At 70.3% G+C, this 115,343-nt stretch carries 102 protein-coding genes and 1 pseudogene (1 of these 103 running past the window's edge); 71 read left to right on the forward strand and 32 right to left on the reverse strand.

What is annotated here, in order from left to right:
* Positions 1-156 precede the first annotated feature (156 nt).
* From J5V96_RS08280 to J5V96_RS08295, 4 genes are read left to right on the forward strand one after another with little or no spacing between them, the layout of a single operon-like run.
* On the forward strand, positions 157-609 hold the full coding sequence (locus J5V96_RS08280) for an S-ribosylhomocysteine lyase (protein ID WP_208503393.1): 453 nt from the start codon (positions 157-159) through the stop codon (positions 607-609).
* The gene (mtnN, locus tag J5V96_RS08285; RefSeq protein WP_307793565.1) at positions 606-1,289 is read left to right on the forward strand and encodes a 5'-methylthioadenosine/S-adenosylhomocysteine nucleosidase; all 684 of its coding nucleotides are present in this window, start codon (positions 606-608) and stop codon (positions 1,287-1,289) included. The genes J5V96_RS08280 and mtnN overlap by 4 nt, the downstream gene beginning before the upstream one ends.
* The gene (gene truA, locus J5V96_RS08290) at positions 1,289-2,140 is read left to right on the forward strand and encodes a tRNA pseudouridine(38-40) synthase TruA (RefSeq protein ID WP_208502680.1); all 852 of its coding nucleotides are present in this window, start codon (positions 1,289-1,291) and stop codon (positions 2,138-2,140) included. Before mtnN ends, truA begins: the two co-directional genes overlap by 1 nt.
* A 59-nt stretch (positions 2,141-2,199) precedes the next feature.
* Positions 2,200-2,940: an endonuclease/exonuclease/phosphatase family protein gene (locus tag J5V96_RS08295; RefSeq protein WP_208502683.1), complete on the forward strand. Its 741-nt coding sequence runs from the start codon at positions 2,200-2,202 to the stop codon at positions 2,938-2,940.
* 73 nt (positions 2,941-3,013) lie between these two features.
* Here the strand turns inward: J5V96_RS08295 and J5V96_RS08300 are convergent, their stop codons facing one another.
* The 6 genes from J5V96_RS08300 to J5V96_RS08325 form a co-directional block, all read right to left on the reverse strand.
* On the reverse strand, positions 3,014-4,234 hold the full coding sequence (locus tag J5V96_RS08300; protein WP_208502685.1) for a hypothetical protein: 1,221 nt from the start codon (positions 4,232-4,234) through the stop codon (positions 3,014-3,016).
* Between the two features lie 94 nt (positions 4,235-4,328).
* A complete protein-coding gene (locus J5V96_RS08305) occupies positions 4,329-5,762 on the reverse strand; it encodes a sugar nucleotide-binding protein (protein WP_208502687.1) in 1,434 nt (477 codons plus the stop codon).
* Complete coding sequence (gene rfbB, locus J5V96_RS08310; RefSeq protein ID WP_208502689.1) at positions 5,762-6,760, reverse strand: dTDP-glucose 4,6-dehydratase; 999 nt, start codon at positions 6,758-6,760, stop codon at positions 5,762-5,764. Before rfbB ends, J5V96_RS08305 begins: the two co-directional genes overlap by 1 nt.
* Entirely contained in the window at positions 6,757-7,626 is an 870-nt protein-coding gene (rfbA, locus tag J5V96_RS08315; RefSeq protein WP_208502691.1) for a glucose-1-phosphate thymidylyltransferase RfbA, read from the reverse strand. Before rfbA ends, rfbB begins: the two co-directional genes overlap by 4 nt.
* A 35-nt stretch (positions 7,627-7,661) precedes the next feature.
* Positions 7,662-9,143 carry a hypothetical protein gene (locus tag J5V96_RS08320; RefSeq protein ID WP_208502693.1) on the reverse strand — a complete coding sequence of 494 codons (1,482 nt, stop codon included), beginning with the start codon at positions 9,141-9,143 and terminating at the stop codon, positions 7,662-7,664.
* Positions 9,140-9,934 carry a glycosyltransferase family 2 protein gene (locus J5V96_RS08325; protein ID WP_208502695.1) on the reverse strand — a complete coding sequence of 265 codons (795 nt, stop codon included), beginning with the start codon at positions 9,932-9,934 and terminating at the stop codon, positions 9,140-9,142. The genes J5V96_RS08320 and J5V96_RS08325 overlap by 4 nt, the downstream gene beginning before the upstream one ends.
* Before the next feature lie 72 nt (positions 9,935-10,006).
* Here J5V96_RS08325 and J5V96_RS08330 point away from each other — a divergent pair, with 72 nt between their 5' ends.
* Positions 10,007-10,456, forward strand: coding sequence for a GtrA family protein (locus J5V96_RS08330; RefSeq protein WP_208502697.1), 450 nt, complete (start codon positions 10,007-10,009; stop codon positions 10,454-10,456).
* Between the two features lie 173 nt (positions 10,457-10,629).
* On the opposite strand, the gene J5V96_RS08335 is transcribed toward J5V96_RS08330, so the two are convergent.
* The 3 genes from J5V96_RS08335 to J5V96_RS17400 are packed head-to-tail and all read right to left on the reverse strand — an operon-like array spanning position 10,630 to position 13,616.
* Positions 10,630-11,550, reverse strand: coding sequence for a hypothetical protein (locus J5V96_RS08335; protein ID WP_208502699.1), 921 nt, complete (start codon positions 11,548-11,550; stop codon positions 10,630-10,632).
* A gap of 32 nt (positions 11,551-11,582) precedes the next feature.
* Complete coding sequence (locus tag J5V96_RS08340; protein WP_208502701.1) at positions 11,583-12,179, reverse strand: arsenate reductase/protein-tyrosine-phosphatase family protein; 597 nt, start codon at positions 12,177-12,179, stop codon at positions 11,583-11,585.
* Positions 12,180-12,182: 3 nt separating this feature from the next.
* Positions 12,183-13,616: a tyrosine-protein kinase domain-containing protein gene (locus tag J5V96_RS17400; protein WP_208502703.1), complete on the reverse strand. Its 1,434-nt coding sequence runs from the start codon at positions 13,614-13,616 to the stop codon at positions 12,183-12,185.
* 196 nt (positions 13,617-13,812) lie between these two features.
* Here J5V96_RS17400 and J5V96_RS08350 point away from each other — a divergent pair, with 196 nt between their 5' ends.
* On the forward strand, positions 13,813-15,702 hold the full coding sequence (locus J5V96_RS08350; protein WP_208502705.1) for a polysaccharide biosynthesis protein: 1,890 nt from the start codon (positions 13,813-13,815) through the stop codon (positions 15,700-15,702).
* Positions 15,703-15,757: 55 nt separating this feature from the next.
* On the opposite strand, the gene J5V96_RS08355 is transcribed toward J5V96_RS08350, so the two are convergent.
* The 3 genes from J5V96_RS08355 to J5V96_RS08365 are packed head-to-tail and all read right to left on the reverse strand — an operon-like array spanning position 15,758 to position 19,442.
* Complete coding sequence (locus J5V96_RS08355) at positions 15,758-16,363, reverse strand: sugar transferase (RefSeq protein ID WP_236014672.1); 606 nt, start codon at positions 16,361-16,363, stop codon at positions 15,758-15,760.
* Entirely contained in the window at positions 16,360-18,255 is a 1,896-nt protein-coding gene (locus J5V96_RS08360; RefSeq protein ID WP_208502707.1) for a GNAT family N-acetyltransferase, read from the reverse strand. Before J5V96_RS08360 ends, J5V96_RS08355 begins: the two co-directional genes overlap by 4 nt.
* Before the next feature lie 11 nt (positions 18,256-18,266).
* Positions 18,267-19,442: a DegT/DnrJ/EryC1/StrS family aminotransferase gene (locus J5V96_RS08365; RefSeq protein ID WP_208502709.1), complete on the reverse strand. Its 1,176-nt coding sequence runs from the start codon at positions 19,440-19,442 to the stop codon at positions 18,267-18,269.
* Positions 19,443-19,671: 229 nt separating this feature from the next.
* On the opposite strand from J5V96_RS08365, the gene J5V96_RS08370 reads away from it, so the two are divergent.
* The 6 genes from J5V96_RS08370 (at position 19,672) to J5V96_RS08395 (ending at position 26,539) form a co-directional block, all read left to right on the forward strand.
* Positions 19,672-20,691 (forward strand): polysaccharide biosynthesis protein, encoded by a 1,020-nt coding sequence (locus J5V96_RS08370; RefSeq protein WP_307793566.1) that lies wholly within the window; start codon positions 19,672-19,674, stop codon positions 20,689-20,691.
* Positions 20,688-21,782, forward strand: coding sequence for a polysaccharide biosynthesis C-terminal domain-containing protein (locus J5V96_RS08375; protein WP_208502713.1), 1,095 nt, complete (start codon positions 20,688-20,690; stop codon positions 21,780-21,782). Before J5V96_RS08370 ends, J5V96_RS08375 begins: the two co-directional genes overlap by 4 nt.
* Positions 21,783-21,784: 2 nt before the next feature.
* Complete coding sequence (wecB, locus tag J5V96_RS08380; protein ID WP_208502715.1) at positions 21,785-22,924, forward strand: non-hydrolyzing UDP-N-acetylglucosamine 2-epimerase; 1,140 nt, start codon at positions 21,785-21,787, stop codon at positions 22,922-22,924.
* Between the two features lie 12 nt (positions 22,925-22,936).
* Positions 22,937-24,136 (forward strand): O-antigen ligase family protein, encoded by a 1,200-nt coding sequence (locus J5V96_RS08385; protein WP_208502717.1) that lies wholly within the window; start codon positions 22,937-22,939, stop codon positions 24,134-24,136.
* Entirely contained in the window at positions 24,133-25,266 is a 1,134-nt protein-coding gene (locus J5V96_RS08390) for an acyltransferase family protein (protein ID WP_208502719.1), read from the forward strand. The genes J5V96_RS08385 and J5V96_RS08390 overlap by 4 nt, the downstream gene beginning before the upstream one ends.
* Before the next feature lie 73 nt (positions 25,267-25,339).
* Complete coding sequence (locus J5V96_RS08395; RefSeq protein ID WP_208502722.1) at positions 25,340-26,539, forward strand: polysaccharide biosynthesis protein; 1,200 nt, start codon at positions 25,340-25,342, stop codon at positions 26,537-26,539.
* Positions 26,540-26,543: 4 nt separating this feature from the next.
* Here J5V96_RS08395 and J5V96_RS08400 read toward each other — a convergent pair whose 3' ends face one another.
* The 3 genes from J5V96_RS08400 to J5V96_RS08410 all read right to left on the reverse strand — a co-directional run bounded on the left by J5V96_RS08400 (position 26,544) and on the right by J5V96_RS08410 (position 30,172).
* Entirely contained in the window at positions 26,544-27,467 is a 924-nt protein-coding gene (locus J5V96_RS08400) for a glycosyltransferase family protein (protein WP_208502724.1), read from the reverse strand.
* A gap of 394 nt (positions 27,468-27,861) precedes the next feature.
* Positions 27,862-29,649 (reverse strand): DUF4012 domain-containing protein, encoded by a 1,788-nt coding sequence (locus tag J5V96_RS17025; protein ID WP_208502726.1) that lies wholly within the window; start codon positions 29,647-29,649, stop codon positions 27,862-27,864.
* A gap of 97 nt (positions 29,650-29,746) precedes the next feature.
* On the reverse strand, positions 29,747-30,172 hold the full coding sequence (locus J5V96_RS08410; RefSeq protein ID WP_208502728.1) for a VanZ family protein: 426 nt from the start codon (positions 30,170-30,172) through the stop codon (positions 29,747-29,749).
* 78 nt (positions 30,173-30,250) lie between these two features.
* Between J5V96_RS08410 and J5V96_RS08415 the strand changes: the two genes are divergently transcribed.
* The 16 genes and pseudogenes from J5V96_RS08415 to J5V96_RS08490 all read left to right on the forward strand — a co-directional run bounded on the left by J5V96_RS08415 (position 30,251) and on the right by J5V96_RS08490 (position 45,047).
* Positions 30,251-31,546, forward strand: a complete 1,296-nt coding sequence (locus J5V96_RS08415; protein WP_208502730.1) for a nucleotide sugar dehydrogenase — start codon at positions 30,251-30,253, stop codon at positions 31,544-31,546.
* A 45-nt stretch (positions 31,547-31,591) separates the two neighbouring features.
* Positions 31,592-32,689 carry a DegT/DnrJ/EryC1/StrS family aminotransferase gene (locus J5V96_RS08420; protein ID WP_208502732.1) on the forward strand — a complete coding sequence of 366 codons (1,098 nt, stop codon included), beginning with the start codon at positions 31,592-31,594 and terminating at the stop codon, positions 32,687-32,689.
* Entirely contained in the window at positions 32,686-33,678 is a 993-nt protein-coding gene (locus J5V96_RS08425; RefSeq protein ID WP_208503399.1) for a Gfo/Idh/MocA family protein, read from the forward strand. The genes J5V96_RS08420 and J5V96_RS08425 overlap by 4 nt, the downstream gene beginning before the upstream one ends.
* Positions 33,679-33,922: 244 nt before the next feature.
* Positions 33,923-34,369, forward strand: a complete 447-nt coding sequence (gene rplM, locus J5V96_RS08430) for a 50S ribosomal protein L13 (RefSeq protein WP_208502734.1) — start codon at positions 33,923-33,925, stop codon at positions 34,367-34,369.
* A 23-nt stretch (positions 34,370-34,392) separates the two neighbouring features.
* Positions 34,393-34,860, forward strand: coding sequence for a 30S ribosomal protein S9 (rpsI, locus tag J5V96_RS08435; RefSeq protein ID WP_208502737.1), 468 nt, complete (start codon positions 34,393-34,395; stop codon positions 34,858-34,860).
* 23 nt (positions 34,861-34,883) lie between these two features.
* A complete protein-coding gene (gene glmM, locus J5V96_RS08440; protein WP_208502739.1) occupies positions 34,884-36,239 on the forward strand; it encodes a phosphoglucosamine mutase in 1,356 nt (451 codons plus the stop codon).
* An 83-nt stretch (positions 36,240-36,322) separates the two neighbouring features.
* A complete protein-coding gene (locus tag J5V96_RS08445) occupies positions 36,323-37,255 on the forward strand; it encodes a Ppx/GppA phosphatase family protein (RefSeq protein ID WP_208502741.1) in 933 nt (310 codons plus the stop codon).
* Between the two features lie 81 nt (positions 37,256-37,336).
* Positions 37,337-38,278, forward strand: a complete 942-nt coding sequence (gene coaA / locus J5V96_RS08450; protein WP_208502743.1) for a type I pantothenate kinase — start codon at positions 37,337-37,339, stop codon at positions 38,276-38,278.
* A 123-nt stretch (positions 38,279-38,401) separates the two neighbouring features.
* On the forward strand, positions 38,402-40,255 hold the full coding sequence (gene glmS, locus J5V96_RS08455; RefSeq protein ID WP_208502745.1) for a glutamine--fructose-6-phosphate transaminase (isomerizing): 1,854 nt from the start codon (positions 38,402-38,404) through the stop codon (positions 40,253-40,255).
* A gap of 15 nt (positions 40,256-40,270) precedes the next feature.
* Positions 40,271-40,624: pseudogene (locus J5V96_RS08460) on the forward strand (holo-ACP synthase); the annotation flags it as partial.
* Positions 40,625-40,743: 119 nt separating this feature from the next.
* On the forward strand, positions 40,744-41,844 hold the full coding sequence (alr, locus tag J5V96_RS08465; RefSeq protein WP_208502750.1) for an alanine racemase: 1,101 nt from the start codon (positions 40,744-40,746) through the stop codon (positions 41,842-41,844).
* Positions 41,844-42,320 carry a tRNA (adenosine(37)-N6)-threonylcarbamoyltransferase complex ATPase subunit type 1 TsaE gene (gene tsaE, locus J5V96_RS08470; RefSeq protein ID WP_372439938.1) on the forward strand — a complete coding sequence of 159 codons (477 nt, stop codon included), beginning with the start codon at positions 41,844-41,846 and terminating at the stop codon, positions 42,318-42,320. The genes alr and tsaE overlap by 1 nt, the downstream gene beginning before the upstream one ends.
* Before the next feature lie 92 nt (positions 42,321-42,412).
* The gene (tsaB, locus tag J5V96_RS08475) at positions 42,413-43,051 is read left to right on the forward strand and encodes a tRNA (adenosine(37)-N6)-threonylcarbamoyltransferase complex dimerization subunit type 1 TsaB (protein ID WP_208502752.1); all 639 of its coding nucleotides are present in this window, start codon (positions 42,413-42,415) and stop codon (positions 43,049-43,051) included.
* Entirely contained in the window at positions 43,048-43,545 is a 498-nt protein-coding gene (gene rimI / locus J5V96_RS08480) for a ribosomal protein S18-alanine N-acetyltransferase (protein WP_208502754.1), read from the forward strand. The genes tsaB and rimI overlap by 4 nt, the downstream gene beginning before the upstream one ends.
* 36 nt (positions 43,546-43,581) lie before the next feature.
* Positions 43,582-44,694 carry a tRNA (adenosine(37)-N6)-threonylcarbamoyltransferase complex transferase subunit TsaD gene (gene tsaD / locus J5V96_RS08485; protein ID WP_208502756.1) on the forward strand — a complete coding sequence of 371 codons (1,113 nt, stop codon included), beginning with the start codon at positions 43,582-43,584 and terminating at the stop codon, positions 44,692-44,694.
* Positions 44,691-45,047: a hypothetical protein gene (locus tag J5V96_RS08490; RefSeq protein WP_208502758.1), complete on the forward strand. Its 357-nt coding sequence runs from the start codon at positions 44,691-44,693 to the stop codon at positions 45,045-45,047. Before tsaD ends, J5V96_RS08490 begins: the two co-directional genes overlap by 4 nt.
* 232 nt (positions 45,048-45,279) lie before the next feature.
* Here the strand turns inward: J5V96_RS08490 and J5V96_RS08495 are convergent, their stop codons facing one another.
* From J5V96_RS08495 to J5V96_RS08505, 3 genes are all read right to left on the reverse strand, one after another.
* Positions 45,280-48,012 carry a glycerophosphodiester phosphodiesterase family protein gene (locus tag J5V96_RS08495; RefSeq protein ID WP_208502760.1) on the reverse strand — a complete coding sequence of 911 codons (2,733 nt, stop codon included), beginning with the start codon at positions 48,010-48,012 and terminating at the stop codon, positions 45,280-45,282.
* A gap of 152 nt (positions 48,013-48,164) precedes the next feature.
* Positions 48,165-48,908 carry a GntR family transcriptional regulator gene (locus tag J5V96_RS08500; protein WP_208502762.1) on the reverse strand — a complete coding sequence of 248 codons (744 nt, stop codon included), beginning with the start codon at positions 48,906-48,908 and terminating at the stop codon, positions 48,165-48,167.
* 411 nt (positions 48,909-49,319) lie between these two features.
* Positions 49,320-50,519, reverse strand: coding sequence for a THUMP-like domain-containing protein (locus J5V96_RS08505; protein ID WP_208502764.1), 1,200 nt, complete (start codon positions 50,517-50,519; stop codon positions 49,320-49,322).
* 153 nt (positions 50,520-50,672) lie between these two features.
* Between J5V96_RS08505 and groES the strand changes: the two genes are divergently transcribed.
* The 3 genes from groES to J5V96_RS08520 all read left to right on the forward strand — a co-directional run bounded on the left by groES (position 50,673) and on the right by J5V96_RS08520 (position 53,657).
* Positions 50,673-50,969 (forward strand): co-chaperone GroES, encoded by a 297-nt coding sequence (groES, locus tag J5V96_RS08510; RefSeq protein WP_208502766.1) that lies wholly within the window; start codon positions 50,673-50,675, stop codon positions 50,967-50,969.
* Between the two features lie 195 nt (positions 50,970-51,164).
* Positions 51,165-52,094, forward strand: a complete 930-nt coding sequence (gene rarD, locus J5V96_RS08515) for an EamA family transporter RarD (protein ID WP_208502767.1) — start codon at positions 51,165-51,167, stop codon at positions 52,092-52,094.
* Between the two features lie 285 nt (positions 52,095-52,379).
* Positions 52,380-53,657, forward strand: a complete 1,278-nt coding sequence (locus tag J5V96_RS08520; RefSeq protein ID WP_208502768.1) for an ABC transporter substrate-binding protein — start codon at positions 52,380-52,382, stop codon at positions 53,655-53,657.
* A gap of 569 nt (positions 53,658-54,226) precedes the next feature.
* Here the strand turns inward: J5V96_RS08520 and J5V96_RS08525 are convergent.
* From J5V96_RS08525 to J5V96_RS08545, 5 genes are all read right to left on the reverse strand, one after another.
* Positions 54,227-55,066, reverse strand: coding sequence for an endonuclease domain-containing protein (locus tag J5V96_RS08525; protein WP_208502769.1), 840 nt, complete (start codon positions 55,064-55,066; stop codon positions 54,227-54,229).
* 866 nt (positions 55,067-55,932) lie between these two features.
* Positions 55,933-56,676, reverse strand: a complete 744-nt coding sequence (locus J5V96_RS08530; RefSeq protein WP_208502773.1) for an ABC transporter ATP-binding protein — start codon at positions 56,674-56,676, stop codon at positions 55,933-55,935.
* The gene (locus J5V96_RS08535; RefSeq protein WP_208502774.1) at positions 56,673-57,728 is read right to left on the reverse strand and encodes an ABC transporter ATP-binding protein; all 1,056 of its coding nucleotides are present in this window, start codon (positions 57,726-57,728) and stop codon (positions 56,673-56,675) included. Before J5V96_RS08535 ends, J5V96_RS08530 begins: the two co-directional genes overlap by 4 nt.
* Positions 57,718-58,695 carry a branched-chain amino acid ABC transporter permease gene (locus J5V96_RS08540; protein ID WP_208502775.1) on the reverse strand — a complete coding sequence of 326 codons (978 nt, stop codon included), beginning with the start codon at positions 58,693-58,695 and terminating at the stop codon, positions 57,718-57,720. The genes J5V96_RS08535 and J5V96_RS08540 overlap by 11 nt, the downstream gene beginning before the upstream one ends.
* Positions 58,696-58,703: 8 nt before the next feature.
* Positions 58,704-60,029 (reverse strand): branched-chain amino acid ABC transporter permease, encoded by a 1,326-nt coding sequence (locus J5V96_RS08545; protein WP_208502777.1) that lies wholly within the window; start codon positions 60,027-60,029, stop codon positions 58,704-58,706.
* 281 nt (positions 60,030-60,310) lie between these two features.
* Between J5V96_RS08545 and guaB the strand changes: the two genes are divergently transcribed.
* From guaB to J5V96_RS08595, 10 genes are all read left to right on the forward strand, one after another.
* Entirely contained in the window at positions 60,311-61,813 is a 1,503-nt protein-coding gene (gene guaB / locus J5V96_RS08550; protein WP_208502779.1) for an IMP dehydrogenase, read from the forward strand.
* Positions 61,814-63,224: 1,411 nt separating this feature from the next.
* Positions 63,225-63,494 carry a DUF2277 domain-containing protein gene (locus tag J5V96_RS08555; protein WP_208502781.1) on the forward strand — a complete coding sequence of 90 codons (270 nt, stop codon included), beginning with the start codon at positions 63,225-63,227 and terminating at the stop codon, positions 63,492-63,494.
* A 63-nt stretch (positions 63,495-63,557) separates the two neighbouring features.
* Positions 63,558-64,679, forward strand: coding sequence for a GuaB3 family IMP dehydrogenase-related protein (locus tag J5V96_RS08560; protein WP_208502783.1), 1,122 nt, complete (start codon positions 63,558-63,560; stop codon positions 64,677-64,679).
* A complete protein-coding gene (locus J5V96_RS08565) occupies positions 64,669-65,520 on the forward strand; it encodes an SURF1 family protein (protein WP_236014674.1) in 852 nt (283 codons plus the stop codon). The genes J5V96_RS08560 and J5V96_RS08565 overlap by 11 nt, the downstream gene beginning before the upstream one ends.
* A gap of 62 nt (positions 65,521-65,582) precedes the next feature.
* The gene (locus J5V96_RS08570; RefSeq protein ID WP_208502785.1) at positions 65,583-66,077 is read left to right on the forward strand and encodes a DUF3817 domain-containing protein; all 495 of its coding nucleotides are present in this window, start codon (positions 65,583-65,585) and stop codon (positions 66,075-66,077) included.
* Entirely contained in the window at positions 66,074-67,663 is a 1,590-nt protein-coding gene (gene guaA, locus J5V96_RS08575; protein ID WP_208502787.1) for a glutamine-hydrolyzing GMP synthase, read from the forward strand. Before J5V96_RS08570 ends, guaA begins: the two co-directional genes overlap by 4 nt.
* A gap of 185 nt (positions 67,664-67,848) precedes the next feature.
* Complete coding sequence (locus J5V96_RS08580; protein WP_208502789.1) at positions 67,849-69,120, forward strand: sensor histidine kinase; 1,272 nt, start codon at positions 67,849-67,851, stop codon at positions 69,118-69,120.
* Positions 69,108-69,788 (forward strand): LuxR C-terminal-related transcriptional regulator, encoded by a 681-nt coding sequence (locus J5V96_RS08585; RefSeq protein ID WP_208502791.1) that lies wholly within the window; start codon positions 69,108-69,110, stop codon positions 69,786-69,788. The genes J5V96_RS08580 and J5V96_RS08585 overlap by 13 nt, the downstream gene beginning before the upstream one ends.
* Positions 69,785-70,675, forward strand: coding sequence for a DUF4097 family beta strand repeat-containing protein (locus J5V96_RS08590; protein WP_208502792.1), 891 nt, complete (start codon positions 69,785-69,787; stop codon positions 70,673-70,675). The genes J5V96_RS08585 and J5V96_RS08590 overlap by 4 nt, the downstream gene beginning before the upstream one ends.
* Before the next feature lie 82 nt (positions 70,676-70,757).
* Positions 70,758-71,549, forward strand: coding sequence for a siderophore-interacting protein (locus J5V96_RS08595; protein ID WP_208502794.1), 792 nt, complete (start codon positions 70,758-70,760; stop codon positions 71,547-71,549).
* Positions 71,550-71,759: 210 nt separating this feature from the next.
* Here the strand turns inward: J5V96_RS08595 and J5V96_RS08600 are convergent, their stop codons facing one another.
* On the reverse strand, positions 71,760-72,503 hold the full coding sequence (locus J5V96_RS08600; protein ID WP_208502796.1) for a transglutaminase-like domain-containing protein: 744 nt from the start codon (positions 72,501-72,503) through the stop codon (positions 71,760-71,762).
* Positions 72,504-72,697: 194 nt separating this feature from the next.
* Between J5V96_RS08600 and J5V96_RS08605 the strand changes: the two genes are divergently transcribed.
* The 11 genes from J5V96_RS08605 (at position 72,698) to J5V96_RS08655 (ending at position 84,722) form a co-directional block, all read left to right on the forward strand.
* Complete coding sequence (locus tag J5V96_RS08605) at positions 72,698-74,398, forward strand: ABC transporter substrate-binding protein (RefSeq protein WP_208502798.1); 1,701 nt, start codon at positions 72,698-72,700, stop codon at positions 74,396-74,398.
* Positions 74,395-75,399, forward strand: a complete 1,005-nt coding sequence (locus J5V96_RS08610) for an ABC transporter permease (RefSeq protein WP_208502800.1) — start codon at positions 74,395-74,397, stop codon at positions 75,397-75,399. The genes J5V96_RS08605 and J5V96_RS08610 overlap by 4 nt, the downstream gene beginning before the upstream one ends.
* On the forward strand, positions 75,396-76,277 hold the full coding sequence (locus J5V96_RS08615; RefSeq protein ID WP_208502802.1) for an ABC transporter permease: 882 nt from the start codon (positions 75,396-75,398) through the stop codon (positions 76,275-76,277). The genes J5V96_RS08610 and J5V96_RS08615 overlap by 4 nt, the downstream gene beginning before the upstream one ends.
* A complete protein-coding gene (locus J5V96_RS08620; RefSeq protein ID WP_208502804.1) occupies positions 76,274-77,923 on the forward strand; it encodes an ATP-binding cassette domain-containing protein in 1,650 nt (549 codons plus the stop codon). Before J5V96_RS08615 ends, J5V96_RS08620 begins: the two co-directional genes overlap by 4 nt.
* A complete protein-coding gene (locus tag J5V96_RS08625) occupies positions 77,920-79,143 on the forward strand; it encodes an acyl-CoA dehydrogenase family protein (RefSeq protein ID WP_307793567.1) in 1,224 nt (407 codons plus the stop codon). The genes J5V96_RS08620 and J5V96_RS08625 overlap by 4 nt, the downstream gene beginning before the upstream one ends.
* A gap of 140 nt (positions 79,144-79,283) precedes the next feature.
* Positions 79,284-80,666, forward strand: a complete 1,383-nt coding sequence (locus J5V96_RS08630; RefSeq protein ID WP_208502806.1) for an LLM class flavin-dependent oxidoreductase — start codon at positions 79,284-79,286, stop codon at positions 80,664-80,666.
* A 124-nt stretch (positions 80,667-80,790) separates the two neighbouring features.
* A complete protein-coding gene (locus J5V96_RS08635; RefSeq protein ID WP_208502808.1) occupies positions 80,791-81,678 on the forward strand; it encodes a formate/nitrite transporter family protein in 888 nt (295 codons plus the stop codon).
* Positions 81,679-81,782: 104 nt separating this feature from the next.
* Positions 81,783-82,121, forward strand: coding sequence for a helix-turn-helix domain-containing protein (locus J5V96_RS08640; protein WP_208502810.1), 339 nt, complete (start codon positions 81,783-81,785; stop codon positions 82,119-82,121).
* Positions 82,122-82,196: 75 nt separating this feature from the next.
* Positions 82,197-82,817, forward strand: coding sequence for a ClpP family protease (locus tag J5V96_RS08645; protein ID WP_208502812.1), 621 nt, complete (start codon positions 82,197-82,199; stop codon positions 82,815-82,817).
* Entirely contained in the window at positions 82,814-83,407 is a 594-nt protein-coding gene (locus tag J5V96_RS08650) for a ClpP family protease (protein ID WP_208502815.1), read from the forward strand. The genes J5V96_RS08645 and J5V96_RS08650 overlap by 4 nt, the downstream gene beginning before the upstream one ends.
* A gap of 31 nt (positions 83,408-83,438) precedes the next feature.
* The gene (locus tag J5V96_RS08655) at positions 83,439-84,722 is read left to right on the forward strand and encodes an alpha/beta fold hydrolase (RefSeq protein WP_208502817.1); all 1,284 of its coding nucleotides are present in this window, start codon (positions 83,439-83,441) and stop codon (positions 84,720-84,722) included.
* Positions 84,723-85,557: 835 nt separating this feature from the next.
* Here J5V96_RS08655 and J5V96_RS08660 read toward each other — a convergent pair.
* Positions 85,558-86,466 (reverse strand): Bax inhibitor-1/YccA family protein, encoded by a 909-nt coding sequence (locus J5V96_RS08660; RefSeq protein WP_208502819.1) that lies wholly within the window; start codon positions 86,464-86,466, stop codon positions 85,558-85,560.
* Positions 86,467-86,624: 158 nt separating this feature from the next.
* Here J5V96_RS08660 and J5V96_RS08665 point away from each other — a divergent pair, with 158 nt between their 5' ends.
* Positions 86,625-87,656 (forward strand): glycerophosphodiester phosphodiesterase family protein, encoded by a 1,032-nt coding sequence (locus tag J5V96_RS08665; RefSeq protein WP_208502821.1) that lies wholly within the window; start codon positions 86,625-86,627, stop codon positions 87,654-87,656.
* A 66-nt stretch (positions 87,657-87,722) separates the two neighbouring features.
* Complete coding sequence (locus J5V96_RS08670) at positions 87,723-90,158, forward strand: ATP-dependent helicase (protein WP_208502823.1); 2,436 nt, start codon at positions 87,723-87,725, stop codon at positions 90,156-90,158.
* A gap of 24 nt (positions 90,159-90,182) precedes the next feature.
* Here J5V96_RS08670 and J5V96_RS08675 read toward each other — a convergent pair whose 3' ends face one another.
* Positions 90,183-90,830 carry an IMPACT family protein gene (locus J5V96_RS08675; protein WP_208502825.1) on the reverse strand — a complete coding sequence of 216 codons (648 nt, stop codon included), beginning with the start codon at positions 90,828-90,830 and terminating at the stop codon, positions 90,183-90,185.
* 587 nt (positions 90,831-91,417) lie between these two features.
* On the opposite strand from J5V96_RS08675, the gene J5V96_RS08680 reads away from it, so the two are divergent.
* Both J5V96_RS08680 and ligD read left to right on the forward strand, forming a co-directional pair.
* Positions 91,418-92,674, forward strand: coding sequence for an SseB family protein (locus J5V96_RS08680; RefSeq protein ID WP_208502828.1), 1,257 nt, complete (start codon positions 91,418-91,420; stop codon positions 92,672-92,674).
* 62 nt (positions 92,675-92,736) lie between these two features.
* Positions 92,737-93,786, forward strand: a complete 1,050-nt coding sequence (gene ligD / locus J5V96_RS08685) for a non-homologous end-joining DNA ligase (protein ID WP_208502831.1) — start codon at positions 92,737-92,739, stop codon at positions 93,784-93,786.
* Between the two features lie 33 nt (positions 93,787-93,819).
* On the opposite strand, the gene J5V96_RS08690 is transcribed toward ligD, so the two are convergent.
* Complete coding sequence (locus tag J5V96_RS08690; RefSeq protein ID WP_208502833.1) at positions 93,820-94,443, reverse strand: LysE family translocator; 624 nt, start codon at positions 94,441-94,443, stop codon at positions 93,820-93,822.
* Between the two features lie 97 nt (positions 94,444-94,540).
* Between J5V96_RS08690 and J5V96_RS08695 the strand changes: the two genes are divergently transcribed.
* Complete coding sequence (locus J5V96_RS08695) at positions 94,541-94,996, forward strand: Lrp/AsnC family transcriptional regulator (protein ID WP_208502835.1); 456 nt, start codon at positions 94,541-94,543, stop codon at positions 94,994-94,996.
* 46 nt (positions 94,997-95,042) lie between these two features.
* On the opposite strand, the gene J5V96_RS08700 is transcribed toward J5V96_RS08695, so the two are convergent.
* Positions 95,043-95,585, reverse strand: coding sequence for an ATP-dependent zinc protease family protein (locus J5V96_RS08700; protein ID WP_307793568.1), 543 nt, complete (start codon positions 95,583-95,585; stop codon positions 95,043-95,045).
* A gap of 34 nt (positions 95,586-95,619) precedes the next feature.
* On the opposite strand from J5V96_RS08700, the gene rimK reads away from it, so the two are divergent.
* Positions 95,620-96,825: a 30S ribosomal protein S6--L-glutamate ligase gene (rimK, locus tag J5V96_RS08705; protein WP_208502837.1), complete on the forward strand. Its 1,206-nt coding sequence runs from the start codon at positions 95,620-95,622 to the stop codon at positions 96,823-96,825.
* Positions 96,826-96,872: 47 nt separating this feature from the next.
* Here the strand turns inward: rimK and J5V96_RS08710 are convergent, their stop codons facing one another.
* The 3 genes from J5V96_RS08710 to J5V96_RS08720 form a co-directional block, all read right to left on the reverse strand.
* A complete protein-coding gene (locus tag J5V96_RS08710) occupies positions 96,873-97,931 on the reverse strand; it encodes an ATP-dependent DNA ligase (RefSeq protein WP_208502839.1) in 1,059 nt (352 codons plus the stop codon).
* Positions 97,932-97,982: 51 nt separating this feature from the next.
* On the reverse strand, positions 97,983-99,446 hold the full coding sequence (locus tag J5V96_RS08715) for a phytoene desaturase family protein (protein WP_208502841.1): 1,464 nt from the start codon (positions 99,444-99,446) through the stop codon (positions 97,983-97,985).
* Positions 99,447-99,525: 79 nt separating this feature from the next.
* Positions 99,526-100,755 (reverse strand): acyl-CoA dehydrogenase family protein, encoded by a 1,230-nt coding sequence (locus J5V96_RS08720; RefSeq protein WP_208502843.1) that lies wholly within the window; start codon positions 100,753-100,755, stop codon positions 99,526-99,528.
* Between the two features lie 107 nt (positions 100,756-100,862).
* Here J5V96_RS08720 and J5V96_RS08725 point away from each other — a divergent pair, with 107 nt between their 5' ends.
* From J5V96_RS08725 to J5V96_RS08740, 4 genes are all read left to right on the forward strand, one after another.
* The gene (locus tag J5V96_RS08725; protein WP_208502846.1) at positions 100,863-101,027 is read left to right on the forward strand and encodes a hypothetical protein; all 165 of its coding nucleotides are present in this window, start codon (positions 100,863-100,865) and stop codon (positions 101,025-101,027) included.
* A 162-nt stretch (positions 101,028-101,189) separates the two neighbouring features.
* A complete protein-coding gene (sucC, locus tag J5V96_RS08730) occupies positions 101,190-102,356 on the forward strand; it encodes an ADP-forming succinate--CoA ligase subunit beta (protein ID WP_208502848.1) in 1,167 nt (388 codons plus the stop codon).
* Between the two features lie 27 nt (positions 102,357-102,383).
* Positions 102,384-103,286: a succinate--CoA ligase subunit alpha gene (gene sucD, locus J5V96_RS08735; protein ID WP_208502850.1), complete on the forward strand. Its 903-nt coding sequence runs from the start codon at positions 102,384-102,386 to the stop codon at positions 103,284-103,286.
* A 67-nt stretch (positions 103,287-103,353) separates the two neighbouring features.
* A complete protein-coding gene (locus tag J5V96_RS08740) occupies positions 103,354-104,814 on the forward strand; it encodes an NCS2 family permease (RefSeq protein ID WP_372439939.1) in 1,461 nt (486 codons plus the stop codon).
* Between the two features lie 6 nt (positions 104,815-104,820).
* On the opposite strand, the gene J5V96_RS08745 is transcribed toward J5V96_RS08740, so the two are convergent.
* Positions 104,821-105,261, reverse strand: a complete 441-nt coding sequence (locus J5V96_RS08745) for a nitroreductase/quinone reductase family protein (protein ID WP_208502855.1) — start codon at positions 105,259-105,261, stop codon at positions 104,821-104,823.
* 98 nt (positions 105,262-105,359) lie between these two features.
* Here J5V96_RS08745 and J5V96_RS08750 point away from each other — a divergent pair, with 98 nt between their 5' ends.
* The 9 genes from J5V96_RS08750 to J5V96_RS08790 all read left to right on the forward strand — a co-directional run.
* Positions 105,360-105,797, forward strand: a complete 438-nt coding sequence (locus tag J5V96_RS08750) for a nitroreductase family deazaflavin-dependent oxidoreductase (RefSeq protein ID WP_208502856.1) — start codon at positions 105,360-105,362, stop codon at positions 105,795-105,797.
* Positions 105,798-105,918: 121 nt separating this feature from the next.
* Positions 105,919-107,268, forward strand: a complete 1,350-nt coding sequence (locus tag J5V96_RS08755) for a cell division protein PerM (RefSeq protein ID WP_208502859.1) — start codon at positions 105,919-105,921, stop codon at positions 107,266-107,268.
* Positions 107,269-107,272: 4 nt separating this feature from the next.
* Positions 107,273-107,851, forward strand: a complete 579-nt coding sequence (purN, locus tag J5V96_RS08760; RefSeq protein WP_208502861.1) for a phosphoribosylglycinamide formyltransferase — start codon at positions 107,273-107,275, stop codon at positions 107,849-107,851.
* 78 nt (positions 107,852-107,929) lie between these two features.
* On the forward strand, positions 107,930-109,540 hold the full coding sequence (gene purH / locus J5V96_RS08765; protein WP_208502863.1) for a bifunctional phosphoribosylaminoimidazolecarboxamide formyltransferase/IMP cyclohydrolase: 1,611 nt from the start codon (positions 107,930-107,932) through the stop codon (positions 109,538-109,540).
* 941 nt (positions 109,541-110,481) lie between these two features.
* Positions 110,482-111,516 (forward strand): LacI family DNA-binding transcriptional regulator, encoded by a 1,035-nt coding sequence (locus J5V96_RS08770; RefSeq protein ID WP_208502866.1) that lies wholly within the window; start codon positions 110,482-110,484, stop codon positions 111,514-111,516.
* Between the two features lie 26 nt (positions 111,517-111,542).
* The gene (locus tag J5V96_RS08775) at positions 111,543-112,841 is read left to right on the forward strand and encodes an extracellular solute-binding protein (protein WP_208502868.1); all 1,299 of its coding nucleotides are present in this window, start codon (positions 111,543-111,545) and stop codon (positions 112,839-112,841) included.
* Positions 112,842-112,844: 3 nt separating this feature from the next.
* Positions 112,845-113,735: a carbohydrate ABC transporter permease gene (locus J5V96_RS08780; protein WP_208502871.1), complete on the forward strand. Its 891-nt coding sequence runs from the start codon at positions 112,845-112,847 to the stop codon at positions 113,733-113,735.
* Entirely contained in the window at positions 113,732-114,571 is an 840-nt protein-coding gene (locus tag J5V96_RS08785) for a carbohydrate ABC transporter permease (RefSeq protein WP_208502873.1), read from the forward strand. Before J5V96_RS08780 ends, J5V96_RS08785 begins: the two co-directional genes overlap by 4 nt.
* Before the next feature lie 2 nt (positions 114,572-114,573).
* Positions 114,574-115,343, forward strand: the 5' portion of a protein-coding gene (locus J5V96_RS08790) for a glycoside hydrolase family 130 protein (RefSeq protein WP_208502875.1). The gene runs 283 nt beyond the window's last position; only the first 770 of its 1,053 coding nucleotides appear in the window; its start codon is at positions 114,574-114,576; the stop codon falls past the right edge of the window.

Genomic DNA, 115,343 nt, shown 5'->3' on the forward strand with positions numbered 1-115,343 from the left:
CCCAACCACCCCCCAATCCCGCCCCCGGTTGCGCCTGGGGCCCTGGGGGGGGGGGGGGGGGGCCCCCCCCCCCCCCCCCCGCCCGCCCGGCCCGCGCCCGCGAGCAGGAGCACAGGCGCCCCCCGTACGCTGGAGGATGTGACTGAACAGCCCCGCATGAACGTCGAGTCGTTCAACCTCGACCACCGCGCCGTCGCCGCTCCGTACCTGCGCATCGCCGACCGCAAGGTGCTGCCCGCGGGCGACGTGATCGTCAAGTACGACGTGCGCTTCGCGCAGCCCAACGTCGCGCACCTCGAGATGCCGACGATCCACTCGCTCGAGCACCTCTTCGCGGAGAAGAGCCGCAACCACTCCGACCGCGTGATCGACTTCTCGCCGATGGGCTGCCAGACGGGCTTCTACCTGATCCTGCAGGGCGACCACTCCTACGAGGAGGTCGAGGCGCTCGTCGCGGCGTCGCTGGGCGACGTGCTCGAGGCGACCGAGGTGCCCGCCGCGAACGAGGTGCAGTGCGGCTGGGGTGCGAACCACACGCTCGAGGGCGCGCAGCAGGCCGCGCGCGACTTCCTCGCCCGGCGCGACGAGTGGGGTCAGGTCTTCGCGTGAGCCGCGTCACCGGGACCGCCGTGATCCTCGTCGCCATGGACGAGGAGGCCGCGCCCTTCCTCGCCGCCGCCTCCGAGGTGTCCGAGCCCGTCGTCATCGGCCGGGCGTCGCACCAGGGCGTTGTGATCGGCGGGGCGATGCACGTTCTCGTGCGCACCGGCATCGGCATGGTCAACGCCGCCGCGGCGGCCGAGGCGGCCGTCGGGCGCTACGGCCCCGATGTGGTGCTGATCTCCGCCGGATCGGCCGGGGGCCTGGCGCCGGATGTCGCGGTGGGCGATGTCATCGTCTCCTCGGCCCTCGTCAACGTCGCCGCGGATGCGCGGGCGTTCGGCTACGAACTCGGCCAGACCCCCGGCATGCCGGCGTCGTACGCGGGCGATACCGAGCTGGTGTCGGCCGCCGAGGCCGCCGGCGCGCGCCCGGGAGCGGTCGGCTCGGGGGAGCGGTTCGTGATCGCGGATGTCGCGGTGCAGATGCGCGGCGACTTCCCGTCGCTGCTGGCGGTCGACATGGAGTCGGCGGCGATCGCGCAGGTCGCCCACAATCACGGCGTGCCCTTCGTCTCGGTGCGCGGGGTCTCCGACCTCTGCGCCCCCGACGGCACGGAGTTCCTGACTCACGTCGACGACGCCGCCGAGCGTTCGGCGCGCGTGGTGCTCGCCGCGCTGGCTCGCTGATGCGTCGCATCCGTCTCGACATCGCCTACGACGGCACGAACTTCCGCGGCTGGGCCCGGCAGCCCACGCTGCGCACGGTGCAGGGCACGATCGAGGCCGCGCTGGAGCGCGTGATCGGATCGCACGTGCACCTCACGGTCGCCGGCCGCACCGACGCGGGCGTGCACGCGACCGGTCAGGTGGCCCACGCCGATCTGACCGACGCGCAGTGGGCCCGGGCGACGCAGGTGCGCCGCGACGGGATCGTCCCGGGCGATCCGGTGGATCCGCTGGCCCGCCGCCTGACCGGCGTCTTCGGGCAGTACGCCGATGTCGCGGTGTCGCGCACGTCGACGGCGCCGGAGGGCTTCGATGCGCGCTTCTCGGCGACCTGGCGCCGCTACGAGTACCGGATCGCCGACCTCGTGACCGGCTACGACCCGCTCGAGCGGCTGCATGCGACCACCGTGAAGGCGGCGCTCGACGTCGACGCGATGAACGACGCCGCGAGCCGGCTGATCGGCCTTCACGACTTCGCGGCGTACTGCAAGCCGCGGCCCGAGGCCACCACGATCCGCACGCTCCTGGACTTCGCGTGGCGACGCGACGAGCGGCGGATGGTCGTGGCGAACGTGCGGGCCGACGCCTTCTGCCATTCGATGGTGCGCGCGCTCGTGGGCGCGTGCACGGCCGTCGGAGAGGGGCGTCTGGCTCCGGAGGACGTCGTCACCCTGCGCGATGCGGGAGAGCGCACCAGCGAGTTCAAGGTGCTCGCCGCGCGGGGCCTGACGCTCACCGAGGTGGGGTATCCGGCCGATGAGCTGCTCGCGGCGCGAGCGGAGCAGACGCGCAACCGCCGTGACGCAGAGTAGTCGGCGGCGGCGAATCAAGCCCCCGGTGTCTCTGAGGGCACGAGCGTAGGTTTGTGGACATGAGAGTGATCTCGTACAACCTGCGAAAGCACGCTGCCGCCCACGAGCTGGAGACGATCGTGTCTCGCTGGGAGGCGAACGTCCTGTGCCTGCAGGAGGCACGCGCCGACGAGATGCCGGATCGGATCTCCGGGCTGACGCTCGCGCACGCCACCTCGCAGAATCGGCTGGGGCTCGCCCTCTACTACCGCGAGAACATGTTCCAGCTGCGGGGCGTGAAGACGCTCGAACTGAAGAAGTCGCTGCACGACGTCATCGCGAAGCCGGCGCACGAGCGGGTGCTGGCGGCGAAGCTTTTCGACATCGACGCGGGCCGGGAGCTTATCGTGGCGTCGTTCCACGCCTCGCCGCTCACGGCGCTGAACTCGCTGCGGCGGCACCAGATCCGCACCGCGCTGGCCGCGCTGCAGAAGATGGGGGAGGGCGTGCCGATCCTTATGGTCGGCGACTACAACTATCCGGTCTTCAAGGAGCGCCTGCACGAGCGGGTGAAGGGCGAGGGCTACGACCTCACCTTCAGCGACCGCCGCACCTACTCGCGCTACCGCTACCTCAAGGGGCACTACGACTTCGCGACGTCGCTCGGTCTCGACATCGACAAGGTCACCACGCTGCCCCAGGGCGCGTCGGATCACCTGCCCATCCTCATCACCGCGATGTACAAGCCGGGTCACCGGGAGTTCCGCGTGGCGGGTGACCCCTCCCAGGACGAGGAGATCACCGAGGCGCCCGGCGCCTGATCCACGCGCGCGGGGACGCCCGGCAGCCGACACACAAAGGGCCCCGCCGAAGCGGGGCCCTTTGTGTGTCGGGTCAGTCTGCGAGCCACCAGGGGGTCTCGGGCTCGCCGCCCGTGCCCTGGTCGTCGGGGTTCGCCGGGGGCACCGGCGAGGTCGTGGCGGGCGGTGTGGTCGGCTCGGTGGTCGGCTCTGTGGTCGTGCCGCCGTCGGTGGTGCCGGTGTCGGTGGTGCCGCCACCGGTGTTGTACGAGTTGTTCGCGGCGCGACGCTCGGCGTCGCGGCGGGCGGCCTCCTCGGCCGCGGCGATGCCGGCGAGGCGGCCCTGCTCGTCGAGCAGCGCGGTCAGCGCCGCGGGAACAGCGAGCAGCTCGGCGATGCCGTCGCCGCCGCCGGCGCGCGCAGCGGCAGGAGCGCCCACGGCCGCGTCGAGGGCGTCGTGGAACGACTGCTCGGGCATCGGGTTGTTCTCGTGCGCGGAGGTCGCGACGGCGCCCAGCGTGCCATACACCGCGTCGAGTGAGGCCAGCAGGGCGCCCTGCGCGGTCGTGAGGCGCGTCTGCGCCTCGCTCACGGCGGTGGCGGCCTCCTCGACGAGCGCCGTGTGCTCCTGCACGAGCACGAGGGCCTCGTCGGCGGCGGCGACGTCGCCCTCATCGACCGCGGGCGGCGTCCATGCTTCGGGCAGCGTGACGACCGACGCGGTGCCGACCTCGGTCGTGAGCGCGTCGGCGGCGGCGCGCACGGCATCGGCCAGGGCGGGCTGGATGAGCTCGGGCAGCTGGTCCATCGCGGCGCTCGCCCGGTTCGCGAGGTCGACGGCGGCGAGGCCGCTCTCGCCCAGCGCCGCGTGATCGGCGGCCAGCGTCGACGTCGCGGAGTCGTAAGCGGTCGTCGCCTGGGTCAGCGCGTCTTCGCGCCGATCGAACGACGCCGTCTCGGCTGCCTCGGCCGCTGCGGCCTGCGACTGCATGACCTGGAACAGCACGACTCCTCCGATGACCAGCGCGAGCGCGCCGACGGAGATCGCCGAGATGCGCAGGATGCGCCGGCGGCGCACCGCGGGAAGCAGCGTGGGGTGCACCTCGGCCTTCGCGCGCGAGCCGCCCGCCCGGGGCGCGGTCGGCTGCGGCAGAGCGACGGTGGCGGCCGCATCGATGGTGGGCTCGCCGAGGAACAGCACCTCGAGAGGCATGGTCGGAGGCGAGGCGGGTGTGTCGGCCTCAGGAACCCGCTCCGTGCGTTCGGGGCCGAAGAGCGCGTCCCAGTCGCGGGCGGGGGCGGTGCGGTCAGTCATGATGCTCTAAAAATAGCGCTGACCGGGCCGATGATGCGATCTGAGCACGTTTCGGCTGCGACTGCCCGGGTCGTTCGATCCGGCAGCGGCCCGGTCAGCGGGCGGAACCGGCAGCGGCCGAGACCTCCCGCAGCCCCTGCAGGTAGGCAGCGAGCGCCTCGTCGCCGTCCGCCGGCGTGAACCCCGTGGCCTCGATTCTCGCCAGATCCAGCACGCTGTTCCGCGGGCGCGCCCCGACCGGTCCCTGCGCCGCGGCGAAGTACTCCTCGGTGCTCACCCCCACCACTTGGTCCGGATCCACCCCGCACTGCGCGAACACCTGCCGCGCGAGCTGCGCCCACGTGCGCGGTGCGCCCGATCCGGTCACGTTGTAGGTGCCAGAGGGGGCGGCGACCGACAGCAGGTGCCGGATCGCCCTGGCGAGGTCGGTGGCGAATGTCAGGCGACCGAGCTGGTCGTCCACGACCCGCGGGCTCACTCCCTGCCGGGCGAGCGATGCCATCGTGCGCACGAAGTTGCGTCCGTCACCCACCACCCACGAGGTGCGCAGGATGTAGTGCCGCGGCGCCGTGGCCGCGGCCACGTCGCCCGCGGCCTTGCTCTGGCCGTACGCGCTGACCGGGCAGAGCGGATCCGTCTCCCGATACGGGCGGGGGAGGGATCCGTCGAACACGTAGTCGCTCGAGACGTGCACCAGCGTGATGCCGTTCTCGGCGGCGACGCGCGCCAGCGCCGCGACACCGCCCGCGTTGACCGCCCAGGCGCGGCGGCGGCCCTCGGGGCTCTCAGCCGCATCGACGGCGGTGAACGCTGCGGCGTTGATGATCGTGCCGTAGTCGCGCCAGCGGCGCGCTCCGGCGAGATCCGACGCCAGATCGAGCTCATCGCGCGTCGCGAACTCCACGTGCCGCAGTCCCGCGAACTCCGCGCGCAGCGCCGTGCCGAGCTGGCCGCCGGCGCCCAGCACCAGCACGCGTCGCGGCGGCACGGGCTCGACGTCGGAGAGCCGCGGATGTGCGCGGTCCTTCGCAGAGAGCTCCGCACGGTCGAGAGGCAGGGGCCACGGGATGGCCGAGGTCTCGTCGGCGACGTTCAGGAAGGCGTACGCCGCATCCGGCGACCAGTGGTCGTTCACCAGGTACGTGTAGGCCGTGCCCGGCTCGAGCGTCTGGAATCCGTTCGCCACTCCTCGGGGGACGAACACGGCGCGGCCCGGATCGATCTCCGCCGTGAAGACGCTGCCGAACCCCGTGCCCGAGCGCAGATCGACCCATGCTCCGAACACGCGGCCCGTGGCGACCGAGACCCACTTGTCCCACGGCTCGGCGTGCAGGCCGCGCGTGGTGCCGACGGCGTCGTTGAACGACACGTTCTGCTGCACGGGCCCGAAGTCGGGCAGGCCGAGCGGCTCCATCGATGAGCGGTGCCAGTTCTCCTTGAACCATCCGCGCGCGTCGCCGTGCACCGGCAGGTCGAACAGCAGCAGACCCTCGATCGGCGTCCGCGTGGCGTGCAGAGCGGAGGCCATCACTGCCCCCTCGACGCGTAGAACGCCTCCGTCGCGTCCTTGGCCGGACCCCACCAGTCCTCGTGGGCGCGGTACCAGCCGATGGTCGCGTCGAGGCCGTCGCGGAAGTCACGGTACCGCGGCTCCCATCCGAGCTCCCGGCGCAGCTTCGTCGCGTCGATCGCATACCTGCGGTCGTGACCGGCGCGATCCGTCACGAGGTCGTACGCATCGGGATCCTGCCCCATCAGCTCCAGGATCAGTCGCACGACGGCGACATTGCTGCGCTCGCCGTCGGCGCCGATCAGGTACGTCTCGCCCAGGGCGCCGCGCTCGAGGATCGCGAGCACGGCGGACGAATGGTCGTCGGCGTGGATCCAGTCGCGCACGTTCTCTCCCGTGCCGTACAGGCGCGGGCGGACGCCCCGCAGCACGTTCGTGATCTGGCGGGGGATGAACTTCTCGACGTGCTGTCGCGGGCCGTAGTTGTTCGAGCAGTTCGACAGGGTCGCGCGCAGGCCGAAGGAGCGCACCCAGGCACGCACGAGAAGATCGGATCCGGCCTTGGTCGCCGAGTAGGGGGACGACGGGTTGTAGGGCGTCGCCTCCGTGAAGCGGTCCGGATCATCCAGAGCCAGGTCGCCGTAGACCTCGTCGGTCGAGATGTGGTGGAAGCGCACGTCGTGGCGGCGGGCGGCCTCGAGCAGCGTGTACGTGCCGATGAGGTTCGTCTCCAGAAACGGACGAGGGTCATCGAGCGAGTTGTCGTTGTGCGACTCGGCGGCGAAGTGCACGACCGCGTCCGCGCGCGACATCAGCGCATCCACCACCGGGTGATCCGCGATGTCGCCCTGGACGAACTCGACGCGGCTCTCGGGCAGGCCCGCCAGCGAGGCGCGATTGCCGGCGTAGGTGAGCTTGTCGAGCACCGTGACGTGGTGATCCGAGTGCTCGATCACGTGGTGGACGAAGTTCGATCCGATGAAGCCGGCGCCGCCGGTGACGAGGATGCGCATCACCGGCTCTGCTCCAGCAGGCCGAGCAGGTAGGTGCCGTAGCCCGACTTCACGAGGCGCTCGCCGCGTTCGCGCAGTTCGTCGTCGCTGAGGAATCCCGCTCGCCAGGCGACCTCCTCCGGTGCGCCGATCTTGAGGCCCGTGCGGCGTTCGATAGTGCGCACGTAGTCGGAGGCATCCGTCATCTGGTCGAAGGTGCCCGTGTCCAGCCAGGCGGTGCCGCGCGGCAGCACCTCCACCTGCAGACGGCCGCGGCGCAGGTACTCGGCGTTGACGTCGGTGATCTCGTACTCGCCCCGAGCCGAGCGCGACAGGCCCTGGGCGATGGCGACCACATCGTTGTCGTAGAAGTACAGACCCGGCACGGCGTAGCTCGATTTCGGCTTCGCAGGCTTCTCCTCGAGCGAGATCGCCTGGCCGGATCCGTCGAACTCCACCACGCCGTAGGCGCACGGATCGGCGACCCAGTACGCGAACACCGCTCCGCCGTCGACATCGGCGTAGCGCTCGAGCTGCGTGCCGAGGCCGGGGCCGTAGAGCAGGTTGTCGCCGAGCACGAGGGCGACCTTGTCGTCGCCGATGAAGTCGGCGCCGATCGTGAAGGCCTGCGCGAGCCCGTCAGGGGAGGGCTGCTGCGCGAACGTCAACGAGATGCCGAACTGCGAGCCGTCGCCCAGCAGCCGCTCGAAGGCGGCCGCGTCGTGTGGGGTGGTGATGATCAGGATGTCCCGGATCCCCGCAAGCATGAGCGTCGAGAGGGGATAGTAGATCATCGGCTTGTCGTACACCGGCACGAGCTGCTTGGAGACGCCGACGGTGATCGGATGGAGCCGCGTGCCGGACCCGCCGGCGAGGATGATGCCCTTCACGTCTCCAGGGAGCACAGAAGGATGCACCTGATACGTCAGGGCAGGCAGAGGCGCACGGGCGGGTCGACGTGCGGGGAGTTCTCGCACTCGAAGTAGGACAGCTGAGGCGCGCCGGCCATCGCGGGCGCATCGAACAGACCCACGTGCGCGCCGGTGAGGAACACCAGCGAGACGCCGGATCCCCACGGGTTCGACGCGAGGTACCCGCCCGGCAGCTCGACGTCGTTCTCGGCGATCGCCTCGACGAACCCTTCCGCGACCGCTCGCTGGGCCGCCAGAGCGCCGGAGGGCGGTGCCGCGAAGCCCGTGTGCAGGGCGGGAGGGACGACGACCACAACGGCGAGGGCCGCGGCGGCCGCCAGCCCCAGCCCGCGCCACGGCTTCCCGTTGCGGGCGATCAGGATGCGGGCGCCGACGACGGCACCCGCGACCAGCAGCGGCGCGAACGCGAACAGTCCGGGCGTGGGGTGCCTGATCCACAGCGGCAGGTGCGCGGCGGTCGCCCACCACCCGACATACGCCACCACACCGGTCGCCGCGGCGGCGACATATGCGAGGGTCGCGCCGTTTCCGTCTCGTTCGTCGAGCGAGCGAGGCGCGTCGAGACGCCCCGACCTCACGCACGCCAGCACCGCCAACGCCACCACGAGCACGGCGGCCGCCACCGCGACCCCGCCCGGCACCCACCAGGCTCCGAGCAGCGTCGAGAGCTTCTCCCCGACCGTGGTGTGCACACCCTGCGGGCCGCCGCGCGTCAGGAAGTCGCGGAACTCCCTCGCGAAGTCGAGGAAACCACCGAATCCGAGGTCGACGAGCACGACGAGGTAATACAGCGCCGAGGGGGCGACCACGCCGATCAGGGCGGGCCACGCGCGACGCCAGGCGGCGGAGAAACGTGCCCCGAAGGATCCGGTCTCCCGCAGGAGCAGCCAGACCGCGAACGCGGGCAGTGCGAGTGCGGCGATGAGCTTCGTGAGCACGGCCAGACCGACGAGCAGCCCCGCGAGCCACGGGCGGCGGCGCAGCACAACGAAGCCCCAGACGATGAGGGCCGCGGCCGGGATCTCGCCGAGGATGTCGGTCGGACCCTGGATCGGCGACGGCGTGTGCACCGTGTCGATCGCCAGCGCGGTGGCGACGGCGGCGAGACCGGCCCAGCGTCCGCCGATCCGGTTGCCCAGGAGGAAGAGCCCGGCGAGCAGCGCGATCCAGAACAGCAGCACGATCGAGCGACCGCCGATGACCGGATCCGCCCCGAGCGCCATGACCGCCGCGACCGGCAGCAGCACGGTCGGGCCGGTCGAGATGCGCACATCCCACGGCTCGAGCACCGATCCCGACAGCGTGCCGTCGGAGGTGTAGCCGAGGCCCGCGAGCAGGTTGCGGGGCACGGTGAGGTTGAACGCCTCGTCCTCCCACAGGCGGTTCTGCGTGAGGCTGTTCCACGCCACGATCACGTGCGCCACCGCGAGCAGGGCCGCGGCGGCCCAGAAGAGGGCGGCGTGGAGGCGGGTCACCGGTCGGCCTCCACGCGGGCAGGACGTGTGAGCGACCGCAGGGGGGCGCCGGGCCGCAGCGACAGCCGCCACAGCTCGATGAGCGCGTCGCCCATCAGGGCGCGCAGGCGCTTCGGAGGCAGCAGACGCGTGGCCTTGCCCCACATCGTGCCGGTGTCGGATGCCCCGCGGCGCGGGATCGAGGCGACCTTGGCGTAGCGCACGTCGAAGCCGCCGCGGGCCTCGGCGAACGAGAAGTGCACGTGGGGCACCTGCACGTCGCCGGGCAGGGCCGACACGAGCGCGCTCGCCGCCATCGGGCGGTAGGCGCGCAGGGGGGTGTTGACGTCGGGGATGGCCTTGCCGGCCGCGGCGGCCACCAGCAGGCGCACGCAGAAGGTCAGCACGCGTCGGTACCAGGCGTCGGTGCGGCCGGTGCGCACGCCGTGCACGACATCCGCGCCCGTGCTGTCGAGCGCCTGAACGACGCGGGCGATGTCGGCGCCGTAGAACTGGCCGTCCCCGTCGACGTGCACCAGCACGTCGGGATCCGCCGCGAGACCGAGGCGGTAGGCGGCGAGGGCTGCGGGGCCGTGGCCGCGGTTGTGCGCCTGCGTCTCGACCACAACGCCCGGCATCGCGGCCAGCACCGCGGCGGTGTCGTCGGTCGAGCGGTCGTCGGCCACGAAGACGCGCACGTCCTCGGCGAGGGGCGCGAGCGCAGCGGTCACCTCCTCGATGAAGCCGGGGATGCCCTCCGACTCGTTGTACGCCGGCATCACAACGACGATGCGGGGGTGGGTCTGCGTCACGACGATCCTTCGGGGTCGGGGTGGCGGGCTCACAGGGAGTTCGCGCGGCCTCCCCGGTAGCCTAGTCGCGCTATGCCCGACCTCTCCCGTGCACGTCTCCGCCGCGCCGCCGCTCTCGGCACGCGTTTCCTTCTCATCGGCGGTCTCAGCACGGCGATCGAGGTCGGGGTCTTCAACCTGCTGGTGTTCGTCTTCGGCTGGGACGTCATCGTCTCGAAGGTCGTCGCCTCACTCGTGGCGCTCATCAACGCCTACTTCGGCAACCGGCAGGTCACCTTCAAGGATCGCGACCGCCGGGGCCGCCGCCAGGAGATCCTGCTGTTCGTCATCGCGAACGCCGTGTGCACCGTGCTCGGCGCAGTGCTGGTGTGGGCCGGTGGCGCGCTGGTCGAGGTCGTCACGGGCTCGCAGCCCGGCCCGATCCTGCTGAACGCGATCAACCTCTTCTCGATCGCCGTCGTCGTGGTGGCCCGCTTCGGGTTCTATCACCTCGTGGTCTTCCGGGTGCCCCAGGCCAAATAGCCGCCACCCCCGCCACCCCCGCGGCCTGCTCGTCGAGCGAGCGAGGAACGAGCGAGTCGAGACGCCCCGCGCCCGGCGCAGGCGCTCACCCGCCGCCACCCCGCCGCCACGGCCCCGGAAGGCAGAACCCGCGCCCTCCCGAAGGAGAGCGCGGGTCCGAGATCGCGAGGGCGTCAGCCCCAGTTCGCGCCGCCGTCCTGCGAGCGGGCGTAGGTGCCACCGGCCCACACCGTGACGAGGCCGTCGCCGTCGCCGCTCATCGCCACCTCGCCGGGGGCGTACTGGGCCTCCAGGCAGGCGCCGGGCGCGCCCAGCGCGCCATCTGCGAGCGGTGCGACCTGCACGCCGGCGCAGCCGTCGATGCCTGTCATGAGGGTCTTGAAGCCGTCGGGCGAGGCGGTCACCGTGAGCGCTCCCGCGGCCGCGACAGGCGTCGACCACGAACCGGCGCCGTCGGTCGTCGTGACGACGGTGCCGTTGTTGCAGAGCGCGATCGCGGTGGTGTCCCAGAACGAGACGGTCAGCGCGGCGCAGGGCAGCGTGGCCTCCGTGCCCGCGGAGGTGAAGATGCGGTCCGCCTGGGCGGGGTCGAAGCGCCACGAGCCGCCGACGAAGTCAGCCGTCTCGGCCCAGTCGGCGCCCTCGCTGAACGACCACATGCCCGTGGGCGCGCACTCGCCGTTCAGGATGATCGCCTGGCCGACCTCGCCGGGAATCAGACGCAGGATCGCGGCGGGCGACGCCTCCGAGAGAGCGGAGGTCTGCCAGGTGGCACCGCCGTCGGTCGAGAACTCGGGCACCGGGGCGGCACCGCCGCAGGCGCCCATGGAGGTGCGCAGCAGGGTGCCGGTCGTCAACGCGGCGACGATGCGCGTCGGAGCCACCGCAGCGGGCGGCGCCGGCGCCTCGGTCGGCTCAGGGGTGGGGGTGGGCGTCGGCTCCGCCGCGGTGGCCGTGGGCTCCGGCGTCGAGGCGGCGGGCGGCTCGGTGGCGGGAGGCGTCGTCGCGCGGTTCTGGCTCAAGGCGAGCCACGACAGCACGGCCACGATCACGGCGAGAAGCGCGACCGCGGTGATCTTCCCGATCCGGACCATGCGGCTGTCTCTCGAGCGCTGCCACCGGATCATCAGAGCCCTCCGGCTGCCTTGCGGAGCAGAGACACCGCCTGCTGCACCGCGGGGGTGAGCTGGGCGGTCGACTGAGCGTAGACGTCGTCCGACTGGCGGTAAGGATCGACGATGTTGTCGTCTTCGAGAGAGGCGGGCGGCGGCACCTCGCCGCGCGAGAAGCCGATCTCCTCGACCGCGAGGCGCATCCGGTCGGCCGGCGTCGCGCCGTCCTGCACGGCCTGTGCGAGAGCGTCGTCGGTGATGTGCGACGCGATGCGACCGAACTCGCGCATCGTGAACGTCTTCGCCGAGGCGCGCGGCACCAGCTCGACGATCGCGGCGCGGTGCTCGCGGGCCATCGGCAGGATCAGGTCGGCCTCGCGCACCATGTCGGCGGTGATCTGGCGCGCGCGGTGGGCTTCGGCGTCGACGATGCCGAGCGAGCGCGCGATCGCGAGCGACTGATCCGGCATGCCCCTGTCCACGAGCGCCCCGACGCCCGCGCTGTGCACCGTCACGCCGAGGTCGGCCAGACCGTCGCGCAGCAGCAGGTGAGCGAGCGGCGACCGGCAGATGTTGCCGGTGCACACCGTCAGGATCGTGAAGTCAGCCATGTGTCACTTCCGGAACGACTTGCGCCGGGCCTGGTTCTCACCTTCGCGGCGGCTCTCGAGGTCGGCCTGATCGAGGCCCACGGTGCCGTAGCCGGTGTCGCCGTAGCCGTAGCTGTCCGGTCCCTTCGTGGGCAGCTTCGTCACGATCACACCGAGCAGGGTGGCGCCGGCGGTCTCGAGCGTGCGCACAGCCGCGCTGAGCGCCTGCTTCTTCGTCTGCGCGGCGGCGGCCGCCAGCAGCACGCCCTTGGTCTTCTTGCTCACGAGGGCGGCGTCGGTGACCAGCAGCAGCGGCGGCGCGTCGATGAGCACGTAGTCGAAGTGCTCGCTGAGCATGTCGAGCAGGTTGTCCATCGCGTCCGAGCCGAGAAGCTCAGAGGGGTTCGGCGGCACTTTGCCCGCGGGCAGCACGTACAGCTTGCTGCGGCCCCAGCGCTGCAGGGCGTCGACCAACTCGACCTTGCCGATGAGCACATCGGTGAGGCCCACGGCGCCCTCGATGCCCATGTACTGGTCGACCTTCGGCAGGCGCAGGTCGCCGTCGAGCAGGGCCACGCGGGCGCCGGTCTCGGCGAGCGAGATGGCGAGGTTCGCGGTGGTGGTCGACTTGCCCTCGGACGGACCGGCCGACGAGACGACGAAAGCCTTCGAGCCCTCACCGACCTGCAGGAACTGCAGGTTGGTGCGCAGGGTGCGGAACGACTCGGCGCGCGGGTTTCGCGGATCGGCGTGGACGATCAGCGGGCGGGACGCGGCTTCGGGGTCGTACGCGATGGCACCGAGCAGCGGCTTCTCGGTGATCTGCTCGATGTCGTGCATCGAGTGGATGCGCGTGTCGAGGATGCTGCGCAGGATGGCGATACCGAGGCCGATCGCCAGGCCCAGGATGGCGCCGAGGGCCAGGTTCATAGGAACGCGAGGCGCGATTGGCGCGGTGGGGGTCGCCGCGGGCTGGACGATCGTCAGCGTGACGGGGCTCGAGCCTTCTGCTGCCGACGAGTTGAGCGCGGTCTGGGCGACCTCGCTCACGCTGCGGCCGACGGCGTTGGCGATGTCCGCGGCGGTCTGGGGATCGCGATCCGTCACATTGATGTCGAGCATCACAGTGTTGAGAGGAGAAGACGCGGTGATGTGGCTGGCGAGCGCCCCGGCCGTGGTGTCGAGGCCCAGTTCTTCGATCACGGGGTCCAGCACGATCGCGGTCGGGACGATGCTCACGTAGCTCGTCACGATCTGCCGGGCGAAAGTCGACCCCTGGGTCAGATCTGCGGCACCGCCCGTCTCTGAACGAACGGAGACGAACAGCTGAGTGGAGGCCTGGTAGGTCGGAGCCGTCGCTAGAGAGGCAGCGGCGCCACCGCCGACACCGAGCAGCAGAGCCACGACGATGAGGATCCAGTTCTTGTGCAGAATCCGGATGTAGTCCTGTAGGTCCACGCACTCTCCTTGCTCGGTTGAACCTCGCTATCTTTTCACAGCCCACCAGCCACATCTGGCGCGCGGCTATGTGCCCGTCTCATAGAACGGCCTGGGCAGGTATGCCCGGGTTTGTAGGGCTCAGTGACCTGGAAGCCGCGTTTTGGTGTGGAAGACTAAGGAAATCCAAGACCCACGAGCTGTTGGGGGCGACAGCATGGCGCGTGTAGACGTGTATACAGGCAAAGGCGCAGAGGCGTCGACGCCCGAGTCGATCCTGTTCTCCGGGTCTGCGCAGGCAGCGCAGCAGCGCCGTCGCGTAGTTGCCGCGATCGTTGATGCCCTGGCCTGGGTGATCGGTGTGGTTCTCGCGGTTGCCTTGCGATTCGAGTTCCAGATGGACGCTCGCGGCTGGGCCGCGACGCTCGGTCTCGGCGCTCTGGCCGGCGCGGCGCAGATCATCATCGGCTTCCTGACCGCTCTCTATCAGGGACGACACACCTACGGGTCGTTCGAAGAAGTGCGTGCGCTGAGCGCGATCGTGGTCGCTCAGACGGTTGTCCTCACTCTGCTCACAGTGCTCTTCGGAACGGCACTGGGCCTGCCGCGTGGCACTCCTCTTCTCGCAGCACCCATGGTTCTGCTGGCGATGTTCGGTGTCCGGTACAGCGCGCGCCTCTACCTGGAGAATCGTCGCCGCCCGGACGAGACCGCTGAGCCGACCCTCGTGGTGGGCGCGGGGTTCGTCGCGGACAAGCTCCTCAGCATGATCACGACGGATCCGCTTTCACCGATCCGCCCCGTCGGCATCCTCGATGACGACCCGGCGAAGAAGAAGCTCCATCTGCGAGGCGTGCCCGTGGTCGGTCGCACCAGCGACATCGCCGATGCCGCCGCGCAGACGGGCGCCACCACGCTCGCGATCGCGATCGGCAAGGCCGACAGCACCCTTCTGCGTGAGCTGAACGACCGGGGCCGAAAGGCCGGCCTCCGAGTGGTGGTCACTCCTCCGCTGAACCAGATGATGACGGGCGAGCAGTCGGCCTCCGACATCCGCGACATCTCGATCGAAGACCTCATCGGCCGCCATCCTGTCGACACCAACGTCGAGCTCGTCGCCGGCTACATCACGGGCAAGCGCGTACTGGTCACGGGCGCGGGCGGATCGATCGGATCCGAGCTGTGCCGTCAGCTGGCCAAGTACGGTCCGAGCGAGCTCATGATGCTCGACCGCGACGAGACCGGTCTGCAGCTCGCCCAGCTCGGCACCGCCGGGCACGGCCTGCTCGACACGAAGGACGTCATCCTCGCCGACATCCGCGATGTCGATGTGCTGACCGGCATCTTCGAAGACCGTCGGCCCGAGGTGGTGTTCCACGCCGCGGCGCTGAAGCACCTTCCGATGCTCGAGCAGTATCCGGATGAGGCGTGGAAGACGAACGTGCTCGGCACGCTGAACGTCATCAACGCTGCCCGTGCCGCGGGGGTCACGACCTTCGTGAACGTCTCGACCGACAAGGCCGCGAACCCCACGAGTGTGCTCGGGCACTCCAAGCGCGTCGCCGAGAAGCTCACCGCGTGGGCGGGCGAGGAGACCGGCATGCGCTACCTCTCGGTGCGCTTCGGCAACGTCATCGGCAGCCGAGGCTCGATGCTGCCGACGTTCCAGAAGCTCATCAGCGAGGGCAAGGCGCTCACGGTGACGCACCCCGAGGCCACGCGCTACTTCATGACCATCCCCGAGGCCTGCCAGCTCGTCATCCAGGCGGGTGGCATCGGCCGCGCCGGCGAGGTGCTCATCCTCGACATGGGCGAGCCCGTCTCGATCCTCGAGGTCGCCGAGCGCATGATCGCCATGTCGGGTAAGAACATCGAGATCGTCTTCACGGGCCTGCGCAACGGCGAGAAGCTGCACGAAGAGCTGGTCGGCGCGCGCGAGAACCTCGAGCGCCCCTTCCACCCCAAGGTGTCGCACACTCGCGCGGATGTCATCACGCCCGAGCGCCTCGATTACCAGGGCTGGATGGACCGGATGTTCGCCGCACCCCGCGACAACGACACGTCGGTGTTCGTCTCGATCCCGACCGGGAAATCGCTCACCGCCTGAACGCGCCAGAAGAGAGGACGCGGCTCGTAGAGTGGCGCCCCTTCGCAGCGATCCGTCAGGGGCGAACGATCTTCTTGAGCGTCTGCAGCACGATCTTCACGTCGCCGAACATCGACCGGCTGCGTACGTACTCGGCGTACTTGGCCGTCTTCAGCGGCAGCAGTTCCTCGATATACAGCCGTTCGGGGTCCTCTGCGGCACCCAGGAGTTCCGACTCGCTGCGCAGGATGACGGTGGCAGGGTCGGTGATGCCCGGGCGAACGGACAGGATCTCACGCCGCAGGTCTGCTGGCCATCTGTCAACGTAGTGCGGGACCTCAGGGCGAGGTCCGACGATGCTCATCTCGCCCCGCACGACATCCCACAGCTGCGGCAACTCGTCGATCTTGCTCGCACGAAGGAATCGACCGACGCGGGTGACCCGGGGATCACCGGAGGAGGTGATCGCGAGACCGACTCCGTCCGTCCGCATGGAGCGGAACTTATGAATCTCGAACGTGCGGCCGCGCAGGCCTACGCGTTGCTGGCGGAACAGAGCGGGCCCCGGCGAATCGAGTTTCACGGCGACCGCGATGGCTCCCAGAACGGGACTCAGAACGACGAGCGCGCTACCGGCGATGAGGACGTCGCGCACGCGGAAGGGCAGCTCACGAAGGGTCATCGCGCGGCATCCTTCGGCGTCTCATCGAGCTGTCGGGCGTAGCGGTTGAGCACACGCCCCTCAGGGGTCGTCACCGTGTCGCGCAACACCCAGCCGTTGCGCACATAGAAGCTGTTCACCGCTTCGTTCTCGTGTGCATCGGTGAGAAGGTACGCCGACGTGGCACCCAGTTCACGTGCGCGGGCCGCCCACGCCGACAGCAAGCGGCTTCCGACGCCGCCGGCGCGGGCCTCCGGGTCGACACAGATCGAACTGAGCAGCGCCCCATCTGACCCGCTCGGGGTGTCGCCACGGTAACGGATGGCACGAAGAAGCCGTGGGATCGCCGCGGGTCGGCGGAGAGCTGCACCTGCGGCCGCGAGCCCGAAGCCGAGCAGCCGCCGCCGCAGCAAGCGGCCGAAGAAACCCTCGGGTTCTGTGGATCCGACGACCACACCGATCGGCTCGCCACGGTGGTCACGCTCGACAGCGACGACTGCGGTCGGGTCGTTGACGTAGCCCCGATAGAACTGCACGAGGAATGACTCGCCGAGCTGCGAGAGGAAGAAGTCAGGGAACGCGCGGCGGTGCAGGCGTGCGAGCGCGCGAGCGTCAGAGTGCTTGATGCTCTCGCCGAGGCGGGATGCCTCCGAGGTGGGTCGTAGACGACGGTTCCACGGGCGCTTCGCGCCAGCAATGCGGGAAAGAAGCGCCTCGGCGGTGTCCGTCGTGCGCGCGACCGAGAATCGCTCGTCGTACGCCTGGCGGGATCTCTGACCGAGCTCTGCGAGTACCGGCCGTCCGGAGGACACTGCGCGTCGGATCGCATCAGCGATGCTCTCCACGTCTCCCGGAGCGGCGGTGAAGCCGCTCGCGGCGGTGATGACGTCAGCCACGTCTCCCTCGGCGGCCACAAGGGCCGCAGTTCCGCTCGCGAGGATGGCCTGCGTCTTGCTTGGCATCGTCGCGTTGCTGAGGGGATGCGAAGCGAGACTGATGTACGCGAGGTCGGCGGTGGCGTAGAGGTCCGTCATCTCGGTGTGCGAAAGGCGGCCGAGGAAACGGACGTTGGTGACGCCGAGCTCGGACGCTCGAGCGCGCAGCGCTTCCTCATGCGTGCCCGAGCCGGCGAGGAGCACGAGGAAGTCCTCATCGGCCACGCGCGCGGCCGCGTCGATGAGCGTGTCGAGGCCCTGCGCTTCGCCCAATGCGCCGGCATAGACGAGAACCGTCGTCGAGTCCGAAATGCCGTAGCTCCCGCGGCGCGAGACGCCGCCTGAATGGAAGATCTGCTCATCCGCCGGCTTGGGGATGAAGTGGAGACGCCGTGAATCGACTCCACGATCGGCCAGGATGGCGCCGACACTCGGCGAGATGTAGGTGACGGCGTCGGCTGACCGGTACATCGCATTGCACCAGGCATTCAGAACACGTCCGCCCAGGCGCACCAGTGCACCGGCTCCGCTCAACCCGGAGACGAGCACGGTGTCAGGCCACAGGTCGGCCACCTCGCATACGGTGGGCGTTCCCCGCCCCAGCTGCTGCGCCCACATGGGGAAAGCGAGAGTGATGGGCGAGTAGTTCACCCACACCACGTCGAGCTTCGGGAGGCGCGGAACGCCGATTGCGGCGGAGCTGACTCCGAACGACAGATAGTTCAGGATGCGCCGGATCGAAGACCGATCGTGGTTCATATAGAGAGGAACCCGGGTGACGTGCACTCCGTCGATGACCTCACGCATGAGCACGCGCTGCTTATACGGCGGCTGGATCCGGCCCGAGGGGTAATTGGGGAACCCCGTCAGTACGTGGACTTCGTGCCCACGGGCCGCCAACTCGCGTGCGAGCACTCCCATAAGTCGCGCAGGGCCGGGTTCGGGGTCGTACCACTGCGTGAAGATGCCGATGCGCATAGTGAGCCGATTCAGTCTGCGTCTGCGCCGAGAAGCTCGCGCAGGGCTCCGATGACCTGGGAGACCTGGGCATCCGTCATCGAGGAGAAGAACGGAAGGCTGAATGCACGCGCGAACGCATCGGTCGCGACCGGGAAGTCTCCGGGCGCCAGATCATACGTGTCCCGCCAGTACGGGTGAAGGTGCAAGGGGATGAAGTGCACGCTGGTGGACACACCCCGAGCCGCGAGCTGCTCGATGATCTCGTCTCGGCCGAGCGGGGACGCATCAGTGGTTCGAACGACGAACAGGTGATGAGCGTGACCCGTCGGGTCGTCGACCCGCACGGGCAGGGAAAGTGGCAGGTCCGCGAGTTCGGCGTGGTAGCGCTCGGCGATCGCCCGACGGTTCGAGCGCATCTCTTCGGCGCGGCTCAGCTGCACACGGCCCATCGCCGCTGCCATGTCGGTCATGTTGTATTTGAAACCGGGCGCGACGACTTCGTACTGCCATGCCGGTTGGCGCGAGGCGTACCGATTGAAGACGTCGCGACTGATTCCGTGCAGGCGCATGGTTCGCGCGCGGCGGGCCAGGTCGGCGTCACGGGTGACGAGCATGCCGCCCTCGCCGGTGGCGATGGTCTTGGTCGCGTAGAAGGAGAACACGATCGCGCGGCTGGCGCTGTCACCGACGAACCTGCCCGCATCCTGCACGGGAAACGCGTGAGCGGCGTCCTCGATGACATCGATTCTCTGGGCCGACGCGAACTCGGCGAGAGCAGCGGTCCCGATCGGTACCCCGGCGAAATGCACGGGGATGATGGCCTTCGTGCGGGGTGTGACGAGAGCGGCGGCCGCATCCAGATCGATGTTGAGGGTGTCCGGGAGCACATCGACGAACACCGGGGTCGCGCCGACATAGCGCACGACCTCCGCGGTCGCGGTGAACGTCCATGTCGGGACGAGCACCTCATCGCCAGGGCCGAGACCGAGCGCCTCGACGGCGAGGTGAAGTCCCGCCGTCGCCGAGTTGACGGCCACGGCGTGAAGGTCCTCGGCGCCGAGGTACTCCGTGAACTCGCGTTCGAACGCGGCTGCGTTCGGACCTGTCGTGAGCCAGCCTGACCGGACCGTCTCAGCCACGGCTTGCACTTCGGCTTCGGTGATGTCTGGGATCGCGAAGGGGATGAAGTCGTGTCCTGCAGACATGGTGCAACCGTCCCTGGGTTGAGTCGCTGGTCACATGCGGCTGAGCGCGCATGGAGGCTCTGGGTGGATACGCCCTACCCGGCCTCTGGCCACCGCGTTCGGGGGCGTGGCCAGGCTATCATCGCAGTCGTGCCCTTCCCGGGGCAGCGACCCACGCGCGTTACCGCACTCACGTACGGCATTCGAAGGTGACATCTTGACTCAGGCATACGCTGGCAAACGAATTCTGGTGACCGGCGGAACGGGATCCTTCGGACACACAGTCGCGAAGAAGCTCCTGGAGCGCGACGTGGCGGAGATCCGCATCTTCAGTCGCGACGAGGCCAAGCAGGATCTCATGCGGCACGAGATCAAGGACTCGCGTCTGCGGTTCTACGTCGGTGACGTGCGCGACTACGACAGCGTCGATCGCGCCACTCGCGATGTCGACTTCATCTTCCACGCGGCAGCCCTCAAGCAGGTGCCCTCGTGCGAGTTCTTCCCGATGGAAGCCGTGCGCACGAACGTCAACGGCAGCGAGAACGTGGTGCGCGCCGCTGACCGTCACGGCGTGCGCTCGGTTGTGGCGCTCAGCACGGATAAGGCCGTCTACCCGGTCAACGCCATGGGCATGTCGAAGGCGCTGATGGAGAAGGTCGCGCAGTCGTACGGCCTCAACAACCCGAACACCGACACCACCGTGTCGTGTGTGCGCTACGGCAACGTGATGTACTCGCGCGGCTCGGTGATCCCGCTGTTCGTTCGTCAGATCAAGGCGGGCAACAACATCACGGTGACGAACCCCGACATGACCCGCTTCATGATGTCGCTTGCGCACTCGGTCGATCTGGTCGAGTTCGCCTTCCAGAACGCGAACCAGGGCGATCTCTTCGTTCGCAAGGCGAAGTCGACCACCATCGGCAACCTGGCCCAGGCCGTCCTGAACCTCTTCCGCTCCGACGCGAAGGTGGAGGTGATCGGCACTCGCCACGCCGAGAAGCTCTCGGAGGCGCTCGCCACCCGCGAGGAGCTGTCGCGCGCTCGTGACATGGGCGAGTACTTCCGTGTCCAGGCCGACAACCGCGACCTCAACTACAGCGTGTACTTCGAGGAGGGCGACACTGCCCAGAACCGCTTCGAGGACTACGACTCGCACACCGTGGAGCAGATGACCGTGCCCGAGGTGGAGGAGCTGCTGCTCACGCTCCCCGAGGTGCGCGAGGAGCTGCGCCTGGCCGGGCTGCCCGCGACCGCCTCGTCGGCGTCGTGACCCGCTACGCCGTCACCGGGGCTCGTGGCTTCCTCGGGTGGCACCTGCGCGCGGCGCTGCAGGAGCAGGGCCTCGCGGCGGAGGCCGTGCCGGTTGGCGATGCGTTCGATCTCGCGCAGGCGACGGCGGCCGTCGACGGCAGCGCCCGCGCCATCCACATCGCAGGGGTCAACCGCGCAAGCGACCACGAGGTCGAGGCCGGCAACATCGGCTTCGCCGAGCAGTTCGCCGCGGCTCTTCGCGGCGCGAAGACGCCGCCGCCGGTCGTCGTCTACGCGAACTCGACCCAGTCGACCAATGGATCCGTCTACGGCGACGCGAAGGCCAAGGCGGCCGAGATCATCGCCTCCGCCGCAACCGAGATCGGCGCGGAGTTCGTCGATGTGCTGCTTCCGAACCTGTTCGGCGAGCATGGCCGGCCGTTCTACAACGCGGTAACCGCGACCTTCAGCCACCTGATCGCGAGCGGCGAGAGCCCCACGGTGGAGAACGACAAGGAACTCACCCTTCTGCACGCGCAGAACGCGGCCGATCTGCTGTCGGGCGTGGCACCGCTCGCGTCGATTGCCGACCTTCAGCGTCAGGAGACGGTGACCGGGCTGCTCGCTCGCCTCACCGCATACAACGAGGTCTACCGCAGCGGTGAGATCCCGGATGTGAGCGACGTCTTCGACCGCGATCTGTTCAACACCTTCCGGTCGTACACGTTCCCGGCTCAGTCGCCGATCAGCCTCACGCGTCACGCCGATGCCCGCGGATCGTTCTTCGAGATCATCCGATCGCACGGCGGCCCCGGTCAGTCATCGTTCTCGACGACCGTCCCGGGTGTGACGCGCGGTGAGCACTATCACCGTCGCAAGATCGAGCGCTTCACCGTGCTGCAGGGGCGGGCGAGGATCTCGCTGCGCCGTCTGTACTCTGATGAGGTCGTCTCGTTCGAGGTCTCGGGAGACGCTCCCGGCGCCATCGATATGCCGACGATGTGGTCGCACAACATCACCAACATCGGTGATGAGCTGCTGTACACCTCGTTCTGGACGAACGACATCTTCAACCCCGAGAACCCCGACACGATTGCCGAGGTCGTCTGACCATGTCCGCCAAGCTCAAGGTGATGACCGTCGTGGGCACCCGCCCCGAGATCATCCGTCTCGCCGCGACGATCAAGATGCTCGACGAGCACACCGAGCAGATCCTGGTTCACACGGGTCAGAACTACGACTACGAGCTGAACGAGGTGTTCTTCGAGGACCTCGGTCTGCGCCGTCCGGATCACTTCCTGAACGCTGACACCTCATCGCTCGGTGCCGCTCTGGGAACGATCCTCGCCAAGACCGAAGAGGTCATCGACAAAGAGAAGCCCGACGCCTTCCTTGTGCTCGGCGACACGAACAGCTGCATCTCGGCGGTCATCGCCAAGCGCAAGAAGGTTCCCGTGTTCCACATGGAGGCCGGCAACCGTTCGTTCGACGAGAACGTTCCGGAGGAGACGAATCGTCGCCTTGTAGACCACGTCGCCGACTACAACCTCGTCTACACCGAGCACGCGCGTCGCAACCTGCTCGCCGAGGGCCTGCACCCGGCGAAGGTCATCATGACCGGGTCTCCCATGCGCGAGGTGCTCAACCAGAACCTCGAGCAGATCGAGGCGAGCGACGCCGTCGAGCGCGCCGGGCTGACCGCGGGGGAGTACTTCCTGGTCAGCCTCCACCGCGAGGAGAACGTCGACAACCCCGAGCGCCTGCAGTCGGCGGTCGACTCGCTCCACGCGCTCAGCACCGAGTACGGCGTGCCCGTGCTCGTCTCGACCCACCCGCGCACGCGCAAGCGCCTCGAGGCCCTGGGGATCGAGGAGAGCGACGCCGTTCGATTCCACCCGCCGTTCGGCTTCCACGACTACATCAAGCTGCAGCAGCAGGCGAAGCTGGTGCTGTCGGACAGCGGAACGATCAGTGAGGAGTCGAGCATCCTCGGATTCCCCGCCGTGACCCTGCGCGACTTCATCGAGCGCCCCGAGGCCCAGGACTCTGGCGCGATCATCACGACGGGCATCTACCCGGACAACGTGCTGCGCGCCGTCGAGGCGCGCCTCGCTGGCCCCGCCACGGCGGGCACGCTTCCCGCGGGCTACGAGATCGAGAACACCGCTTGGCGCGCGACGTCGTTCATCCTGTCGGCGGCGCACTCGCACCGTCAGCGACTTGGGCTGCGTGTGCCGACGCAGAACGGCTGAGGTGCGCGCACATTGACTCCCACGTCGAAGTCGGAGGTGAAGGGCAGAGGAGGGGATAAACTCCTCGCCCTCGCTCTCGCAGTGGCCGCGTTGGGGAACCTCATCCTTCCTGAAACGGCGCAGGAAGTGGCAGGCTTCGACTACCTCTACCTCGCGCTGGGCGTCCTGGGGCTGATGTTCCTTGCGCGTCTGCGGAACGTGTTCCAGGCGCCCAGAGCGTGGATGTGGGCGTTCGCCGTTCTCATCAGCGCTGTTCCCGGTGTGTTCGTTGGTGGAGTGACTTCGTACGGGGTCATGAAACTGACGGCCATAGCCCTCATCGCGGTTTTCGCTCTTGGCGTCTCGAGTTTCGCCAGCGTAGACAGAGGTGCCAGCTATTTCGTCTCGATCGCATTGGCGGTCGGTATCGCTGCGTCGGTTCTGTCGTTGCTCGTGGGCGAGACGACAGTGAACTCCCGCGGCACACTCTTCGCCCTCAACCCGATCGGGGTCTCGCGCGTCACGGGCCTCGCGATCGTGATCACGGCTATCTACGCGATCTATGCGTCGAAGCGCCGCCTCATCATCGTCGGCGCCGGCCTGCTTGCCACCGTCGCGACCGCATTGACGCTCAGTCGGGGCCCGCTGCTGTCCGCCGTTGTCGGTATCGCCTTCGCACTGCTGCTCCTGTTGCGAGCCCGCAAGACGGGCACCCGCTGGATCGTGCTCATCGCGGGTGTGGTGGTCGGTCTTGTCGCTTTCGGCATCACGTCAGGTCTTTTCCCCTTTGGCGGCGACCTCCTGCGAGGAGACTCGGGCCGTGGGAACATCTACGACTATGCGTGGCACATATTCCGCGGCGCACCTCTCGGCGTCGGCTGGGGCAATTTCTACTACGTCGGCGACTTCCTTTACGACGGCGACGACGCACCATACGCGCACAACCTCTATCTCGAGGTAGCCACGGAGGGCGGGCTCATAGCGCTCATCGTGATGGTCGTGGTCACAGCGGCTGTCCTGGTGGCCGGTGTGCGACGCTTCGCCCGAAAGCCGGACAGGATCGCGCTCGTCGTCTTGGCGCTGTACGTCTATGCACTGGTCAACGCCCAGTTCTCCAGTGACATCGCCGGCAATCGCATGCTCTGGGTCACGATGGCCCTGACCGCGGCGCTGGCAGCAGCCCCCGAGTTCAGAGGTGCTAAGCAGGAGTCGATAGCTAGGATGTCTGCGTGACAGCCACCCCCGCCGCTCGAAGGAACAACTTCGACTTCCTGCGACTTCTGGCCGCCACGACGGTGCTGGTGCACCACGCCGTGATCCACCTGGACACGAACTTCCTGTGGCATAACGAGGGCAACAACTGGTGGTTCAACGGCGGCGTCCCGCTGTTCTTCATCCTGTCGGGGATGATGGTCTACCGTTCGGGCGAGAAATGCCGGGAGAACGGGCTGCCCTGGCGCAGCTTCTACGCCAATCGCGCGCTTCGCATCATGCCGGCGATCTACGTGTACATCGTGGTGATCACGATCTTCTTCGTCGCGACCGGCGCCGTGGCCCCTGCTGAGGTGGCAACGCCGACTTACGGAGCGTACGTCGCGAGCAACCTGCTTCTCGCGCCTGTCTATACGCCGCCGGCACTCTCGGACTACGGCGTCGGCGTTATCAACGGCAGCCTGCCGACGATTCCGATGGAAGTCTCCTTCTACGTCATCGTTCCTCTGCTCGTGATGCTCATCGCTCGGCTCCGCTGGACTGTGGCGCTGGCACTCGTCTTCGTGGTGGCGGCTGCCGGGATCGTGCTCTATGCGTCGGTCGGCGGCACCGAAGCCCAGCCGATGGTGTGGAAGGTCTATGGCGTGACGTTCCTGCCCTACCTCTGGTACTTCGCGCTCGGGATGTTCTGGACGCGCGCCTGGCCGAAGGTCATTCAGTCGGGTTGGATCGCGCTGGCTGCGATCGTCCTCTATTTCGTGATCGACAAGATCCCCGTGGGCGCCGACGGGTCGGTGATCACGCGCGCGGTCGCGGCGATCCCCCTTTCCTACGCGGCCATGTGGTTCGGCTATAAGGGACCTCGATTCTTCTCGACGATCACCAGCCGTTTGGGCGACCTGAGCTTCGGCACGTATATCTGGCACATGATCGTGGTCAACGCTCTCGTCTTCTACGGGGCACGGAACTGGCCGATCGATGGCACGCTGCTTGTGCTGGTTGTCTTCGTCATCTCGATCGCGATCGCATTCCTCTCCTGGCGATTCGTCGAGAGGCCGGCCCTCAGCCGAAAGCCGTACTCGAGTCGGTCAAAGCCGGTCGACGGCACCGCGGTCGACGCGCCCTCGACGGCAGCCGAAGCGCGCGCGTGAGCCGCTGAGTCGTCGCCCGTCGAGAGTCACCCGCCGTGCGCGCACGGCCGAGGAAGAAGTCAGGAAGACCGAGATGCGCCCCAGTGCGATGATCGCTATAGGTCTGGTCGTCGGCCAAGGCGCCGTGTATCTCGCCACACCGCTCCTGTCGCGAATCTATAGCCCAGAGCAGATTGGGACCGCGGCCGCCGTTCTGGCCGCGGGCGGGGTCATCGGCGCAGTCGGCACGGCGCGCCTGGAACTCCTGCTCTCCAGCGCTGAGGACGAAGAGGTTCGGTGGCTCACTCGCCGGGCCTCCATGCTGATGATCGTCATGGCGACCGCGCTTTCACCAGTCGCCGGACTCATCCTCGGGTTCTCCATGCTGGACACCGTCTTCACCGCCTTGACAGCGATTGGCATCAGCTCGGTCGGATTGTCCTTGCAGATAGCTTCCCGCCTGCGAGAGCTACGTGGAATCGCGGCGGCGAAGGCCGTTCAGGGTGTCGGCCAGACTGCGGTGCAGATCGCGCTCGGCGTTCCCGCACCGTCGGTCGGTATGCAGACCGGAGCGGCGTTCGGCTTGTTGGCGGCCGGCGGTGTGCAGGCGCTCAGTGCGCGCCGGGGACTGCGCGCGCTCCCCGCTGCGAAGCTCAAACCGGGGCGGGGACGCCAGATCGTCCGAAGCGCGCTGATGCTGACGGCCGCGGCAGCGGGCAACGCGACCGTGGTGGCGGCGCTGCCCATGCTCACGCAGGGCTTCTTCGGAGCCGAGACGACTGGTCAGCTGGCTGTGGCGCAAAGACTCGCTCTGGCCCCCGCGGGGCTCGCCGTCGCCGCCGTGCTTCCTGTTGTGATCGCCCAGTTCGGTGCTGCGGCTCGTGCGGATCTGGGGGCGAGCCGGGCGGTCGTAATCCGTTGGCTGCGGCGTCTCCTGCCGCTGGGGCTGGTCGCAACTGCCGCTCTTCTTGCGGCACCTCTTGTGCCGCTCTCCGCGCTCCTCGGGCCGGAGTGGGACGGCGTCGGCCTCTACGTGGCGGCGATGGCGCCCCAGATCGGTGCTCAGCTCGTTGCGGGACCGCTCTCGCAGTGTCTTGTCATCCAGAGGCGCGAACGGACGCAACTCGTGTGGGACATGGTTCGCCTCGCCGCCGTCTTCGGCGTGGCTGCCCTAGTGGTGCTGGTCGGCGGTGACGCCGTCGCCATGGTGTCGGCGGTGTCGATCGTGCTGGTCCTCGGGTACGCGGTGCACGTCTGGCTCGTGATCGGCACGCCCCGCTCCCACAGCGTCTGACCCCTTACGGCGCAGGACGGAAGCGAAGGTCCGCGTCCAAAGCGGCGTAGAGCGAGGTCAGGCCGGGAGCGCACGTGCCCTCCCATGTGGTCGAGCTGCGCGCTTCGGACGCGTGAACCGCGGTGTCCGATTCGATCGTCTCACTGGCGGCAACCCCGAGCATCGCGTCGAGAGCGGCATCCAGATTCTCGGGATCGAGCTCGATTGTGACGGAGTGATCCCGAGCGAAGCGGAGGCTCGCGCCCGGCGTGGTCACAATGACGAGACCCATCGCGGCGTACTCATACACCTTGCTCGGTACGGCGAGATCGACTTGTGGGTAGGTCGGCAACAGTAGCGACAACCCGAACGCGTAGTCCTGAAGCAGAGGGGCGACATCGTGGGCCGGCACGGGCGCGAGGAGCGTGAGATTCGTCGGGTTCCCGTGCGCGGACAGGACCTCGTCGAACTCGGCGGCGGTGACTTCATCAGGAAACCTGGCCGTACCCGAGAAGCTGAAGTCGAGCCCGCGTTCCTGGGACCGCGCGGCGAGCTTCACGAGCAGCGACGCTCCATACAGATGGGTCAGGGAGCCCGTGTGGATGACCCGGTTCGCACGCTCGCCGAAAGGCTTGATGTCGATGGCGAACTGCGCGCTCGAGGGGTAGTTCGGAGAGACCGTGTAGGGCGCACCATAGCGAGCGTATGCAGGACTCATCTCCGCGGCCACGAGGTTCGCTCCGCCGATCTTCGCGGTCGTCCGGGCCTGATACGAGTCGAGAAGCCGGGCGACTGCCCTGCGGACCGGCCCGGGCAGCGGCAGCTTTCCCGCGTAATACTCGCCGTAGTATTCGTGCACGTCGTAGACGACAGGGCGGTGGCTCTTTCGATTCCACTTCCGCGCCTCGCCGAGCATGTAGAAGTCATGGATGTGCCACTTGTCGGCCATGAAAGATCGACCCGCACGGCCAACCGTGCTGACAGCTTGCAGTCGTTGCCTTGTGTGTGCCGGCGGCGGGAGCAGTCGCTCTTGGATGGCCGGATGCGTGCTGGGGGTGCCGGTGCCGAGCCAGACGAATGCGACGCGGTGACCCGCGTCGAGAGCGACTTGGGCGCACCGAATGATTCGGCGATCCCCGCGAGGATGCACCGTCGGGATACACACGAGCGGCGATTCCGAGGTGACGTGAGCAGGGACGGTGAGAGTCCACGCATCGGTCTTCACGACCTGGCCGGTGGCATCGGCATTCATCTCGCTGGTTCCTGACGTCGTGGGGCGCGGTGCGCAGGCACAGAGGTCTCAGGCTATCAACCCGGGTAAGGCCGACCTGGCGCGGGCGAGCTCAGTCGCACGTCGCCGTCACCGCGGTCGCCCGCGTCATAGGCGTGTGCCACACGTCGGTCTCGCCGAGGGGGTTTGGGCTCCCGCTGAAGGTGAAGGTGAGCGTGTGCGCGCTCTGGAATCGGTTGAGGATCTCGACCTTGAACACGGGCCTTCCCAGATGCTGACCGCTGCTGAGCAATTGTGCAGGAGCGCCGTCGATGAGGACGTCCATCGCCTGTGCGCCCGCCGGGCCGTAGATGGCGACGTAGGAACTGATGGTGCCCGGTTCGAAATACGGCCCGGATACGTACTTCGGAAGGTTCGCCGCGGCCTCGGGGGAGATGTTGGAAGTCAGGGTGACCTGGCCTCGCAGAGCGTTGTCCTGCACGCAGGAATTGATCGCCATGTCGAGGTAGTAGCTCATCTTCGAGCCGGTGTTGTCGTTGACGTACACCCCGAGCACGCTCTTGTCCGCCGAATCGGCAGGAACCACACCCGTCATGGGGGTCTTCGCGACGAGCTCCATCTCGGCCGCATCATCGCTGATGTAAAGAAGGCGGTGCTCCTCGACGGCCTTCGTTACCGCGGCGATCAGGGCGGCGGGGGCGAATTGGCCGCTGGTGATCTTTCCGAACACCGCGTCAGCGGTGGCCGTGAAGAACTTGTCCTGGTCGAGTGGGTTCTTGTACTTGAAGTAGACCTCATTGAGGAGCAGCGAAACCGCATTTTCGGCGCTCAGCACATCGCCTGTCTCAAGGGTGATTGGGCCGGTCGCTGCGAGGATATACGACAGCGCCACCGGGTCGATCGACAGCACGGCGGACGTCGGTGGGAACCCCTCGCGCGCCCACCAGCCGTCGAGGATCCGCACGGCCTCAGGGAAGTTCGGCACCATCGTGAAGTCCGGCGTCCACTTGCCGATCTTCTCGCCGTAGATTGCGACCGCCTCCGGGTCGAGCGGGACGACCGGTTCGAGAGTCGGCTGGCGGAAGTCGAAGCTCGTGATGCTCGCGGTTGTGTTCAGCGCACCATTGTTTGCCTCGAGCACAGTGAATACGGCGGCGTTGCCGCCGAGGCTGCGAGCCTCGGACGTGCCCTGGAACATCAGCAGGTAGTTGCGGGGGCCGTTTGCGCCAAGCGCATTCGGGAGAACCGAGACCACGTCGCGCACCGGGCTGAGCAACGGCTGGATCTCACCGAGTGCGTCGTCGAGCTGCGCGACGCCCGCTGAGACCTCGGGGATGAGCGCCTCTCGGTCGATCGGCTCCAGGGCTGCGATTGATTCGGTCACACCGGCGTCGATGTCGTCGATCAGTGCGAGAAGGTTCTGAATCGCGGCGACGTCGATTCGGCCTTCCTTCGGCTGGAAGGCCGCGAGGCTCAGAGTGCTGGCGGGTGTGACGACATCGGTCGCGAGCTTGTCGGTGGTCTCAGCTACCAGGCGCACCGCAGCGAGGTCGTCCCCGAGATACGGGGCGTTCTCGGCCCACTCCCATAGGCGCCCCTGCGTGCCCGCTTTCGCAGCCGCCGTCTTCTGCGCCAGCCGAGCGGCGGCGGTTTGCGCCTTCGTCGTATCGAGTGCGAGCACCGCGCTCTTCACTTCGCTGACATCGGCCATCGCCGACTGCAGGTGGCCGCGGACATTCATCGCCTGGTCGTAGAGACGCTTGGCCGCGAAGCCGCCAGCCACCACAATGCCGACGAGCACCACGAACACGCCGAGCGAGATCCAGAGCGCGCGCCAGCGGCGTCGACGCTTCTTCTCGATCGCTTCGTCGCGGTTCTCTCGCGCTGCTCGACGGCTCACTGCAGGCCTCGCTCTCTGCCGGGGGGTGCATCGGGTGGGGGCGAGCCCACCGGAGCGAGATTAGTGGGAAGGGCTTGGTGAATGCTGACGCGGCAGCTCAACGACGGGCCCAGGCGTGTGCAATGACCCAGCCGACCACCGATCCGCTCGTATTCGCGATGAGGTCGGACACCGTGGGGAAGCGTGAGGGGATCGCGAACTGCACGCCCTCGATCAGCGCCGAGGTCGTGAGCCCGAGAAGTGCAATGCGCCACCAGCCCAGACCCGGCCACGCGAGCTGCACCAGCAGGCCGAGCGGGACGAAGAGCGCGATGTTCGCCACGAACTCGAGGAGCGGGTAGCCCACCTCAACGGGAACGCCCAGGGGCACCAGCAGTCGAGCACAGTCGGCGAGGATGCCGGTGACTCGGCCGGCGTCCTCGGCCGGTAGCCAGACGATCAACGCGACCGCGACCGAGTACGGAACAAGCAGGATCCTCGCTGCGTGGGCGGCGGTGATCCGGCGGGCGGGGGCGTCGTCCATGCGGGCGAGCGTATCCCGGGCGGACGTGGTCCCTCCGAGCAGCGAGGTCGACCTGACGCCCCGGATAGGCTGAAACCCATGCGTATCGCTGTCGTGGCCCTTGGAAAGATCGGCCTTCCCCTTGCCGTCCAGTTCGCTTCTTCCGGTCACGATGTGATCGGTGTCGACGTCAATCAGAAGGCGGTCGACACGATCAACTCGGGTGTGGAGCCGTTCCCGGGGGAGGCGCATCTGCAGGAGAAGCTGTCGGAGCTGATCCCGGCGGGGAAGCTGAAGGCCACCACCGACTACGCCGAGGCGATCCCGGGTGCGGATGCGGTGGTGCTGGTGGCGCCGGTGTTTGTGAACGACGAGACCTGGGAGCCGGATTTCACGTACATGGACGCGGCGACGAAGTCGCTGGCGGCGCACCTGACCCCGGGCACGCTGGTCTCGTATGAGACGACGCTGCCGGTGGGGACGACCCGGACGCGGTGGAAGCCGATGCTGGAGGAGGGGTCGGGCCTGACTGAGGGCACCGATTTCCATGTGGTGTATTCGCCGGAGCGTGTGCTGACGGGTCGGGTGTTCGAGGATCTGCGCAAGTACCCCAAGCTGATCGGCGGTCTGTCGGAGGAGGGCAACCGTCGGGCGCGGGAGTTCTACGAGGCGGTGCTGCAGTTCGATGAGCGCACCGACCTGCCCCGCGCGAACGGCGTGTGGGATCTCGGGTCGACCGAGGCGTCGGAGATGGCCAAGCTCGCCGAGACCACCTACCGCGATGTGAACATCGGTCTGGCGAACCAGTTCGGTCTGTTCGCTGCCTCGCACGGCATCGATGTGTACAAGGTCATCGAGGCGTGCAACTCGCAGCCCTACAGCCACATCCACCGTCCCGGCATCGCCGTGGGTGGTCACTGCATCCCCGTCTACCCGCGCCTGTATCTGTCGACCGACCCGGATGCGGACATCGTGCGCGTGGCGCGTCAGCTGAACGCGTCGATGCCGGAGCGTCTGGTGGCGCAGGCCGAGGGCATCCTCGGAGACCTGACCGGCCAGAAGGCTGTCGTGCTGGGCGCTGCGTACCGCGGCGGCGTGAAGGAGACCGCCTTCAGTGGCGTGTTCCCGACGGTCGAGGCGTTGAAGACGCGTGGTGCGGAGGTGTTTGTGCACGACACGATCTACTCCGATGAGGAGCTGCGGGGTCTCGGGTTTGCGCCGTACACGCTGGGTGAGCCGGTGGATCTGGCGATCGTGCAGACCGACCACGCCGACTACAAGACCATCACCGCCGCGGACCTGCCCGGCATCAAGCTGCTCGTCGACGGCCGCAACGCCACCGACGCCGCCGTGTGGGCCGGCACCCCCCGCATCGTCGTCGGCACCGCCTCCTGACCAGGCGCCGACCACTGACTTTCGAGATCTGAGCAAGGAGAACGCATGAGCGAGTTCATTCCCCCGGCGAAGCCGATCATCGGTGATGAGGAGCGCGAGGCGGTCGATCGTGTGATGCGTTCGGGCATGGTCGCGCAGGGGCCGGAGGTGGCGGCGTTCGAGGCGGAGTTCTCGGAGCACTTCGTGCAGGGGCGCCCCGCGGTGGCGGTGAACTCCGGTACGGCGGGTCTGCACCTGGGGCTGCTCGCGGCCGGTGTCGGCCCGGGCGATGAGGTCATCGTGCCGTCGTTCACGTTCGCGGCGACGGGCAACTCGGTGGCGTTGACGGGGGCGACGCCGGTGTTCGTGGACATCGAGCCGGAGACGTTCTCGATCGCGCCGGAGGCGGTTGCCGCGGCGATCACGGATAAGACCCGCGGCATCCTGCCGGTGCATCTGTACGGTCACCCGGCGCGTATGCGGGAGCTGGAGGCGATCGCCGCCGAGCGGGGTGTGGCGCTGTATGAGGATGCGGCGCAGGCGCATGGGGCGTCGCTGGATGGGCGTCCGGTGGGCACGTGGGGTGAGTGGGCGATGTTCTCGCTGTATCCGACGAAGAACATGACCTCCGGTGAGGGCGGCATGGTCTCCACGGCGACGGCGGAGGTGGCTCGCCGGGTGAAGCTGCTGCGCAATCAGGGCATGGAGCGTCAGTACGAGAACGAGATCGTCGGGTTCAACGCCCGCATGACCGACATCCACGCCGCCATCGGCCGTGTGCAGCTGACGAAGGTCGACGCGTGGACGAAGACCCGTCAGGACAACGCCGCGTTCCTGGATGCGAACCTGCAGGGCGTCATCGTGCCTCCGGTCGCCGAGGGGGCGGTGCACGTGTATCACCAGTACACGATCCGGGTGGCGGAGGACCGGGACGGGTTCGTGAAGGCGCTGAAGGAGGAGTACGGGGTGGGTGCGGGTGTGTATTACCCGATCCCGAACCACCGTCTGCCGTCGCTGGCGCCGTACGCGCCCGGCCTGGAGCTGCCCGAGACCGAGCGCGCCGCGCGTGAGGTGGTCTCGCTGCCGGTGCATCCGTCGCTGTCGCAGGGCGATCTGGACCGGATCGTCGCGGCCGTCAACGCCGTCGCGAAGGCAGGCGCCTGATGACCCTGCGCGTCGGGCTGCTCGGCGTCGGCATGATGGGACGCCACCACGCCCGCGTGATCCGCGAGGTCGAGGGCATCGATCTCGTCGCGATCGCGGATCCCGGTGGTGACCCGCACGGCGTCGCCGGCGGACTCGAGATCCTGCCCGACGTCGACGCGCTGATCTCGGCCGGCATCGACGCGGCGGTCGTCGCCGTGCCCACGCGCTTCCACGAGGAGGCCGCCCTCAAGCTGGCCGCCGCCGGCGTGCACACCCTCGTGGAGAAGCCGATCGCCCACAGCCTCGAGGCCGGGCAGCGGATGGTGGATGCCTTCCGCGATGCAGGTCTCGTCGGAGCGGTCGGCCACATCGAGCGCTTCAACCCCGCCCTGCAGCAGGCCCGCCGCCGCATCGAGGCCGGCGAGCTGGGTGCCGTGTACCAGGTGGCGACCCGCCGTCAGGGGCCGTTCCCCGGGCGCATCGCCGACGTGGGGGTCGCCAAGGACCTCGCCTCGCACGACATCGACCTCACGGCGTGGGTCGTCCAGAGCGACTATGACGTCGTGTTCGCGCAGACCGCGTTCAAGTCGGGTCGCGAGCACGAGGACATGATCACGATCACGGGCCGCACCGAGTCGGGCGTCATCGTGAACAACATCGTGAACTGGCTCTCGCCGATGAAGGAGCGCCTGACGGTCATCACCGGTGAGAAGGGCGCGTTCGTCGCCGACACCGCCACCGGCGACCTCACGTTCTATGCGAATGGCACCCTCCCGCTCGAGTGGGCGTCGGTCTTCTCCTTCCGCGGCGTCTCCGAGGGCGACGTCACGCGGTACTCGTACGCCAAGCGCGAGCCGCTGCGCGTCGAGCACGAGGCCTTCCGCGACACCATCCTCGGCGAGCAGACCGACCTCGTCACCATGGAGCAGGGGCAGCGCACTCTCCTGGTCGTCGAGCGCGCGCTCGAGTCGGCGAAGACCGGCGTCGCGCTCCGTCCCGCGGGCTGAGCGGATCCGATCCGGGTCTTCGTGGCGGGGTGGTGGCGTCTCGACTCGCTGCGCTCGCTCGACGAACGGGGTGGGGACTGGATTAGGATCCGGGCGTGTCGGCTGGTAATCTGGACCCTTGGTGCCTACTGCAGGCACAGCGAACGTGAGCCCTCCACCGGCTGCTTCGTCCGGCTTCTGCTTGACGAAACGCCCCGGAGTGGGATTCACGAACGACTCCGTTCGATAAGAAAGCAGCACTACTGTGACGCGCACTTACACCCCCAAGGCCGGTGAGGCCCAGCGCGAGTGGCTCGTGATCGACGCCACCGACGTCGTTCTCGGCCGTCTCGCCTCGCACGCCGCCGCGCTCCTGCGTGGCAAGCACAAGCCGACCTTCGCCCCGCACATGGACCAGGGTGACTTCGTCATCATCGTGAACGCCGACAAGGTCGCGCTCACGGGTCAGAAGCTCCTCCAGAAGAAGGCCTACCGTCACTCGGGTTACCCGGGTGGTCTGACGGCCGTCACGTACGCCGAGCTCCTCGAGAAGAACCCGGTGCGTGCCGTGGAGAAGGCCGTCCGCGGCATGCTCCCGAAGAACACGCTGGGCCGCGACCAGCTCGCCAAGCTGAAGGTGTACACGGGTGCCGAGCACCCCCACGCCGCGCAGCAGCCCAAGGTGTACACCCTCGACCAGGTCGCCCAGTAAGCGCCGGATCCTAGGACTCAGACATGACTGACATCGACACCCAGAACTACTCGACGGAGACCCCGGCCGCGGAGGCCGTCGACGCTCCCCGTCCCGTCCTCAACGTCTCCGGCGCTGCCGTGGGTCGCCGCAAGCAGGCCATCGCCCGCGTGCGCGTCGTCCCGGGCTCGGGCACGATCACGGTCAACGGCCGCACGATCGAGGACTACTTCCCGAACAAGCTGCACCAGCAGCTGATCAACGACCCGTTCACGGTGCTCTCGCTCGGTGGCGCGTACGACGTCATCGCCCGCATCTCGGGTGGCGGCCCCTCGGGTCAGGCCGGCGCGCTGCGCCTCGCCATCGCCCGTGCGCTGAACGAGATCGACCGCGAGAACAACCGCCCGACGCTCAAGAAGGCCGGCTTCCTCACGCGCGACGCCCGCGTCATCGAGCGCAAGAAGGCTGGTCTCAAGAAGGCCCGCAAGGCCTCGCAGTTCTCGAAGCGCTAAGCGGAAAGAACCCCAAGAAGCCAATGCCGCTCTTCGGAACGGACGGTGTGCGAGGACTCGCCAATGGCATCCTCACCGCCGACCTGGCTCTGTCCCTGGCCCAGGCGACTGCTGTCGTCCTGGGCCAGGGCCGTTCTGCGGAGGCGCGCAAGGCCCAGGGCCTGCGCACCTCCGTGGTTCTCGGTCGCGACCCGCGCATCTCAGGCGACTTCCTGGGAGCTGCGGTCTCGGCCGGCCTCGCCGCCTCGGGCATCGACGTGTACGACGCGGGAGTGGTGCCGACGCCGGCGCTCGCCTTCCTCGTCGCCGACCGCGACGCCGATTTCGGCGTGATGATCTCGGCCTCGCACAACCCCGCGCCCGACAACGGCATCAAGATCTTCGCGCGCGGTGGCGTCAAGCTCCCCGATGAGGTCGAGCGGCGCATCGAGCAGGCCCTCGAGGGCCCGATGCTGCTGCCCACGGGCGGCGACGTCGGTCGGATCAACCGCTTCTCCGATGCCGAGGACCGTTACGTCCTGCACCTGCTCGGATCGCTGCCCCACCGCCTCGACGGCATCCACGTTGTGCTCGACTGCGCCCACGGTGCGGCGGCCGGCGTCTCGCCCGAGACGTTCCGCGACGCCGGCGCCAAGGTCACCGTCATCGGCGCCGACCCCGATGGCGTCAACATCAACGACGGCGTCGGATCGACTCACCTCGACCTGCTCGCGCAGGCGGTTGTGGCAGCCGGGGCCGACGTGGGCATCGCCCACGACGGCGACGCCGACCGCTGCCTCGCGGTCGATGCGAACGGCGAGATCATCGACGGCGATCAGATCATGGCGATCCTCGCCGCCTCCATGAAGGAGCGCGGCGCGCTGAAGGACGACACGCTCGTCGCCACCGTCATGAGCAACCTGGGTCTGCACGTCGCCATGCGCGAGCGCGGCATCACGGTGCTGCAGGCCGCTGTCGGAGACCGCTACGTGCTCGAGCACATGAACGCGGGCGGCTACTCGCTGGGCGGCGAGCAGTCGGGCCACGTCATCATGAGCGAGTTCGCCACCACCGGCGACGGCATCCTGACCGGCCTGCACCTCGTGGCCGAGATGGCCCGCACCGGCAAGACGATGGCCGAGCTCGCCTCGATCATGCAGAAGTACCCGCAGGTGATGATCAACGTGAAGAACGTGGATCGCACCCGCACCGACGACGAGGTCGTGCAGGCCGCCGTCGCCACCGTCGTCGCCGAGCTCGGCGAGAGCGGACGCGTGCTGCTGCGCGCATCCGGCACCGAGCAGCTCGTGCGCGTGATGGTGGAGGCCGCCTCCGAGGACGACGCCCAGCGCCACGCGCAGCACCTCGCGGGAGTGGTGGCCGAGCGCCTCGCGCTGTAAGCCCCTCGCCTGCTGAACCGCCGGGTGCCTTCGGGCATCCGGCGGTTTCTGCATCCCGCCCCGCTCGGCCCGATACTGAGGGAATGCGTCTCGGAGTCCTCGACATCGGATCCAACACCGTCCACCTGCTGACCGCCGATGCGCATCCGGGCGGCCGCCCGCTCGCCGCCAGCAGCCATCGCACCGTGCTGCGCCTGATGCGTTACCTGACGCCCGACGGCGCGATCTCCGACGAGGGTGTGCGCCTCATCGTCGACGCCGTGCGCGAGGCCGTGGCCCGCGCGAAGGGCGAGAAGGTCGAGGAGTTGCTTCCCACCGCCACCTCCGCCGTGCGCGAGGCGACCAATGGCGCCGAGGTGATCGCGCGCATCGAGGAGGTGCTGGGCCAGCCGCTCCAGGTTCTCGGCGGCGACGCCGAGGCGCGCTTCACCTTCCTCGCCGTGCGGCGCTGGTTCGGATGGTCGGCGGGGCGCATCCTGCTGCTCGACATCGGCGGCGGATCGCTCGAGATCGCCGCGGGCGACGAGGAGCTGCCCGAGTACGCGCAGTCCGTGCCCCTCGGGGCGGGCCGGATGACCGTGGAGCACCTCTCGGAGGATCCGCCCGGCGAGAAGGCCGTCACCCTGCTGCGCCGGCACGCGGTGGGCGTGCTGGCGCCGGTGGCCGCCGACCTCAAGAAGCTCGCGAAGCCGGATCACGTGGTCGGCTCGTCGAAGACGATCCGGTCGCTGGCACGGCTGGCCGGCTACCCGATGCCCGGATGGACGGGCATCGAGCGCATGATCCTCCCGCGCCAGGCGCTCGGGCAGTGGATCCCGCGCCTCGCCCGCATCCCCGCCGAGGTGCGCCACGAGCTGCCGGGCATCACACCCGAGCGCACGTTCCAGATCACCGCGGGCGCCGTGGTCGTGCACGAGGCGATGAAGGCCTTCGGCGTGCAGGAGCTCGAGGTCTGCCCGTGGGCCCTGCGCGAGGGCGTGCTGCTGCGCCACATCGAAGATCTCGGCTGGGGCTGATCCGCCTCGTCGTCTCAGGCGCGGCACCCGCCGCGACCGGCCGCGCACGACCGGATCCGCCGCGAAGATACGATTGGCCGGATGAGCACGAACCCGGCCCCGTCCCTGTCGCTGTACGGGGAGATCGCGCGCGACGACTGGTCGCGTCTCGCATCGGGCATGGACCAGCCGCTCACCGAGGCCGAGGTGGTCCAGCTGCGCGGTCTCGGCGACCGCCTGAGCCTCACCGAGGTCGCCGAGGTCTACCTGCCGCTCAGTCGTCTGCTCAGCATCTTCGCGAAGAAGACGCGCAGCCTCGGCAGCGATGTCAGCGCCTTCCTGCAGGTGCCCGACACGACCACTCCGTTCGTGGTGGGTGTGGCCGGATCCGTCGCGGTGGGCAAGTCGACCATCGCCCGCCTGCTGCGCGAGCTCATGAGCCGCTGGGCCGACACCCCGCGCGTCGAGCTCGTCACCACCGACGGCTTCCTGCTCACCAACGCCGAGCTGGAGCGCCGCGGCATCGCGCACCGCAAGGGCTTTCCCGAGTCGTACGACCGCCGCTCGCTGGTCGACTTCGTCACCAAGGTGAAGTCGGGCGCCGAAGAGGTGCGCGCCCCGTTCTACTCGCACATGAAGTACGACATCATGCCGGATGCGACCGTGGTCGTGCGCCGGCCCGACGTGCTGATCGTCGAGGGCCTGAACGTGCTGCAGCCCCCGCCCGCGCCGAACGACGTCGCCGTCAGCGATCTGTTCGACTTCACGATCTACGTCGACGCCGACACCAGCCACATCGAGCAGTGGTACATCGACCGCTTCCTGAAGCTGCGGGAGGCCGCCTTCGCGAATCCCGCCTCGCACTTCAACGTGTTCGCGCACCTCACCGACGCCGAGGCCACCGAGACGGCCCGCGGGTACTGGAACGACATCAACCTCCCGAACCTCGTCGAGAACGTGCTGCCCACCAAGCACCGCGCCTCGCTGGTGCTGCGCAAGGGTGCCGACCACTCGGTCGACTCGGTGCTGCTCCGCAAGCTCTGACCGGGCGCGGAGGGCCGCTCCAGAGCCCCGGATCGCCGCTCCGATCGCGCTCCAGCCGCGAATCGCCTCGGTGATGCCGGCGGGCGGCGGAAACTGTCAGACGCCACCATTAGGCTCGGGTGCATGTGTGGAATCGTCGGATACGTCGGCCCTCGTGACAGCCAGGACATCCTGATCGCGGGTCTCGCCCGTCTGGAGTACCGCGGCTACGACTCGGCCGGAATCGCCGTCATCGACAGCGAGGGTGCGATGCACTCCGCCAAGAAGGCCGGAAAGCTCGCCAAGCTGCGCGATGAGCTCGTCGCGAACCCGATCGCCTCGGGCACCACGGGCATCGGCCACACGCGCTGGGCGACCCACGGCGGGCCGACCGATGTCAACGCGCACCCGCACCTGGCCGATGAGGGCAAGCTCGCCGTCATCCACAACGGCATCATCGAGAACTTCGCGGCCCTCAAGGCCGAGCTGCTCGCCGAGGGCGCGTCGTTCCTCAGCGAGACCGACACCGAGGTCGCCGCGGCGCTGCTCGGCAGCGAGTACCGCAAGTCGGGCGGCGACCTCGTGGCCGCGTTCCGCGGCGTCGTGAACCGCCTCGACGGCGCCTTCACGCTGCTCGCCATGCACGAGGACCACCCGAACCTGGTCGTCGGCGCGCGCCGCAACTCGCCGCTGGTCATCGGCCTGGGCGAGGGCGAGAACTTCCTCGGCTCGGATGTCGCCGCCTTCGTCGAGCACACGCGCAACGCGCTGGCCATCGGTCAGGACCAGATCGCCGCCATCCGTCCCGAGGGCGTGACGCTCACCGACTTCAGCGGCAACGACGTCGAGCCGGAGCCGTTCGAGGTCAAGTGGGACGCCAAGGCCGCCGAGAAGGGCGGCTGGCCGTCGTTCATGGCCAAGGAGATCTCCGAGGAGCCGGAGGCCGTGGCCAACACGGTGCTCGGCCGCACGCGCGACGGCCAGGTCGTGATCCCCGAGCTCGAGGGTCTCGACGACCTCTTCCGCGGCATCTCGCGCATCGTCATCGTCGGCGCCGGAACGGCCGCCTACTCGGCGTTCGTCGGCAAGTACGCCATCGAGCAGTGGGCCCGTATCCCCGTCGAGGTCGAGCTCGCGCACGAGTTCCGCTACCGCTCGCCGCTGGTCGGCCCCGACGTGCTCGTCGTCTCGATCAGCCAGTCGGGCGAGACCATGGACACGCTCATGGCGGTCAAGGAGGCCACGCGCCTCGGCGCCAAGACCCTCTCCATCTGCAACACCCAGGGCGCCACCATCCCGCGCGAGTCCGACGCGGTCGTCTACCTGCACGCGGGCCCCGAGGTCGCCGTCGCCTCGACGAAGGCGTTCGTCGCGCAGATCACGGGTCTCTACCTGTTCGCGCTCCACCTCGGCCGCGTGCGCGGCACGGTGCCCGCCGAGGTGCAGGCCGAGTCGATCGACGAGCTGAACACCCTGCCCGAGAAGATCCGCTGGATTCTCGAGAACGAGCAGGAGCACATCGAGCAGCTCGCGCACTGGATGGCCGACACCCGCTCGGTGCTGTTCCTCGGGCGTCACGTGGGCTACCCGATCGCGCTCGAGGGCGCGCTCAAGCTCAAGGAGATCTCCTACATCCACGCCGAGGGCTTCGCCGCCGGCGAGCTCAAGCACGGGCCGATCGCTCTCGTCGAGCCGGGCCTGCCCGTGTTCGTCGTGGTGCCGTCGCCGTCGGGCGCCCCCGAGCTGCACTCCAAGGTCGTCTCGAACATCCAGGAGATCCGCGCCCGCGGTGCGCGCGTCATCGCGATCGCCGAGGCCGGCGACGCCGCCGTGCTGCCGTTCGCCGACGAGGTGCTGCGCATCCCGCTCGCGGAGCCGCTCTTCGAGCCGATCCTGGCCGTGGTGCCGCTGCACATCTTCGCCATGGGCCTCGCGAACGCGAAGGGCCTCGACGTGGATCAGCCGCGCAACCTCGCCAAGTCGGTCACGGTCGAGTAAGCGGGGGATGTGCGCATGATCGTCGGCATCGGTGTCGACCTCGTCGACATCCCGCGCTTCGAGCGCACGATCGAGCGCACCCCGAAGCTGCTCGAGCGGCTGTTCACGCCGCACGAGCGCGAGCTTCCGCTGCGTTCGCTCGCGGCGCGGTACGCCGCCAAGGAGGCTCTCATCAAGGCGCTCGGCGGATCCGACGGCGTGCACTGGTCGGAGATCGAGGTCGCGCGGCTGGGCGAGAGCGTGCGGCCGAAGTTCGCGCTGTCGGGATCGACGGCCGAGGTGGTGGCCGCGCGCGGTGTCACGCAGCTGCACCTGTCGCTGTCGCACGACGCGGGTCTGGCCATCGCCTACGTCACGGCGGAGGCATCCGGCCCGGCCGATGTCGCGCCCTCGGTCGACGCGGTCGGCGCCGAGTACGTGCCGATCGATGACACCGACGACGCCCTGCTCGACGTGCCCGAGGCCGAGGATCCGGAGGAGCCGCGGTGATGCGCGAGGCGCGCATCGACCTCGAGGCTGTCGCCCACAACGTCCGCACCCTGCGTGAGCTGCTCGGCACGCGCGAGTTCATCGCGGTCGTCAAGGCCGACGCCTACGGTCACGGGGCGGTGGAGGTGGCGCGCGCGGCGATTGCCGCCGGCGCGACGCGACTCGGCGTGGCCGATCTCGGCGAGGCCCGGCAGCTGCGCGAGGCCGGCATCGACGCGCCGATCGTGGCCTGGCTGCATGCGCCGTCCGAGTCGTTCGAGGTGGCCGTCGCGCATCGCGTGGAGGTGGGCATCTCGAGCCTGGCGCAGCTGCAGGCGCTCGCCGCGGCCGGCCCCGGCGGCATCGCGCACCTGAAGCTCGAGACCGGACTGGGCCGCAACGGCATCGCCCCCGGCGACTGGCAAGCCGTGTTCTCCGAGGCCGCGCGCCTCGAGGCCGAGGGGCTCGTGCGCATCGACGGGCTCTTCAGCCACCTCTCGAACACCTCGAACAGCGACGACCTCACGCAGGTGCGCCGCTTCGAGGTGGGGCTCGCCGCAGCCACCGCCGCCGGACTGACCCCCACCATCCGGCACATCGCGGCGACCGCCGCCGCGATCGAGCTGCCCGAGGCGCGCTTCGACGCCGTGCGCGTGGGCATCGGCCTGTACGGACTGTCGCCGCTGGCCGGGCGCACCTCGGCCGACCTGGGGCTGCGCCCCGTGATGACCCTGCGCGGCGAGATCGCCGCCGTGCGCCGAGTGCCCGCGGGTCAGGGCGTCTCGTACGGCTACACGCATCGCACCTCGCGAGACGCCACCCTCGCCCTGGTGCCCCTCGGCTACGGTGACGGCGTGCCGCGCCAGGCCTCGGGGGCGGGGCCCGTGGCGATCGGCGGCGAGCGCTTCACCGTCGCCGGGCGCATCGCGATGGACCAGTTCGTCGTGGACGTCGGCGACCACCCCGTGAACGTGGGCGACGAGGTGATCCTGTTCGGCGATCCGGCCACCGGAGCGCCCTCGGCCGACGAGTGGGCCGACGCCGCGGGAACCATCAACTACGAGATCGTCACCCGCATCGGCTCCCGCGTGCCCCGCGTCTTTGTCGGAGGCGCCGCGTGATCCCGGACGCCCTGCTCGGTCGCCACGAGATCGCCACCGCCGCCGAGATGGAGGCGCTGGGAGAGCGGATCGGATCGGGTCTCGTCGTCGGCGACCTGATCGTGCTGACCGGCCCGCTCGGCGCGGGGAAGACCACCCTCACCCGGGGCATCGCGCAGGGCCTGGCTGTGCGGGGCCCCGTGCAGAGCCCGACCTTCGTCATCGCCCGCACCCACCCGTCGCTCGTCGGGGGCGCGCCGCTGGTGCACGCCGACGCCTATCGCCTCGACTCGGCGCTCGAGCTCGACGACCTCGACGTCGACGTGGACGGATCCGTGACGATCATCGAGTGGGGGCGCGGCAAGGTCGCGGGGCTGCGCGACCAGTGGTGGGACATCGAGATCGAGCGCCCCACGGGTGTCGACGCCGAGGCGGTCGCGGAGGACCTCGACCTCGACGCCCCGCGGGTCGTGGTGATCTCACGCGTCACCGGCTGAGGTCGGCGGCGACGGCGGCCCCGGGCTGAACGCCCCGCGTTGAACGCCCCGTGCCGATCCTTCCTCTCAGGCGCCGTCGTTACCCTGGAAGGGTGATCCTCGCCATCGACACCTCGATCGGATCGACCGTCGCGGTCGTGGGCCTCGACGGCGCTGTGCACGGGGTCGCGGAGAGCGCCGGCACGCTGGGCCACGCCGAGATCATCGGCACGCTGCTCGAGCAGGCCCTGGCCGAGGCGGGCGCCGCCCCCGCCGACATCACGCACGTCGCCGCGGGCATGGGCCCCGGCGCCTTCACCGGACTGCGGATCGGCATCGCCGCCGCGCGCGCGTTCGCGCTGGGGCGAGGCATCCCCGTGCTGCCGGTGCCGAGCCATCACGCCGCCGCGCTCGAGCACGGCGGCGACACCCGCTTCGCGATCGTCACCGACGCGCGTCGCCGCGAGAACGCCATCACCGTCTTCAAGGGCACCGAGGCCTCCGGCCTGCCCGCGGTCGTGGGCGGTCCCGAGCTGCGCCCCCAGGCAGCCGAGCTGTCGACGGATCCGCTCACCGAGGGATCCGAGATCGTCCACGCCGCGACCATCTCGGCCGCCGCGGTCGGCCGCGTCGCCGCCCTGATGATCGCGGGCGGCTGGCAGCCCACGGGCGAGCTGGCCGAGACGGAGCCGCTCTACCTGCGCTCGCCCGATGTCACCGTCGGGCACACGCCGAAGAAGGTGAGCGCGTGAGGATCCGTCCCGCGACCGTCGCCGACCTCGACGGCATCATGGCGCTCGAACGCGCGTCGTTCCCGAGCGACGCGTGGCCGGAGCCGATGATGCGCGACGAGCTGGCGAGCCCGCACAACCGCTACTTCGTCGACGAGCTGGCGGGTGTCATCGTGGGCTACGCGGGGCTGCGGTCGCTCGCGGGCTCGCGCGACGCCGACGTGCAGACCATCGCCGTCGCATCCGCCTCCCGCGGGCGGGGACGCGGTCGCGCGCTGCTGCGCACCCTGCTGAGCACGGCGCACGAGCGGGGCGCGCGCGAGGTGTTCCTCGAGGTGCGCGCCGACAACCCGGTCGCATCGACGCTCTACGAGTCGGAGGGCTTCTCCGAGCTCGCCCGTCGCCCGCGCTACTACCAGCCCGACGACGTCGACGCGGTCGTGATGCGTCTCGACCTCACCGCCTGGGCGGCGGCCCAGACCGCGCTGCCCGCCGACGCGGGAGCCTGCACATGATGTGGCGCCGATACCCCTGTCGAGCGAAGGAACGACGTGACTGAGCCGAAGTACGTTCTCGGGATCGAGACCAGCTGCGACGAGACCGGCATCGGCATCGTGCGCGTCCGCGAGGGCGGGTCTGCACACGAGGCCGGCGCGCGTCACCAGCTGCTGAGCAACACCATCGCCTCGAGCATGGACGAGCACGCCCGCTATGGCGGCGTGGTGCCGGAGGTCGCGGCACGCGCGCACCTCGAGGCCCTGCAGCCCGCCATCGAGGCGGCCATCGCCGAGTCGGGCATCACCCTGGCCGACATCGACGCCGTCGCCGTGACCAGCGGGCCGGGCCTCGCCGGCGCGCTGATGGTCGGCATCGGCGCCGCGAAGGCGCTGGCCGTGTCGCTCGGCAAGCCGCTCTACGCCGTCAATCACCTCGTCGGTCACATCGCGGCGGACATCCTGGATCCGGATGCGCCCCCGCTCGAGTACCCGACCGTCGCGCTGCTCGTCTCGGGCGGGCACACGTCGCTGCTGCTCGTGCGCGACCTGACGAGCGACGTCGAGTTGCTCGGCGAGACGATGGACGACGCCGCGGGCGAGGCCTTCGACAAGGTCGCGCGCATCCTGGGGCTTCCCTACCCCGGCGGCCCCGAGATCGACCGCGCCGCCGCCTCGGGAGACCCCCGGGCGATCCGCTTCCCGCGCGGGCTGTCGCGCGCCAGCGACCGCGAGAAGCACCGCTACGACTTCTCGTTCTCGGGCCTGAAGACGGCCGTCGCCCGCTGGATCGAGCAGCGCGAGGCCGCGGGCGAGCCGGTGCCGGTCGCCGACGTCGCCGCGTCGTTCCGCGAGGCCGTGGTCGATGTGCTCGTGACGAAGGCGCTCGACGCGTGCGCCGAGCACGGGGTGCCGCGCCTGCTGCTCGGCGGTGGCGTGATCGCCAACAAGAGGCTCCGCGACCTCACCCTCGAGCGCGCGGCACAGGCGGGCGTCACGGTGCGCATCCCTCCGCTGTCGCTGTGCACCGACAACGGCGCGATGATCGCCGCGCTCGCCGCGGAGCTCATCGCCGAGGGACGCGAGCCCTCGACGCTCGAGTTCGGCGCGGACTCGACGCTGCCCGTCACGCAGATCCAGGTGGCCGTGCCGGAGCCCGTCTCGTCATGACCGATCACCTCGCGGAGAGCTCGATGCGCCCGGCGCGCGTCGTGTCCCGCGAGGACGCCCGCGTGGGCGCCGCCGCGATCCCCGCCCCGCGCGTCCGCCGGCCGTCGCGCGGCCGCACGGCGACCTTCGCGCTGATGTTCGCGTTCCTGTCGCTGAGCCTGTCGTGGTTCGGATCCTTCGCCCTCCCGTTCGCGGTGCTCGCGAACCTGCTCGCCGCGGGCACGCTGATCTTCCGCCGGGCCCAGCGCGAGCTCGCGTGGTGGGCGCTCGGCCTCTCGCTCACCGCCGCGGCCTGCAGCGCGTACTGGATCTGGCAGGCCGCGCTCAAGGCCGCGGAGGCCGCCGGGAGCTGAGGCCTGGGCGCGGGTTCGGCGTCGGGGGCTGAGGCCTGGGCGCGGGTTCGGCGTCGGGGTGGGTCGGCCGGGGCGTTGACTAGTCTTCCGCGGGATTACTAGTGCCGCCTGGACTAGTAGTCCCGCGCGGGACGAGTCAAACCCCCCCCCCCCCCCCCCCAGGCGCCGAAGCGCGAAGCGGCCCGGAACCGGATGGCCCCGGGCCGCTTCGGCGAGACTCCTCGCCGCGCGATCAGTCGATGCGGATCGGATCCGAATCGACCACCGTGGTGCGCTCGCCGAGCGTCCCGGTCACGCGCACCGTGATGTCCTCGCCCTTGCGGTTGCCCGTGAGGTGGAAGCCCGGGCCGGTCGCGCCGACGATGGGCTCGCCGTCCGCGAGCCACTGGAACGCGAGCTCGGCGCCCTCGGTCCACGTGCCGGCATCGACCGTCAGCTTGGCGCCCGGCTTCACCGTGCCGACGACGCGGGGCACGTCGGTCGTCAGAGGCGTGGCGGTCCAGACGGCGTAGAGCACGACGTGGGCGCCATCGACGGTCGTGACGTCGGCGGCCGCAGCCGCATCCGCGAACTCGGCCTCGGCCGCATCCGGCGCCGTTGCCCATCCCGCGAACTCGTACCCGGCGCGCACGAACGTGCCCGGGGCGAGCGCGCTCGAGTCGCCGAACGTGTGCGCGGTCGCGGCGATGTCACCGGATCCGCCGTTCGCGTCGTACGCGATCGTCCAGGTGTTGGCCGCGAAGGCCGCCGTCACCCAGGTGGGCTGCGTGGGCATCGTGAAGGTGCCGCTCGCATCGATCGCGAGCTCCGCCGGCGACGCGCCCGCGAGGGACGCGAGGTGATGGCCGGGTGCGGGGGTCGCCGTCACGGTGACCTTCCCGCCCGCCGCCTGTGTCGCGACATCCGGGACCGCGGTGCCCGCACCCTCGACCTCGACCGTCACGTCCCGGCAGGTCTGCAGACCGAGCTCGGCGTTGTACGACGCGTACCAGGAGACCAGGGCGCCGGCATCGTTCGTGATGATGCCGTCGACGCCGAGCGCCGTGAGGCTCGCGAAGTCGGCCGGCCCGCGGGTCCACACGAAGATCTTGCGACCGGCCGCGTGCATGGCCGCCACCTCGGCGGCGGTCGGGGTGCCGCTGGGGTTGATGCCGAGCAGGCTGTGCGCGGCCGAGACGGCGACCGGATCCCCGCCCTGTCCGACCGTGCTGGTCAGCCACATGAGGGGCATCGAGGGGTCGACGGCGTGGACGTTGTCGAGTGTCGCCAGATCGAACGACTGGGTGATCACGTCATCCTGCACGCCGTACTCGACGAGCAGATCGCGCACGATCGTCGCGCCCTCCTGCGTCCAGAAGCCCTTGTACTCGAGCACGTGATTCGAGCGGCTGTCCTTCTGGAACTGCAGCACCTCCTCCAGCGTCGGCAGGCCCGGGAACCGCTCGCGGAACTGGGCGAGCGTGACGGATCCGATGCCGTCGTGGCGCACGACCGGCACGTTGTCGGTGGTCAGGTGGATGTCGCTCTCCCAGTACTCCGCGCCCTTGGCGAAGGTGCGGGCGTATCCGGGGATCAGGTTGTCGGCGATGCCGTCGTTCCCGTCGTTGCCGCGGTGGGCGATGACGAGCCCGGTGTCGCCGGGCAGCGGAACGCGGTCGGCCGGGATGCAGCGCGCCGGCGGGAAGGCGAGCTTGGTGATCCGGATGTCGTCGACGGCGACCGATCCATCCGCCACCGCGATGCCCACAACGCCGGTCGCCGAACGCGCAGACAGCGTCTCGGTGCCCACGGGCACGCCGTCGGCGAAGTACGACACGGTGCGGCCCTGCACGTCCATCCGCACATCCACCGTGCGGCCGGCGGGCAGCGCCGCGGCCGGCAGCGCGCCGCCCGTCCACGCGCCTCCGAGCGCCGCGGCGTCGGCTCCGAGCGAGACGGCGCCGTCGGAGCGCACCTTCGCATCGAGCCGGTAGTTCGCGAGGTGCGCGCCGAAGCGGATCGCCGTGGATCCGTTCGCGGACGAGCCGGTGAGCTCGCCGCCCTCGACGGCCCAGCCGGCATCCTTCGTCCAGCAGTCGAAGCCGGCGGTCTGGGAGAAGTCCTCCGCGAACACCACGTCGCCGATCGCCCCGTCGGCCGCGGCCTGGTCGACGCCGGCCGCGTACGGGCGGCAGGCGCTCGCCGCGGGATTCAGGTCGGTGACCGTGACGTCGTCGAACGACACGGTCGCGCCGTCGAGCAGGAACCCGAGCGAGCCGCCGAACCGCGAGAGCGACTCGGTCTCGGCCAGGCGCACGGGCGCGGTCATCGCGCCGGCCTGGTACCACCACTCGCCGTGCGAGCCCCGCACCACCTGCGTCACGCGGATGTCGGTGCCGACGGCGATGGGCGCGGTGGCGGGCGGGGCGGATCCGAGCACGTCGGAGCCGTCCCATCCGTCGTTGCCCGTGGTGCGCTTGCCCCAGCCCACGGGCTTGCTGTTCGCGCGCAGGAGCGCGTGCTGCCACGGCGCGGCGCCGCTGGCCGAGTGGTCGAGGATGAGGCCGGCCCACCGGCCCGCGTCGGCGACGGTCTCGAAGCGCACGGTCGCGTCGAAGCGGTACTCGGGCACCGAGGTGCCGAACACCAGGCGCGTCGGGTCACCCGAGTAGGCCGCGCCCTGACCGTAGAGGCGGCCGTCGCGCACGGTCCAGGTGCCCGACTTCGGCGTCCAGCCGGCGGGCAGCTCGCCCGCGGAGAAGTCCTCCGCGACGAGCACGGTGCCGCCGGTGGGCAGCTCGGGCTGGACCTGCGGCGTGGTCGCCTGCACGGACGGCGTGGCGGTGGCTGTGGCTGTGGCTGTGGCGGGTGCGGCGGGTGCGGCGGTGGCGGGCGGCGCCGCGAGCGCCACGGCACCCGCCGAGATGACGGCCGACAGCAGCGCCGCTGTCCAGCGCGCACCTCGGATCCGGGAGAGGAGGGGCATGGGGATCCCTTTCAGAGCGCGGATGCGCCGGCCGTCCGGCCGGTCTCGCTCAGTGAATCCAGCCGGTCTCACGGCCCGGCAACGCCCGGCTCCCCATCGGCGGATCCGGGGGTGAAGACTCGGTGACGAGAGGTGACCGTTGCCGCCGACGGTCAGATCACCCGCGTGCCCCTCGCGCTCGGTGCCTCTGCGCGCGTCGAGGTGTTGACGACCGAGAGCGTGATCGCATCGGCGACGTAGCGGTCGTCGCTGTGCTCGAACGCGCGCCCGTCGGCCGCGCGCGCGGTGCGCACCACGCGCAGCAGGGGAGCGGCGCGGGGGATGCGCAGCAGGGCACCATCCTGACTGCTCGCGGGCACCGCGCTGATGTGATGCTCCGCGTGGCCGAGCGCGACGCCGTGCACCCCCTGCACGACCTCCATGATCGAGCGGGCGTCGGGCGGGATCGCCGAGATGATGTCGGCGAGCCACTCGGGGTAGGTCGTGCGCTTGATCATGACCGGGCGCTCCTCGAGCGACATGACCCGGATGATCCGCAGCACCGTCGTGCGCGGCCGCAGCCCGAGCTCATGCGCCTCGAGCCGGGTCGCCCTGCCGCGGGACAGCTCGACGGTGCGCCCCGCCGGATGCATGCCCGTCGACAGGGCCCACTGGCCGAACGAGCGCAGCTCATCGAGGCTCTGCTGGTGGTGGCCGCCGTGGCAGGCGCGCCATCGCGCGCCGTGGTGCATGACCAGTCCGTCCGCCTCGATCTGCTCGAGCGCGCGGCGCACGGTGCCCCGCGCGACGCCGAACTCGGTGGCCAGCCGCGTCTCGCTCGGCAGTGACGTTCCATGCCCGTACTCGCCCGACGCGATCCGCTGCGCGAGCGCCTCGGCGATCGCGGTGAAGCGCATGGCGAGCTCCTCTCGCGATTCCGGGCGGCGCCGACCGCTCGGACATTACCCACCCGCGCCCAGCCGCCGGTGAACGCCGAGCGAACGTTCGGCGTGCGGCGGGCTTGGTGCGCCCGGGGACGCGGGCGGGCTCAGCCCCCGCAGGCGCGGCACCGCCCGAGGCGCCGGGTGGCGAGCAGGGTGCGTCTGCCGGGGTTGGGGGAGCGGCGAGGCTCAGGGCCCGAGTGGGTTGCGGTCAGGGCGTTGACTAGTCTTCCGCGGGATTACTAGTCCAGGCGGGACTAGTAATGCCGCGCGGGACTAGTCAACGCCGCACGCCGAGCCCGCAGGCCCCGAACCGACCCCAGCCCAGCCCCGCAGGCGCGGCACCCCCGCAGGCGCGGCGCCGCCCGAGGGAGCCGGGTGGCGGGCTCAGCCCCGGGCGACGCGGTCGGCGAGCACCGCGATGCGCTTGCCGTTCACGCGGGTGACGAGCAGCGTCGCCGCCTCGGGCCCCTTGAGGCCGAGCTTCTTGCGGAACGTCGCGGGGTCGATGTCGACGCCGCGCTTCTTGATCTCCAGCGTGCCGATCCCCCGCGCCTTCAGCGCCTTCGCGAGAGGCTTCGGATCGGCCGGCAGCACCTCGCGCACGCGGAACGACGACACGAACGGGCTCGTCAGCTCGGCATCGCCGGTCAGGTAGGCGATGCCCGGCGCCACAGGCCCGGCACCGAGCGCACGGGCCACGTCGCCCACGAGGCGCGCGCGGATGACCGCTCCCTCGGGCTCGTGGATGAACGCGCCGAGCTCGCGGGCGGGCTCGTCCTCGCTGTCGGCCGGTGCGGTGAGCTCGTGTGCCGAGTCTCCCCGCAGGATCAGAGCGGATCGTGCGACACCCTCGCGCGCGAGGGATCCGGTCCAGACGACGAGCTCGACGGTCGAGCCGTCGACGCTGATCCACTGCGTCTCCACTCCCGGGCCCGACGGGAGCGCGTCGCGGTCGTGCGCGGGGCCGAGCTTCACTCCGCCGGGAAGGCGCTGCGTGAGCGCGAACACCCAGTCGAGCGGCGGGGAGTAATCGGCGGCGCCCACGCGCGAGGTCTCACCGTGGCCGGCGGTGCGGCGGGCGGGATCGAGCCACACGGCGTCGACGTCGTCGAGCTCCACGTCCTGCGCCAGGGCCGAGCGCACCTCGGCCGCGTCGCCGAACGGCGCGAGGTTGTATGCGGCCAGGGCCGCGGTGACCGGATCGGCGTCGACCGCCCGCACGCGCATGCCCATCGCCGCGAACGCGAGCGCGTCGCCGCCGATGCCGCAGCCGAGATCCGCGACCAGGGTGATCCCCGCCGCCGCGAACCGGCCGGCGTGGTGCGCCGAGACGCTCATGCGGGTGGCCTGCTCGAGGCCTGCGCGGGTGAAGAGCATGCGCTCGGCGAAGGGTCCGAACTTCGCGGCCGCCCGCTCGCGCAGGCGGGCCTGCCCGACGACCGCCGACACCAGCTCGGGCGAGTGCCCCGCGGCACGCAGCTGCGACACGAGCCGCGTCACGTCGCCCGTGGGCTGGGCGGCGACGGCGTCGAGCAGCGCGAGCCCCTCGCGGGTGAGCAGGGCGTCGAGCTCGGATGACTCCATTCATCCAGCGTAGGCGGGCGGCGACGGTGACCCCGGATGACGTCGGCTGGCACTCGCGTTGCGTGAGTGCCAGAAACCCTCCTACACTTGTGGTTAGCACTCGCCAGGGGTGAGTGCGAACGAACTTCCCGCTAAGCAAAGAAGAGGTGAACCGTGTCGGTTTCCATCAAGCCGCTCGAGGACCGCATCGTCATCAAGCAGGTCGAGGCCGAGCAGAAGACGGCCTCCGGTCTCGTCATCCCGGACACCGCGAAGGAGAAGCCCCAGGAGGGCGAGGTCGTCGCGGTCGGCCCGGGTCGCATCGACGACAACGGCAACCGCATCCCGCTCGACGTCGTCGTCGGCGACCGCGTCCTGTACTCGAAGTACGGCGGCACCGAGGTCAAGTTCGGCGGCGAGGAGTTCCTCGTGCTCTCGGCCCGCGACGTGCTCGCGGTCGTCGTTCGCTGACCTTCAGCACTCTTCTCAGAAGGCCCGGATCTGCGGATCCGGGCCTTCTGCTTTCCCGCCCGTCCGCGGACGGGCGGGCGGCCCGGACGGGTCGGGCGAGCCGGGCGAGGCGGCCTCGCGCACATGGCGGTAATCCTGCGGACGATGGCAGGGCTCTCCGACCCCGCCGACGACGGGCGACCGTAGGCTGGATCGGTGAAAAGCAGCACCGAGACCGCCGGAACCCTCTACGCGCTCGGGGCGTACGTGCTCTGGGGCATCCTGCCCCTCTACTTCGTCTTCCTCGACCCGACGGGGCCGTGGGAGGTCGTCGCCTGGCGCGTGCTGCTCTCGCTGGTGTTCTGCGCGATCCTGCTCTGGGTGACCCGCGGCTGGCGTCGATTCTTCGTCGTGCTGAAGAACCCGCGGCTCGCCGCACTCATGGCCCTCGCCGGCGTGCTGATCTACGCCAACTGGCAGATCTTCGTCATCGCCGTGCAGGCCGACCAGGTGCTCGAGGCCAGCCTGGGGTACTTCATCAACCCGATCACCACGGTGCTGCTCGCGGTGCTGGTGCTGCACGAGCGCCTGCGCACGCTGCAGTGGGTCGCCATCGGCATCGCCGCCGTGGCCGTGCTCGTGATCATCTTCGCCGTGGGGCAGGTGCCCTGGTACGCGCTCGGGCTGACCGCCAGCTTCGGCGTCTACGGGCTCGTCAAGAAGCAGGTCGGCGGCGTCGTCGACGCCACCAGCGGCCTCGCGCTGGAGACCCTGTGGCTCGCGCCGATCGCCGTTGTGCAGCTGATCGTCGTCGCCCTCACCACGGGGCTCACGCTCGGCACGGCGGGCGTCGGCCACACGCTTCTGCTGCTGTCGGCGGGCATCGTCACCGCCGTGCCGCTGCTGCTGTTCGCCGCGGGCGCCAGCCGCGTGCCGCTCAGCGTGATCGGCATGCTGCAGTTCGCCGGGCCCATCCTGCAGTTCATCGTCGGCGTCGTCATCCTGCATGAGGAGATGCCGTTCGCCCGCTGGGTCGGCTTCGGCATCGTCTGGATCGCGTGCACTCTGCTCACGATCGACCAGGTGCGGCACGCACGCCGCACCCGCGCCGCGGCCGCCGCTGCCGTGGTGCCCGTCGGAGCCTGATCCGCGGATCGGATCGGATCGGACCGCATCGGGACCGGATCCGCGCGTCGGAACGGATCCGGATCCGCGCGAAAAGTCACGCGATGGTCACGTTGCGTGGCTGATTGTGCAGATCCGTAACGATCTGGTCGCGAAGTGCTGTGCAGTCTGCTCACAACGGCCGAAAGGCACCGCGAACGAAACATTCGCCAGGTAGCTTGTCTTCATCACCCGCGGCACCGTCGACGCTTCCCGAGGTCGGCAACCAGTCCCTGCTCCGCGGGTCCTGACGAAAGGAAGAACCACATGGTTCGCTCCAAGAAGCTGATCGGCGCGGTGGCCCTGGGCGCCGTCGCCGCTCTGGCACTCGCCGGCTGCTCTGCCGGTGGCACCGAGAAGCCCGCCGAGAGCACCGGCAAGCCTGCCGGTGGCGAGGACCTCGCGCTCAAGGTCGGCATGCTGGCGCCGAGCTCCGGCTCGCTCGCCTTCCTCGGCCCGCCGCAGATCCTCGGTGTGCAGTACGCGCAGTCGCTCATCAACGAGTACGCGGAGAAGACCGGTCTCGACGTCGAGCTCGTGCTCGGCGACGAGGGCGACACCAACAACAAGGCCTACGAGACCGAGCTGCCCAAGATCATGGGCGAGGACGTCAGCGCCCTCATCGGTGCGGCCTCGTCGGGTGTCTCGAAGCAGATCATCGACACCGTCACGGGTGCCGGCATCGTGCAGATCTCGACCTCGAACACGGGTGCGTTCTTCACCGACTACGACGACGGCGGAATGTACTTCCGCACCGCTCCGTCCGACGTGCTGCAGGGCGACGTGCTCGGCAACTTCATCGCCGAGGAGGGCGTGAAGACGCTCGGACTCCTCGTCATGAACGACGACTACGGCAACGGTCTCGCCGGCTTCATCAAGGAGTCCTTCGAGGCCGCCGGTGGCGAGGTCGTCGCCGAGTCGTCCTTCAACGTGGGCGACACGTCGTTCGACGCCCAGGTCTCCGAGGTGCTCGCGGCGAACCCCGAGGCGGTTGCGATCGTCTCGTTCGCCGAGGCCGCCACGATCATCCCGGCGCTCAACGAGAAGGGCTTCGACCCGGCCAACCTGTACCTCGTCGACGGCAACGTCGCCGACTACTCGGACGCCGGTGACAACCCGCTGAGCCCGGGCGTCATGACCGGCGCCAAGGGCACCTACCCGGGCCCGACGCCCGAGCAGGTCGCCGCGTTCAACGAGAAGCTCAAGGCGTTCGCGACCGAGCAGGGCGAGGACCTCACGGCCTTCACCTACGGTCCCGAGGCGTTCGACGCCATGACGGTCATCGCGCTCGCGTCGCTGGCCGCCGGCTCGACCGACGGCGAGGCCATCGCCGGCAAGCTGCGTGAGATCTCGGGTGGCGAGGGCGACGGCGAGAAGTGCGACTCGTTCGCCGCGTGCGCCGACCTCCTTCTCGAGGGCAAGACCATCGACTACGACGGCGCCTCCTCGGAGATCAAGTTCGACGAGAACGGCGACCCGGAGGGTGGCTACATCAACATCTACGAGTACGGCGAGGACAACACCTACGCCCCGTTCGAGGGCTGACCTCAGCTCCGCTCCCGCAGCGCCCCGTCTCCTCCCGGAGGCGGGGCGCTGCTGCGTCTCCCGGGGGGCTGGTGCCCGGAACGGGAGGGGATCTCGCGCACGGAGGGTGAGGATCCGGATCCTGGTCCTCCCGTTGCGGGATGTCCTCCGGTTGTGGGTGGGTGCGGAATCCGGGGCGTGCGGGTTGGGAGGAGATCTCGCGGCCGGAGGGTGGGGATCCGGGATCGGGCCCTCCTGGTGCGGGATGTCCTCCCGTTGCGGGGGGCTGCGGAATCCCGCCTGGGCGGCTTGGGAGGGGATCTCGCAGGCGGAGGGCCGGGATCCGGATTTGAGCCCTCCCGTTCGGGGATGCCCTCCGGTTGCGGGTGGCTGCGGGATCCGGGGCGTGCGTCTTGGGAGGGGATCTCGCGGCCGGAGGGTGGGGATCCGGGATCGGGCCCGCCCGTTCGGGGATGCCCTCCGGTTGCGGGTGCGGAATCCGGGGCGTGCGGCTTAGGAGGGGATCTCGCGGCCGGAGGGTGGGGATCCGGGATCGGGCCTCCCGGTGCGGGATGTCCTCCCGTTGCGGGTCAGGATGCGCGGGCGAGGTGACGGCCCTGGGCGACGGCGAGGGTGATGAGCTCCTGCACGTGGGGCCAGTCGTCGAAGAGCTGCCAATATCCGATCCGGATCACGTGATAGCCCGCGAGCATCAGGCGCAGGTCGTGCTCGTTGTCGATGAGGCGCTGCCGGTCGACGTGGGTGGCTCCGTCGATCTGGATCACCAGTCGGTCGCCGATCAGCAGATCGACCGGATGCCCGCAGAGCCACACCTGGCGTCGCATCGAGAGCTTCAGCGCGGCCTGCAGCCATCGCAGCCGCGTGGTGAGCACGGATTCTGTGCCCTGTCCGGCGAAGGGCTTCGCATCGGCGAGGACACGTCTTGCCGCAGGGCCGAGGGGCAGCTCGCGCATCGCGTCACGATCGAAGAGCTGAAGGCGCATCGCCGACTCCCATATCGCGATGGACTCCTCGTACGGCCGGCACTCGGCGACGATCGCCAGTACGTTCTCGATCGGATCCGCCGGCGCGCCGTCGCCGCGGGGCACGAGCGGCTTGCGCCAATGCACACGCGCATCGATCGCGCGGGTATGGCCGCTGTGCGGTGACGCCGCGACGTGCAGTTCGTCGGTCATCGACCACAGCCCGCGACGCTTGGCTTCGGTCACGCATGTCAGATAGACGCCGTTCTTCACCGCCTCGAGCACCTGCGCGTCGGCATCCGGCAGGGCGAGCCACCCATGTCGCGGCCGCGTTGCCTCGCCAGCCTTCACCGCCTTGCGAATCGCATGGTCGCCGACGCCCCACTCGGTCAGCGCCCTGATGCGAGAGACGCCGCCGGCCGCTCGGAGGATCCCCGTGATGTCCATGCCTGCCAGGATGTCGCGTCCGCGACGCCTGGAACCCTCCTGCGCCGATCCGGGGATGGAGCCACGGAATCTCCGGGCCTGTGGACGAGTGGCGGCCGTATCCGGGGCGGCGCCAGTGGGAGGGGATCTCGCGGGTGGAGGGTGGGGATCCGGGGTTGGGTCCTCCCGGTGCGGGATGTCCTCCGGTTGCGTGGTGCGGCGCCGACTCAGCGGCGCCGGTTGCGTGGCTGAGCGTGGGACCCGGGCGTGCGGGATGGGAGGGGATCTCGCGGGCGGAGGGTGGGGATCCGGGGTTGGGTCCTCCCGGTGCGGGATGTCCTCCGGTTGCCTGGTGCGGCGCCGACCCAGCGGCGCCGGTTGCGTGGCTGAGCGTGGGACCCGGGCGTGCGGGAGGGGAGGGGATCTCGCGGGTGGAGGGTGGGGATCCGGATCCTGGTCCTCCCGTCGCGGGACGTCCTCCGGCTGTGGGTGCCGCGCCGCTCAGGCGGCTCCGGTTGCGGGGCTGAGCGCGGGACCCGGGTGTGCCGGACGGGAGGGGATCTCGCGGGTGGAGGGTGGGGATCCGGGGTTGGGTCCTCCCGGTGCGGGATGTCCTCCGGTTGCGGGGTAGCGTGCCGGATCGGGCGTGCGGGGTGGGAGGGGATCTCGCGGGTGGAGGGTGGGGATCCGGATCCTGGTCCTCCCGTCGCGGGATGTCCTCCGGATCCGGGCCCGCCCGCCGCACCCCCGCCGCACCCGGCCCGCCCCCGCGCCCCCCGCCGCGCCCGGCACCCCGCGCCCCCGCGCCCCCGCCGCCCCGCGCCCGCGCCCCCGCGGCGTCAACGCAGAAGGCCCCCGGCAGCAGCCGGGGGCCTTCGGGGCGCGGATCAGGCGCCGAGCGTGCCGAGGTAGAGCTCGGCGACCTTGGGGTCGTTGAGCAGCTCGCGGCCGGTGGCCGTGTGGGCGTCCCGGCCCTGGTCGAGCACGTATCCGCGGTCGCAGATCTGCAGGCAGCGACGCGCGTTCTGCTCGACCATGATGCAGGTGACGCCGGCCTTGTTGATCTCGGAGACGCGCAGGAACGCCTCGTCCTGGCGCACGGGGGAGAGGCCGGCGGAGGGCTCGTCGAGCAGCAGCACCTTCGGATCCATCATGAGCGCGCGGCCCATCGCGACCATCTGGCGCTCGCCGCCGGACAGACCGCCGGCGCGCTTCTTCAGTCCCGCGCCCTTGGCGAGGTCGGGGAAGATGCTCATCACGAAGTCGGCCCGCTCGCGGAACAGCGCCGGCTTCTGGAACGCACCCATCTGGAAGTTCTCCTCGATGGTGAGCGAGGGGAACACGTTGTTGGTCTGCGGGATGAAGCCCACGCCCTTGCCGACGAGCTTCTCGGCCTTCAGCCCGGTGATGTCCTCGCCCTCGAGCATGATGGATCCGCCGCGCACCTGCACCTGGCCGAAGATCGCCTTCAGCAGCGTCGACTTGCCGGCGCCGTTGGGGCCGATGATGCCGATCAGCTCGCCCTGGTAGGCGGTGAGGGTGGCGCCGTTGAGGATGTTCACGCCGGGCAGGTAGCCCGCGTGCACGTCGTCGACGAGGACGACCGGGGTGTCCTTCTGAGGGTCGGTCACTGGTCCGTCTCCTTCTGGTCCGCGGTGCCGGATGAAGCCCCGCCGGATGCCGCCCCGCCGGATGCCGCAGGAGCATCCGTGCCGTCGAGCTCGGCCGACGCCTCGGCCTCGATCACGGCGATGTCCGCCGCGGCGGAGGCCTGGGCGTCGGTGGTGGGGTCGGCGTCCACGATCGCGACGCGGCCGGTGACGACGCCGAGGTCGAGCTCCTGGTGAGCGCCGAGGTAGGCGTCGACCACCGCGGGGTTGCGCATGACCTCGTCGGGCGCGCCCTCGGCGACCACCCGTCCCTCGGCCATCACGATCACCCAGTCGGCGATGTGGCGCACCATGTGCATGTCGTGCTCGACGAAGAGCACGGTCATGCCGTTGTCCTTCAGATCCAGGATGTGGTCGAGCAGCGACTGCGTGAGCGCCGGGTTGACGCCCGCCATGGGCTCGTCGAGCATCACGAGCGTCGGGTCGGTCATCAGCGCGCGCGCCATCTCGAGCAGCTTCTTCTGGCCACCCGACATGCCCGCGGCGAGGTCGTCGCGCTTCTTGTCGAGCTTGAACTTCACCAGCAGCTCGTCCGCGCGCGCCTCGATCTCGCGATCCTGCTTCTTCCACAGGCCCGGGATGAGGCTGTGCCAGAAGCGCTCGCCGGTCTGGCCGGTCTGCCCGAGCTTCATGTTGTCCATGACGCTGAGGCGCCCGAGGGCCTTGGTGAGCTGGAAGGTGCGGATGAGACCCATGCGGGCGACCTTGTGGGCCGGCACGTTCGCGAGATCCGTGCCGTCGAACGACCAGGATCCGGCGTCCGGCTTGTCGAAGCCGGTCAGCAGGTTGAACAGGGTCGTCTTGCCCGCGCCGTTCGGACCGATGAGGGCCGTGATGGCGCCGCGGGGGATCTCGAGGTGCTCGACGTCGACCGCCGTGAGGCCGCCGAACGTGCGCTTGACGCCGTCGGCGACGATGATCGGATCCGTCTTCGCGCAGCCGGCCGCGGCCTCGCCGACATGCAGACCCGTGGACTTGGGACGGGCGACGGGCGCCTCGAACTCACCGGACAAAGGTCAGCTCCTTCTTGTCGCCGAGGAAGCCCTGAGGCATAAAGACCACGAGCAGCATGAGCGCGACGCCGACGAGCACGAAGCGCAGGGTGCCTGCCTGGGTCGACGACATGTCGAGCAGGCCGCTCTCGGTCAGACCCGACAGGAAGTTCGTCAGGAAGGTCTGGATCACCCAGAACACGAGGGATCCGAGCAGGGGACCGAACACGGTGGCGGCGCCGCCGAGGAGGAGCGCCGTCCACACGAAGAACGTCAGCGAGGTGACGTAGACGCCGGGGTTCACCGCGGCGGGCATGGCATAGACGATGCCGCCCGCGGCCATGATGACGCCGCCCAGCACGAGCGACTGCATCTTGTACGAGAAGACGTTCTTGCCGAGCGAGCGGATCGCGTCCTCGTCCTCGCGGATGCCCTTCATCACGCGACCCCAGGGGCTGCGCGTGAGCATAAACACCAGCAGGGTCGCGAATGCGAGGGTGAGCAGGCCCATCACGCGCACCCACAGCTCGTTCTGGTTGTAGGTCCACGGACCGAAGCCGTAGGTGCCCTCCGGGAACGGGTTCGACTCCTGCAGCGAGCGGTTGAAGCCCGAGAGGCCGCCGGCCGATCCGGTCACGTCGGCGAACGTCGTGGTGAGGAACAGCAGACGCGCGACCTCGGCCGCCGCGATGGTCGCGATGGCGAGGTAGTCGCCGCGCAGCCGCAGCGTCGGGATGCCCAGGATGAGCGCGAACACCGCGGCGGCCACCAGGCCCACCAGCGACGCGGCCCACCAGGGAAAGCCGAAGGTCAGCACCGAGATGGCGTATCCGTACGCGCCGATCGCCATGAAGGCGGCGACGCCCATGTTGATCAGGCCGCCGAAGCCGAAGTGGATCGCGAGGCCCAGGGCCGCGAGCGCGTACGCCAGCGTCGAGGGGCTCAGGATCGAGGCGAGCGTGTTGTTGAGAATCTGAGGCCAGTCCATGACGTCTCCTAGCCGATGCGCTCGCGACGGCCCAGGATGCCCTGGGGACGGACGAGGAGGATGAAGATCAGGATCAGCAGCGCGCCCGCGAAACGCAGGTCGGCCGGGATCCAGAGGCTGATCGTCTCGGTCAGGATGCCGATGATCAGCGCGCCCACGAGGGCGCCGTAGGCGGTGCCGAGACCGCCGAGCGTGACCGCCGCGAACAGCAGCAGCAGGAACTGCGTGCCCATGTCCCAGGTGAGGCCGGGGCGGTAGTAGGCGTACAGGATGCCCGACAGGCCCGCCAGCGCGGCCGAGACGACCCAGACGATCCGCACGACGCGGTTGACGTCGATGCCGCTGGTGGCCGCGAGCGCCGGGTTGTCGGAGATCGCGCGGGTCGCCTTGCCGGTGCGGCTGCGGGTGAGCCAGGTGGCGAACGCGAGGATCACGACGATCGAGATCGCCATCGAGACGAGATCGGTCGGCGTCGCGCTCACGTTGCCGAAGAGCACGATCGGGGCGCCCGGGATCAGCGTCGGCAGCTGCTTGACGTCACCGCCGAGGAAGAACTGGAACAGATACCGGATCGCCAGCGACAGTCCGATGGAGAGGATCATCAGCTGCACGACTCCGACGCCGCGCTTGCGCAGCGGCCGCCAGATCGCCGCATCCAGCACAAGACCCAGGATCGCGCTCAGCACGACCGCGAGCGGCAGTCCGAGCCAGACCGGCAGGGCGAGAGATGCGGGCCCGACGAGCATCAGCGCCGCGACCGCCCCGAAGGTCACCATCTCGGCGTGCGCGAAGTTGGAGATGCCGGTCGTGCCGAACACGAGCGACAGGCCGACGGAGGCGAGCGCCAGCATCAGGCCGAAGTTCAGGCCCTGGAAGAGGCGCTGCACCAGCTGGTCGAAGAACGTGACGGTGATCCGCTCGCCCTCGCCCAGGAAGAAGTTGAGGGTGAGGCGTCCGCCCTGACCCATCTCGCGCACGACCTCGTTGGGAGTGTCGTCTTCACCGGTCTCGTCGACCACGACGACGCCATCGGGGAGCGTGCTCTCGTCGAGGGTGATGGTGTACTCGACGCCTCGCTCGGGCACCTGCACGGTCCAGCGGCCGTCGGCGTCGGTCTCGACATCCTGCTCACCGCCCGGGCCGTCGATGGTGAGGGCCACGCCCTCCAGGGGCTCGTCCTCGAAGGTGACGACGCCGCTGATCTTGAAGGGGTCGTCTTCGGCCGCGTGCGCTGCGGTCGGCAGCACCAGCGCGGTGAAGAGGGCGGCGAAGAAAGCCGCGAAAGCGACGATCGCGGCCGGACGGTGGCGCCTCAGCGAGGCGTGGGTGGGCATCATTGATCCTCCGGTCCGCGGGCGGCGGGTGGGGTGGCGCCGCACCGGGGTACGTGAACGGGTCGTTCAAACGTAGAACCCTAATGTGTCGCGGGCGTTTCCGCGGGCTCCGCACGGGATCTGTGTGCATTCTGTGATCGGCCCCCGGGATGGAGAGGGCGATCTGCGTCCGGAATATCTCCAGCCCCCGGACGCTTAGAATTCCTATACGGGGGAGGATGGCACACCCGGCCCCTTCCGCGATACGAGCCTCATCCCTCTCGCTCCCAGTGGAGAACGTCATGACTGACTACGACCCGTTCGGCTTCGTCGGACTCACCTACGACGACGTTCTGCTCCTGCCGGGGCACACGGATGTCATCCCGAGCGAGGCCGACACGTCGTCGCGCCTGACGCGCAACATCCGCGTCGCCGCTCCCCTTCTCTCGAGCGCCATGGACACGGTCACCGAGGCGCGTATGGCCATCGCGATGGCCCGCCAGGGCGGCATCGGCATCCTGCATCGCAACCTCGCGATCGCGGAGCAGGCCTCGGCCGTCGACCGCGTGAAGCGCTCGGAGTCGGGCATGATCACCGACCCGATCACCACCACGCCCGACGCCACGATCGAGGAGGTCGACGGCCTTTGCCGCAAGTACCGGATCTCCGGTCTGCCGGTCGTCGACGGCGAGGGCAAGCTCGTCGGCATCGTCACCAACCGCGACATGCGCTTCGTCTCCGACTTCGAGCGCTCGACCACCCTGGCCAAGGACGTCATGACGTCCGAGGGCCTTGTCACCGGCCGCGTGGGCATCAAGCCGGAAGAGGTCGTCGCCCTCTTCGCCAAGCACCGCGTCGAGAAGCTGCCGCTCGTTGACGAGGACGGCAAGCTCGCCGGTCTCATCACCATCAAGGACTTCGACAAGACCGAGAAGTACCCCCACGCCACCAAGGACTCGCTGGGCCGCCTGCGCGTGGGTGCCGCGATCGGCTTCTTCGGCGACGCGTGGGAGCGCGCCGAGGCGCTGCGCGACAAGGGCGTGGACGTGCTCGTCGTCGACACCGCCAACGGCCAGTCGCAGGGCGTGATCGACATCGTCAAGCGCCTCAAGGCCGACCCGTCGTTCGCGCACATCGACGTCATCGGCGGCAACGTCGCCACCCGCGAGGGCGCCCAGGCGCTCATCGACGCGGGCGTCGACGCCGTCAAGGTCGGCGTGGGTCCGGGCTCGATCTGCACCACGCGCATCGTCGCGGGCGTCGGCGTGCCCCAGGTCACCGCGATCTACGAGGCCTCGCTCGCCGCTCGTCCGGCCGGGGTGCCGGTCATCGCCGACGGCGGTCTGCAGTACTCGGGCGACATCGCCAAGGCCCTCGTGGCCGGCGCCGACACGGTGATGCTCGGCTCGCTGCTCGCCGGCACGGACGAGTCGCCCGGCGACGTCGTCTTCCAGGGCGGCAAGCAGTTCAAGATGTACCGCGGCATGGGCTCGCTCGGCGCGATGCAGACGCGCGGCAAGCAGACCTCGTACTCGAAGGACCGCTACTTCCAGGCCGACGTGCCCAGCGACGACAAGCTGATCCCCGAGGGCATCGAGGGCCAGGTCGCCTACCGCGGTCCGCTCTCGGCGGTCGTCTACCAGCTCGTCGGCGGCCTGCGTCAGTCGATGTTCTACGTCGGCGCGCGCTCGATCGACGAGCTCAAGGCCAAGGGCAAGTTCGTGCGCATCACTTCGGCGGGCCTCAAGGAGTCGCACCCGCACGACGTGCAGATCGTCGTCGAGGCGCCCAACTACAAGCGCTGATCCGGCTCTCTCGAAAGGCCCCGCGGCTGCGCGCCGCGGGGCCTTTCGCGTGTCCGGGGCCGGGGCCGGGTCGGGGCGGGGCCGGTGCCGGGGCCGCCGGGTACGGGAGGAGATCTCGGATCGGGCGGGTGCGGATCCGGATCTCGGTCCTCCGCACGCGGGATCTCCTCCTGTCGCGCGGGCGGGATCGCGGGGCCGCGCATGTCCGAGGCCCGGGGCGGGGTCGGGGCCTGGGGCGGGAGGAGATCTCGGATCGGGAGGGTGCGGATCCGGGTCTCGGTCCTCCGGGCGCGGGATCTCCTCCTGTCGCGCGGGCGGGTTCGCGGGGCCTTTCGCGTGTCCGTGGCCGGGACGGGGCCGGAGCCGGGTACGGGAGGGGATCTCGGATCGGGAGGGTGCGGATCCGGGTCTCGGTCCTCCGCACGCGGGGTCTCCTCCTGTCGCGCGAGTGCCGCGGGGTCGAGCTGGGGAACGGGAGGGGATCTCGGATCGGGAGGGTGCGGATCCGGATCTCGGTCCTCCGCACGCGGGAGCTCCTCCTGTCGCGCGGGCAGGTTCGCGGGGTCGAGGCCGGGACGGGAGGGGATCTCGGATCGGGAGGGTGCGGATCCGGATCTCCGTCCTCCGGACGCGGGATCTCCTCCTGTCGCGCGGGTGCCGCGGGGCCTTTCGCGTGTCCGGGGCCGGGACTGGGAAGGGATCTCGGATCGGGAGGGTGCGGATCCGGATCTCGGTCCTCCGGGCGCGGGATCTCCTCCTGTCGCGCGGGCGGGTTCGCGGGGTCGAGGTCGGGAACGGGAGGGGATCTCGGATCGGGAGGGTGCCGATCCGGATCTCGGTCCTCCGCACGCGGGATCTCCTCCCGTCGCGGGGTGCGCCGCGGGGCCTTTCGCGTGTCCGAGGCCGGGGCTGGGGTCGGGGCCGGGGCGGGAGGAGATCTCGGATCGGGAGGGTGCGGATCCGGATCTCGGTCCTCCGGACGCGGGATCTCCTCCCGTCCCGCGGCTGCGCGCCACGGGCCTTTCGCGTGTCCGGGGCCGGGACGGGAGGGGATCTCTGATCGGGAGGGTGCGTATCCGGATCTCGGTCCTCCGGACGCGGGATCTCCTCCTGTCGCGCGGCCGGGTTCGGGCGGGGGCTTTCGCGGGGTCGAGGCCGGGACGGGAGGGGATCTCGGATCGGGAGGGTGCGGATCCGGATTTCGGTCCTCCGGGCGCGGGATCTCCTCCTGTCGCGGGCGGGACCGGGGCCTTTCGCGCGTCCGGGGCTGGGGCCGGGGGCCCGGGGGGAGGGGATCTCGGATCGGGAGGGTGCGGATCCGGATCTCGGTCCTCCGGACGCGGGATCTCCTCCCGTCGCGGGCGTGCCGCGGGGCCTTTCGCGTGTCCGGGGCCGGGACTACCGTGACGGCATGTGCCGGAACATCCACACCCTTCACAACTTCGAGCCCGCCGCGACGTCGGACGAGGTGCATGCGGCGGCTCTCCAGTACGTGCGCAAGATCGCGGGAACGACCAAGCCCTCGAAGGCGAATCAGCCCGCGTTCGACGAGGCGGTCCACGAGATCGCGCACATCACCCAGCACCTGCTGGACGCGCTCGTCACCAGCGCCCCGCCGAAGAACCGCGAGGTAGAGGCCGAGAAGGCGAAGGCGCGCGCCGCCGGGCGCTACGCGGCCTGATCTGCCACGAGCCGTCCGCGCCGGCGGGAGAGGGCATCTGACGACCGCGGGTAGGCTGGAGCGGTGACGAGCGAGATCGAGCTGGGCCGCGGCAAGCGGGCACGACGGGCGTACGCGTTCGACGACATCGCGGTGGTGCCCTCGCGCCGCACGCGCAATCCGGAGGACGTGACGACCGACTGGTCGATCGACGCGTTCCACTTCGACATCCCGGTGCTCGGCGCCCCGATGGACTCGGTCGTCAGCCCCAAGACCGCCATCATGCTCGGTCAGCTCGGCGGCCTCGGCGTGCTCGATCTCGAGGGCCTCTGGACGCGCTACGAGGATCCGGAGCCGCTGCTCGCCGAGATCGCCTCGCTTCCCGACGAGGTCGCGACGAGCCGCATGCAGCAGCTGTACGCCGAGCCGATCAAGCCCGAGCTCATCACCGCGCGCATCAACGAGATCCGTGCGGCCGGCGTCGCCGTGGCGGGCTCCCTCAGCCCCCAGCGCACGCAGGAGCTCTACAAGACGGTCGTCGCGGCCGGCGTCGACCTCTTCGTGATCCGCGGCACCACGGTGTCGGCCGAGCACGTCTCGAGCGAGGCCGAGCCCCTCAACCTCAAGAAGTTCATCTACGACCTCGACGTGCCGGTCATCGTCGGCGGCGCCTCCACCTACACGGCGGCGCTGCACCTCATGCGCACCGGCGCCGCGGGCGTTCTCGTGGGCTTCGGCGGCGGCGCCGCGTCGACCACGCGCGCCACGCTCGGCATCCACGCGCCGATGGCCTCGGCCCTCGCCGATGTCGCCGGCGCGCGCCGTGACTACCTCGACGAGTCGGGCGGGCGCTACGTGCACGTCATCGCCGACGGCGGCGTGGGCACCTCGGGCGACATCGTGAAGGCCCTCGCCATGGGCGCCGACGCGGTGATGCTCGGCGTCGCGCTGGCCCGCGCCACCGATGCGCCCGGCCGTGGCTTCCACTGGGGGCCGGAGGCCCACCACGCCAAGCTGCCCCGCGGCCGCCGCGTGATGGTGCCCCAGGTCGGCACGCTCGAAGAGGTGCTCTACGGCCCCGCGTCCATGGCGGACGGCACCGCGAACCTCATCGGCGCGCTGCGCAAGTCGATGGCCACCACCGGCTACTCCGACCTCAAGGAGTTCCAGCGGGTCGAGGTCGTCGTCGCACCGTATGACCACTGACACCCCGGCACCCGCCGCCGCGTCTGACGGGCTCCTGTTCCCGCCGACGCTGCGGGAGGTGATGCTGCGTCCGCGCTGGATCGCGATGCTGCTGTTCGCGCTCCTGGTCGCGGGCGTGTTCGCCTGGCTGGGGCAGTGGCAGCTGTCGACGGCGATCGACACCGATCCGGTGCCGGCCGGGGCGACCGAGGAGATCCGCCCGATCGCCGATGTCGTGGCCCCGGGGGAGTACCTCGAGGAGCCGCTGGTCGGTCAGAAGGTCGAGGTCGACGGCGCCTGGGTGCCCGACGACTTCATCGTCGTCTCGTCGCGCTTCAACGACGACGTGCAGGGCTACTGGGTCACCGGCCAGCTGCGCACGGCCGATCCGGAGGCGGCCCTGGCAGTGGCGATCGGATGGACCGCCTCGCGCGCCGATGCCGACGCGGCGGCCCGCACGCTGAACGACGCGGCGACCGGTGAGCGCGTCACCCTGACGGGACGCATCATCTCCGACGAGGGCCCGCGCGTGCCGGACGCCGGTGAGGATCCGCTCGAGCAGTCGCGGATGTCTCCGGCGGCGCTGCTGAGTCGCTGGCACCTTCCCGAGGGGGGCATCGACGTCTTCCGTCCGTACCTGACCTCGACGGATCCGACCGGCGCGCTCGCCGACGCCGGTCTCGAGCCCATCTCGTCGCCCGCGCCCGAGCTGGGCAGCCCGATCAACTGGCTCAACATCTTCTATGCGGTCGAGTGGGCCGTGTTCGCGGGCTTCGCCTTCTACCTCTGGTACCGGCTCGCGCGCGACGCGTGGGAGCGCGAGGTCGAGGAGTTCGAGGGCGTCGATCCCGACGAGGAATGACGCGCGCCGAGGCCGGCCGCACGCGGATCGGACGCACAGCCGCCGCCGATAGACTGGACCCCATGCCTCAGCCCAAGCTCGCCTCGTTCGAGAAGATCCGCGGCGCCGTGAGGTTCTACCAGATCTGCTCGGTGATCACCGGCATCGGCCTCCTGCTGCTGTGCGCGGAGATGGTGCTGAAGTACACGCCCCTCGCCGTCGAGCTGTTCTTCCTCGACTCGCACGGTCTCTTCGCGTTCCGCGAGGTCGTGCAGCAGGGCGACGAGCTGGTCTCGACCGGCGACGGCATCAACCTGTCGCTGGGCATCCTCATCGTGCACGGCTGGTTCTACGTCGTGTACCTCTTCGCCTGCTTCCGCGTGTGGAGCCTGATGCGCTGGCCGTTCTGGCGGTTCATCCTGCTCGCCGGTGGCGGCGTGGTCCCCTTCCTCTCCTTCATCATGGAGTTCTCCGTCGCGCGCGACGTGAAGCGCTACCTGGCCGAGCGCGAGACCGCGGCCGCCGAGAAGAAGGCCGCGGCAGCGGCATCCGACAACAACCTGGAGGTCGCCCAGTGACAGCTGATGTCACCGCCGACACCGCCCAGCGTCCCGTTCTGGTCGTCGATTTCGGCGCCCAGTACGCGCAGCTGATCGCGCGCCGCGTGCGCGAGGCCGGTGTCTTCAGCGAGCTGATCCCGTCGACGGCCTCGGCCGCCGAGATCGCCGCGCACAACCCGGTCGCGATCATCCTGTCGGGTGGTCCGTCCTCGGTGTACGAGGAGGGCGCGCCGCGCCTCGACCCCGAGGTCTTCGAGCTGGGCGTCCCGACGCTCGGCATCTGCTACGGCTTCCAGGTCATGGCCCAGGCCCTCGGCGGCGAGGTCGCTCACACGGGTCTGCGCGAGTACGGCGCCACCGATGCGGCGCTGGTCGGATCGGGCGGCGTGCTGCTCGAGGGGCAGCCGCTCGAGCAGAACGTGTGGATGTCGCACGGCGACCAGGTCTCCAAGGCGCCCGCGGGCTTCGAGGTGCTCGCCTCGACCGCCGCGACCCCCGTCGCCGCGTTCGGCAACGCCGAGAAGTGCTTCTACGGCGTGCAGTGGCACCCCGAGGTGAAGCACTCCGACTTCGGCCAGAAGGTCATCGAGAACTTCCTCCACAAGGCGGCGGGCCTGCCCGCCAACTGGAACGCCGGCAACGTCATCGCCGAGCAGGTCGAGCGCATCAAGGAGCAGATCGGCGACGCGCGCGTCATCTCGGCCCTGTCGGGCGGCGTCGACTCGGCCGTCTCGACGGCGCTTGTGCACAAGGCCGTCGGCGACCAGCTCACCGCGGTCTTCGTCGACCACGGTCTGCTCCGCAAGGGCGAGCGCGAGCAGGTCGAGAAGGACTACGTCGAGTCCACGGGCGTGCGCCTCATCACGGTCGACGCGGAGGAGACCTTCCTCGGTCACCTCGCCGGCGTCACCGACCCCGAGGAGAAGCGCAAGATCATCGGCCGCGAGTTCATCCGCGCGTTCGAGAAGGTGCAGCTCGACCTCGTCGCCGAGGCCCGCGAGTCCGGCGAGAAGGTCAAGTTCCTCGTGCAGGGCACGCTCTACCCGGATGTGGTGGAGTCGGGCGGCGGCACGGGCACGGCCAACATCAAGAGCCACCACAACGTGGGCGGCCTGCCGGAGGATCTCGACTTCGAGCTCGTCGAGCCCCTGCGCACGCTGTTCAAGGATGAGGTGCGCGCGATCGGCCGCGAGCTCGGCATCCCCGAGGCGATCGTCGGCCGCCAGCCGTTCCCGGGCCCGGGCCTCGGCATCCGGATCATCGGCGAGGTCACGCGCGAGCGTCTCGACATCCTGCGCGAGGCCGACGCGATCGCCCGCGAGGAGCTCACCAAGGCCGGTCTCGACAAGGAGATCTGGCAGTGCCCGGTTGTGCTGCTCGCCGACGTGCGCTCGGTCGGCGTCCAGGGCGACGGCCGCACCTACGGCCACCCGGTCGTGCTGCGCCCTGTCTCGTCCGAGGATGCGATGACCGCCGACTGGTCGCGCCTCCCCTACGACGTGCTCTCGAAGATCTCGAACCGCATCACCAACGAGGTGCGTGAGATCAACCGCGTCGTGCTCGACGTCACCTCGAAGCCCCCGGGGACGATCGAGTGGGAGTGATCCGGCGCTGAGGCCCCGCCTCGCGCTCTGAAAGGACGTGTTCTCAGCGAGAACACGTCCTTTCTGCGTCGAGAAGGCGGTTCCTCGCTGAGAACACGTGCTGTGAGCGAGGGTAGGGAAACCCCGAACGCACCTGTCGGGGTCGCTCGGTGCCGGGCGCGAGGCGCCGGTCATAGCTTTGAGCCATGACCACTTCCTACGCACCCGCCAGGCCCACGCCGGCCCGGCTGCTGGCCGCGACCGCGCATCTGGCCGCGGTGGGCGTCGCCGGCCCGATCATCGCCACGGGCATCGGCGCGATGCTCGCCTTCGGCGTCGGCCTCCTTCCCGTCGTCGGCATCGGCCTGATCGTGCTGGTCGGCCTCGTCTACGTCCTGTTCGGGATCGGCTGGGCCGAGACCGCGCGCATCGACGGCCTCTACGGCGCGGGCATCGGCCCGCTGCGCCCGCGCCCCCGCTCCGGCCCCGGCTTCGGCGGCTGGCTGCGCGGCCTCTGGCACCAGGCGATCGACGGATCGATGTGGCGCGCGATCGCCAACCTCATCGTCTCGAGCCTCACCGGCCTTCTGCTGCTGTTCGTCATCCGCCTCGCGATCGGATCCGCCATCGCCGCCTTCGCGCCGCTGTACGCGACCGACGGGGTCGTCGACATCGTCGGCATCGAGATCCTGGCGGCCTGGGCCCCGCTCATCGGCGGACTCCTCTTCGTCGCGTCGCTCGCGGGCATCCTGGGCCTCGCCGTGCTGCACGGGGTGATCGCCCGGGCGATCATCATCCCCTCTCGCGAGGCGCAGCTGGCCGCCGCGGCCCGCGAGGCCACGCAGTACGCGCAGACGGCGCAGGATCAGCGGGCGGGCGCCGTGCGCGCCGCCGACGTCGAGCGCACCCGCATCGAGCGCGACCTGCACGACGGCGTCCAGCCGCGGCTCGTCTCGATCGGCATGACGCTGGGCCTCGCCCAGCAGAAGATCGACACCGATCCCGCCAAGGCCAAGGACCTCGTCGCCGAGGCGCACACCTCGACCAAGGCCGCCATCACCGAGCTGCGCCAGCTGGCGCGCGGCATCCACGCCTCCGTGCTGGATGACCGCGGGCTCGACGCCGCGCTGTCGGCGCTGGCGAGCCGGTCGCACGTGCCCGTGCGGCTCGATGTCCGCATCGACGGCCGCTGCAGCCGTGACGCCGAGGCGGCCGTGTACTTCGCCCTCGCAGAATCGCTGACCAACGCCGCCAAGCACTCCCGCGCAACGGAGTGCCGCGTGACGGTGCGCCGCCGCGAGGACGGCACGCTCTGGGCCCGTGTGGAGGACGACGGCATCGGCGGCGCGCAGGTGCTGCCGGGCGGCGGCCTCGACGGCATCGTGAACCGCGTGACCGCCGCCGGCGGCACGATCCGCCTGGACAGCCCGCAGGGCGGCCCGACGAGCCTGGAGGTGAGCGTCCCGTGCGCATCCTGATCTGCGAGGACTCTGTCCTGCTGCGCGAGGGCATCGTGCGCCTGCTCGAGGACGCCGACCACGAGGTGGTCGCGGCCCTGCCCGACACCGGCGAGCTCGCCGAGACGGTCGCCGCCACGGCGCCCGACCTGGCCATCCTCGACGTGCGCCTGCCGCCGACGTTCACCGACGAGGGCATCCGCGCCGCGATCTCGCTGCGCGCCGCGCACCCGGCCCTGGCGATCCTGGTGCTGTCGCAGTACGTCGAGGAGCGCTACGCCAGCGAGCTGATCACGTCCGGATCCGGATCGCTGGGCTACCTGCTCAAGGACCGGGTCGCGGATGTGGCCGAGTTCCTCGACTCGATCGAGCGCATCGGCCAGGGGGCGACGGTGCTGGATCCGGAGGTCGTGGCGCAGCTGCTCACCCGGCGCGCGCACGACGACCGGCTCGCCCGCCTCACCGAGCGGGAGCGCACCGTGCTCTCGCTGATCGCGGAGGGCCGCAGCAACCAGGCCATCGCCGCAACGCTCTTCCTCTCGGAGGCCAGCGTCGAGAAGCACATCACCGCGATCTTCCAGAAGCTCGGCCTCGAGCCCGACGAGAACGGCAACCGCCGCGTGCTCGCCGCGCTCGCCCACTACGACCTCGGCGGCCCCGCCGCCCCGCAGAACGGAGCAGCACGATGAACGCCACGCTCACCCCTCCGCCGGTCACGCCGGCCTCGCCCTCCGGCCCGTCCGGACAGCCCGCCCCGCACGGATCGGGTGGCGGATCCGCCGGGCGCACGATCTCGGTCATCGCGATCGTCGTCGGCAGCATCGCGATCGCCGCCACGGTGGTGCCCGGCATCCGCGGCGGCATCGCGGAGGCCACCCGCACGTCCGACGTGCTCACCGCGGATGCCACGGGGGTCACCTCCCTCGAGCTCGACGGATCCGCTGCTCTCGTCACGCTCGCGTTCGGCGACGTCGACGAGGCGCGCCTGGAGGTCGAGAGCACCCGAGGCACCTGGCACCTCGATCGCGACGGCGACGAGCTGAGTGTGCGCAACAGCACCGACCTGTTCGGCGACTGGGGCGACTGGGGCGATTGGGGGGTCTTCGGGACCTCGCGCGCCGAGGAGCGGGTCGTGCTGACGCTGCCGTCGGAGCTCGCGGGCCTCGACGCCGACCTCTCGCTCGACGCGGGCGAGCTCGTCGCCGACGGCGAGTTCGGCGTCCTCGACATCGATCTGGGCGCCGGATCCGTCGACGTCACCGGATCGGCCGAGCAGCTGGAGGTCGACATGAGCGCCGGATCCGCCGACCTCGTGCTGGCCGACGTGCGCTCGGCCGACCTGAAGCTCTCGGCGGGCCGCCTCACGGGCGAGCTCACGGGGGAGGCGCCCCGACGCGTCTCGCTCGAGGTCAGCGCCGGTGACTTCGACCTGACGCTGCCGGATGTGCCGTACGCCGTCACCCAGGAGGTGACGGCAGGCGATCTCGACAACGGGCTCACGGTGGATCCGGGGTCGGACAGCGTGATCACCGTCGAGGTCGCGGCCGGGCGCGTGGCTCTGCGTCCCGGAGCGTAACCGGAGCGGGAGACGAGGCGAGGCGACCCTATACTTAGGGTCGCCTTACTTCGTTGTCCTGCTACCCGACAGGAGCCCGCCCGTGGCCTTCGCCGACGCCCGCAAGACCCGTGGTCACTACCTCGCCGAGGTGGTGCGCAGCGAGCGCATCACCCCGCACATGCAGCGTGTGACCTTCGCGGGTGACGAGCTGCGGGCCCTGCCCGCGCACGGCTTCGACCAGTGGTTCCGCCTGTTCCTGCCGCGGGCCGACGGCACGACCGACTTCGACGCGGTGCCCGAGGGCTTCGGGATGGCCGGGTACCTGAAGTTCCTCATGACCGACTCGGCCACGCGCCCCGAGTACCGCGCCTACACGGCGCGTGCGCTGCGCCCCGAGGCGGGCGAGCTCGACGTCGACTTCGTCGCGCACGGCGATGAGGGTGTGGCGGGGCCGTGGGCCCAGCGTGCGCGGGCGGGCGAGCGAGTGGTGGTGCTCGATCAGGGGCGCGGCTTCGAGCCCCACGCGTCCGGCGAGTATCTGCTGGTCGGCGACGAGTCGGCGCTGCCGGCCATCGCGGGCATCCTGCGCGATCTGCCCCGCGACGCACGCGGCACCGCGATCATCGAGATCCCGCATGCCGCCGACGCTCAGCAGACCGATGCGCCGGACGGGTTCGAGGTGCGCTGGCTGCCTCGCGAGGATCCGCACGAGCGGCCCGGCATGCTCGCGCTGATGGCGCTGCGCGCCCTGCATCCCCTGGGCCCGCTGGGCGTCTACCTCGCGGGCGAGCAGGCGCTGGCGGCCGAGGGGCGTCGCCACCTCGTCGCCGCGGGCATCCCGAAGCACGACATCACCTTCACCGGCTACTGGAAGGTCGGCCGCGCGGGCTGACCCTCTCTCGCGCCCGGCCCGGGCGCCCGGGGTCGGGAAGGCGCGACGTCAGAGCGTCACGCGCGTCGGGGCACCGCCGAACGGATCCATCGTCATGATCTCGGCACCCGGGTGCAGGTCCGGATCCCTGCGGTACCGCTCCAGGAGACGGCACTCGGCCTCGAGGTCGCCGGCGTCGGCGGCGAGCAGGAGCTCGGCGATCTCATCGGTTCAGGCGGCGTCCTCCTCGGCGACCGGCTGGTCGGGCGGGCCGATGCGGCCCCAGCCGTCCCAGAGCAGCAGTTCGTCGCCGAAGCGATGGGCGACCTCGTAGATCACCTCGCCGGCGAGGAATCCGGGGCCGCCGACCTCGGGCACATCCGGGTGCACCCCGTACTTCGAGCCGTCGACCTCGCCACGCCGGTAGGCGAGCCATGCCTCCGCGGCCGTGGTGAATCCGCTCGACGAGGCGGCCTCGAACGACATGTCGTGCGGTGTGGCGAGCCCCGGGAGCGGCTCGCCCACCTCGGGGTCGAAGCGGCGCCAGCGCCCGTCGATCCACGCCTCGACGATCACGTGGTCGTGGTGGAACCCCTCCGTGAAGTAGCCCGCGAAGCCCACGCGGCTGCGCGCCGGGATGCCGTGCTGACGCAGTGCGCCGACGCACAGCAGCGTGTGGTCGCGGCAGCAGCCCTGCACCCGCTCCGACAGCTCGCGCGGATCCGCCAGCGGCGACGGATGGCGCGCCTGATCCGTCTCCAGGATCACCCGCAGCCAGCGCGCGTTGATGTCACCGCGCGTCGCCTCGGGCAGCTGCGACTGGAACGCCCGGTAGTGCGCGATCACGTTGCGCGCCACCTCGGACAGGGCGGCCGGATCCGTCGGAAGCGCGTCGAGCAGGCCCGCGTGCGCGCCCGGATCGGAGAAGGCGGTGTGTGCGGCGTGGTCGACGACGGCTGCAGCGGCGTTGCTCATGACGACATGGTGCGGCATCGGCCCCGCGTGGCGCGATGGGGCGCGCAACTCTCTCGCACCCGCGGCGGTCGCCGCAACAGCATTTCCGCCTGTGACCTCGTGTTTCGTCATGCGGCTACACACTCGGTCACGAGGTGGCGATGCCAATCCCTCCTGAATAGACAGGGAATCCCCATCGCATCCGAGGAGATCCCATGTCCCAGCAGCAGGTCCGCATCATCACGAAGAGCCGCAGGCCCCTGTGGACGGGCGTCGGCATCGGCGTGGCCGCCGTCGCGGCGATCGGCGTCGGCATCGCCCTGGTGCCGAAGGCCGCCGGCCCGGACACCGCCGCGGCGCAGACGACGGCCGACGTCGCCGAGGAGGACAGGTTCGGCGGCACTCTCACCTACCTCGACGCGGAGGTCATCGCCTCCGGTTCCGTGCAGAACGGCACCTGGCAGGGGAGCGCCCTCACTCACAACATCACCGACCGCCTCGTGTACGCGAACCCGGAGACGGGCGAGCTCGAGCCGTGGATCGCCGAGAAGTGGGACATCAGCGAGGACGGCCTGGAGTACGTCTTCACGATCAAGGACGGCGTCACCTACAGCAACGGGCAGGAGCTCGACGCGGGCTCGGTGCAGCGCAACATCGAGTTCCAGGCCTTCGGTCGCCCCGAGGAGGGCATCAACCCGAACCAGACCTATCCCGCGGTCGAGTCGGTCACCAGCGACGGCGACGCCCGCACCGTCACCGTGCGTCTGACCGAGCCGTTCTCGCCGTACATCAAGATCCTCTCCAACTGGGCGAGCTCGCTCGTCGCCGACGACACCCTCGACGGCACGGCCGAGGAGCAGCAGCTCATCACGAACACGATCGGATCCGGCCCCTTCGTCGTGACGTCCGAGACCTACGGCGAGGAGATCGTGCTCGAGAGCCGCGACGACTACGACTGGGCGCCGGAGAGCTCGGAGCACCAGGGGCCGGCCTACCTCGACAGGATCGTCTGGATCCCCGTGCTCGAGGACGCGACTCGCCTCGGAAGCCTGCGCGCCGGCGAAGGCGACCTCATCCGCTACGTGCAGCCGAGCGAGGAGAAGCCCCTCGAGAAGGACGGCTTCCAGGTCGTCGGACTGCAGGGCACCGGCCAGACCAACACCTGGGTGCTGAAGCAGCAGGTGCCGGTGCTGCAGGACGAGCGGGTGCGCAAGGCGATCCTCTCGGCGATCGACCGCCAGCAGATCATCGACGACCTCTACACCGACAACTGGACCACCGCGTCGAGCATCGTGACCGAGGACGCGTTCGGGTTCAGGGATCAGTCGGACAAGCTCGCGTTCGACCCCGAGGCCGCGAACGAGCTGCTCGACGAGGCCGGATGGACCGAGCGCGACGCCGACGGCTACCGCGTCAAGGACGGGGAGCGCCTGCACATCAAGACCGTCATCGACGTGTACGACTCGACCGCCCCCGCGCTGTTCCAGCTCGTGCAGTGGCAGCTCGAGCAGGTGGGCATCGAGCTCGAGCTCACCGAGGTCGACTACGCGAACGTGCAGACGGCGTACGCCGACCCCGAGGTGGGTGTGCTGCGCACCGGATGGCCGCAGGCCGACCCGTGGGTGACCATCCGCAACGCCTTCGACACCGAGCGCTCGAACACGCTGACGCTCCCGCAGGCCGACGCCACCCTGAACGACCTCCTGAACCGGCAGACCACGGTCTCGGGCGACGAGCGCGCCGAGGTCGTCGGCGAGCTGCAGGACTACGTGATCGACCATGCCCTGGCGTTCCCGATCATCACCGACACGCAGATCTTCGCGCTGCAGCCCGACGTGCAGGGCTTCGGCTGGACGCCCGAGGCTCGTCCGGTGTTCTACGACACCTTCACGCTCGACGACGCGGAGAAGCGATGACCCGCTCGCGCTATCTCCTCGGGCGCCTCGGACACGCCCTGCTCGTCATCGTGTCCGCGTACGTCTTCGTCTGGGTGATCCTGTTCGCCCTCGACGGCGACCCGGTGCGCAATCGTCTCGAGAACCCGCAGAACCCCGTGCCGCCGGATGTCGCCGACCGGATCATCTCCTACTACCAGCTCGATCGCACCCCGTTCGAGCAGTTCTGGACGGCGCTCACCCGCCTGCTGCAGGGCGACCTCGGCTACTCGCTGTCGACCGGGCGCCCCGTGGCGGAGCTGCTCGGGCAGGGGCTCGCCTCGACGTCGCTGCTCGCCCTGCTCGGGCTGGTCGCGGCCCTGGCGATCTCGCTGGCCGTGGCGTTCGTCGCGGTCTTCCCGAAGTCGGAGACGATCCGCCGGATCGCGGGATCCCTGCCGCTGCTGTCGCTCTCGCTGCCGACCTTCCTCGTGGGCCTGCTCCTGCTGCAGGTGTTCGCCTATCAGCTCGGCTGGTTCTCGGCGATCCGCGACGAGGGCGCGAAGTCGCTCATCCTGCCCGCCCTCACGCTCGGCATCGTGGGCAGCCCGTCGCTCACCCGCGTGCTCATCCAGGGGCTCTCCGCCGCGAAGGGCCGGCCGTTTGTGAACGTGCTGCGCGCCAAGGGGCTGCCCGAGTCGCGGATCATCCTGCGTCACGTGCTCAAGAACGGATCCATCCCGGCGCTGACCCTCGCGGGCCTCACGGCCGGGGCGCTGCTGGCAGGCTCGGTCATCACCGAGACGATCTTCTCCCGCGCGGGCCTCGGCTTCGTCACCGAGCAGGCCGTGCGCGCACAGGACGGCCCCGTGGTGCTCGGGGTGGTGCTGCTCGTGGCCGTGATCGTGACGCTGTTCAATCTGGCGACCGACCTGATCTATCCGCTGATCGATCCGCGCATCGACATCGTCCCGGGCGTCACGCGGTCGCAGCGCGCGCCCCTCCTCGCCCGTCGTGCCAAGGCCAAGGAGGTCGTCTCATGACCGCCGTGCTCGACGCCCCGGCGGCCGCCCCCGCGCCGCCGACCGCGGGAGCCCGGACCCCCGCCGAACGACCCTTCTGGCTCAACCCCGGCGACATCCTGGCCCTGGCCTTCGCGGTGTTCCTGCTGGTGGCCGTGTTCTTCCCGCAGGCGCTCTCGCCCTGGGGACCGCTCGAGGCCAGCCCCGGCAACACGCTGCTGCCCCCGAGTCTCGAGCACCCGTTCGGCACCGACTACCTCGGGCGCGACAGCTACACCCGCGTGGTGCACGGCACCGCGCTGACCCTGTCGACCTCCGGCATCGCCGTGGTCATCGGCCTGGTGATCGGGATCGCGCTCGGCTCGCTCGCCGGCTACCTGGGCGGATCGGTCGACGCGCTCATCAGCCGCGTCGTCGATGTGCTGCTCGCCATCCCCGGTCTGCTGCTGGCGATGGTGATCGTCGTCTCGCTCGGCTTCGGCGCGTTGAACGCGGCCATCGCCGTCGGCCTGTCGTCGGTGGCGGGCTTCACGCGCCTGGTGCGCTCCGAGGTGCTCACCGTGCGCGAGCTGACCTTCGTCGAGGCGAGCGCGCATCTCGGCGGCACACGCCGCCACACGCTGCTGCGGCACGTCCTGCCGAACTCCTACGGGTCTGTGCTCGCCCTCGTGCCGCTCGAGTTCGGCGGCGCGATCCTGTCGATCTCGGCCCTCAGCTTCCTCGGCTTCGGCGCCGTGCCGCCGGAGCCCGAGTGGGGCCTGCTCGTCTCCGAGGGGCGCCAGTACATCACCTCGTCCCCCTGGCTCGCCCTCATCCCGGGCGTCGTCATCGCCGGCACGGTGCTCGCCGTCGCCCGCCTCAGCACCCTGGCCCAGCGAGCACGGGAGGCCCGCGCATGACCATCGCCATCGCGTCGCCGGCGGCCGCCGACGACATCGCCCCCGCCCCCGAGACCGCCGTGCGCGTCGACGGCCTCGACGTCTCGTACGTGCGCGGCCGCTGGGCCACGCGGGTGGTGTCCGGCTTCTCGCTCGAGCTCGCAGCCGGTGAGACCGTCGCGATCGTCGGAGAGTCCGGATCGGGCAAGACCACCGTCGCCGCGGCGATCAGTGGCCTGCTGCCTGCGAACGGGCTCATCGACACCGGATCGATCGAGATCTTCGGACAGGGGGTGTCGGGCTACGACGCGCGCGCCTGGCGTCCGTTGCGCGGCGCGGTCATCGGCTACGTGCCGCAGGATCCGCTGAGCTCGCTCGACCCTCTGCAGCGCGTGGGCGATCAGGTCGCCGACGCCGTGCGGCAGCACCGCGCCGTCACGACGCCCGAGGCCCACGAGATCGCCGTCGACCTGCTGACGCGGGTGGGGATCCGGGAGCCCGCCGAGCGCGCCCGCGCGTTCCCGCACCAGCTCTCGGGCGGCCAGCTGCAGCGCATCCTGATCGCCATCGCGATCGCGGGTGAGCCGAGGCTGCTGATCGCCGATGAGCCGACGTCGGCGCTCGATGTCACCGTGCAGCGCACCATCCTCGACCTGATCGACGAGCTCAAGCGCGACCTCGGGCTGTCGGTCGTGCTGATCACGCACGACCTCGCGATCGCCGAGGAGCGCAGCGACCGGCTCGTGGTGCTCAGGAGCGGAGAGATCCGCGAGGCCGGGCCCACCGCCGAGATCATCGCGCGCCCCGTCGACGACTACACCGTGCGCCTGTTCGCGGATGCCCCCGCCCTCAGCCCCGACAAGTTCGCCGGGCGGAAGGCGGGTGCCGGCGGCGCCCCGGTGATCGAGGTCGCCGGGCTCACCAAGACCTTCCGCTCGCTCGCGGGCGACGGGCAGGTCGCCGCCCTCGCCGACGTCTCGCTCTCGGTCACCGAGGGCACGATCCATGCGCTCGTGGGCGAATCCGGATCGGGCAAGACGACCGCCGCGCGCATCATCGCCGGGCTCGCCGACTTCGACGCGGGCGCGGTCTCAGTGCTCGGTCGGCACCTGCCGCCACGTCACGCCGCGACGAACCCGGATGCCACGCGGCTGCAGCTGATCTACCAGAACGCGCTCGCCGCGTTCGATCCGCGCTGGAGCATCGAGGCATCGCTCGAGGAGCCGCTGCGGATCAACGGCATCGAGTCCTCGCGCGTCGCGCGACGGGCGGCGGTGCGAGAGATCCTCGCGGACGTGGGGCTGCCGGCGGACGCCGGGCGCCGCCGCCCGAGCGAGCTCTCGGGCGGTCAGCGCCAGCGGGCCGCGATCGCGCGTGCGCTCATCCTGCGTCCGCGCGTGCTGATCCTGGACGAGCCGACCTCGGCGCTCGACGTCAGCGTCCAGTCCCAGATCGTCGACCTGCTGTTCGCCCTCAGGGAGCAGCACGGTCTCACCTATCTGTTCATCTCGCACGACCTCAGCCTGGTCCGGCAGATCGCCGACGACGTGACCGTGCTGGAGAAGGGGAAAGTCATGGAGAGCGGTGCCGTGGAGCACGTGTTCGAGAACCCGCAGGCGGCCTACACGGTGCGCCTCATCGAGTCGATCCCGGGGGGTGCCCGGTGACCGCGCCGGTGCTGACCCGACCGGCCACGCTCGAGGAGTTCGATCAGGAGCTGGAGACCCTGCTCGTGGGCGTCGCGGGCCGCGCGGCCGCCCAAGAGCGCAGCCACACGCTGCTGCGCGACGACGTCGCCGCCCTGCGCGACCTCGGGTTCGGGGCGCTGCGCCTGCCCGCGGCCGACGGCGGGCTCGGGGTGTCTTTCGAGCAGCTGATCGCCCGCCTCGTGCGCATCGCCGCCGCCGATTCGAACCTCGCGCACATCTATCGCGGGCACATCGCCTTCGTCGAGACGCTGCTGGCGGGCTACGACCAGGATGCGGCGAACCGTGCTCTCTGGATCGACCGGATCGTCGCGGGCGACCTCGTCGGCAACGCCCAGTCGGAACGCAACGACACGGCGCAGATCACGACCGTGATCGAGCGGGAGGGCGAGCGGATCACGCTCACCGGCCGCAAGTACTACACAACCGGCAGCATCTACGCCGACTGGATCCACCTCAGCGCGCTGGACGGCGAGCAGCGCGTGGGCGTGACCGTCGCGGCCTCCGATCCGGGGGTGCAGTCGTTCGACGACTGGGACGGCTTCGGCCAGCAGCTCACCGGCACCGGCACCACGACGTTCGAGCGGGTCGCGGTGGATCCCGCCGACGTGGTGGTCGCGGGCGAGAACCCCGTGCGCGGCGACCACATCGCCGCGGTCTTCCAGATCGTGCTGCTCGCGGTCGCGGCCGGCATCGGCCAGGCGGCGCTGCGCGACGGGCTCGAGTTCGTGCGCCCGCGCAAGCGCATCTTCGGCTCGCCGGGCGAGACGCTGCCGCGCGAGAGCCCGCTGGTGCAGCAGACCGTCGGCACCGTGAGCGCCGCAGCGGATGCCGCCACGCGCCTTGTGCTCTCGGCGGCTCGCGACGTCGACTCCCTGGTCGCTCGGGGGCTGGACGACGCGGATGAGGCGAACGACCTGCTGCTGGGCGTCTACCGCCTGCAGCAGGTGGTCTCGCCGCTCGTGCTCGACGCCGTCACCGAGCTCTTCGAGGTCGGCGGCGCCTCGGCGGTCAGCACCACCGCGGCACTCGACCGCCACTGGCGCAACGCGCGCACGGTGCACTCGCACAACCCCGCCGCACAGCGTCGTCGTGCTCTGGGCGACTTCGAGCTCAACGGCACCCGTCCGACGTGGAAGCCGCAGGCGTCCGTCGACGCGGACGCGGCCGCCGACGCCTGAGCGATCCGCCGCCTGACGAGGGCCGTGCCGAGACCGGCACGGCCCTCGTCGCGTCTGTGCGTGACGCCCTGTTTCATCCCGCGTGACGCCCCGTTTCACGCCCCCGCGCCCCGCGGATCCGGTCGCCATACGCTCGGATCATGTCCGAGAAGAAGCGCCTGATCCTGAACCTGTTCGAGATGAACACACCCAGCCACATCACGCACGGCCTGTGGCGACTCGACGGCAACCAGCGCGAGCGCTTCAACGACATCGACTACTGGATCGAGCTCGCGCAGCTGCTCGAGGGCGGCGGGTTCGACGGCATCTTCCTCGCGGATGTCGTGGGCACGTACGACACGTTCCGCGGCGGCCCGGAGACGGCGCTGCGCGAGGGGATGCAGATCCCCAGCAACGACCCCCTGCTGCTGGTGCCGGCCATGGCCGCCGTCACCAAGCGCCTCGGCTTCGGCGTCACCTTCTCGACGACCTACGAGCCCCCGTTCGCCTTCGCGCGCCGCATGTCCACGCTCGACCACCTCACGAAGGGCCGGATCGGCTGGAACATCGTCACGTCCTACCTGCCGAACGCGGCGAAGAACTTCGGCCTCGACAACGAGGTGCCGCACGACCAGCGCTACGCCATCGCCGACGAGTACCTGCACGTGCTCTACAAGCTGTGGGAGGGATCCTGGGACGACGACGCGGTGCTGCGCGACCGGGAGCGCGGCGTCTACACCGACCCCTCGAAGGTGCGCTACATCGATCACGTCGGGGAGCACTTCCGGGTGAAGGGCCCGCACCTGGCCGAGCCCTCGCTGCAGCGCACGCCGGTGCTGTTCCAGGCGACCGGATCGCCCGCGGGCATCGCGTTCGCCGGGCGGCACGCCGAGGTCGTCTTCACGGGCGGGCGCTCGGTGGCCGACTTCCAGAAGAACGCCCTCGCCATGCGCGAGGGGGCGATCGCCCAGGGCCGCGAGGGCTCTGACATCAAGTTCATCGTGCAGGCGGGCATCGTCGTGGGCCGCACCGAGGAGGAGGCGGCCGACAAGTGGCGCCGCTACCGCGAGCACACGAGCCTCGAGGGCATCCTCGCCCACATGAGCCTGCCGATCGATCTCCCCGCCTTCCCGCGCGACACCCCGCTGCGCGAGGTGCCCGGGGCCGAGCGCTTCGCGGCATCCGAGGACGACACGGTCGGATCCGCCCTGGATCGGATCGTCGCGGGTCGCGAGGACCGCTTCTTCGTCGCGGGCACGCCGAAGGTCGTCGCCGACGAGATCGAGCTGTGGCTCGATGAGGCGGGCATCGACGGCATCAACCTGCGCCAGTACCACTCGTTCGACACGGCCCGCGACTTCGCCGACCTCGTGGTGCCCGAGCTGCGTCGCCGCGGACGCCTGCGCGACGAGGACGAGGCCCCGCAGACGCTGCGCGAGCGCCTGTTCGACCGCGGCGCCCGCCTGCCTGAGAACCACATCGGCACCCGCTACCGCGGCGGCGCGCACTTCGACGAGCCCGTGCCGACGCTCGCGCTCGTCTGAGGCAGCACCTCACCGCCCGCACCTCGCCCGCGTGAGCGGATCGCTCCACTCGCGTAACGCGGGGGAGCCGCCGCCCGAAACGGCGGCGCGAGAGTCTGGGGGCACCCCACCCCCAGGAGGCCCCATGTCGTACGTCAAGCCCGCCGAACTGATCACGAGCATGATCGACGCCGGCGAATCGAAGATCCTGATGTCGACCCGCGACACGCTGATCCGGGCGTTCATGGGCGGCGCCATGCTCACGCTCGGCGCCGCGTTCGCGGTGACCGTGTCGACGCAGACGGGGCAGCCCCTGCTCGGCGCTCTGCTGTTCCCTGCCGGGTTCGTGCTGCTCTACCTGCTGGGGTACGACCTGCTGACGGGCGTGTTCACGCTCGCCCCGCTGGCTCTCTTCGACCGGCGACCGGGCATCACCCTCGGAGGCATCGGGCGCAACTGGGGGCTCGTCTTCCTCGGCAACTTCGCCGGCGCGTTCCTCGTCGCCGTGTGCATGGCGATCTACTTCACCTACGGCTTCAGCACCGAGCCGAGCGCCGTGGGGGTCGCGATCGGCGAGATCGGCCATGGGCGCACGCTCGGCTACGCCGAGCACGGAGCGGGCGGCATGCTGACGCTGTTCATCCGCGGCATGCTCTGCAACTGGATGGTGTCGACCGGCGTGGTCGCCGCGATGATGTCGACCTCGGTACCCGGCAAGGTCATCGGCATGTGGCTGCCGATCATGCTGTTCTTCTACATGGGCTTCGAGCACTCGGTCGTCAACATGTTCCTCTTCCCGACCGGCCTGCTGCTCGGCGCCGACTTCACGCTCGTCGACTACCTGGTGTGGAACGAGATCCCCACCGTGGTGGGCAACCTCGTCGGCGGCCTCACGTTCGTGGGGCTGATGATCTACGCCACCCACGGCCGCACCGCCCCGAAGCGCGTGGTGCTCACCCGCCCCAACGGCAAGAGCTTCGCCGCATCGCCCACCCGCGTGCCGGCGCACATGCTCTCCCGCTCGGACGCCTGACCCGAGCCCGGCACCTGGGCTCCCGCACGAGCCCAGCCGCGCCCCGTTCTGCTCTCGGCGGAACGGGGTGCGGGCGTCGACCGGCGGTGCCTACCGTGTGGAGCATGGCCGAACTGCTCCCGCTGCGCACCCCGTCACCCGCGACGGATCCGGATCCGCTCTGGCGGCATCTCGTCGGCGAGCGGCTGCGGCGTATGAGGCACGCGCGCGGCGAGCGCCTGGCCGACGTCGCGCGGCGGGCCGGCATCTCGGTGCAGTACCTGTCGGAGATCGAGCGCGGCCGCAAGGAGCCCTCGAGCGAGATGGTCTCGGCGGTGCTCGGGGCGCTCGGCGGCACCCTGCTCGAGCTCGCCTCCGGGGTCGCCGACGATCTGCGCGCGGCCGCACCGGATGCCGCGCCCGCCGCACCGTCCGGCGCACGCGTCTTCGCCCTCGCGGCCTGACCCCTTCTGCCCCCGGCAGATCGGCCCACGGCGGATCCGTCCCCACGGATCCCGCGGCCGACGCAGGCTGGCGGCATGGCTGAAGAAGGAAAGATCCCGCACTTCACGAGCGAGGCCCGCAACGCGCTGTACCTGCGTCGTGTGCTGATGCTCGACGGACCGCTCGACGACGACAACGGCACCCTGCTGGTGACCCAGCTGCTCGCGCTCGCCGCGGAGGATCCGGTCTCCGACATCGCGCTGTGGATCCATTCGCCGGGCGGATCCGTGCCGTCGATGCTCGCGATCCGCGACGTCATGCGGCTCATCCCGAACGACGTGTCGACCCTCGCGATCGGCCTGGCGTGCAGCGCCGGGCAGTTCCTGCTGTCGGCGGGCACGGCGGGGAAGCGACGCGCGATGCCGCACGCGCGGATCCTGCTGCACCAGGGGTCGGCGGGTATCGGGGGCACCGCGGCGGACGTCGAGCTGCAGGCCGACGACCTGCGGCACATGCGCGACACCGTGCTGGGGCTGATCGCCGACGACACGGGCCAGCCCCGGGAGCGCGTCTTCGAGGACTCGCTGCACGACCACTGGTACACCGCGCGGGAGGCGGTCGAGTACGGGTTCATCGACGGCGTCGTCGGCTCGTTCGCCGAGGTCATGCCCGAGCAGCGCTCGCGGCTCGGCCTGCGCGCGGAGGTGGCGGCATGAGCGGCAGCTACACGATTCCGAACGTGATCACGCGGGATCCGCGGGGCGAGCGGATCATGGACGTCTACTCGCACCTGCTGTCGGAGCGGGTCGTGTACCTCGGCACGGCGATCGACGCGGGGGTCGCCAACGCGCTCATCGCCCAGCTGCTGCACCTCGAGGCCGACAGCCCCGACCGCGAGATCCAGCTCTACATCAACTGCGAGGGCGGCGATCCGTCCGCGATGCTCGCGGTGCACGACACGATGCAGTACGTGCGGCCCGCGGTGGCCACGACCGTCGTCGGACAGGCGGTCGGGGCAGGGGCGGTGCTGCTCGCGGCCGGCGCGGCGGGGCGACGTGCGGCGCTGCCGCACGCGCGCATCGTGCTGCACCAGCCCGGCGCGCAGAGCCGCGGCACGATCCCGGATCTGATCCTGCATGCCGACGAGCTGGTGCGCGTGCGCGGCGAGATGGAGGGCATCCTGTCGGCGCACACGGGCCGCTCGCGCGACCAGCTGCGGCACGACACCGACCGCGACCGCGTCTTCACCGCGGACGCCGCCGTGGGCTACGGCCTCGTCGACCGGGTGCTCTCGCAGCGGGAGTGACGCCCGCCCCGCCCGGGAGCAGGATGGAGACATGACCGCCTTCTCCTACCGGATGCGCGACCGCGTCATCCGCGACCACACCGTCACCGTGCCGCTCGACTGGACGGATCCGTCCCGCGGATCGATCGAGGTCTTCGCCCGGGAGGTGGCGCACGTCGACAGGCAGGAGGCACCGATCCTGGTGTTCCTGCAGGGTGGACCGGGCGGCAAGGGGCCGCGCCCGATGCCGGGCGACGACTGGCTCGGCGAGGTGCTGAAGACGCACCGGCTGCTGCTGCTGGATCAGCGCGGCACGGGACGCTCGACCCGCGTACAGGCCTCGTCGATCGCGGGGATGACCCCGGCGGAGGCGGCCGACTTCCTGCGCTGCTTCCGGGCCGAGCAGATCATCGCCGACCTCGAGCACCTGCGCACCACGGTGTTCGAGGGCGTGCGGTGGCAGACGCTCGGGCAGAGCTACGGCGGATTCCTCACGCTGACGTACCTGTCGCTGCATCCGGAGGCCGTATCGGCGTCGTACGTGACGGGCGGGCTGACGTCGTTCGAGCCGGATGCGGTCGACGTCTACCGCCGCACCTTCCCGCGGGTGGCGGCCAAGACCGCCGAGTTCTATCGCCGCTATCCGCAGGACGCCGACGTGATCGCGCGCGTGGTCGACGTGGTCGAGAACAACGAGGTGCGCCTGCCCTCCGGCGACCGCCTGAGCGCCCGCCGCCTGCAGACCCTCGGCATCGACTTCGGCATGCAGCCGGGCTTCGAGCGTCTGCACTGGATGTTCGACGAGGCATTCACCGCGGGCGGGCGCCTCAGCGACGGCTTCCTCGCCGAGGTGGACGCGCACACGCAGTACTGGGGCGGCCCCCTGTACGCGCTGCTGCAGGAGGAGATCTACGCGTCGGGCCCTGGCGCCACCGCCTGGGCGGCCGAGCGCGTGCGTGCCGAGCTCGGCACGTTCGAGGCGACCGGATCCGGCCCCGTCCCGTTCACGGGGGAGATGTTCTTCCCGTGGCAGTACGACGAGGTCGCGTCCCTGCGCCCGTTCCGGGACGCGGCCCATGCCCTCGCCGACCGCGAGGATCATCCGGTGCTCTACGACCCGGATCAGCTGCGCCGCAACGAGGTGCCGATCGCGGCGGCCATGTACTTCGACGACATGTACGTCGACTTCGGCTACGCGCAGGACACCGCCCGCGCCGTGCCGCACACCCACCTGTGGGTCACGAACGAGTACGAGCACGACGGCCTGCGCCAGGACACCCGCGTGGTGCGCGCGCTGATCGACCGTGTGGTCGCCGAGGGAGGGCCGCGCGGCTGAGCCGCGGGCGCGGCGCGGGCGGGGCCCGGACCGGGAGGGGGTCTCGGATCGGGAGGGCCGGATCCGAGATTCTCGTCCTCCCGTCGCGGGATCTCCTCTGAAGGCGGGCGCGCGGAGGGGATCGGCTGGGGGTCGGCGCGCGGCGCGGGCGGGCGGGCGGCACGGGCGGGCGCGCCGATGGGCGGCGCGGCGGGCGGCGCGGCGGGCGGCGCGGATCGGGAGGGCATCTCGGATCGGGAGGGCCGGATCCGGGATTCTCATCCTCCCGTCGCGGGATCCCCTCCGGGCGCGCGCGTGGGCGTGCGGGCGGGTGCGCCGGCGGGCGTGTGGATCGGGAGGGGATCTCGGATCGGGAGGGCCGGATCCGGGACTCTCGTCCTCCCGTCGCGGGATCCCCTCCGGGCGCGCGTGGGCGGGCGGGCGGGTGCGCCGGCGGGCGGCGGATCGGGAGGGGATCTCGGATCGGGAGGGCGGGATCCGGGATTCTCGTCCTCCCGTCGCCGGATCTCCTCCGTACGCGGGCGCGGGGAGGGGATCGGCTGGCGGCCGGCGCGCGGCGCGGGCGCCTGGATCGGGAGGGGATCTCGGATCGGGAGGGCTGGATTCGGGATTCTCGTCCTCCCGTCGCGCGATCCCCTCCGGGCGCGCGCGTGGGCGGGCGGGCGGGGGCGCGGGCGCCGCGCGCGGATCGGGAGGGGATCTCGGATAGGGAGGGCCGGATCCGGGATACTCGTCCTCCCGTCGCGGGATCTCCTCCGAACGCGGGCGCGGGCGGGTCCGCAGACGACGAAGGCCCCGTCCGAGCGGACGGGGCCTTCGTGTCGGGCGGGGTGCGTCAGTCGTTGCCGCGCAGGATCGCGAGGATGCGCAGGATCTCGACGTAGATCCAGACGACCGTCGCGACGATGCCGAACGAGGCCTTCCAGCCGAGCTTGCGGGGGGCGCCGTTGCGGGCGCCGTTCTGCACGAACTCGAAGTCCATCACGAGCGAGTAGGCGCCCATCAGCACGGCCAGCACACCGATGATGACGCCGAGCGGAATGCCCATGACCTCGATCGAGCGGACGCCCCAGGCGAGGTCGCCGAAGGTGCCGTTGCCGAACGGGATGTTGCCGCCGAACCACATGAGGCCGAGGTTCAGCAGGCTGAACACGCCGTAGCCGAGCAGCGCGACGAGGAAGATCTTGTTCGCCTTCGGCGAGGTGCGCACCTTGCCGCTCGAGAACAGCGCGAGCGTGACGCCGACGACCGCGACGGTCGCCAGGGTGGCCTGGAACACGATGCCGGGGAAAGCCAGCTCCATCCACAGCGAGAACGCGCCGATGAACAGGCCCTGTGCCGCCGAGTAGGTGAGCACGAGGCCGGCGCCCGGCAGGCGCTTGAACGCGTTGACGAGGCCGAGCACGAAGCCGACGAGCGCACCGACGATCGCGATGCCCATGCCGAGGCCCGGGTTCTGCAGCGTGAAGAACCATCCCGCGACGGCGCCGACGAGCAGCACCGCGAACGAGGCGATGGTCTTGTGGATGGTGTCCTCGACGGTCATGCGACCGGTGTCGACCGCGCCGGCGGCGGGGGCGGAGAACATGCCCTCCAGGTGCTCGGCGTGCGGGGCCGGGGGCACGAGGCCCGCGCCCTGCGGGCGCGCGTCGAAGCCGGGGCCGTACGGCGACGACGACGTCGGGGCAGCCGGGGGACGCGTGGACGTCTGGAATGCGGGGTCAGTGAATCCGAACTTGGCCATGATGGTCAGCTCCAAATGGTTTCTCGACAGCGCCATCGAGCGCCGTGAGTCAACTGTACTCACGGTTTCCTATGCCTGGACTGGGCAATTCGCCCCGATGTTGCGCCCCGGGCGAACGCCCCTCGAAGGCCGTCGGGGGCCCGACCTAGGCTGGTCGCATGCCACGTCGGACGCCGCTCGTGATCGGCCACCGCGGAGCGCCCGGCTACCGTCCGGAGCACTCGCGGTCGTCCTACGATCTCGCGCTCGAGCAGGGGGTCGACGCGGTCGAGCCCGACATCGTGGCCACCCGAGACGGCGTGCTGGTCGTGCGCCACGAGAACGAGATCTCGGGCACCACCGATGTCGCCGACCACCCCGAGTTCGCCGATCGCCGCACGACGAAGACGGTCGACGGCGTCTCGCTCACGGGCTGGTTCACCGAGGACTTCACCTGGGACGAGCTCTCGACGCTGCGCACCCGCGAGCGCATCCCGCAGATCCGGCCCCGCAGCGCGACCTTCGACGACGCGCAGCCGATCCTGCGCCTCACCGATCTGCTCGAGCTCGTGCATCTCGGATCTCTCGACCGCGGCCGCGAGATCGGCGTGGTGCTCGAGGTCAAGCACGCGACCTATTTCGAGGGCATCGGGCTCGACCTCGTGCCGATGATCCTGCGCGACCTGCAGCGCACCGGATGGGACAGCGGGGCGCTGCCGCTGGTGGTGGAGGCGTTCGAGTCGACCGTGCTGCAGCGTCTGCGTGCGGCCGACCTGCCCGCGCAGTACATCTACTTACTCGAGGCCAAGGGCACGCCCTTCGACCTGCTCGCGTCGCTCGGCACGGCCGCGCCCACCTATCCCTGGACGGCCACCCCCGCGGGCCTCGACGCGCTCGTCGGCACGGTCGACGGCATCAGCGTCGACAAGCGCATGATCCTGGCGCCGGATCGCATCGGTCGCGCCACGGGCCCGTCGCCCGTCGTCGCCGACGCGCACGCGCGCGGGCTGCAGGTGTTCACGTGGACGGCCCGTCCGGAGAACGCCTTCCTCGTGAAGGAGTTCCGTGGGCACGGCGGCAAGCCCGCGTTCGGCGACTACGAGTCGGAGTGGGAGATCATCCGTCGCGCCGGGGTGGACGGGGTCTTCGTCGACCATCCGGATCTCGGGGTCGCGTTCTTCCGCGAGCGAGACGGATCCGCGCGGGACTGATCCGGGTCCGCCCCGCAGTGGGCTCGCAGGCCACTGTCGGAGGCCCGATCTAGACTCGGTGACGCAATGAGCGACGCGCAGACCCCTCTCATCCTCCCGCCCGGATCCGGCCCCTCCTTCGGCGCGTCCGGTGCGCCCTCGGGGTCGGCCGACGAGCTTCTCGAGGGGCTCAACCCGCAGCAGCTCGAGGCCGTCACGCACCGCGGCCCGGCGCTGCTGATCGTGGCCGGCGCAGGCTCGGGCAAGACGCGTGTGCTCACGCACCGCATCGCCTCGCTGCTGCGCAACCGCGAGGCGTGGCCCAGCCAGATCCTGGCCATCACCTTCACGAACAAGGCGGCCGGCGAGATGCGCGAGCGCGTCGAGCAGCTCGTCGGCGACAGCGCGAAGGGCATGTGGATCTCGACGTTCCACTCCGCGTGCGTGCGCATCCTCCGTCGCGAGGCCGATCAGTTCGGGTTCACCAAGGCGTTCACGATCTACGACTCCGGCGACTCCCGCGCGCTCATCAAGCGCCTGGTGAAGGACAACGAGGCGGATGCCCTCGGCCTCACCCCGGCAGCGGTGCAGTCGAAGATCTCGAAGCTCAAGAACGAGCTCGCCGACGCCGATTCGTACGCGCGCGACGCGAACATGAACGATCCGGTCGAGCGCATGTTCACAACGCTCTTCCGCGAGTACCAGCGCAATCTGCAGAAGGCCAACGCCTTCGACTTCGACGACCTCATCGCGCAGACGGTCTACCTGTTCCGCGCGTTCCCGCAGGTCGCCGACGTGTACCGCAAGCGGTTCCGCCACATCCTGGTCGACGAGTACCAGGACACCAACCACGCGCAGTACGCGCTGATCCACGAGCTCACCCGTCCCGTCACCTCCAGCGATGACGTGGGCGGCGGCATGCTCGCGCTGATGGACGAGGCCGAGGGCGCCTCCCTCACCGTGGTGGGCGATTCGGATCAGTCCATCTACGCGTTCCGCGGCGCGGACATCCGCAACATCAGCGAGTTCGAGCGCGATTTCCCGGGCGCCAAGGTGGTGCTGCTCGAGCAGAACTATCGCTCGACGCAGAACATCCTGACCGCGGCCAACTCGGTGATCCGCAACAACTTCGACCGCAAGGACAAGAAGCTCTGGAGCGACCAGGGCGACGGCGAGAAGGTCATCGGCTTCACCGGCTACTCGCAGCACGACGAGGCCCAGTTCGTGGCCGACGAGATCGAGTCGCTGCGTCGCAAGGGCACGCACTACGGCGACATGGCGGTCTTCTACCGCACCAACTCGCAGTCGCGCGCGCTGGAGGAGATCTTCATCCGCTCCGCCGTGCCGTACAAGATCATGGGCGGCACCAAGTTCTACGAGCGCCAGGAGATCAAGGACGCCCTCGCGTACCTCGTCTCGGTCGCCAACCCCGCCGACGAGATGGCGCTGCGCCGCATCATCAACAAGCCCCGCCGCGGCATCGGCGACGTCACGGTCGAGAACATCTCCTCCTTCGCCGAGCGGCACGAGATGAGCTTCCGCGATGCGCTCGCGCACTACGAGCACCTCGGCGTCGGGCCGAAGATCCAGGGCTCGATCGCGCAGCTGCACAAGGTGCTGCTCGAGGCGCAGGAGATCCTGCTGCCCTCGAACGGCGAGATCCCGGCGCCCACCTCCGTCGCCGAGGGTCTGCAGGTGCTGCTCAACAAGTCCGGATACATGGATGCGCTGCGCGCGAGCCGCGATCCGCAGGACGAGGCGCGCATCGAGAACCTCGACGAGCTTGTGGCCGTCACGCGCGAGTTCGCGCGCAACAACCCCGAGGGCACCATCCTCGACTTCCTCACCGAGGTCGCGCTGGTCGCCGACAGCGACGATCTCGACGACGAGTCGGGATCCGTCTCGCTGATGACCCTGCACACCGCCAAGGGCCTCGAGTTCGACTCGGTGTTCCTCACCGGTGTCGAAGAGGATCTGATCCCTCACCGCATCTCGGCGGGCGAGCCCGGAGGGCCGCAAGAGGAGCGGCGACTGTTCTACGTGGGCATCACCCGCGCCCGCAAGCGCCTCTATCTGTCGCTCGCAATGACCCGTGCCCAGTTCGGCGAGGTCACCGTCGCGATGCCCAGCCGCTTCCTGCAGGAGATCCCGGCCGACATCCTGCACTGGCGCCAGTCGCCCGGTGACGTCAACTCGCGCGGAGGCACGCAGTCGCGCGCCCTCAACGCGCGCCGACCGCGTCAGGGCTCCGGGTCCGACCAGTGGGGTGTGAAGCCGCTCGCCCCGAGCCTCAAGCCGAAGTCGACCGCGATGGACAAGTTCCCGGGACTCGTCACCAACAAGGTGCGCGACAACGGCGACCTCGAGCTGGCCCCGGGCGACCGCATCCGCCACGACGACTTCGGCGAGGGCCGCGTCGACGCTGTCACGGGAGAGGGCGCCAAGCGCATCGCGCACGTGCGCTTCGACGCGGCGGGCCCCAAGAAGCTCCTCATCAAGATCGCGCCGATCGAGAAGCTCTGACGCCGCGCGGGCTGTGCCCGGGTCTCACGCGGCGGGAACGTCGACGATGCGCGTGTCGCCCGTCGTCGGCACGACGAATCCGGATGACCAGGCTGCGGCCGCTTCCGTCAGGTCGGGCAGCAGGGGCGCGGGGATCCAGGCGCTCAATGTCGCCCGCGCGCCGTATGCCGGGTCGCCGATGATGCCGTCGCGGCCGGAGATCCAGTCGCGCAGTAGGTTGTCCATCCGGCCGGCGTCGGCGTGATCGACCGACAGCAGCGCCTGCGTGAGCTCGCGGCGCTCGACGAGCGCCGCGGTGTCGAGGCACTCCGACACCGCTGAGGAGTACGCGCGCACGAGACCGCCCGCGCCGAGCTTGATGCCGCCGAAGTAGCGCGTCACCACGACCACCACGTCGGTGAGGCGTCGCTGCCGCAGCACCTCGAGCATCGGCATGCCGGCCGTGCCGCCCGGCTCGCCGTCGTCGCTCGAGCGCGCCTGATCGCCGCGCAGCCCCGTGATCATCGCCGTGCAGTTGTGGCGGGCGTCCCAGTGGGCCTTGCGGATGCCGGCGATGACCTCCTCGGCCTCCGCGACGGATCCGACCGGCGCCGCCCGCGAGATGAACCGCGACTTCTTGATCACGAGCTCGTGCTCCACGGCACGCGCGATCGTCGACGGGTAGGAGGCCACCGGATCACGCTACCCGCGGGCGGGGTGCGCCGGATCGGGAGGGGATCTCGGGAGGCGAGGTCGTCTTTCGGTCGCGCGCACCTGCGGATCCGGGATCCCCTCCGTCTCGGGGTGCTCGCGCGCGCGGAACGGGAGGGGATCTCGGGAACCGAGGTCGCCTTGCGCTGGTGCGCGCCTCCGGATCCGGGATGCCCTCCGTCTCGGGGTGCTCGCGCGCGCGGAACGGGAGGGGATCTCGGGAGGGAAGGTCGCTTTGCGCGGGTGCGTGCCTCCGGATCCGGGATGCCCTCCGTTTCGGGGTGCTCGCGCGCGCGGAACGGGAGGGGATCTCGGGAGGCGAGGTCGCCTTGCGCTGGTGCGCGGCCCTCCGGATCCGGGATCCCCTCCGTCTCGGGTGCTCGCCCCGCGCCCGGAGCGGGAGGGGATCTCGGGAGGGGAGGTCGCTTTGCGCTCGCGCGCGCCTCCGGATCCGGGATGCCCTCCGAGTCAGGGTGCCCGCCGCGGGGCGCCGCCCGGTGGGTGTGTATCGCGTGCATCATGTGACGTCAACCCGAGACCGGATCGACCCCGCCACGTAGTCTGAGCGCATGGGACTGTTCTCGCGGAAGAAGAATGACGACGACCAGCCGGCCGCCGAGGTCTCCGCGCAGCCGGCGGACGCCGCGGACACCACCGCCGCCGCCGAGGCTCCGGATCACTCCGAGCAGGAGACGCAGGAGACGCCCGAGACGCCGGCCGAGCCGACGCCTCAGGTCGGGATCTCGCTGTCGTCGTTCCGCGGGCTGGGTGGCGATGCGGGGCCGCGTCCGCCCGTGACGCCGCAGGGGGATCCGCGCATCCCGAGCCCCCACGACACGCTCCGCCCCGGCACCGCCCCCGCGCAGCCCGCGCCGCGTGACCTGCCGCTCGCGCCGGCCGCTCCGCCCGAGAAGCTCGAGACCGTGCCCGGCCTGCGCGACAACGCGCTGCTGCGCGACGCGCTCGCCGCCCTGCCCGAATCGGCCACCGGCGTGCAGATGCTCGGGGTGGTGCGTCAGCTGCTCCAGGGCCACGTGTTCCTGCGCGTGCAGGGCAATGCCCGCGAGCAGCTCGCCGAGGGCAACGGCCGCCTGTCGTTCGGCATCGCCCGCGATGGCGACAAGACCTACATGCTCGTGTTCAGCTCGGGCAAGGCGCTGCACGATGCGGTGCGCGCGGATGGCGACGCCTCGACGTCGGCGGTGGGCCAGCCCGTCTCGCAGATCCTGAAGCACGTCATCGACCAGAACTTCGCTGGGATCATCGTCGACAACAACTCGGCACCCGCCCGCGCGGTGCTTCCCCGCGAGGTGCTCGAGCGCGCGCTGTCGACCATCGACCCCGGCCTGCGTCTGAAGAGCGCCGTCGCCGCTCCGCGCGACGCCGACAGCCCGCGCAAGGTCGCCGAGGTGCTCGCCGCGGGAGTGCCGCTGTGGGTCGCGGTGGGCAAGGCCGAGGGCAACGACCAGGTCGGCATCGCCGAGGCGCGCCTGGCCGACGGCACGCGCCTGCTGCAGGTGTACTCCCACCCGCTCGAGGTCGCCGCCCAGGGCCGGGACGAGCGCGCCCTGCCGCTGTCGGTGGGACGCGTCGCCCAGATCCTGCGGGAGCACGAGGCTCTCGGCGGTCTGCTGATCGACCCCGCGGGTCCGCTCATCACGCTCTCGCGCGACGAGCTGGCCCCGGTGCTCGCCCTGCCGCCGGAGCCCGTCGACGGCTCGGCCCCGGCCGGCCCGGCAGGTTCAACCGCGACGACGGCCACCACGGCCGCCCCCGACGACGCGGTCCCCGGGCCGGTCGACGGAGCCCCCGACCTCGACGACTGAGCCTCCGGCACGCCGAGCGCAAGCCCTTACCTCCGGTGGCTCCGCCTCCGTAGGGTGGCCCCATGGCGTCGGAGCGCATCACCCTGACCATCCCGGGACCGGAGGGCGACCGCGAGGTCGGTCTCTCGAGCCCCAACCGCGTGCTGTGGCCGGATCTCGGGATCACCAAGCATGAGCTCGCCGAGTACGCGATCGCGGTGGCCGATGCGTTCCTCGCGCACAACGGGCACCGACCGGTGTCGCTCGAGCGCTATCCGGATGTCGTCGGCGGCGAGATGTTCTTCTCGAAGAACCCGCCCAAGGGCGCCCCCGCGTTCGTGAAGTCGGAGACCGTCCGCTACAACAGCGGGCGGCGGCATCCGCAGATCTATCTCACCGAGGCGGCCGCGATCGTGTGGGCGGTGCAGATGAACACGGTGGTGTTCCACCCGTGGGCGTCGCGCGTGCCGGCGACCGACAATCCCGTCGAGCTGCGCATCGACCTCGATCCGCAGCCCGGCACGGGATTCGCCGACGCGATCCCTGCCGCCCACGCCCTGCGCGAGGTGCTGCGCGAGGCCGGCCTCGAGGCGTGGATCAAGACGAGCGGAAACCGCGGACTGCACGTGTTCGCGCCGATCGTGCCCGAGTGGGAGTTCCTCGACGTGCGCCATGCGGTCATCGCAGCCGGACGTGAGCTGGAGCGCCGGATGCCCGACAAGGTCACCACAGCCTGGTGGAAGGAGGAGCGCGGCGAGCGCATCTTCGTCGACTTCAACCAGGCCAACCGCGACCGCACGATGGCCGGCGCCTACAGTCCGCGTGCGCTGCCGCACGCCTCGGTGTCGACGCCCCTGCACTGGGACGAGCTCGACGACGTCGATCCCAAGGTCTTCACGGTGCGCACCATCCCCGACCGGCTCGCGCAGGGCGATCCGTGGGCGGGCATCCAGGATGCGCCCGCGCGGATCGACACGCTGCTCGAGTGGTGGCAGCGCGACCTCGACTCGGGCCTGGGCGAGCTGAACTTCCCGCCGGAGTTCCCCAAGATGCCCGGCGAGCCGCCGCGCGTGCAGCCGAGCAAGAAGAACGCCGAGAACTGGGACGCGGAGGGCAATCGGATCGGCGACTGACGCGGTGCCATCCGGATCCGTCTCGCGAGGCCGTCAGAGGCCCTCGATCAGCCGCTCGATCAGCAGCGTCGATCCGATCAGGATCATCAGGGCTCCCGATACGCGCGTGACGACGGCGGATGCGCGGGGGCGGGACGACAGGATCCGTCGCGCCAGCAGCGCGACGAGCGAGTAGACCACGACGCAGTCGAGCAGGTGCAGTCCGCCCAGCACGAGCATCTGCGCGGACGGGGGCCAGCCGTCGGCGGACGTGAACTGGGGGAGCAGCGCGAGCAGCAGCAGCAGGCCCTTCGGGTTGATGCCGCTGACGCCCGCGCCCCGCGCGAACTGGGCGAGGGCCGTGCCGCCCAGGGAGCGGTCGCTGGCGACGGGCGCGTCGACGCGCGCGAGCAGGGCGGACAGGCCGAGGAAGACGAGGTAGGCGCCGCCGGCGAGCGTGAGCACGGTGAGCACCATCGGCACCTGCGCGACGACGGCGCCGACGCCGACGGCCACAGCCGCGATCACCGCGGCGTAGCCCGCCACGATGCCGGCGATCGAGGGCACCGCCGAGCGGCTGCGGATGCCGGCGGCGATCGCGTAGGCCCAGTCGGCCCCGGGGGTCACCGTGAGCGCCAGGGCGATCCCCCAGAACTGCAGCAGGAGCGACGCGTCCATCTGATTCCTCTCGACAGCAAGGAATCTATGGCTCTCTCCGCGAAATGTGCTTCGTGATCTTCGGGCGATTCGACGACATCGTGCAAGGATATTCTGTATGGATGCGCTCGACCGCGAAATTCTTGCACGGCTCCAGGATGACGGCCGCGCGAGCATCACCGACCTGGCAGGTCAGGTGGGGCTGAGCGTGTCCGCATGTCACCGGCGGGTGCGCGATCTGGAGCAGTCGGGCGCGATCCAGCGCTACCGCGCCGTCGTGTCGCCCCGCACCGTCGGCCTCGAGTTCGAGGCGATCGTGTTCGTCACCATCGGGCGCACCGATCTTGCGACCATCACGGCCTTCGAGGCGGCGGTGGCCGCCCTGCCGAACGTGGTCGAAGCCGAGCGCCTCTTCGGCGAGGCCGACTACATGCTGCGGGTGCTGACGGCGGATCTCGCCGCGTACCAGCAGCTGTACGACACCGCGCTGGGCGGCCTTCCGGGTGTGCAGCGCCTCAGCTCGACGCTCGTGATGAAGCGCGTGGGGCCGGAGCGCACGATTCCGCTCGGCTGATCCGGTCCCTCCGCCCGTCGAGCGGCGCGGGATCCGGGTCGCGCGGTCAGTCCTCAGCGGGGTGGCGGAAGGTGCGGCGCGAGGTCTTCTCGGGCACGCGCTCGCCGACGCGCTTGTTGGCGCGGCGCACCTCGCGCGGCGGGCGGTCGCCGAGGAACGACGCCGCCGAGTCGACGAGGAAGTCGCCCGAGAGCAGTTCGCGGCCGACCAGCATGCGGAAGCCCATCGCGTCGCGACGCGTCAGCGTGACCTCGGCGGGCAGGATCCGGCCGTGCAGGCGCACGTCGAGCATCACCACGATGCGCTTCTCGGTGTGCCCCGACGAGCTGCGCACCCGGCGGCGATCGTGCACCGGCAGCTCGACGGTGACCGCGTCATCCGCGCTGCGCTGCCACGGATGCACCTGGAAGCGCACCCACGGGGCGCCGTCGCGCTCGAATTCCTTGAGCCCGAATGCATGCAGCGAGGATGTCTGCGCGCCCGTGTCGATCTTGGCCTTGAGCCACTCGACGCCGACGCCGGGCAGTCCCACCCACTCGCGCCAGCCGACGAGCGTCTGCTCGTCGGGGGTGATTGGATGGGTGGACACGCTCCTATCCAACCAGCAACCTCAGGACGCATCCGTGAAGATCGCCATTCTGTCGCGCGCGCCGCGCGCCTACAGCACCCAGCGTCTGCGGGCCGCAGCACTCGACAGGGGCCACGACGTCAAGGTGCTGAACACCCTGCGCTTCGCGATCGACCTGTCGAGCGACGTGCCCGATCTGCAGTTCCGCGGCCGTCGCCTGTCGGAGTACGACGCGATCATCCCGCGCATCGGCAACTCGATCACCTACTACGGCACGGCCGTGGTGCGTCAGTTCGAGCAGATGGACGTGTACACCCCGAACACCGCCAACGGCATCGCGAACTCGCGCGACAAGCTGCGGGCCAACCAGATCCTCTCGCGCCACGGCATCGCGATGCCCGCGACCGCGTTCGTGCGCAACCGCGCCGACGTGGTGCCGGCGATCGAGCGTGTGGGCGGCGCGCCCGTCGTGCTGAAGCTGCTCGAGGGCACGCAGGGCATCGGCGTGATCCTCGCGCCCGAGATCAAGGTCGCCGAGGCGATCGTCGAGACGCTGCAGTCGGCGCGCCAGAACGTGCTCATCCAGCGCTTCATCAAGGAGTCGCGGGGCCGCGACATCCGCGCACTCGTGGTCGGCGACCGCGTGGTGGCGGCCATGCGTCGCTCGGCGAAGGGCGACGAGTTCCGCTCGAACGTGCACCGTGGCGGATCCGTCGAGCCCGTCGCGCTGACCGAGGAGTACGAGCGCACCGCGGTGCGCGCCGCCCAGATCATGGGCCTCAAGGTCGCCGGTGTCGACATGCTCGAGTCGGACGAGGGCCCCCTCGTGATGGAGGTCAACTCGTCACCGGGCCTGCAGGGCATCGAGGAGGCCACAAAGCTCGACGTGGCCGGCGCCATCGTCGACTACATCGCCAACCAGGTGGCCTTCCCGCAGATCGATGTGCGCGAACGCCTCTCGGTCTCGACCGGCTACGGCGTGGCCGAGCTCGTGGTGCACGGCGACGCCGAACTGGTCGGCACGAAGCTGTCGGAGTCGGGCCTGCCCGAGCGCGACATCACGGTGCTCACGCTGCACCGCGGCGCGGGCGTGATTCCGAACCCCAAGGGATCCGTTGTGCTCGAGGCCGAGGACCGCCTGCTGTGCTGGGGCAAGCTCGAGGAGATGCGCTCGATGATCCCCGAGCGCCCCAAGCGCCGCCCGCGCATCAAGAAGCTGCCGAAGAACCCCATCCCGGAGCGCGTCGACCCCGAGGACTGACCGCGGCGGGTTCGGTCAGGAGCCGCGGAGCGGATCCGCGGACCGGCTCAGTCGATCACGTCGCCGAGGTCGTACTTCGCCGGCACGTCGAGCTGCGAGAAGCGGCACGACTCCGCGTCGCGGTCGGGGCGCCAGCGCTCGAACTGCACCGTGTGGCGGAAGCGCATGCGGAAGGCCGGATCGCCCTCCAGCTGGTCGTAGCGCACCTCGAGCACACGCTCGGGGCGCAGGGGCACGAACGCGACGTCCTTCGAGGACGAGAAGCGACTGCGCTCGCCCTCGGCCGTGACGATCGCGCCGTCGGCGTCGCGCGAGACGAGCGGCTCGAGCTCGTCGATCAGCTCGAGCCGGCGCTTGTCGCTGAATGCGCTCACCCCGCCGACGCTGTGCAGCTCGCCGGCCTCGTCGTACAGGCCGACAAGGAGCGACCCCACGCCCTGGCCGCTCTTGTGCACGCGGTAGCCCACCGCGACGACGTCGGCCGTGCGGGCGTGCTTGATCTTGAGCATCGTGCGCTTGCCCGGGGCGTAGGGCTGGTCGGCCGGCTTGGCCACGACCCCGTCGAGGCCCGCTCCCTCGAACTCCGCCAGCCACTGTTCGGCGAGCTCGCGGTCGTCGGTGGCGCGGGTGAGGTGCAGCGGATGCGGCACGTCGGCCAGCAGCGCCTCGAGCCGCGCCCGCCGCTCGCGGAAGGGCCGGTCGAGCAGCGACTCGTCGCCCACCTGCAGCAGGTCGAAGGCGATGAGCATCGCCGGCGTCTCGGCCGACAGCTTCGCGATGCGGGACGCGGCCGGATGGATCCGCTGCGAGAGCGTGTCCCACGACAGGCGCTGCGATCCGGGCTCGCCGACCGCGATGACGATCTCGCCGTCGATCACGCACGGCCCGGGCAGGATCTGCGCGAGCGCCTCGGACAGCTCGGGGAAGTACCGGGTGAGGGGCTTGGCGCCCCGAGATCCGAGCTCCACGCTCTCGCCGTCCCACGACGCGATGACGCGGAATCCGTCCCACTTCGGCTCGAAGACGAGGCCGCCGGGGAACTTCGCCGGATCCGGGATCGCCGGCACGGCCTTCGCGAGCATCGGTGCGGGGATGTCATGATCCATGCGGCCATCCTGCCCGGCCTTCGGGGAAGCGGCCAGGGGTGGACAAACGCCTCACCGAGAGGTGGGGAACAGATCCTCCAGGGATGCGCGCTCGCCGGCGTCGGCCAGGGCGGTGCGGGCGGCGTGCCATCCGGCCATGCCGTTCACGCCCGGGCCGGGCGGGGTCGAGGCCGAGGCGAGGTAGACGCCGCGCAGGGGTGTGCGCCACGGCGCGGTCGAGAGCACCGGGCGACGGAAGGCCTGCGCCAGCGTGAAGGCGCCGCCCAGGATGTCGCCGCCCACCTCGGCGGGGTTGCTCGCCTCGCGCTCGGACGCGGGCACGGCGTGAGAGGCGAGGATGCGGTCGCGGAAGCCCGGCGCGAAGCGCTCGACCTGACGGGTGACGGCCTCGGTCGGATCGAACGTCGAGCCGTTGGGCACGTGCATGTACGTCCACAGCACGGCCTTGCCCTCGGGCGCCCGCGAGGGATCCAGGATCGACGGCTGCACCGTGAGCACGTACGGACGCTCGGGCACACGGCCGCGTGCCACAGCGTTCTCGCTTTCCTCGACCTCGTCGCGCGTGCCGCCCACGTGCACGGTCGGCGCGTGGTGCACGTCGGGATTGGTCCAGGGCACCGGACCGTCGAGCGCGAAGTCGACCTTCGCGGCGGCCGCGCCATAGCGGAACGCCCGGATCGCCTTCGCGTACTTCTCGGGCAGGCCGCGGTGGGTCAGCAGGAGCTTCGGCGAGCCGGCGAGCACCAGGATGTCGCCCTGTGCCGGATCGCCCCAGTCGAGCGTTGAGAGGTCGGTCACCTCGCGGTCGGTCTCGATGAGCCCGCCGTGCGCGCGCAGGTCGTCGGCGAGGGCATCCGGGATCGCCTGCGCACCGCCGATCGGATACGCCCAGCCCTCCTCGCTGTGGGCGAAGGCCGCCAGCAGCATGCCGGATGCCGCGGCCGAGAGCGACGGCAGGTTCGTGTTCGCATGGGCGAGCACGCCGCTCAGCAGCGCCGCGCCCTCGTCGGTCTGGAAGGTGTGCCGGCTGAGCGACGTGCCCGCCTCGAGCACGCGCAGGCCGTACCGGATCGTCGTGAGCGGGTCACGGGGGATCCGCAACAGCTGGTTGCCGGTGAAGTCGAGCACACCCTCGAGGTGGCGGGAGAGCGGACGGGTCATCGCCCGCCACGCGTGGCCATCGGGCCCGAGCTCGGCCACCGTGCGGTCGAGGTCGCGCCAGGCCACCGCGGCTCGCCCGCCGTCGAGCGGCTGCGCGAACGAGGCGTCCGGACGGATCCATCCGACCTTCTGCTCGATCCCGAAGGCGCGGAAGAAGGGCGAGGTGACGGTGGCCGGATGCACCGCCGAGCACACGTCGTGCCGGAAGCCGGGAAGCGTCAGCTCGGCGGTGCGGGTGCCGCCGCCCACCGTGCTGGCGGCCTCGAGGACCGTGACGGCGTAGCCCGCGCGAGCGAGCGCGACGGCGGCTGCGAGGCCGTTGGGCCCGGATCCGATGACCGTTGCGCGCGTCATGAGGCCAGTCTGTCATCCCGGGCTGCCGGGCGGAGGGGACATCGATCCGGTCGCCCCGCGCAGGTGCGAGACGCCGCGATCAGACGAACGCGCCCATCCCGGTGATGTCGCGGCCGATGATGAGCGCCTGCACCGACTCGGTGCCCTCGTAGGTGTGGATCGCCTCGATGTCGGCCAGGTGCTGCATCACCCCGTTCTCGAGCAGGATGCCGTTGCCGCCCAGCAGGTCGCGCGCCGTGCGGGCGATGTCGCGCGCGGTGCGGGTGTTGTGGAACTTCGCGAGCGACGCCTGCGTCGGGCGCAGCGCCCCCGCCGCCTCGAGATCGGCGAGCCGGCGGCAGTAGAGCTGCATCGCCGTGAGCTGCGACAGCATCTGCGTCAGGCGCTCCTGCACCATCTGGAACTTCGCGAGGGGCTTGCCGAACTGCGTGCGCTGCGTCGAGTAGGCAAGGGCCGCCTCGTAGCAGGCGGTGGCGTGACCGAGGGCCGACCAGGCCACGCCCGACCGCGTGGCGAACAGCACGGTCGAGGTGTCCTTGAACGAATGCGTCCCCGGCAGCACGGCGTGCTCGGGGAGCACCACGTCGTCGAGCGTGATGTGCGCCTGGTGGATGCCGCGCAGCGACAGCTTCCCCGTGATGACGCGGCCCGTGTAGCCCGGGGTCTCCTGCGGCACGAGGAAGCAGCGCACCTGGCCGTGATCGGCGTCGCCCTCCCGGTCGACGCGCGCCCACACGAACGTGATGCCCCCCGAGGCCCCGTTGCCGATCCACTTCTTCGCGCCGCGCAGGATCCAAGATCCGTCCTGGAAGCGCGCGCTCGTCTCGAGACTCGTGGAGTCGGATCCGTGATCGGGCTCGGTCAGGGCGAATGCGCCGAGCACCTCGCCGCTCGCGAGCGGCTTCAGCCAGCGAGCCTGCTGCTCCGGCGAGCCGAACAGGGCAAGCGTGCGCAGCGCGAGCCCTCCCTGCACGGCGATCACGGTGCCGAGCGAGCCGTCGGCGCGCGAGACCTCCATGTTCACCAGGCCGGCGGCGAGAGGGCTCATCGGCGACAGGTCGGGGTGCTCGATGCCGTCGACGTACAGATCGGCGTCGCCGAGTGCGCTCAGCGCCTCGAGCGGATACTCGGCCCTGTCCCACGCCTCGGCCATGCGGGGCGCGAGCGCCTCGCCGACCGCGCGGGCACGCGCCCACTGGTCGCGATCCGATCCGGACACATCCGCGAACACCGCGTAGTAGTCGGTGTCGAGCGGGGACGTGACGTCGTAGGAGAGGACTTTCTCACCGGGGAAGAGCTCCGTTGCCATGGCGCCAGGCTAGGTGGGCTCCGCGGCAACACGACAGTCGTTTGTGGGCCTTCGCCAACCCCTAGACTGGAGACGTTCGCAACGCGCCCGTCACGGAGGTCTCCTTCATGTTCATCATCTCGCTGATCCTGTTCCTCGGCGGGTTCGCGCTGTTCGGCCTCGCGTTCAACATCGACGACTTCCAGGGCGTGGTCTTCGCGGCCGGCATCATCGCCGTCTGCCTCGCGATGGCCCTGCCGATGCACTTCGGCAGCACGCAGAAGTCGCGCTGACGCCTCCGTCTTCGAGAAGGGCCCCGGATCATCCGGGGCCCTTCTCGCGTCTGAGGTGCCGTCCAGGTACGTCCGTATGGCGGTAGTAGGCTGGGTTCCCGTCAAATATCTTGACGTCGAGACAATCAGTCTCCTCCCGTGGCCCCACCGAAGGAATGCAACGTGGACCTGTACGAGTACCAGGCTCGAGACCTTTTTGAGAAGTACGAGGTGCCGGTGCTCGCCGGCATCGTCGCCGACACCCCGGAGGAGGTGAAGGCAGCCGCCGAGAAGATCGGCGGCGTCGTGGTCGTCAAGGCTCAGGTCAAGACCGGCGGTCGCGGCAAGGCCGGTGGCGTCAAGGTCGCGAAGACCCCCGACGAGGCGTACGAGGCGGCCAAGGCCATCCTCGGGCTCGACATCAAGGGCCACGTCGTCAAGCGCGTGATGGTCGCGCAGGGCGCCGACATCGCCCGCGAGTTCTACTTCTCGGTGCTGCTCGACCGCTCCAACCGCTCGTACCTGTCGCTGGCCTCGGTCGAGGGCGGCATGGAGATCGAGCAGCTCGCGGTCGAGAAGCCCGAGGCCCTCGCCAAGATCGAGGTCGACCCGCTGACCGGCATCGACGAGGCCAAGGCGCTCGAGATCGCGAAGGCCGGCGGCTGGGACGAGGAGCTCGCCCCCAAGGTGGCCGAGGTCTTCGTCAAGCTCTACAACGTCTACAAGACCGAGGGCGCGACGCTCGTCGAGGTCAACCCGCTCGTGCTCACCGGCGCCGGCGACATCGTCGCCCTCGACGGCAAGGTGTCGCTCGACGACAACGCCTCCGAGGTGCGCCACCCCGAGCACGAGGAGCTCGAGGACAAGGACGCGGCCGACCCGCTCGAGGCGAAGGCCAAGGCCAACGGCCTCAACTACGTCAAGCTCGACGGCCAGGTCGGCATCATCGGCAACGGCGCGGGACTTGTGATGTCGACGCTCGACGTCGTCGCCTACGCCGGCGAGAACCACGGCGGCGTGAAGCCCGCCAACTTCCTCGACATCGGCGGCGGCGCCAACGCCACCGTGATGGCCAACGGCCTCGACGTGATCCTCGGCGACGAGCAGGTCAAGTCGGTCTTCGTCAACGTCTTCGGCGGCATCACCTCGTGCGTCGCCGTCGCGGAGGGCATCGTCAAGGCCCTCGAGATCCTCGGCGACGCGGCCACCAAGCCCCTCGTCGTGCGCCTCGACGGCAACCAGGTCGAGGAGGGTCGCGCGATCCTCGCCGCCGCAAACCACCCGCTCGTCACCCTCGCAGCCGGCATGGACGAGGGCGCCGACAAGGCCGCCGAGCTGGCGAACGCCTGAGCCCCGGATCGGATAAGGACTAGACAGATGTCGATCTACCTCAACAAGGACTCCAAGGTCATCGTCCAGGGCATCACCGGCGGTGAGGGCACGAAGCACACCGCCTTGATGCTCAAGGCGGGCACCCAGATCGTCGGCGGCGTCAACGCCCGCAAGGCCGGCACCACCGTCACGCACGAGACCGCGCACGAGGGCGAGGTGGACCTGCCCGTGTTCGGCACGGTCGCCGAGGCCATGGAGAAGACCGGCGCGGACGTGTCGATCGCGTTCGTGCCCCCGGCCTTCACCAAGGACGCGATGATCGAGGCCATCGACGCCGAGATCCCGCTGCTCGTGGTGATCACCGAGGGTGTGCCCGTCGGCGACACCGCCGAGGCGTGGGCCTACGCGAAGTCGAAGGGCAACAAGACCCGCATCATCGGCCCGAACTGCCCCGGCATCATCACGCCGGGTGAGGCGCTTGTGGGCATCACGCCTGCGAACATCACGGGCAAGGGCCCGATCGGCCTCGTCTCGAAGTCGGGCACCCTGACCTACCAGATGATGTTCGAGCTGCGCGACCTGGGCTTCTCGACCGCCATCGGCATCGGCGGCGACCCGGTCATCGGCACGACGCACATCGACGCGCTCGCCGCGTTCGAGGCCGACCCCGAGACCAAGGCCATCGTCATGATCGGCGAGATCGGCGGCGACGCCGAGGAGCGCGCGGCCGACTTCATCAAGGCGAACGTCACCAAGCCGGTCGTCGGCTACGTCGCGGGCTTCACGGCCCCCGAGGGCAAGACGATGGGTCACGCGGGCGCGATCGTCTCCGGCTCGGCCGGCACCGCTCAGGCGAAGAAGGAGGCCCTCGAGGCCGCCGGCGTGAAGGTCGGCAAGACGCCGTCCGAGACCGCCTCGCTGATGCGCGAGATCATCGCGGGCCTGTAAGCCCGCCGCCTCGAAGGCCCCGTTCTCCGGAACGGGGCCTTCGTCGTTCCCGGCGGCGAACCGGTAGATTCGACCGGTGACCAAGACTGCCGCTGAGACCCACGCTGAGACCCAGCCCCGGGGCGCGATCGACCGCTTCTTCTCGATCAGCGAGCGGGGGTCGACGATCGGCACCGAGGTGCGCGGTGGCATCGTCACCTTCGTGACGATGGCGTACATCGTGATCCTGAACCCGATCATCCTGTCCGGATCGCAGGACGTCGCGGGCAACAGCCTGTCGTTCCCGGCCGTGGGGGCGGCGACCGCTCTGGCGGCGGGTGTGATGACGATCCTGTTCGGTCTGGTCACGCGCCTGCCCTTCGCGTTCGCCGCAGGTCTCGGCATCAACGCGTTCCTGGCCTTCTCGGTTGTGGGCGACGTGACGTGGCCGGAGGCGATGGCGCTTGTGGTCGTCAACGGCCTCATCATCGTGCTGCTCGCGGCCACCGGACTGCGCAAGATGATCTTCGACGCGGTGCCCATGCAGCTGAAGCTGGCGATCACCGTGGGCATCGGCCTGTTCATCGCCTTCATCGGCTTCGTCGACGCGGGCTTCGTCACCTCGACCGGCAGCGCCTCGCCGCCCGTCGGGCTCGGTGTCGCCGGATCGGTCGCGACCGTGCCGACCCTGCTGTTCGTCGTCACCCTGCTGATCACGGGCATCCTGGTGGCCCTGCGCGTCAAGGGCGGCATCCTGATCGGACTCGTCTCGGGCACGGTGCTCGCGGTGATCGCCGAGGCGATCTGGCACTTCGGTCCCGCAGCCGACGGAAAGGGCGGCTGGGGGCTCACGGTGCCGACGCTGACCGGATCGCCGTTCTCGGTTCCCGACCTCAGCCTCGTCGGCGCGGTCGACTTCGGCTTCGACCTCAACAAGGTCTCGGCCGTCACGCTGATCATGATCGTGTTCACGCTGGTGTTCTCGAACTTCTTCGACGCCATGGGCACCATGACGGGTCTCGCCAAGGAGGCCGGTCTGTCGGATGAGCACGGCGACTTCCCGCGCATCAAGTCGGCCCTGATCGTCGAGGGCGTCGGCGCCGTCGTCGGAGGCGCGACGTCGTCCTCGTCGAACACCGTGTTCATCGAGTCGGGCTCGGGTATCGGCGAGGGCGCCCGCACGGGCCTCGCGAACGTGGTCACGGGCGTCCTGTTCCTGCTGGCGATGTTCCTCACGCCGCTCACCTCGATCGTGCCGAGCGAGATCGCCGCGGCCGCGCTCGTGATCGTGGGCGCGATGATGATGTCGCAGATCGCCCACATCGACCTGACGGACTTCCGCGTGCTGCTGCCGGTGTTCCTCACGGTCACCGTGATGCCGCTGACCTACTCGATCGCCAACGGCATCGGCGCCGGATTCGTCTCGTGGGTGCTGATCCAGGCGCTGTCGGGTCGGGCCCGCCGGGTCAGCCCGCTGCTGTGGGTCGTCGCCGTGGGCTTCCTGATCTTCTTCGCCCGCGGTCCGATCGAGGCGCTGCTCGGCGCCTGATCCGGATCAGACGCGACGGATCTCGAACACCGGGTGCTCCGCCGCGATCGCCGCGAAGGCGGCGACGTCGGCATCCGGCGCCGCCGCCACATGGGGGCGCACGATCGGGATCTGCTGCACGTACTGCTTCAGGATCGGCGCGGCCGCCGCGGGCTGGGTGACCTCGATCGCCCGGATGCGGTCGCGGCGCGGTCCGCGTTCGAGCGTGGCCTCGCCGCCGGCCGCACGCAGGTTCTGCACCCATCCGACCGGTCCGTAGGGCGCGACGAGGTATTCGCGCCCGTCGACCGTGATCGGCGTCACGGGCACCGTGCGCGGCTCACCCGAAGCGCGCCCCGTGACGGTGAGCGACGAGATGCCCGCCGGTGCCAGACCGCGCCGGCCGAGCGCGGCCATGATCCAGTCGATCCGTCTGCGTATCGGGGTGTTCGTGTACGTGCCCGCCATGGCGCCCACGCTACGGGTGCCGGCGCGTGCGCGGAACGCTCGGGATCGGATCCGGCCCGATCTGTCCCCGACTCCGAGAACGCCCTTAGCCTGGGGGCATGCCTCTGAATGGTGAATATCTTCCGTCCGTGTCGGACTGGGCGCGTGAGCAGGCCGAGCTGATCGAGGCCTCGGGAGGGGCCAAGGGCACGGAGCTGCAGGGCAAGCCCGTGATCGTGCTGAGCACGATCGGCGCCAAGACCGGCGGGCTGCGGAAGACCGCGCTGATGCGCGTCGAGCACGACGGCCGGTACGCCGTGGTGGCCTCCAAGGGCGGTGCGCCCGATGCGCCGCAGTGGTCGCACAACCTGCGCAAGAACCCTCACGTGGAGCTGCAGGACGGTGCCGTGAAGAAGGACTACACGGCCCGCGAGCTCGACGGCGCCGAGTACGACGAGTGGTGGGCGCGAGCGGCGGAGGCCTGGCCGGCGTACAACGACTACCAGACGAAGACCGACCGGAAGATCGCCGTCTTCCTGCTCGAGCCCGCCGAGTGACGTTCGTGGTCAGCACGCGCCGAGCGGGCCGGATGGCTCGCGGCGCGTCCTGACCACAACCGCGCCCGGGCGGTGAGCCGCCGGGGGAGTGTCAGAGGGGCGACGTAGAGTCGGTGGCGTTATGCATCGTCTCGTCGTCGCCCTGCTCGCAGCCCTCGACGCCGCCGTGTCCGCGATCGTCGGATGGGCCGCCGCGCTCGTGCCGCTGATGCTGATGTGGGTGTTCGCCTTCGGCGGGCTGGCCGACTGGTCGGCGCTCTGGCCCGCGACCATCCGCATCTGGCAGCTGGGCAACCTGGTGCCGCTCGCGGTCGCGCTCGACGACACGTTCCTGCTCGACATGGGGCTGCCGCCCGAGGCCGCCGCCTTCGGCCTCTCGCTCGCGCCCCTCGCCTTCGCCGTGCTCATCGCGGTCTTCGCCGCCCGCTCCGGCCGCCGCGCGGTGCAGTCGGGCCGCTGGTTCACCGGATGGGCCGCGGGCACGTTCACCACCGCTCTTGCCGCGGTGATCGCCCTGCTGACCTCTGCCAACCCGGTCGCGTCCGTCGCGCCCTGGCAGGCGATCCTGTTCCCCACGCTGGTGTACGGCCTGCCGATGCTGCTGGGCGCCGTCACCGGCGCATGGATCCACGGCGACGGCGGCCTGGTCGACAGGCTGCACGACATCGCTGACCGCTTCCCGGCCGGATGGCGCGAGTTCCCCGCACTCATCCTGCGCGGCGGCGGCATGGCCCTTGCGGGCGTGGTCGCGTTCGCGGCCGCGACCATCGCGATCGCCGTGCCCTTCCGCGGAACGCACGTGATCGCGCTGTACGAGTCGGCGGGCGCCGACCTCACCGGCACCGTGCTGATCACGCTCGCGCAGTTCGCGTATCTCCCCACGCTCATCGGGTGGGCCGTCTCCTGGATCGCCGGGCCCGGCTTCGCGCTCGGCGCGGGCACCGGCGTGACCCCCGCGGGCACGCAGCTGGGCGTGCTGCCCGGCCTGCCGGTTCTCGGCCTGATCCCCGAGAACGGCTCGCCCTTCCTGCTGCTCGCGGTGCTCGCCCCGGTGGTCGCCGGCGCGCTCGCGGGCTGGGGCATCCGCATCGCCTTCCGCGCCGAGGCGCAGGCCGAGGGCTCCGACCACGAGCCCGCCGTGCCGCGTGTGATGCTCGCGGTCGGCATCGCGGTGGTCGCCGGAGCGGGCGGCGCGCTGATCGCGGTCTTCACGTCCGGATCCTTCGGGCCCGGTCGGCTCGCGGTCGTCGGCCCCGAACCCGGGGCGATCGCTGTGGCCCTCGGCCTCGAGGTGCTGGTGGGTGCGGCCATCCTGCTGCTCGCGCCGCGACGATACGAGCGGCGTCTGCAGGAGTTCATGCGGGGCGACGACCTCGATCTCGACGTGGACGCCGACGCCGAGCCCGGTGGCACCGAGGCAGTGCTGCCCGGCCGGGCGGCTGAACGGCACCGGGCCGCCTCGGTAGACTGAGCGGGTGCTGAAGGTCGCCGTCCTCATCTCGGGCACTGGTTCCAATCTCCGAGCCCTCCTCGAGGCGGCCGCCGACCCCTCGTACCCGGCGGAGATCATCGCCGTCGGCGCCGACCGCGACGCCGCGGGCCTGGCGCACGCCGAGGAGTTCGGCGTGCCGACCTTCGTTGTGCCCTTCGCGGCGCACGAATCGCGCGAGGCCTGGGGTCGGGAGCTCACCGCCCGGCTCGCGGAGATCGAGCCCGACCTCGTGGTGCTGAGCGGCCTGATGCGGCTGCTTCCGCATGGTGTGGTCGAGCGCTTCGCGCCGAACATCATCAACACCCACCCGGCCTACCTGCCCGAGTTCCCCGGAGCACACGGCGTGCGCGACGCACTCGCCGCGGGCGTCGACCAGACCGGCGCCAGCGTCATCGTCGTCGACGACGGCGTCGACACCGGCCCGATCGTCGCGCAGGAGCGCATCCCCGTGCTGCCCGGCGACACCGAGGAGACCCTGCACGACCGCATCAAGCCGGTGGAGCGCCGTCTGCTCATCGACGTGGTGCGCCGCATCGCCACGGGCGACCTCCCTCCCCGCTGACCCGTCCGATCCGCGACCCGCGCGATCCGGACCCCTGACCCCACCGATCCGATCCGCCTCATCCGAAGGAGCACCTCCATGGCCGGTCCCCGCCACGACCCCTCGCTGTACCGCGAACGCGATGTGGTGCCGATCCGGCGCGCGCTCGTGTCGGTCAGCGACAAGACCGACCTGCTCAAGCTCGCCGAGGCGCTCGCGAGCGCCGGCGTGGAGATCGTCTCGACCGGATCGACCGCGGCCACCATCCGCGAGGCCGGTCACGAGGTCACCGACGTCGCCTCGGTCACCGGATTCCCCGAGATGCTCGACGGTCGCGTGAAGACGCTGCACCCGAACGTCCACGGCGGCCTGCTCGCCGACCTGCGCCTCGAGAGCCACGAGTCGGCTCTCGGCGACTTCGGCATCGCGCCGTTCGAGCTCGTGGTCGTCAACCTGTACCCCTTCGTCGAGACCGTGAAGTCGGGCGCGCAGGGTGACGACGTCGTCGAGCAGATCGACATCGGCGGCCCGGCCATGGTGCGTGCGTCTGCGAAGAACCACGCCAACGTCGCGATCGTGGTCTCGCCCGCGTCGTACCCGAGCATCATCGAGGCCGTTGCGAACGGCGGCACCTCGCTCACGCAGCGCCGCGAGCTCGCCGCGCGTGCCTTCGCGCACACCGCCGCCTACGACACGGCCGTGGCGCAGTGGTTCGCCGAGGAGACCATCCAGGGCGAGACCGCGCTGCCCGACCACCTGACGATCCAGGCCGAGAAGCTCGCCGACCTGCGATACGGCGAGAACTCGCACCAGCGCGCGGCGCTCTACTCGCGCGTCGGCGGCCACGGCATCGCCCAGGCCACGCAGCTGCAGGGCAAGGAGATGTCGTACAACAACTACGTCGACGCCGACGCCGCCCTCCGCGCCGCGTACGACATGGTCAACCCGGCCGTCGCCATCATCAAGCACGCCAACCCGTGCGGCATCGCCGTCGCGGCGCCCAACGCGCTCGACCCGATCGCTTCGGCGCACATCCGCGCCCACGAGTGCGACCCCGTGTCGGCCTTCGGTGGCGTCATCGCCGCGAATCGCCCCGTCACGCTGAAGATGGCCGAGAACCTCCGCGACATCTTCACCGAGGTCATCGTGGCGCCCGACTTCGAGCCGGCCGCGCTCGAGGTGTTCAAGTCGAAGAAGAACCTCCGCCTGCTGAAGCTGCCCGAGAACTGGCGCCAGGAGCTGATGGACGTGCGCCTGGTCTCGGGCGGTCTGCTCTTCCAGGACGCCGACCGCTTCCCCGAGGACGACTTCGAGTCGGTGGCCAAGGACTGGCAGCTCGTGGCAGGCGAGGTGCCCGAGGGCGTCTCGATCGAGGACCTCGTCTTCGCGTGGAAGTCGTGCCGCGCGGTCAAGTCGAACGCCATCGTGCTCGCCAAGAACGGCGCCACGGTCGGCGTCGGAATGGGCCAGGTCAACCGCGTCGACTCGTGCCGCCTCGCGGTCGAGCGCGCCGGCGATCGCGCCGCCGGATCGATCGCCGCGTCGGACGCCTTCTTCCCCTTCTCGGACGGTCCCGAGGTGCTGATGAACGCCGGCATCTCCGTCATCATCCAGCCGGGCGGATCCGTCCGCGACGAGGAGACGATCGCTCTCGCGAAGGAGCGCGGCGTGGCCATGTTCTTCACGGGTGAGCGCCACTTCTTCCACTGATTCGCACGTCTCGAACGGCCCGGGTGCCTCCGCACCCGGGCCGTTCTGCGTCTCGGGGCGCGGAGGGCGGGGGCGCGGGGTGGGCGGGGGTGCGGGTTCGGGGCGGGGGCGGATCGGGAGGGGATCCCGGATCCGGAGGACGGTGCTGGGTGATCCGGTCCTCCCATCCCGGGATGTCCTCCGACTCCGGGAGGGTGCGGCCGGCAGGTGGTGCGGGTCGGGAGGGGATCCCGGATCGGGAGGGTCGCGCTGGGTGATCCGGTCCTCCCGTCTCGGGATGTCCTCCGACTCCCGGGGCGGTGCGGCGCCGCGGCGCGGGCGGGTCGGGAGGGGATCCCGGATCGGGAGGGTCGCGTTGGGTGATCCGGTCCTCCCGTCTCGGGATGTCCTCCGACTCCGGGGCGGTGCGGCCGGCGCCGCGGCGCGGGCGGATCGGGAGGGGATCCCGGATCCGGAGGGTGGCGTTGGGTGATCCGGTCCTCACCTCGCGGGATGTCCTCCGACTCCGGGGCGGCGCGGGCGGATCGGGAGGGGATCCCGGATCCGGAGGGTGGCGTTGGGTGATCCAGTCCTCCCGTCGCGGGATGTCCTCCGACCTCGGGCGCTACTGCCGGGCAGCGGGGCGGGTCGGGAGGGGATCCCGGATCGGGAGGGTCGCGTTGGGTGATCCGGTCCTCCCGTCTCGGGATGTCCTCCGACTCCGGGTGGTTGCGGCGCCGCGGCGCGGGCGGATCGGGAGGGGATCCCGGATCCGGAGGGTCGCGGTGGGTGATCCGGTCCTCCCGTCGCGGGATGTCCTCCCCCCCCCGGGGCCGCCCCCGCCCGCACCCCCACACCCGGCGCGGGGCTTATACGCCGGTGGTCGCCGCTCGGCAAGCCCCTGGGGTGCGCACTCGAACCGGTTCAGCCTGGTCTGAACCGGTTCAAGCAGAGGAGCTCCGATGCCCGCGCGCCGACCCACCATCGCCGACGTCGCCCGCCACGCGGGTGTCAGCAAGGGCCTGGTGTCGTACGCGCTCAACGACCGGCCGGGCGTCTCGAGCGACAGCCGTCGGCGCATCCTCGCGGCGGCAGACGATCTGGGATGGACACCCAGCCTGCGCGGGCGGTCTCTGAGCACCGGCCGCTCATTCGCCTGTGGCCTGGTGGTCGGGCGCAGCCCGGACGTCATCGCCGCCGACCCCTTCTTCCACTCGCTCATCGCGGGCCTCGAGGACGTGTTCGCCGCATCCGGACAGGTGCTGGTGCTCGCGGTCGCCACCCCCGGGCGCGAGGAGGCCGAGACGTATCGGGGACTCGCCGACGACCGCCGGGTCGACGGCGTGGTGATCACCGACCTGCGCGCCGGTGACGAGCGGATCGCCCTCGTCGAGCGGCTCGGGCTGCGCGCCGTGACCCTCGGCCGGCCCGACGTCGTGAGCCCCTTCCCCTCCGTGTCGGTCGACGACGGTGCGGGCATCCGCGGTGCGGTGGCGCACCTCGCGGGCCTCGGGCATCGGCGCATCGCGCACGTCGCCGGCCCCGCGGCGATGCTGCACGGTCAGCGCCGGGCGGATGCCTTCGCCGCCGCCGCCGAGGCCGCTGGCCTCCAGCCGGTCATGGTCGAGACCGACTTCAGCGCCGCCGAGGGCGCGGAGGCCACACGCCGACTGCTTGCCGCGCCGGATCGGCCGACGGCGATCGTGTACTCGAACGACCACATGGCGCTCGCCGGGCTGGGGGTCGCGCAGCGGCTGGGCCTTCGCGTACCCGAGGACCTGTCGATCACCGGCTTCGACGACACCGAGCTGGGCCGGGTGATCCATCCGTCGCTCACCTCGGTCGCAACGGATGCGCGCGCGTGGGGATCGGCTGCGGCGCGCGCGCTGGTCGCGGCACTCGAGGGCGCGCCCGCCGAGCACGTCGCACTGGCCGAACCCACCCTGATCGTCCGCGAGTCCACGGGACCCGCACCCTCAAATCCACCACGCGGCTGAGCCGCCCACAGCAAGGAGCAGGAATCATGCAACGACGCATCATCCTCGCCGCCGCGGCGGCAGCCGGAGCCCTCACCCTCACCGCCTGCACGTCCGGCGGGGGCGGGGGCGGGGGAGGCGGAGGTGGCGGTGACCTCGAAGCGCGAGGCGACATCACCATCTGGTACTCCAACAACGAGGCCGAGATCACCTGGGGCAAGCAGATGGTCGAGGCCTGGAACGCCGAGCATCCGGACGAGCAGGTCGAGGCGCAGGAGATCCCCGCCGGGGCATCGAGCGAGGAGGTCATCGGCGCCGCGATCACCGCCGGCAACGCGCCGTGCCTCGTGTTCAACACGTCGCCCGCCGCCGTGCCGCAGTTCCAGAAGCAGGGTGGCCTGGTCAACCTGTCGGAGTTCGAGGACGGCGACGACTACATCACCGAGCGCAGCGGCGAGCTGGCCGACCAGTACCGCTCCGAGGACGGCGGCTTCTACCAGATGCCGTGGAAATCGAACCCCGTGATGATCTTCTACAACAAGGCCCTCTTCGCGCAGGCGGGGCTGGACCCGGAGGATCCGAAGCTGTCGACCTACGACGAGTTCCTCGACACCGCCCGGGCCCTCAAGGAGGCGGATGTCGCGCCGTACGCGATCAACCCGGCTCCCACCAGCGAGTTCTTCCAGTCGTGGTTCGACTTCTATCCGCTGTACGCGGCGCAGACCGGCGGCACACAGCTGGTGGAGGACGGCAAGGCCACCTTCGACAGCGACGACGGCCGGGCCGTGGCCGAGTTCTGGCGCACCCTCTACGACGAGCAGCTCGCCGGGCAGGAGCAGTACCAGGGCGACGCCTTCGCCGACGGCCACGCTGCCATGTCGATCGTGGGTCCCTGGGCCGTTGCGGTCTACGGCGAGGACGTCGACTGGGGGGCCGTGCCCGTGCCGACCGCCGACGGCACGGCGCCCGAGGAGACCTGGACCTTCAGCGACGCCAAGAACGTCGGCCTGTTCACCGCCTGCGAGAACAAGGCGACGGCCTGGGACGTGCTGAAGTTCGCCACCAGTGAGGAGCAGGATGGCCTGTGGCTCGAGACCACGGGGCAGATGCCCATGCGGCAGGACCTCACCTCGGCCTTCCCCGACTACTTCGAGGCGAACCCCGCCTATCAGCAGTTCGGCGATCAGGCCGGGCGCACGGTCGAGGTGCCGAACGTGCAGAACTCGATCGAGATCTGGCAGGCCTTCCGCGACGGATACTCCGAGGCGGTCATCTTCGGCGAGACCGAGATCGACCAGTTCCTCACCGACACGGCCGGCCAGATCGACGAGCTCGCGGCGGGCTGATCCGTGGCGAAGCCGAGGCGGCTGCTGGGCGAGCACCCGCACGGGGTGCTGTTCGCCGCGCCCTACGTCGCGTTCGTCGTGCTGGTGTTCGCCTGGCCGATCGTCTTCGCCGTGTGGATGTCGTTCCAGGACTACTTCTTCGCCGCCCCCGGGGCGGTCGTCGACCGTCCGTTCGTCGGGTTCGACAACTACGCGACCGTGCTGGCGGATCCGGATGTCTGGGAGTCGTTCCGCAACGTCGGCGTCTTCCTCGTCATCAACGTGCCGCTGACGGTGGTGCTGTCGATCGTGCTCGCCACGGCGCTGGATCGCGTGGTGCACGCGCGCACGTTCTTCCGCGTGAGCTACTACGTGCCGTACGTGACGGCGTCGGTCGCGGTCGTGGCGGTGTGGCTGTTCCTCTTCTCGCGCGGGGGGCTCGTCAACAACCTGCTGGGACCGCTCGCGCCGGATCCGTCGTGGCTGGTGAACGGCGCACTCGCGATGCCCGTGATCGCGCTCTTCGTGACCTGGAAGGGGCTCGGGTTCTACATCCTGCTCTATCTCGCGGCCCTGCAGAACGTGCCGAAGGAGCTGCACGAGTCGGTCTCGGTCGATGGCGGGGGCCGCGTGCGGCAGTTCTTCTCAGTGACGGTGCCGGGAGTGCGTCCGGCGACGCTGCTCGTGGTGCTGCTGGCGACGATCACGGGCGCGAACCTCTTCACCGAGCCGTACCTGCTGACGGGCGGCGGCGGCCCCAACGGCGCCTCGACCTCGCCCGTGCTGCTGATCTACCAGCGCGGCATCGAGCAGGGGAACCCGGATGTCGCCGCGGCGATCGGCGTGATCCTGATGGCGCTTGTGCTGATCATCGCGGCGATCCAGCGTCGCTTCGTCGGAGGTGAGGAGTCATGAGGCGTGCGCTCGCCGGCAAGGCCGCCCTGTACGTGGTGCTCTCGCTCGGCGCCGTGGCCTTCCTGTTCCCGTTCTGGTACATGGTGATCGGCTCGCTGCAGACCGACGTCGATACGTCGATCCGCGGGGCGTTCCCCGATCCGGGCAACCTCACGCTCGACAACTACGTGGCGATCGACGGCCGGATCGATCTCGTGCAGGGCCTGATCAATTCGGGCATCTTCACGGGAGGCGTGATCCTCGGCACGGTGGTCTTCGGGGTGCTGGCGGGCTATGCGCTCGCGGTGCTGCACTGGCGCGGACGCGGTGCCGTCTTCGCGCTGGCGCTGCTGGTGCAGGTGATCCCGTTCCAGCTGCTGATGATCCCGCTCTACGTCATGATCGCGCGGGACTACGGGCTCTCCGACAGCTATCTCGGGATGATCCTGCCGTTCTTCATCAATTCGACCGCGGTGGTGATCTTCCGGCAGTACTTCCTGCAGCTGCCTGCCGACCTGTTCTCGGCCGCGCGGATCGACGGCGCGGGGGAGTTCCGCCTTCTGTGGAGCGTCGCGCTGCCGCTGGTGCGGCCCGCGCTGCTGACGGCCGTGCTGCTGACATTCATCGGGCCCTGGAACGAGTTCCTCTGGCCGTTCCTCATCACAAAACGGGCCGACATGCAGCCCTTGGCGGTGTCGCTGGCGAACTTCATCTCGAACGTCGCGGCGTCGACCTCCAACCCCTTCGGCGCCATGATGGCCGGCGCGGTCGTGCTGGCGGTGCCGGCCGTGACGCTGTTCATCCTGTTCCAGCGCTACTTCACATCGAACGACCTCGGATCCGGAGTGAAAGGCTGACGATGATCCCCTACCGACTGCAGCGCATGGGCGTTGTGATGACTCCCGCCCCGGGCGACCCCCTCGAGGCGGAGGGTGTGCTCAATCCCGGATCCGGGCGCGGACCCGACGGCGCTGTCTACCTGCTGCCCCGCCTTGTGGCAGACGGCAACGTCTCGCGCGTCGGCCTTGCCCGGCTCGTGATCGAGGACGGCGTGCCCGTCGGCGTCGAGCGCGAGGGGGTGGTGCTCGAGCCGGATCGCGGCTGGGAGCGGGGCGTGGGCAATGCGGGCGTCGAGGATCCCAGGGTCACACGGATCGACGCGCTCGGCCTGCACGTGATGACCTACGTCGCGTACGGGCCGCTCGGGCCGCGCACGGCCATCGCGGTGTCGGAGAACCTGCGCGAATGGCGGCGGCTCGGACCGGCGCTCTTCCGCTACGACGATGCGCTCGACATGGACCTCAACCTCTTCCACAACAAGGACACGGTGTTCTTCCCCGAGCCGGTGACCGCGCCGGACGGCACCGAGAGCCTGGCCGTGCTGCATCGGCCGATGTGGGACCTCGACGAGACCAAGGCCGGCCAGGGAGTGCGGCTGCCCGCGGGGATCACCGACGAGCGCCAGTCGATCTGGATCAGCTACGTGCCGCTCGCCGCCGTGCGCGCCGACATCGCGAATCTCGTGCTGTGGGAGCAGCACCGCTTCGTCGCCGGCCCCGAGTTCGGCTTCGAGGCGCTCAAGATCGGCGGCGGACCCCCGCCCCTGCGTGTGCCCGAGGGGTGGCTGGT

It is taken from the genome of Microbacterium stercoris (genome assembly GCF_017592545.1).
Lineage (GTDB): Bacteria > Actinomycetota > Actinomycetes > Actinomycetales > Microbacteriaceae > Microbacterium > Microbacterium stercoris.

What these genes read in the sequence shown, in the direction of transcription:
- J5V96_RS08725 (WP_208502846.1), top strand. Translation starts at nt 100,863, where the DNA reads ATGTTCATCATCTCGCTGATCCTGTTCCTCGGCGGGTTCGCGCTGTTC.
- J5V96_RS08650 (WP_208502815.1), top strand. Translation starts at nt 82,814, where the DNA reads ATGAGCGGCAGCTACACGATTCCGAACGTGATCACGCGGGATCCGCGG.
- J5V96_RS08420 (WP_208502732.1), top strand. Translation starts at nt 31,592, where the DNA reads ATGAGCGAGTTCATTCCCCCGGCGAAGCCGATCATCGGTGATGAGGAG.
- J5V96_RS08620 (WP_208502804.1), top strand. Translation starts at nt 76,274, where the DNA reads ATGACCATCGCCATCGCGTCGCCGGCGGCCGCCGACGACATCGCCCCC.
- J5V96_RS08745 (WP_208502855.1), bottom strand. Translation starts at nt 105,261, where the DNA reads ATGGCGGGCACGTACACGAACACCCCGATACGCAGACGGATCGACTGG.
- J5V96_RS08570 (WP_208502785.1), top strand. Translation starts at nt 65,583, where the DNA reads ATGCCTCAGCCCAAGCTCGCCTCGTTCGAGAAGATCCGCGGCGCCGTG.
- J5V96_RS08365 (WP_208502709.1), bottom strand. Translation starts at nt 19,442, where the DNA reads ATGTCTGCAGGACACGACTTCATCCCCTTCGCGATCCCAGACATCACC.
- J5V96_RS08590 (WP_208502792.1), top strand. Translation starts at nt 69,785, where the DNA reads ATGAACGCCACGCTCACCCCTCCGCCGGTCACGCCGGCCTCGCCCTCC.
- J5V96_RS08690 (WP_208502833.1), bottom strand. Translation starts at nt 94,443, where the DNA reads ATGGACGCGTCGCTCCTGCTGCAGTTCTGGGGGATCGCCCTGGCGCTC.
- J5V96_RS08680 (WP_208502828.1), top strand. Translation starts at nt 91,418, where the DNA reads ATGGGACTGTTCTCGCGGAAGAAGAATGACGACGACCAGCCGGCCGCC.
- J5V96_RS08340 (WP_208502701.1), bottom strand. Translation starts at nt 12,179, where the DNA reads ATGGCTGACTTCACGATCCTGACGGTGTGCACCGGCAACATCTGCCGG.
- J5V96_RS08335 (WP_208502699.1), bottom strand. Translation starts at nt 11,550, where the DNA reads ATGGTCCGGATCGGGAAGATCACCGCGGTCGCGCTTCTCGCCGTGATC.
- J5V96_RS08710 (WP_208502839.1), bottom strand. Translation starts at nt 97,931, where the DNA reads ATGGATCATGACATCCCCGCACCGATGCTCGCGAAGGCCGTGCCGGCG.
- J5V96_RS08295 (WP_208502683.1), top strand. Translation starts at nt 2,200, where the DNA reads ATGAGAGTGATCTCGTACAACCTGCGAAAGCACGCTGCCGCCCACGAG.
- J5V96_RS08445 (WP_208502741.1), top strand. Translation starts at nt 36,323, where the DNA reads ATGCGTCTCGGAGTCCTCGACATCGGATCCAACACCGTCCACCTGCTG.
- J5V96_RS08505 (WP_208502764.1), bottom strand. Translation starts at nt 50,519, where the DNA reads ATGGAGTCATCCGAGCTCGACGCCCTGCTCACCCGCGAGGGGCTCGCG.
- guaB (WP_208502779.1), top strand. Translation starts at nt 60,311, where the DNA reads ATGACTGACTACGACCCGTTCGGCTTCGTCGGACTCACCTACGACGAC.
- J5V96_RS08615 (WP_208502802.1), top strand. Translation starts at nt 75,396, where the DNA reads ATGACCGCCGTGCTCGACGCCCCGGCGGCCGCCCCCGCGCCGCCGACC.
- J5V96_RS08305 (WP_208502687.1), bottom strand. Translation starts at nt 5,762, where the DNA reads ATGGCCTCCGCTCTGCACGCCACGCGGACGCCGATCGAGGGTCTGCTG.
- J5V96_RS08655 (WP_208502817.1), top strand. Translation starts at nt 83,439, where the DNA reads ATGACCGCCTTCTCCTACCGGATGCGCGACCGCGTCATCCGCGACCAC.
- J5V96_RS08755 (WP_208502859.1), top strand. Translation starts at nt 105,919, where the DNA reads ATGCATCGTCTCGTCGTCGCCCTGCTCGCAGCCCTCGACGCCGCCGTG.
- J5V96_RS08720 (WP_208502843.1), bottom strand. Translation starts at nt 100,755, where the DNA reads ATGGCAACGGAGCTCTTCCCCGGTGAGAAAGTCCTCTCCTACGACGTC.
- J5V96_RS08770 (WP_208502866.1), top strand. Translation starts at nt 110,482, where the DNA reads ATGCCCGCGCGCCGACCCACCATCGCCGACGTCGCCCGCCACGCGGGT.
- J5V96_RS08350 (WP_208502705.1), top strand. Translation starts at nt 13,813, where the DNA reads ATGGCGCGTGTAGACGTGTATACAGGCAAAGGCGCAGAGGCGTCGACG.
- J5V96_RS08300 (WP_208502685.1), bottom strand. Translation starts at nt 4,234, where the DNA reads ATGACTGACCGCACCGCCCCCGCCCGCGACTGGGACGCGCTCTTCGGC.
- J5V96_RS08355 (WP_236014672.1), bottom strand. Translation starts at nt 16,363, where the DNA reads ATGACCCTTCGTGAGCTGCCCTTCCGCGTGCGCGACGTCCTCATCGCC.
- J5V96_RS08495 (WP_208502760.1), bottom strand. Translation starts at nt 48,012, where the DNA reads ATGCCCCTCCTCTCCCGGATCCGAGGTGCGCGCTGGACAGCGGCGCTG.
- ligD (WP_208502831.1), top strand. Translation starts at nt 92,737, where the DNA reads ATGGCGTCGGAGCGCATCACCCTGACCATCCCGGGACCGGAGGGCGAC.
- J5V96_RS08395 (WP_208502722.1), top strand. Translation starts at nt 25,340, where the DNA reads ATGCGCCCCAGTGCGATGATCGCTATAGGTCTGGTCGTCGGCCAAGGC.
- J5V96_RS08640 (WP_208502810.1), top strand. Translation starts at nt 81,783, where the DNA reads ATGGCCGAACTGCTCCCGCTGCGCACCCCGTCACCCGCGACGGATCCG.
- J5V96_RS08635 (WP_208502808.1), top strand. Translation starts at nt 80,791, where the DNA reads ATGTCGTACGTCAAGCCCGCCGAACTGATCACGAGCATGATCGACGCC.
- J5V96_RS08545 (WP_208502777.1), bottom strand. Translation starts at nt 60,029, where the DNA reads ATGCCCACCCACGCCTCGCTGAGGCGCCACCGTCCGGCCGCGATCGTC.
- J5V96_RS08695 (WP_208502835.1), top strand. Translation starts at nt 94,541, where the DNA reads ATGGATGCGCTCGACCGCGAAATTCTTGCACGGCTCCAGGATGACGGC.
- J5V96_RS08360 (WP_208502707.1), bottom strand. Translation starts at nt 18,255, where the DNA reads ATGCGCATCGGCATCTTCACGCAGTGGTACGACCCCGAACCCGGCCCT.
- J5V96_RS08520 (WP_208502768.1), top strand. Translation starts at nt 52,380, where the DNA reads ATGGTTCGCTCCAAGAAGCTGATCGGCGCGGTGGCCCTGGGCGCCGTC.
- glmM (WP_208502739.1), top strand. Translation starts at nt 34,884, where the DNA reads ATGCCGCTCTTCGGAACGGACGGTGTGCGAGGACTCGCCAATGGCATC.
- J5V96_RS08580 (WP_208502789.1), top strand. Translation starts at nt 67,849, where the DNA reads ATGACCACTTCCTACGCACCCGCCAGGCCCACGCCGGCCCGGCTGCTG.
- wecB (WP_208502715.1), top strand. Translation starts at nt 21,785, where the DNA reads ATGTCCGCCAAGCTCAAGGTGATGACCGTCGTGGGCACCCGCCCCGAG.
- rpsI (WP_208502737.1), top strand. Translation starts at nt 34,393, where the DNA reads ATGACTGACATCGACACCCAGAACTACTCGACGGAGACCCCGGCCGCG.
- J5V96_RS08400 (WP_208502724.1), bottom strand. Translation starts at nt 27,467, where the DNA reads ATGGCCGACAAGTGGCACATCCATGACTTCTACATGCTCGGCGAGGCG.
- J5V96_RS08660 (WP_208502819.1), bottom strand. Translation starts at nt 86,466, where the DNA reads ATGGCCAAGTTCGGATTCACTGACCCCGCATTCCAGACGTCCACGCGT.
- glmS (WP_208502745.1), top strand. Translation starts at nt 38,402, where the DNA reads ATGTGTGGAATCGTCGGATACGTCGGCCCTCGTGACAGCCAGGACATC.
- J5V96_RS08775 (WP_208502868.1), top strand. Translation starts at nt 111,543, where the DNA reads ATGCAACGACGCATCATCCTCGCCGCCGCGGCGGCAGCCGGAGCCCTC.
- alr (WP_208502750.1), top strand. Translation starts at nt 40,744, where the DNA reads ATGCGCGAGGCGCGCATCGACCTCGAGGCTGTCGCCCACAACGTCCGC.
- J5V96_RS08715 (WP_208502841.1), bottom strand. Translation starts at nt 99,446, where the DNA reads ATGACGCGCGCAACGGTCATCGGATCCGGGCCCAACGGCCTCGCAGCC.
- J5V96_RS08670 (WP_208502823.1), top strand. Translation starts at nt 87,723, where the DNA reads ATGAGCGACGCGCAGACCCCTCTCATCCTCCCGCCCGGATCCGGCCCC.
- J5V96_RS08525 (WP_208502769.1), bottom strand. Translation starts at nt 55,066, where the DNA reads ATGGACATCACGGGGATCCTCCGAGCGGCCGGCGGCGTCTCTCGCATC.
- J5V96_RS08410 (WP_208502728.1), bottom strand. Translation starts at nt 30,172, where the DNA reads ATGGACGACGCCCCCGCCCGCCGGATCACCGCCGCCCACGCAGCGAGG.
- purH (WP_208502863.1), top strand. Translation starts at nt 107,930, where the DNA reads ATGGCCGGTCCCCGCCACGACCCCTCGCTGTACCGCGAACGCGATGTG.
- J5V96_RS08565 (WP_236014674.1), top strand. Translation starts at nt 64,669, where the DNA reads ATGACCACTGACACCCCGGCACCCGCCGCCGCGTCTGACGGGCTCCTG.
- J5V96_RS08500 (WP_208502762.1), bottom strand. Translation starts at nt 48,908, where the DNA reads ATGCGCTTCACCGCGATCGCCGAGGCGCTCGCGCAGCGGATCGCGTCG.
- J5V96_RS08645 (WP_208502812.1), top strand. Translation starts at nt 82,197, where the DNA reads ATGGCTGAAGAAGGAAAGATCCCGCACTTCACGAGCGAGGCCCGCAAC.
- J5V96_RS08665 (WP_208502821.1), top strand. Translation starts at nt 86,625, where the DNA reads ATGCCACGTCGGACGCCGCTCGTGATCGGCCACCGCGGAGCGCCCGGC.
- truA (WP_208502680.1), top strand. Translation starts at nt 1,289, where the DNA reads ATGCGTCGCATCCGTCTCGACATCGCCTACGACGGCACGAACTTCCGC.
- sucD (WP_208502850.1), top strand. Translation starts at nt 102,384, where the DNA reads ATGTCGATCTACCTCAACAAGGACTCCAAGGTCATCGTCCAGGGCATC.
- J5V96_RS08330 (WP_208502697.1), top strand. Translation starts at nt 10,007, where the DNA reads ATGCCCGACCTCTCCCGTGCACGTCTCCGCCGCGCCGCCGCTCTCGGC.
- J5V96_RS08750 (WP_208502856.1), top strand. Translation starts at nt 105,360, where the DNA reads ATGCCTCTGAATGGTGAATATCTTCCGTCCGTGTCGGACTGGGCGCGT.
- J5V96_RS08610 (WP_208502800.1), top strand. Translation starts at nt 74,395, where the DNA reads ATGACCCGCTCGCGCTATCTCCTCGGGCGCCTCGGACACGCCCTGCTC.
- J5V96_RS08415 (WP_208502730.1), top strand. Translation starts at nt 30,251, where the DNA reads ATGCGTATCGCTGTCGTGGCCCTTGGAAAGATCGGCCTTCCCCTTGCC.
- J5V96_RS08605 (WP_208502798.1), top strand. Translation starts at nt 72,698, where the DNA reads ATGTCCCAGCAGCAGGTCCGCATCATCACGAAGAGCCGCAGGCCCCTG.
- J5V96_RS08555 (WP_208502781.1), top strand. Translation starts at nt 63,225, where the DNA reads ATGTGCCGGAACATCCACACCCTTCACAACTTCGAGCCCGCCGCGACG.
- J5V96_RS08600 (WP_208502796.1), bottom strand. Translation starts at nt 72,503, where the DNA reads ATGAGCAACGCCGCTGCAGCCGTCGTCGACCACGCCGCACACACCGCC.
- coaA (WP_208502743.1), top strand. Translation starts at nt 37,337, where the DNA reads ATGAGCACGAACCCGGCCCCGTCCCTGTCGCTGTACGGGGAGATCGCG.
- J5V96_RS08280 (WP_208503393.1), top strand. Translation starts at nt 157, where the DNA reads ATGAACGTCGAGTCGTTCAACCTCGACCACCGCGCCGTCGCCGCTCCG.
- J5V96_RS08540 (WP_208502775.1), bottom strand. Translation starts at nt 58,695, where the DNA reads ATGGACTGGCCTCAGATTCTCAACAACACGCTCGCCTCGATCCTGAGC.
- J5V96_RS08490 (WP_208502758.1), top strand. Translation starts at nt 44,691, where the DNA reads ATGACCGATCACCTCGCGGAGAGCTCGATGCGCCCGGCGCGCGTCGTG.
- J5V96_RS08785 (WP_208502873.1), top strand. Translation starts at nt 113,732, where the DNA reads ATGAGGCGTGCGCTCGCCGGCAAGGCCGCCCTGTACGTGGTGCTCTCG.
- J5V96_RS08630 (WP_208502806.1), top strand. Translation starts at nt 79,284, where the DNA reads ATGTCCGAGAAGAAGCGCCTGATCCTGAACCTGTTCGAGATGAACACA.